This window comes from Thermus albus, assembly GCF_022760855.1.
Taxonomy (GTDB): Bacteria; Deinococcota; Deinococci; order Deinococcales; family Thermaceae; genus Thermus; species Thermus albus.
In genome coordinates this window covers 109,091-221,387 of record NZ_JAKTNR010000002.1, presented here as the reverse complement: position 1 = coordinate 221,387, position 112,297 = coordinate 109,091, and the positions used below count along the sequence as shown (strand labels likewise).

Sequence of the window (112,297 nt, the reverse complement as noted above, 5' to 3'; positions counted from 1 at the left end):
GAGAACCTCCCTAACCCTCTCCATGCTCCACCAGCCTTTCCACCCGCACCCGTTCTATGCGGCGCTGGTCGGCGCTTTCCACCACAAAGCGGAACCCCTGCCACTCTACGCTCTCCCCCACGCTGGGGATGCGGCCAAACTGCTCGTAGAGGAAGCCGGAAAGGGTGTCGTACTCCCCTTCGGGAAGCTCCACCCCCAGGGCCTCGGAAACCTCGTCCACGGGGGTTTGGGCCTGGATGGAAAGGGAGCCGTCGGGAAGGCGGCGGATGGCCGCATCCTCCGGCTCGTCGGTTTCGTCGTAGATCTCCCCCACGATCTCCTCCATCACGTCCTCCATGGTGACCAGGCCTGCCGTACCCCCGAACTCGTCCACCACGATGGCCATGTGCACCTTGCGCCGGCGAAGCTCCCGGAGAAGCGTCCAGGCATCCATGTTCTCGGGAACGAAATAGGGAGGGTGGGCAATGGAGGCCACGGTACGCCCCCTAAGGTCCTCCTCGCAGTAGTAGTCCAGGAGGTCCTTGGCGTAGGCCACGCCCACGATGTGGTCCACGCTTTCCTTATAGACGGGGACCCGGCTGTAGCGGTGCTCACGGAAGAGGTGGAGGAACTCCTCCAGGTTGGCCTCGGCCTCGATGGCCACCATCTCCACCCGGGGGGTCATGATCTCCCGCACCGGGGTTTCCTCCAGCTCCAGGATGGAGTGGATCATCTCCTCCTCCTGGGCCTCAATGGTTCCCGATTCCTCCGCCCCGGCCAGGATGAGCTTAAGCTCGTGCTCGGAAACCAAAGGCGTATCCCGGGGCTCGAGGCCCAACACCCTGAGGACAAGACCCGAAACCAGGCTGAAGAACCGGCCCACCGGGTAGAGGAGGATGGAGAAAAGGTAGATGGGCCAGGCGGCCACCCGGGCCAAGGGAACGGCATGGTGGACGGCGATGGACTTGGGGGTGATCTCCCCAAAGAACAGGATGAGGAAGGTCATGGCCCCGGTGGCCACCCCCACCCCCAGGGAACCGAAGGCCTGGGTGGCCAGGTCCGTCACCAAGGCGGTGGCGGCGATGTTCACCAGGTTGTTGCCCACCAAAATGGTGGTGAGGAAACGGGTGATGTCCTGGGAAAGGAGCCGGAAGGGCCCCCCTTGGGTTTCCGCAAGCTCCCTTACCTTCCAGGGGTAAAGGGTGGTGAGAGCCGTTTCGCTGGCGGAGAAGAAGGCGGAAAGGGCCAGGAGAAGGACCAAAAGAAAAAGGTCCCCAGGGCTTGGGGTTTGGGACTGGGCCAGGGCTACGCTACCGAAGGGCAGGAAGAAGAGCCACCGACTGGGAGGTCTGTCCATATCACCTTCCGCCATTGTACACCATGGGAAAGTGTGGGGCAGGCCTAGGTTTTTATTGATTTCCGTGTATAGTTGAAAGGTATGAATGGTCCTCCTGCCCCCCTGGTGGAAGAGCTTTCCCGGCTGGGCTACACCTTGATGCGCCTTCTCCTTGCCCGCGCCAAGGAAACCTTCACCCAAGAAGGCCTCTCCCTCCTCCAGGCGGAGGTGCTCCGCCTGGTTAAGGAAGGGATCCAGCTTCCCTCCCGTTTGGCGGAGCACCTCGAGGTCCTTCCCTCCCAGGTCTCCCACCTCCTGGCCTCCATGGAAGAAGCCGGCCTCCTCAGGCGCCAGCCCGACCCCGAGGACCGCCGTAGGGTGCTTCTGCGCCTCACCCCCAAGGGGGAGGCGGTGCAAAAGCGCCTGCAAGAGGCCTGGCTAAGGGCCTATGGCCAGCACCTGGCCCGCCTTTCCCCGGAGGAACTGAACCTCTTCCGCAACCTGCTGCGCAAACTCACGGAGGTGGAAGGTGCCTAGGCTCCTGAGCCTATTCCTCCTCTTCCTTCCCGCCTTAGCCCAAGGCGCCCTAGCCCCCTTGCGAAACCACCCCCTAGCCCTCCAGGCCCAGGCGCTTCTGGACGCTGCCGCCAAGGGCTTGGAGGCCCAATCCTACCCCCTGGCCCTGAACCTCCAGGGGAACTACGCCCGGCTGGGCTACGAGTGCACCCCTTCCTCCCTGTGCTCAAGCCTGCCCGGCACCGCCGGGAGCCTCACCCTGGCCCTGGTCCTCACCCCCTTCCCCTATGGCGACACCCAAGACGCCCAAAAGCGGGCTAGGATCGCCTACCGGCGGGCGGAGCTCGCTTACCGCAAGGCCCTCACCGCCCTTCAGGCCCAGGCGGTGGCCGCATACGGTCGTTACCAGCTGGCCCTCTTGGGGGAAAAACTGGCGCAAAAAGGGTGGGAGCTGGCCCAGGCGGCCCTCGAGGCGGCCAGGAAGCGCCAGGCCAACCCCAAGGAACTCCGGGAGGCGGAACTGGCCCTGAAGGAAGCAGAAAACCGTCTCCTGGAAGCCCAAAGGAGCGTGGAGCTGGCCAGAAAAGGGGCAGAGGGCCTGGTGGACCTCACCAAGCCCCTCCCCGAGATCCCCCCACCTCAGGGCACCACCCCCCTGGTCCTGGAAGAAGCCCGCCTGAGCCTCGAGGAGGCCAGGATCGCCTACTCCGCCTCCTTTCGCGCCCTCTTCCCCGAGGTCAAGGCCAGCTACCTCCTCTACCCAAGTGGAAACGACACCCTGACCCTAAGCCTTTCCAGCCGGACCCTGCAACCCACCCTGGCCTACACCCGGCAGGACCCGGGGCAACGACCCACCAGCCTGCCCGGCGGCAGCTACCGCATCGCCGAGGAGCTTCGGCTTTCCCTTTCCCTAACCCTCACCCCTGGCCTTTTCGCGGCCCTCGAGGCGGCCGAGGCCCAGGTGCGGGGAGCAGAGGAAGCCCTGAAAGGGGCCGAGATGCAGGCCCGGCTCCAGGGGGAAACCCTGGAGAACTCCCTTAAGGCCACGAGGATGGCCCTGGAACTGGCCCGCCTCCGCCACGGTGCCCAGGAAAGGGCCTTGGCGGAAACGAAAAGGCGCCTGGAGCTGGGCCTGGAAAGTCCCCTAGCCCTGCTGCAGGCGGAGCTTTCCCTTCTGCAAGCGGAACTGGCCCTGGCCCAGGCGGAAAGCGATCTGCGAAGCAAGTGGATGGAGCTTTACCAGTTTTACGGCGAACTCCTACCGGAGGTAACCCCATGAAAAAAAGTGCCCTAGCCCTCCTTTTTCTCCTGGCCCCTAGCCTAGCCCAACCCCTCCCCGAGGCCCTGAAGAAGGCCCCGGAGGTGGCGGCGGTGGTCACAGCCCGGCTGGAATCCGCAACCCGGCAGAAAGACCTGGAGCGCACCCTCCAGGACCCCTTGCGCACCGCCCTGGCCGAGCTGCAAGCACGCCAGGCCAGGGATTTGGCCGAGGCCCGGCTCAAACGAGCCCTGGCCCAGGCGGAAAGCGAGATCGTTTCCGCCTATACCCAGGCCTTTGAGGCCCTCCTGCAGGTGGGCTTGGCGGAAAAGGCGGTGGAGGTGGCCGAGCTGGGGCTTAAGGCCACGGAGATCCGCCTCAAAGGGGGTGGCGCCACCAGCCTGGACCTCCTGGAGGCGCAAAACCGCCTCCTGGAAGCCAGGAAGAACCTGGAGCTGGCCCAAAGGGGGCGGGATAGCGCCTTGGCCGCCCTGGCCAACCTGGTGGGGGAATGGAAACCCCAAAGCGTGGGCGAACTACCTTCCCTTCCAGGAAAGGAGGTGGTGGAGGCCCTTTTGCAGGAACACGTGGACCTACTCCAGCTAAGCCAGTCCTTGGGGCTTTTGCGCTTCCAAAGGGGGCTCATGGACGAAAGCTTCGTGGCCAGGAGGGAAATAGAGGCCCTCGAGGACCAGATCCGAACCCTGGAAACCAACCTGGCCAACCTGGAACGCACCCTCAGACTGGGCCTGGAGGCCAGGTACCGCCAGCTCTCCCCCCTCCTGCAGGGGGTAAAGGCGGCGGAGGAGGCTTACCGGGCAGCCCAGGAGCGCTACCGAGCCGAGGAAAAGCGTTTCCAGGCTGGGCTCACCAGCCGGCTTGGCCTGTTGCAGCAGGAGCTTTCCCTAAGGCAAGCCCAACTGTCCTGGGAACAGGCCAAGCACGCCTACCTCAAGGCCTATTACGGCCTTCTTGCCAGCCGTTAAGGAGGATGGAATGCCCAAAGCCCATATCTTCCCCCTTGCCCTAGGCCTCACCCTCTTCCTCCTGGGCGCCTGCGCCCCCAAGAGGGAGGCCCCTTCCCAGGCCCCAGGGAAACCCCAGGCCCTGGAGGTTCGCACGGTCCCCGCCCAAAGGGGCCTTCTGGAGCGGGAGGTCCGGGCCTCCGCCACCTTGCAGGCGGAAAAGGATAGCCTGGTGGCGGCAGGCGCCTCGGGGAGGGTCCTAAGAACCCTTCCCCCCGGCACCCGGGTACAGGCGGGGGAGGGGGTGGTCTTTTTGGACCCCGCCCCCTTCCAGGAGACCCTGGAGGCCGCAAGGCTGAACCTAAAGCAAGCCGAGGCCAACCTGGAGCGCGGCCGAAACCAGCTTTCGGGGAACCAGGCCGCCCTCAAGGCCCAGCTCCAGGCGGCGGAGGCCCAGCTCCAGGCGGCCAAAAGGCGCTATGAGGAGGGCCAGACCCTGCTTTCGGTGGGGGCCTTGGCCCCCTTGGACCTCAAGGTCCTCGAGGCCCAGTACCGCCAGGCGGAAAGCGCCTACCAAAACGCCAAGGAGGCCCTTTCCCGCCTGGAGCGGGCCGAGGACATCCGGCTTCTGGAGCTCCAGGTGGAGGCCGCCAGGCTTCAGGTGCGCCAGGCGGAAAGGAATCTGAGGGAAAGCGTGGTCCGGGCTCCCTTCGCCGGGGAAGTGGTGGAGGTCATGGTTAAGGAGGGGGAGTTCGTGGGAGCGGGAAGCCGGGCCTTCCGCCTGGCCACCACGGAGCGCCTCCTGGCCAAGCTGTACCTTCCCCCAGACCAGGCCGCTTCCCTTACGCCCGAAACCCCTTTCCTCCTTAGGCAAAATGGCCGGGAGGTGGCGGCCCGCCTCTTGCGCAAAACCGATCTGCCGGGCCAGACCCGGCTGGTGGAGGTGGTCCTGAAGCCGGAGGGCACGCTTCTCCCAGGCCCCGCCGAGGTGCGCTACCGCCTAAGGCTGGCCGAGGGCATCCTCCTTCCCTTAGCCAGCATCCAGATCCGGAATGGGGAGGCCCGGGTCTTTGTGGTCAAGGAGGGCAAGGCCCAAAGCCTTCCCGTGCGCCTCTTGGCCCAGGAGGCCGGCCAGGCGGCGGTGGCGGGCGTGGAACCCAATAGCCTGGTGATCCATCCTGTCCCCGAAGGCCTTAAGGACAACGACCCCGTGGAGGTGGTCCGGTGAGGGAAAACCCCCTGGTGGCCTTTTTCGTGGAGCGCTTCGTCTTCGCCACCGCCATCTTCGTGGGCTTGGTGCTGGTGGGCTTAATCCTGGGGCTTGGGCTCGGGGTGGAACTCCTTCCCCGTTTCAGCGTGCCGGTGGTGGCGGTTTCCACGGGCTACCCAGGGGCTGGCCCCGAGGAGGTGGCGGAGCAGGTATCCAAGCCCCTGGAGGACGCCCTTTCCACCCTAAGCGGGGTGGACACCATCGGCAGTAGCTCCACGGAAGGCTTCAGCCTGGTCTTCGTGCAGTTCCAGCAGGGGGTGGATGTGGACAAGGTGGCGGTGGAGGTGAGCCAGAAGGTGGCCGCCGCCCGGGCCCAGCTTCCCAAGGACGCCTCGCCCCCCGTGGTGCAGAAGTTTGACCCCTCGGCAAGCCCTATCCTCTACGTCGCCCTCGAGGCTCCCGGGGAAGAGCTTTCCCAGGTGCTCCGCTACGCGGAGCGCACCCTAAAGCCCAGGCTCCAGCTGGTCCCGGGGGTGGCGGACATCCGCCTCACCGGGGCGCCCAGGCGGGCCATCCGGGTCTACCTGGATCCCGACCGCCTGCAGGCCCTGGGCGTGGCCCCTGGCCAGGTGGTGCAGGCCCTTTCCACGTCCGCCTTGAACCTACCCGTGGGAAGCCTCACGGAAGGGGAAAAGCGCCTGGTCTACACCCTGCGCAACACCCCGGCCACCGCCGAGGAGGTGGCCGCCATCCTTGTGGATCCCTCCCGTGGCCTACGGGTGGGGGATGTGGCTCGGGTGGAGGAAAGGGCGGAGGAGGCCAGCACCCTGAACCGGGTAAACGGCCGCCCCGCCGTGCTCCTGGCGGTGGTCAAAACCCCGGACTCCAACGCCGTGGCCGTGGCCGATGGGGTCAAGAAGGCCCTAGGGGAGGTCCAGCTTCCCAGGGGCTACCAGACGGAAATCGCCCTGGACAGCACCCGCTTTATCCGGGCCGCGGTTTTGGACACGGTACGGGAGGCCTTCTTGGCGGCCGTGGCGGTTTCCGTGGTGGTCCTGGTCTTCCTGGGCAAGCTGAACTCGGTGTTTTCCGTGATCCTGGCCATCCCCATCACCCTTTCCGGGGCCATACTCCTTTTTGGCCTTCTGGGCTTCACCTACAACCTCATCAGCCTCCTGGCCCTTACCGTGGCGGTGGGCATCGTGGTGGACGACTCCATCGTGGTGGCGGAGAACATTGACCGCTACCGCCGCCTGGGCTATAGCCCCAAGGAAGCGGTGCTAAAGGGGGCCAGCGAGGTTTCCGTGGCCGTGGCCGCCGCCACCTTGAGCCTCCTGGCCGTCTTCCTGCCCATCAGCTTCCTCCCCGGCATCATCGGCCAGATCTTCCAGCAGTTCGGCCTGGGCATGGCCGCCGCCATCGCCGTGAGCTGGCTGGAAGCCCTCCTCTTCCTCACCGTGCGCCTGGCCTACTTTCCCGACCCAGAACCCCCAAGCCCCCAAGAAGCCCTTTCGGCGCTGCGCCTACTGCCCCTGGACCTGCGCTGGGCCTACCGCCGGGGCTTTAGGACGCCCTGGGGCCTAGCCTTGGGCCTTGGCCTGGCCCTTTTCCTGTACCGCTTGGGGCCCCTCTTCCTCTTTCTCCTTCCCCTCTACCCTACCTTTCTGGGCCTACTCCGCTACCTGGGCCGCTTCCTTTGGGACCTGGCAGGAGCCCTCACCCACCTCCTCCACGGCAGCGCCGAAGGCGGTATGCGCCGCCTCACCGAGGCCTACGCCCGAAGCCTGGGCCTAGTCCTAAGGCGGCCTGGGGGGGTCTTGGTCCTGGCCGCCTTGGCCTTCCTCTCCATCCTGCCCATTCTGCCCCGGATCCCCTTCAACTTCACCCCCCGCTCCGACACCGGGGTCCTCACCGCCACCCTGCTCCTGCCCAAGGACACTCCTCTGGCGGTATCCGACCAGGCGGCCAGGGCCCTCGAGGCCTACTTCCTCTCCCACCCCGCGGTGAAGCGGGTGGTCACCACCGTGGGGGCCAGCGCCACCGGGGGGGCCCAGGTGGGGGATCCCAGCCGGGTCCAGCTCCAGATCGTCCTCAAGCCCAAAGGGGAGAGGCCGGACATCTTCACCCTCACCGAGGCCTTCAACCGGGAGGGGAAGGCCCTTCTGAAGGACTTTCCCGGGGCCGACCTCCGGGTCCTGGCCCAAACCGGCCCCGAGGCTGGGGATGCGGACCTGCAGTTCTTCGTGACCAGCCCTGACCGGGCCCTCCTGGAAAAGCGGGTGATGGAGATCACCGAGGCGATTGCCGAGAAACCCTATGTGCTCAACGTGAAGAACACCCTCGAGGCCACCCAGCGGGAACGGGTCTTCCTCCCGGACCCCTCCCGCCTTTCCGGCACCGGCCTCACCCCTTTGGACGTGGCCCAGACCCTACGCCTTTACCTCTCGGGCTCCCAGGCGGCCACCGCCAGGAGGAGCGGCGAGGAGCTGGCCGTCGTGGTCCAAGCCGATCCCCTGCGCCTGGGCCGGGAAACCGATCTCCTTTCCCTTCCCATCTATGCCCCGGCCCTGGGAAGCTTGCTGCCCTTAGGGAGCCTAGGACGGCTTGAGGAGCGGCCGGGACCCACCTTGATCTCGAGGCGCAACCAGGCCTACGCCGCGGGCATCAACATCAACCTGAAGCCCGATGCCCCGGGTAGCTTCCAAATCCAACGGGAGCTGGAGGCCGAGCTCAAGGAGAAGGGGCTTCTGGGCGATGGGGTGGAACTCCTGGCCACGGGGCTGGGGAGCTTCACCGGGGAACTGGCCCGCCTGGCCCCCCTGGCCTTCGCCCTGGCCCTGGTCCTCAACTACCTGGTCATCGCCAGCCAGTTCAACGCTTGGCGCTACCCCCTTTACCTCCTTCTCCCCGTACCCTTGGCCTTGGTGGGCGCCTTTTGGCTCACCTACCTTCTGGGCACGGGCCTGGACGTGATCAGCGTCCTGGGGGTGGTGATGCTGATCGGCCTGGTGACCAAAAACGCCATTTTGCTTCTGGACTTCGCCGTGCGGCGCATGCGGGAAAAACCCCTAAAGGAAGCCCTGGTGGAGGCGGCCCGGCTCCGCCTTAGGCCCATCCTCATGACCAGCCTAACCGTGCTTATCATTAGCCTGCCTTTGCTTCTAGGCACCGGGGAAGGAGCGGAGTACCGTAGACCCTTGGGGGTGATCATCCTGGGAGGGCTCCTCTCCTCCACCCTCCTCACCCTCTTCGTGGTGCCCGCGGCTTTCTACGCCTTTGAGCGCCGAACCAAGGAGGAACCGGTCCTGCGGTAACCATGGTTGCTAGAAAGATCCTGGTCCTAATCGGCCTGGGGGCCTTGGTCCTGGCCTTGGCCGTGGTGGGGGTGGCCTACTACTTCCTTAGGCCTTTGAAGGCCGAGCCCCTGGCCCAGGTGGCCCTCCAAGGGGGAGGCCTCGAGGTGCAGGAGGCCCCGTATGGCCTTGCCCTCATTCCCAAGACCCCCAAGGCCCTCCTGGCCTTCTACCCCGGGGCCCGGGTGGAACCCTTGGCCTACGCCCCGGTCCTGGCCCCCGTGGCCCAGGCGGGGTACCTGGTGGTCCTCCTAAAAGTGCCCTCCGGCATCGCCCTCTTGGGCAAGGAAAGGGCCTTGGAGGCCCACAGGGGCCATCCCAATCTTCCCCTGGTGGTAGGGGGGCATAGCCTAGGGGGCGTGGCCGCCGCCGAGCTGGCTGCCCGGGAAAAGCTTCCCCTTATCCTCTTCGCCAGCTACCCCGAGGAGGACCTCAGCCGGGAAACCCTCCCCACCCTGGCCCTCTACGGCACCGAGGATGGCCTTCTGCCCCTCGAGGAAGCCCGACAAAAGGCCCGGCGCTTACCCAGGAATGCCCGGGTGGTTTTCATAGCAGGCCTGAACCATGCGGGCTTCGGGGCCTATGGCCCCCAGAAGGGGGACCGGCCCGCGGGAAGGCCCCGGGAGGCCCTTTGGCAGGAGATTGCGGAAGAGGTGCTTCTTTTCCTGGAAGGCTTGGACCTTACCGCACCACCCCCACCCCAGACACTCCATCCGGGAAGTGATATAGTGGGGAAAGCCGGGGCGGGCGCCCCCCCTCGGAGCACTTCCCCCTAAAACCCACCCCTAGCCCAGCCCTGCCCACATCAGGGTGGCCCTGCCGTCTAGGGAAAGGGGGGAAGGGAAAGGAGCACGCATGAAGGATAGCCTGCAAACGCTTAAGAGCCTTCACACCCCAAGCGGCACCTACGGGTACTTCGACCTTACGGAACTGGAGAGGAAGGGCCTTGCCGAGGTAAGCTGGCTCCCCTTCTCCATCCGCATCATGCTGGAAAGCCTCCTCAGAAACGAGGACGGCTACCAAGTGACCCGCGAGGACATAGAGGCCCTGGCCCGTTGGGCCCCGGAGCCAGGGGAGATCAACGTACCCTTAAAGCTGGCCCGGGTCATCCTGCAGGACTTCACCGGGGTGCCGGCGGTGGTGGACCTGGCCGCCATGCGGGACGCGGTGGCCGAGCGGGGCGGGGACCCCAGGCGCATCAACCCCGTGGTCCCCGCGGACTTGGTCATTGACCACTCGGTGCAGGTGGACGCCTTCGGCACCACCTACGCCTTCTTTTACAACGTGGAAAAGGAGTACGAGAGGAACCGGGAGCGCTACCTCCTCCTCAAGTGGGCCCAAGGGGCCCTGGAAAACTTCCGGGTGGTGCCCCCCGGCACCGGCATCGTTCACCAGGTGAACCTGGAGTACCTGGCCAAGGTGGTGATGACCCAGGAGGTGGAGGGCCTTACCCTGGCCTTCCCCGATAGCCTGGTGGGCACCGACAGCCACACCACCATGGTGAACGGCCTGGGTGTTTTGGGCTGGGGCGTGGGGGGCATAGAGGCCGAGGCGGTGATGCTGGGGCAGCCCTACTACATGCTGGCCCCCAAGGTGGTGGGTTTCAAGCTCTATGGGGAGCTTCCCGAAGGGGCCACGGCCACGGACCTGGTCCTCACCATCACCGAGATCCTGCGCAAACACGGGGTGGTGGGCAAGTTCGTGGAGTTCTTTGGCCCCGGGGTGGCCAAGCTCTCCCTGGCGGACCGGGCCACCATCGCCAACATGGCCCCCGAGTACGGGGCCACCATGGGCTTCTTCCCCGTGGACGAGGAGACCCTGAACTACCTGAGGCTCACGGGCCGCCCCCAGGCGCTCATCGCCCTGGTGGAGGCCTACACCAAGGCGGTGGGCCTTTTCCGCACCCCCGAGGCTGAGGAAAAGGTACGCTACTCGGAAACCCTGGAGCTGGACCTCTCCACGGTGGAGCCCTCCCTGGCCGGCCCCAAGAGGCCCCAGGACCGGGTGGCCCTTAGGGAGGTGAAGGGAAGCTTCCTCGCCCACCTCACCAAGCCGGTGAAGGAACGGGGGTTTGGTCTTGGGCCGGACCAGCTTGACCAGAAGGTCCTGGTCAAGCGGCACCACGAGGAGTTTGAGCTCGCCCACGGCTCGGTGGTCATCGCCGCCATCACCAGCTGCACCAACACCTCCAACCCCACGGTGATGCTGGGAGCCGGACTTTTGGCCAAGAAAGCGGTGGAGGCGGGGCTGGACACCAAGCCCTGGGTGAAAAGCTCCCTGGCCCCGGGTTCCAAGGTGGTGACGGACTACCTGGAGGCCAGCGGGCTTTTGCCCTTCCTCGAGGCCCTGCGCTTCCACGTGGTGGGTTACGGGTGCACCACCTGCATCGGCAACTCCGGTCCCCTGCCCGAGGACATCGCCAAGGCGGTGGAGGAGGGGAACCTGGTGGTGGCCGCGGTGCTCTCCGGGAACCGCAACTTTGAGGGGCGCATCAACCCCCACGTGAAGGCCAACTACCTGGCAAGCCCCATGTTGGTGGTGGCCTACGCCCTGGCGGGCCGCATGGACATGGACTTCACCACGGAGCCCCTGGGCTACGACCCCAACGGCAAGCCCGTCTACCTCAAGGACATCTGGCCCTCCATGGAGGAGATCCGCCAGGCCATGGCCAAGACCCTGGACCCCGAGCTCTTCAAGAAGGAGTACGCCAAGGTCTTTGAGGGGGACGAGCGCTGGCAGGCTCTACCTGCCCCCACCGGGGAACGCTTTGCCTGGGACCCCGGGAGCACCTACATCCAAAATCCCCCCTTCTTCCAGAACCTGGGCCAGCACCAGGTGGGGGATATCCGGGGGGCCAGGGTGCTCCTGGTCCTGGGGGATTCCGTGACCACGGACCACATCTCCCCCGCCGGGGCCATCCCTGTGAAGAGCCCCGCGGGCCAGTACCTGATCTCCAAGGGGGTCAAGCCGGAGGACTTCAACTCCTACGGCTCCCGGCGCGGCAACCACGAGGTGATGATGCGGGGCACCTTCGCCAACATCCGCATCAAGAACCTAATGCTGGACGGCATAGAAGGGGGCTACGCCAAGAAGCTTCCCGAGGGCGATGTTGATTTTGTGTACAACGTGGCCCTGCGCTACCAAGAGGAGGGCACACCCCTTCTGGTGATCGCCGGGAAGGAGTACGGCACGGGCAGTAGCCGCGACTGGGCCGCCAAGGGCACCTTCCTCCTGGGCATCAAGGCGGTGCTGGCGGAAAGCTTTGAGAGGATCCACCGCTCCAACCTGGTGGGGATGGGGGTGTTGCCCCTGGAGTTCTTGGCCGAGGAGAACCGGGAAACCCTGGGCCTCACGGGCTACGAGGTCTACGACATCCTGGGGCTTGAGGACCTCACCCCCCGCAAGAAGGTGGAGGTGGTAGCCAGAAGGGAGGATGGCAGCGAAGTCCGCTTCCAAGCCATTGCCCGCCTGGACACCCCGGTGGAGGTGGACTACTACAAGAATGGCGGCATCCTGCAGACCGTGCTTTTGGAAATGCTAAAGGAGACCCAAGCCCGCTAGACCCAAAGGCCAGGCCCCAGGGACTTAACCCCTGGGGCCTTCCCATGCCGCCTCACCTGGCTTGCCTGAGGACGGGGACCCCGAGCGCCCGGGAAACGGTAGGGCAAGGCGCGTGGGAACCTAAAGGCCCGCGCCGATCTCCAGATGGGGATTCGGGCGGCCCCCCTCCTCTTCCGCCTCCCGGGCCTCAATCTTGCCCTTGATGCGCTTCAGGCGGAAGGTATCCTCCCTTTCCCGTTGCTCCAGAACCTGCTGGATGAAGCGAATCTGGCCCCGGATTCCGGGAATCACCACCTGCTCCAGGGCGTTCACCCGGCGGGTGGTCTTCTTGATCTCCTCCCCGATCTTTTTGAGGCGGGTTTCCGTGTTGGCCACCTGGAACAGGGCCTCGGCGTAACGGCGGAAGGCCCGGGCGGCCTCCAGGGTGTAGGCGGGGGTGCCCACCGGGGAAAGAAGAGCCCCATCGGAAAAGGTGACCCTAAGCCTGGGCACCTTGCTCCCCCAGACGTTTTCCACCTCCGCCTCCACCTTTTCCAAGGGACGCACCCCCAGGGCCGCCGCGGCCACCGCCTCCGGCCCGTCAAAGGCCTGGGCCAGGAGCAAAGCCCCGTAAGCTTCCTGGGCCGCCTGGTTCAGGGCCTTGCGGGCCTCGAGGGCCGCCCGCACCAGGCCGAAGAACTCCGCCACCAGGGCATCCCGCTTCTTTTTGAGGAGGTCCACCCCCTTCTGCGCCAGGCGCATCTGGCCGCGCCGCTGCAGAAGGTTCATGCGGGTGGGGCTGACCTGGCTCATAGGACCTCCTTAGTCCAGGGCCTGGGGAGCGCCCCAGATCTCCTCCAGCTTCTGCCCGTAGTACTTGCCGATGTGGTCGCGGGAAATCCGCTTGAGTTCCCCTTGGGGCAGCATGGAAAGCAGGGCCCAAGCGATCTGCAAGCTCTCCTCAATGGAGCGGTTCTGCTGCCCCTGGTTGATGAAGTGCTTCTCAAAGGCATCGGCGAACTGCAGGTAGCGCCGGTCGTTCTCCGTGAGGGCATCCTCGCCGATGATGGCCACCAGCTTGCGGATGTCCACCCCGTTGGCGTAGGCGGAGTAAAGCTGGTCGGAAACCTGCTTGTGGTCCTCCCGGGTCTTGCCCTTGCCCACGCCGTTGTTCATGAGCCGGGAAAGGGAGGGCAGGGGGTCGATGGGGGGATAAACGCCCTTACGGTGCAGCTCCCGGGAAAGCTGGATCTGCCCCTCGGTGATGTAGCCCGTGAGGTCGGGGATGGGGTGGGTACGATCGTCGTCGGGCATGGAGAGGATGGGGATCTGGGTGACGGACCCCTTCTTCCCCACCACCACCCCGGCCCGCTCGTAGATGGTGGCCAGGTCGGTGTACATGTAGCCGGGGTAGCCCCGCCGCCCTGGGATCTCCTCGCGGCTGGCCCCAATCTCCCGCAAGGCCTCGCAGTAGTTGGTCATGTCCGTGAGGATGACCAGCACGTGGTAGTCGTGCTCAAAGGCCAGGTACTCGGCCACGGTGAGGGCCATACGGGGGGTGAGGATGCGCTCAATGGTGGGGTCGTCCGCCTTGTTGAGGAAGAGGACGGAGCGGCTTAAGGCCCCGGTGCGCTCAAACTCCTGGATGAAGTAGGAAAGCTCCCGCTGGGTGATGCCCATGGCGGCGAAGACCACGGCGAAGGGCTCCTCCTTGGCCTCCTCCCCCGAGAGGTCGGGGCGCACCGTGGCCTGGCGGGCAATCTGGGCGGCGATCTCGTTGGCGGGAAGGCCCGAGCCCGAGAAGATGGGAAGCTTTTGCCCCCGCACCAGGGTGTTCATCACATCAATGGTGGAGATACCCGTCTGGATGAACTCCTCGGGCTTCCTGCGGGCCACGGGGTTCAGGGGCAGGCCCACGATGGGCAGCCGCTTTTCCGGGGTAATGGGGGGAAGGCCGTCAATGGGCTTGCCAATCCCGTTGAAGCGCCGGCCCAGCATCTCCTTGGAAACCCCAAGCCGGGCCACGTCCTCCACCAGGCTCACGCTGGTGGTGGCCAGGTCCAGACCCGTGGTCTCCTCAAACACCTGGATGACCGCGTACTCCTCGGAAACCTCGATCACCTGACCGCCGCGCACCCGGCCCGTGCCGTCCTTGATGTCCACGATGGCGCCATAGGCCAGGTCCTTGGCGTTTTCCACGAAGAGGAGCGGCCCCGAGATATAGGTGATGCCCGTGTATTCCTTCTTAAGAAGATCCATCCATCCCTCCTCTAGGCCAGGGCCTTGAAGGCCCCCTCGATCTCCTTCATGGTCTCCTCAAAGTAACGGGGGAAGTCCTCCTCGCTTTGGTAGCGGGCCCGACCGATGCGCTCAATGACGGGAAGCCCCAGGATCTCGTCAATGCTCACCCCCCGCCGGATGGCCGCCTCCGCCTCCTTATAGAGGCTGAGGATCATCTTCATGATGCCGTAGGCCTTGGGCATGGAGCAGTAGGCGTCGATCTCGTGGAAGGCGTTTTGCTGCAGGAAGTCCTCGCGGATGATCCGCCCCACCTCAATGACCAGGCGCTCGGCATCCTGGAGGGCATCGGGACCCACCAGCTGCACGATCTCCTGCAGGCCGGCCTCCCGCTGGAGAAGCTCGGAGATGGCGTCGCGAAGCTCGGGGTAGTCGGGGGCCACGTTCTCGCGGTACCAGGGGTCCAGGGCCGGGGTGAAAAGGGAGTAGGAACCATTCCAGTTAATCGCTGGGAAGTGACGCCGGAAGGCTAAGGAGGCATCCAGCCGCCAGAAGGCCCCCACGATGCGCAGGGTGGACTGGGTCACGGGCTCGGACATGTCGCCGCCCGGTGGGGAAACCGCCCCCACGATGGTGATGGCCCCCTCCTCCCCCCCCAGGGTGATCACCTTACCGGAGCGCTCGTAGAAGGCGGCCAGGCGGGCGGCCAGGTAAGGGGGGTAACCCTCTTCCGCGGGCATCTCCTCCAGGCGGCTGGAGATCTCCCGCAAGGCCTCGGCCCAGCGGCTGGTGGAGTCGGCCATGAGGGCCACGGCGAACCCCTGATCGCGGAAGTACTCGGCGATGGTCACCCCCACGTAGATGCTGGCCTCACGGGCGGCCACGGGCATGTTGGAGGTGTTGGCGATGAGCACCGTGCGGTGCATGAGGGGCCCACCCGTCTTGGGGTCGGTGAGCTCGGGGAACTCCACCAGGACGTCGGTCATCTCGTTGCCCCGCTCCCCGCAGCCCACGTAGACCACCACGTCCGCGTTGGACCACTTGGCCAGGGCCTGCTGGGTCACGGTCTTACCGCTGCCAAAGGGTCCGGGGATGGCCGCCGTGCCCCCCATGGCCACGGGGAAGAGCACGTCCAGGATGCGCATCCCCGTGAGGAAGGGGGTGTTGGGGTCCAGCTTGCGCTGCACGGGGCGGGCCCGGCGCACGGGCCAGGTGTGGTAGAGCTTGAGCTGGGTGCCATCCTCCAGGACCACCACCGGCTCCTCCACCGTGTACTCCCCGGCGGGCTTCACCTCCTTCACCCGGCCTTTCACGTCCGGGGGCACCAGGATCTTGTGGGTGAAGTTGAACTCCGGCACCGTGCCCAGGACCATCCCCCCCCTGACCTCATCCCCGGGCTTGACCCTGGGGGTCCAGGCCCACTTCTTCTCCCGGTCCAAGGGGTGGACCACCACCCCCCGGGTGATGTAGATCCCGGTTCTCTCCTGGATGCGCTCCAGGGGACGCTGGATGCCGTCGTAGATCCCGTTCAGCATCCCTGGGCCCAGCTCCACCGCCAAGGGCAGGCCCGTGGACACCACGGGCTCCCCCACCTTGAGGCCCGAGGTGTCCTCATAGACCTGGACGAAGGCGGTGTCCCCGTCCAGGCGGATGATCTCCCCCACCAGGCCCTCGTGGCCCACCTTGCAAATGTCGTACATGCGGGCCCCGGTCATGCCCTTGGCAATCACCGCCGGGCCCGCAATCTTCTGGATCACGCCCTGGATCATCTTCCCTCCATTCTACAGCTTGATGTCAAAGCCTATGGTCCTTCGCACCAACTCCCGCATGTACCCCTCCACATCGGGGTTTTGGAAGGCGTCCCTCAAGCCCGCAAAGGGAAGGAGCACGGGGAGGTCCTTGCCCCGCATGAGCCTCTCCACTGCCTTTTCCGGCTCGGGAAGAAGCCCGCTGTCCACGGCCACCAGGGCATACCCCCCAGCCTGCACCAGGGACTCCAGCCTGGCCTTGGCCTCCTCGGGGGAGGCGGCCGCATGGGCCTCGAGGCCCGCCAGGCGGAAGCCCTGGGCCGATTCGGGATCGGCGATCACCGCCACCTTCATTCGCAGACCACCTCCTCCTCCACCTGAGCCCGGGGAAGCCCGAAGTAGGCCCGCCGAGCCAGCAGCCTAAGCCGCATGGCCTCCCACTCCCTTTCCCTCACGTAGGCCAGGACCAGGCCCACCCCTAGGGGATCCGAAGCCCCCTTCCTGGCCTCCTTAAGGAGGACGCACCTTAGCCGCCTTTCCAGCTCCTTTAGGTCCCGCACGCCGGACAAAGGAGCAAAGGGCGTGCCCGCCAGCTCGTCCAAGACGGCGTAATCCCCCTCCAGGAGCCGGGCGAAGCGCACCCGGTCCACGAAGCGCCCACCCCGGATAAAGACGCTTTCCACCGGCACGTCCTGCCCCTGGAGCTTAAAGGCAGTGCGCAGGTTCTCGGCGTCCACCTCGAAGGCCAGGTGGTCCCGCAAGGCCGGCTCCTCCAGGGCCTTGGAGGCCTTGGCCACATCCTCAAAGAAGCGCTTGGCCAAAAGGGCCTCCACCCGGGAAAGGTCCTGGGTTTCCCGCAAAACCGCCCTCAAGGCCCGGGCCAAGGGATGGCCTGGTACCGACAAAACCTGGGCCATCCCGGCGGCATCCTGGGCCTCGTAAGCCTGCCGCCAAAGGGTTTCCTTGAGGGTGCCGGGCAAGAGGGCTATCTCCTCAAAGGGCTTGCCCGTAGCCTTGGCCCGGAGGAGGGCCTGCAGGTTGGTAAGGTCATTCCTTAGGAGGAGAAGCCGGACCGCCTCCCGGGCCTCCCCCGTGACCAAGCCCGCCAGATCCCCCACCAACCGGGCCTGGGTAAGGGCTACCGCCCGGTCCACATCCGGGAGGCCCTGGCCAGCCAGGTCCTGACCGTAGACGCTCTCGGAAAGAAGGCGCAGGAAATCCGGGTAGGAAAGGTCCAGGGCCTCCTGGAAAAAGCTCTCCTTGAGAAGGGTACTCCTCCTGGCCCGCACCCGGGCGTTTAGGTAGCCGAAGTCGTCCGCCATGTTCTAGCCCCACACCACCTGGGCCACCTTGGAGGAAAGGGCATCCCAGGCCCGTTCCAAACGGCTTAGCAGAGCGTTTTCCACCTGGGTCCTGCCCCCCTTGCCGACGGCCCTTACCCCAAGGCGCAAGGCGGGATCCTCCCGGAGTTCCAGGCCCCGCTCCCGCGCCAGACCCTCGAGGTGGGGAAGGTTTTCGGGATGGGAAGCCAAGGCCTCGGGCTCGCCCAAGGCCGCAAGGGCCTCCTCCGCCAGCTTCCGCAAAACCCCTGGCCAATCGGGGCTACCCGGTAGGGCCATAAGGGCCTCCTGCACCTTTTCCCTCACCCGGGCCAGTACCTCCCCCTTGGCCTCGGTACGGGCTGTGGCCAGGAGGAGCTCCCCGGCGCTTTCGGCCCGGCGAAGGGCGGCTTGCAGGCTGGCCTCGAGGGCCCGCTTCTTGGCGGAAAGCAAGCCTTCGGCCTTGGCCCTGGCCTCGGCGACCTGGCTCTCCGCCTTGGCCTTGGCCTCCGCAAGCACGGCCTGGATCTCCGCCTCCACCTCCTGGCTCAAAATGGCTTCCAGTTTGGACATCTGCCCTCCTTGGAAAAAAGGCCCCACCCCACAAGGGGCAGGGCCCCAAAACCCCTTACAGCTTGCCGTTAAGGATAAAGGCGATGAGAAGGCCGAAGATCACCAAGGTTTCCGGCAAGAGGAGGAAGATCAGGGCGGTACCGAAGTTGCTCCGGTCCTCGGCGATGGCCCCCACGCCCGCGGCACCGATGCGGGCCTGGGCCACGCCGGTGCCCAAAGCCGCCAAGCCCACCGCCAGGCCCATGCCCACGGCGATAAGGCCTCGGTCCAAACCGCCGGAAGCCGCCGCCTCCTCCGCCGCCAAAGCCAAAGCGCCGAAAACCGCTACCAGAACCGTAACCAGAAGCTTCTTCATCTCTTTCCCTCCCTAAAGCGTCTCGCGGACGCTCTTGAACGGCCGGTAAGGCCTGCCGTTCTCCTCATAGAAACCGAACTTGGTGAAGAACTCCACCCAGATAAGACGGATGGGCTGGAGCATGTGGCCTAAGGTGGTGAGAAGAAGGATAAGAAGGTGCAACACCGCCGCCACCAGGATCCCCAAAAGCACCCCCAGAAGCCCAATCCGCTCCGCCAGGGCGAAGCCCACATCCGTAAGAAGGCCCGCCAGAATACCCCCGGCAGCCCCCACCGCATAGATACGGATGTGGGAGAGGATGTGCCCGGCCTGGGTGAAGATCTCCGGGATCATAAGCCAGATGCGGCTCATGAGAACGGAAAGCAAGAAGACGCCAAAGCCCAGGTACATGAGGCCGGAAAGCCACCCGGCCTTAAGGTTACCCAGGTATCCCGCCGCCAAGGCCAGGATGCCCAAAAGCCCCCCCAGGTACCCCACACCCTCCCAGAAATGGCTCATGTGGCGGTGCTTGAGGCCCAGGTAAGCCCGTAGAGCCAGGCCCCAGAGGACCATGACCACCCCGAAAGCCACGGAAAGCAGGATGAGGAGGTTGGCGGTCTTGGCGGTGTCCATGCGGGGGATGAGGATGGGGATGAGGCCAGGATGCTCGGGGGTACCAAACACCCCCAGGTGCTCCAAAAAGGTGCCGAAGAACTCCCCGTAGATGAAGCCCCAAACCACGGTCCAGAACACCATCCAGTTCAGGATGTAGACCAGCTTACCGATAACCGCAGGTTTGAGCTTGAGGGCAAAAAGGTCTATCACCAAAGGCTCGTTCCGCTTCACGAACCCGGAAAGCCAGCGCCCGAGGAGCAGGAAAAGAAGGGCATACCCTATGTCCCCCACGATCATGCCAAACCAGAAGGGGAAGAAGATGGGCACCACCGGGGTAGGGTCCAAGGAGCCGTACTTAGGGGTGTTGAGGAAGCTCACCAAAAGCTCAAAGGGCTTGACCCAAGAGGGGTTGTCCAGGGCCACGGGTACCCTATCGGCCTCGTGGTGCTCGTCCACCGGCTCAAAGGCGTAGATCACCTGGTCCTTGTGCCGGGCCAAGGCCTCCTCCACCCGCCCCTTCGCCTTCACCGGCACATAGCCCAAAAGGGCAAACCCAAACCGGCCGGAGGCTAGCTCCTCTAAGGCTTTCAACCGAGCCGCCTCGTCCTTGGCCCGCGTCCAGAGGCTTTGCAGGGTGGAAGTCGCCTCCTGGGCCAGCTTGTAAAGGGCCTGCCGCACCTCGGAAAGCTCCTTGGGGGCCGCCTCGGCCCGCTCCTTCAACCGGCGGGTGGCCTCGCCTAGGGAAAGGTTGCCGTAAGCACCAGGGAGGCGCAACTCCGCCACCCCAGCCCGGGAAAGGGCCGCCTTGGCCGCCTCGAGGTCCTTCCGGTGCACCAACAAAAGCCCAGCCACCCCTTTGGAATAGGGCTCGCTGGCCAGGATAAACTGGTCCTCCAGGGCCTTCTTCAGGGCTTCTTCCACCAGGGGAAGCTCCTTCTCCGTAACCAAAAAGGGCACCACCCGGAAGAAGGGGCTTCGGTCCAAGCCCTGGGCCATGGCGGCCAGCTTCTCCAAGGGCTCCAGGTAGGCCTGGGCCAGGGAAAGCTCCTCTTCCAGCTCCTGCCTCTGCCGGGCCAGGCCCTCGGCATGGGCCTGAATGGGAGCCAGGGCCTTTTCGGCCGCCTCCAGGCCATCGGGGAATGGCCTAGAGGCCTCCACTTCCCGGCCCAGAAGGGCCAGGGTGTGCTCGGCCCCCGCCGCCACCCCTTCCCAGCGCCTCAGCTCCTCCCGCTCCTCCGGGGAAAGTTTGTACTCCCCAAGCTCCTCCACCCGAAGGGGTTCCAGGTGGACCACCCCCGCCTGCTGCAGGCTTTGGAGAAGCTCCTGGGCCTTGGCCTTGGGACCGGCCAGGACCAGCTTCTCCATGGGGGCGATCACGGCAAGACCTCCTTCAGGACCAGGGCCACAGCCTCCTCCAACCGGCCCCCTGCCTTTTCCTTGACCGCCTTGGCCTCAGCCTCCGCCTGGGCCCGGTAGCGGGCCAGAATGGCCTCGGTTTCCTTGGCCTCCCGTTCCCGGTATTCGGCCTCCAGGGCTTTGGCCTCGGCCTCCGCCTTCTGCAAAAGGGCCCTGGCCTCCGCCTCAGCCTGCTGCACCAGGGCCTCAGCCTCCTTCTTCGCAGCCTCTAGGCGGGCCAGTAGCTCCCTTTCCTTTTCCGCCAGGCTCTTGATAAGTCCCAGGCCTCCCATCGCCCCTCCCTTCGTGAAAAGATGCGCAAACTGCGCCTGCCGGGTATGATACCGGCCTTTGGGGCCTACGTCAACCAACCCCGCTTAAGTATACTTAAGCGGTGCGGATTCTCGTCAACGAAAGGGGGGCCCAGCGCCTTCTCGCCCGGCACCTCTGGGTGTTTCGCCGCGACGTCCTCTCAGGACCTGCCGAACCCGGGCTCTACCCCGTCTACTGGGGCAAGCGCTTCCTGGCCCTAGCCCTTTTCAACCCGCAAAGCGACCTAAGCGTCCGGGCCTTCCGCTTTCGCCCCGCCCAGGATCCGGCGGAGGCGCTTCTTTTGAACCTGCAAAAGGCTTTCGCCCGGCGCCTTCCGGCCTTGGAAGGGGAGCCCGAGGGAGGCTTCCGCCTGGTCCACGCAGAAGGGGACTTCCTGCCGGGTTTGGTGGTGGACTATTACGCGGGCCACATGGTCCTCCAGGCTACGGCCCATGCCTGGGAACCCCTCCTGCCCCGGGTGGCCGAGGCCCTTAAGCCCCTAGGCAAAAGCCTTTTGGCCAAAAACGATGCCAAGGCCCGGGAGCTGGAGGGCCTACCCCTCTACGTGCGGCCCCTTTTTGGCCAGGTGCCTCCGGCAGCTACGGTGAAGGAAGGCCAGATCCGCTACCGGGTGGACCTCACCGGGGGCCAGAAGACGGGCGCCTACCTGGACCAACGGGACAACCGGATTCTAATGGAAAGGTTCCGTGGAGAAAGGGCCTTGGACGTGTTCAGCTATGCGGGAAGCTTTGGCCTGCACCTGGCCCTGGGCTTCCAAGAGGTGATCAGCGTGGACAGTTCCCGCGAGGCCCTAAGGCAAGCGGAGGAGAACGCCAGGCTGAATGGGCTCTCCCTCAAGACCGTGGAGGCCAACGCCTTTGACTACCTGAGGGCTTTGGAAAAGGCGGGGGAACGGTTTGACCTGGTCGTGCTGGACCCACCCGCCTTCGCCAAGGGGAAAAAGGATCTGGAAAGGGCCTACCGGGCTTACAAGGAGGTGAACCTCCGGGCCATCAAGCTCCTTGGGGAAGGGGGCCTCCTGGCCACCAGCAGCTGCAGCCACCACCTCACCGAGCCCCTCTTCTACCAAATGCTCACCGAGGCGGCCCAGGACGCCCACCGCAGCCTAAGGGTCGTGGAGAAACGCGGGCAGGGGTGGGACCATCCCATCCTCCTCAACCATCCCGAAACCCACTACCTGAAGTTCGCCCTCCTAGAAGTTCTTTGATCCGGGCCGCCAGGCCCTCAGGATCGGGCACGGGAAGGGATAGCCCCTCCCCTTCCTCCAGGCGGAGGACCAGGGCCCGCCTTCCCCGGGCGAGGGGCCCCGCTGGCCAGTAGGCCACCCCCACCTCCCGCACCTCCCTCCAGGGAATCCGGCGCCCAAGCCCCAAGGGGGGATGGAGGCTAAGGTGGTCGGGAAAAAGCCGTAACCGCCAACCCTGCCTAAGCCGCCACCAAGGGTAAAGGAGAACCCAGGCCATCCAGGAAACCTCCCCCAGGGTAAAACCCAGCGCCATAACCCCCACCCCCGCCCAGAAGACCCAGGGGGAGAGGCCAGCAAAGCCCACCTCGAGGAGCATCCCCATCCATTATCCCCCAAGGCCACCCCGGGATAGACTAAAAGGGTGGAGAAGGACCTGTGGGAAGCCCTGGGCCAGCACCTGGTCTGGCGCATCGGCCGGGCGGAGGAAGAGGAGGTCCTGGTGGTGCGGGTGGGCCTAGCCTCGGCCACGCCCCGCTTCCGGGAACTACCAAGGCTTTTGAACATCCCCGACACCGAGATGGCCCGCCTGGCTAAGGAAGGCCGGGTGCGGGTGGAGTGGGTGGAAGGATGAAGGCCAGGCTCCGGTTTGCCCTTAACGGCCACCTTCCCGAGGGCCTGCCCCTGGAGCTCCGCCTTGAAGGGGAGGAGCTACGGGGGGTCTTGCGGCAGGAAAACCCCGTTTTGGGGGAGGTGGTCCTGCCCTTCGCCTCGAGGCTCGAGGGGGAGTACCTAAAGGCCCTCCCCCTCCCTCCGCCCTCCCTGAGGATCGAGGGGCGGATGCGCGCCCAGGGGTCCGCGGTGGAGCTGGAGCTTGAGCTGGAACTTATCCTACCTGAGGGCCAAAGCTGGGGCGAACGGGCGTTTGCCAGGATCCTGGAACTCCTCTTCTTTAAAGGCCTGGAACGCTCTCTTCCCCAGGCGGCCCTTTCTCCGGTATAGTGCCCTATAAAGGAGGTGCCTATGCTGGAGATCCGGTATCTGGGCCACTCGGCGGTGTGGCTTTCCGACGGCAAGACCAAGGTGGTCATCGATCCCTTCCTCACCGGGAACCCCCTGGCCCCGGTGGGGGTGGGGGAGGTCCAGGCGGACCTGATCCTGGTCACCCACGCCCACGGGGACCATTTTGGCGACGCCGTGGCCCTCTCCAAGAAAGGGGGTACGGTGGTTTCCACCTTTGAGATCGCCACCTACGCGGAGAAACACGGGGCCAAGAGCCTGCCCATGAACATCGGGGGCACCTACCGTTTCCCCGGAGGGTGGCTGAAATGGTTCCCCGCCTGGCACTCCAGCAGCTTCCCCGACGGCACCTACGGGGGGATGCCCATGGGGGTGGTGGTGGAGCTTGGGGGCAAGCGCATCTACCACGCCGGGGACACGGCCCTCTTCTCCGACATGCGCCTCATCGGGGAGCTGGGCCTGGACCTGGCCTTTTTGCCCATCGGGGATCACTTCACCATGGGGCCGGAAGACGCCCTGAAGGCCCTGGAGCTTCTCAAACCCAAGCGGGTGGTGCCCATCCACTACAACACCTTCCCCCCCATCAAACAGGACGGGGAGGCCTTTACGGCCCGGGCTAAGGAGAAGGGCGTGGAAGGCCACGCCTTGAAGCCGGGAGGGGTGTTGGTCCTTGACTAGCCTGAAGCGCAAGGATTTCCGCCTAAGGATGCTTTTAGGCCTGGGCCAGACCGCCCAGGTCTACCTGGCGGAGGCTCCCGACGGGCAGAAGGTGGCCCTGAAGCTTCCCCGCAAGGAAGTGCGCCAGGACCCCAAGCTGGCGGAACGCTTCGCCCGGGAGGTTTCCCTTAGCCTCTCCCTGAAGCACCCCCACCTGGTCCAGGGACTTTACGGGGTGCCCTTCGGCGAGGAGGCCTTTTTGGCCCTGGAGTACCTGGGGAAGGGGACCCTCGAGGACCTCCTCCTGCAGCAGCCCCTTCCCCGGGAAGAGGCCACCAAGGCCCTCCTCCAGGTGGGGGAGGCCCTTCTCTTCCTGCACCAAAAGGGCCTGATCCACCAGGATGTGAAGCCCTCCAACGTGTTCCTGGGCCACGGGGTGTACAAGCTTGGGGACCTGGGCACCGTCCGCCCTTTGGAGGAGGCCAGCGCGGAGTATGCGGGAAGCCCCCACTACCTGGCCCCCGAGCTTTTCCTGGGGGCCAAGCCCAGCCCCAAGAGCGACGCCTACAGCTTCGGGATCATGGCCTATGAACTCCTCACAGGAAGGCGCCCCTTCCGGGGAGAAACCTTGGAGGATCTGCGCAACGCCCATCTCCTCCTTCCCCCTCCCCCCACCTCCCTGCCCCCGAGGCTGGATAGGGCCCTAAGGCGGCTTCTGGCCAAAAAGCCCGAGGAGCGGCTGGACCTTAAGGACTTCTTGGAAGTGCTGAAAAACCCCCAAAGCCCCAAAACCGAGGCGCCTCGAGCCAAGCGCAAGGGGCCCCTCTTCTGGAGGAAATAGGATGGAACCCGTCTGGCACCCCAAGCCGGAAGAAGCCCAGGCCACCTGGCTATTCCGCTTCATGGAGGCCCTGGGCTTCCAAGACTACGAGGCCTTTTACCGCTACAGCGTGGAGGAGCCCGAGGACTTTTACGGGCAGTTCTTCACCCACCTGGGCATACCCTGGCGCCACCCCTACCAACGGGTGATCGCGGGCGGCTTCCCCCTCCCCCGCTTCTTCCCGGGGGGGCGGCTCAACCTGGTGGAGGCCGCCCTCCGCCACGAGCCCACCGCCTTAGCCCTCATCCACGAGACCGAGGAGGGCGGGGTGCGCACCCTCACCTATGGGGAGCTTTTGCAGGAGGTGGAAAGGGTGGCGGCAGGGCTTAGGGCCCTGGGCGTGGAGCGGGGCGACCGGGTGGGCCTTTGGTTCCCCATGGGCCTCGAGGCGGCCATCCTCCTTCTGGCCACCAGCTGGATCGGGGCCATCGCCATCCCCATCTTCTCCGGATACGCCGCCGAGGCGGCGGCGGTGCGGCTTAAAGACGCCAAGGCCAAGCTCCTTGCGGTGCAGGACGGCTTCTTTAGGCGGGGGAAAAGGGTGGAGCTCCTTTACGAGGCCCGTAAAGCCCAAGCCCTGGCGGAGACGGAAACCCTACTGGTGGTGCGCAGGCTGGGCCTCCCCTTGCAAACCAAAGAGGTGGACTACGAAACCCTTGGGGGCGAGGCCTTTCCCCCGGAGGAGATGGAGAGCATGGACCCCTTCATGCTCATCTACACCTCGGGCACCACCGGCCGCCCCAAGGGCACCGTGCACTACCATGCGGGCTTTCCCCTCAAGGCGGCTTTGGACCTGGCCCTTCTCTTTGACCTTAGGGAGGGGGACCGGCTTTTCTGGTTCACCGACCTGGGCTGGATGATGGGCCCCTGGGCCATCCTGGGGGGGCTCATCCTGGGGGCCACGGTCTTCCTCTACGACGGAGCCCCGGACTACCCGGGGCCGGAAAGGCTATGGCGGATGGTGGAGGCCCACCGCCTCACCCACCTGGGCCTCTCCCCCACCCTGGTGCGGGCCCTGATTCCCTTAGGGGAGGAACCCATAAGGGCCCATGACCTCTCCTCCTTGCGGGTCCTAGGCTCCACGGGGGAACCCTGGAACTTGGAGCCCTACCTTTGGTTCTTCCGCGTGGTGGGGGAGGAAAAGCGGCCCATCGTGAACTACTCGGGGGGAACCGAGGTTTCCGGGGGCATCCTGGGGAACGTTCTCCTTAAGCCCATCAAGCCCATGGGCTTTAACACCCCGGTGCCGGGGATGGCCGCAGCGGTGCTGGACGAGGAAGGAAAGCCCGCCGTGGGCAAGGTGGGGGAACTGGCCGTGCTCAAGCCCTGGCCCGGCATGACCAAGGGCTTTTGGCAGGACGAGGCCCGCTATTTGGACACCTACTTCGCCCGCTTCCCCGGGGTCTGGGTCCACGGGGACCTGGCCCTTCAGGACGAGGAAGGCCACTTCTTCATCCTGGGCCGGAGCGACGACACCCTAAAGGTGGCGGGCAAAAGGGTGGGGCCAGCCGAGGTGGAAACCGCCGCCATCGCCCACCCCGCCCTTAGGGAATGCGCCGCCATTGGCGTACCCCATCCGGTGAAGGGAGAAGCCATCGTCCTTTTTGGCGTGTTGAAGCCGGGTTATACCCCCACCCCTGAGCTCGCCCAGGCGGTAGCCGACCGGGTGGCGGAGTCCTTAGGTAAACCCTTAAAGCCGGAAAGGGTTCTTTTCGTCCCCGACCTCCCCAAGACCCGCAACGCCAAGGTGATGCGCCGGGTGGTGCGGGCCGTCTACCTGGGCCAGGACCCCGGGGACCTTTCCGCCCTGGAAAACCCCGAGGCGGTGGAGGCCATCCGTCAGGCGGCCCAAGGAGGCTAGGGGGTGCGCCTCATAAGCCTTCTCCTAGCCCTGGGCCTGGCTTGGGCCTCCCCCCTCGAGGAGGCCCGTACCCTTTACCGCAAGGGGGAGATGGCCGGGGTGCTGGCCCGGCTGGATCCCCTCTTAAAGGGCTATGACCCCCCGGAGGAAGCCCTTCTCCTTGCCGGGTTTGCCCAGTACCGGATGGGAAAGCTGGAGGAAGCCCTTTTCACCTTCAGCCGTCTGGTGGGCACCCTAAAGGGCGGCGGCGAGGCCCTATACGGCTTCGGCCTGGTCCTCCGGGCCTTAGGGGACCCGGAAGGGGCACGAAGCGCCCTGGACTGGGCCCTGCGGCAGGGCTACCGGGAGGCGGAAGGCATCCTGAATAGCCTTCCCCCACCCCCTGCCCCAACCCCCAAGGCCCGCAAGGCCCCACCCCCTTTCCGGGCAGAAAAGGGGCGGTTCTGGGTTGGGGATACCCCCTTCCAGGTACAGGGGGTGAACCTGGGGGTGGCCCTACCCGGCCGCTTTCCCGCGGAGTTTCCGGAGGAGGAAGCCCTATACCGGGCCTGGCTGGAGCTTCTCTCCGCCATGGGGGCCAACGCCGTGCGCACCTATACCCTGCTTCCCCCCGCCTTCTACCGGGCCCTCTACCACCATAACCGCCTCCATAGGGACCGCCCCCTCTACCTCTTCCAGGGGGTGTGGACCGAGCTCCCTGAGGAAGAAGGATATGGGGACTGGGAAGGCCCTTTCCTGGAGAAGTTCCTTTTGGAAGGGCGGGAGGTTCTGGATGCCCTCCACGGGAACCTCAACCGCCCACCCCGCCCAGGCCACGCCCACGGGGAGTACACCGCCGACGTCTCCCCCTGGGTGCTGGGGCTCCTGGCGGGGCGGGAGTTTGAGCCCTACTCCGTGGAGGCCTACCACGGACGCCATCCCGGGCGCACGTACCGGGGAAGGTTCCTGGAGGCCGCCGCAAACGCCAGCCCCTTCGAGGCCTACTTGGCCGAGGTGCTGGACCGCCTGGCCACCTACGAGTGGGAGGCTTACGGCACCCTCAGGCCTTTGGGCTTCGTCAACTGGCCCACCCTGGACCCCCTGCGCTGGGAAAGCGAGGCCAGCCACCAGGAGGAATACGCCATCCGGCGCGCCCGTGGCGAGAAGGTGGAGCCTCCCAAACCGGGCTTCCTCCATGAGGAGGATACCGTCACCCTGGACCCCGCCCACCTGAAGCCCGCCCCCGGTAGCCCCGTCACCCTTTTTGCCGCCTACCACGTCTACCCCTACTACCCTGATTTCCTGGTCAACGAACGGGACCTGGCCCCGGGCCGCTACCGCCACTACCTGGCCCGCCTGAAAGCCCACCATGGGGGAATGCCCCTCCTCATCGCCGAGTTTGGCCTGCCCACCAGCCGGGGCATCGCCCACTTCCACCCTGAGGGCCTCCATCACGGAGGGTTCTCCGAACCGGAACAGGGGGAAAAGGTGCTGGCCCTGTGGCAAGACATCGCCTCCTTGGACCTGGCTGGAGGCCTGGTCTTTGCCCTCATGGATGAGTGGTTCAAGAAAAACTGGCTTTTCGCCCCCTTTGAATGGCCTGTGGACCGCGACCCTCTTTGGCACAATGTCCTGGACCCGGAAGAAAACTACGGCCTCCTGGCGGCCACCGCCAAAGGGGCTTTTCGGCTTGATGGCAGGCCTGATGAATGGGAAAACGTGCCCTTTCTTTTGCGGGAAGAGGGGCGATTCCTAAAGGCCCATGCCGATCCCGAGTACCTTTGGCTCCTCTACCGGGGGCCTTGGCCCCTGAGGCTTCATCTGGATACCGTACCCGGCGGGGTCCCGGTGGCAGAGGGGTTCGGGGCGGAGTTTTACCTGGAGGTGGAAGCGCAAGGGGGACGGCTATGGCTGGAGAAGGGCTACTACCCCTTCCAGGAGTTGGACTACGGCCTACCGAAAACGGAGTTCCTCCACTTCCTTGGACCCACGAAGCCCGGGGAAGGGCCTTTTGTGCCCTTTATCCTCGAGCCCAACCGCCGCCGCACCGGCCGGGACGGCACCGACTACCCTCGTATCCTTTACGAGCTGGGAAACCTGAAGCCCGGCCAAGACCCGGAAGGGGCCCGGGACCCCACCGCGGACTACGCCCTAGGGGAAGGAGGCCTTTTGGAAATCCGCATCCCCTGGGGCCTGCTCCTCATTGCCGACCCCAGCAGGCGCCTGGCCTGGTACGCCCCCGAACCCATCCCCATAGAGGGCCTCCGCCTCTTCCTTCCCGGGGCCCCACCCCTCACCTTCACATGGCCCACCTGGGAAGAGCCCGCCTTCTCCCTACGGCTTAAACCCCTCTATTTCCGCCTGAGGGAGGCTTGGCGAGGAGTTCCCTGAGGGGAAGGCGTAAGGCCCAAGCCGCCAAGAGAAAGGACCCAAGGCCTAGCCCTCCCCCCAAAAGGAGGGGGAGGAGGGCTTCCCCAGCCCTTTCCACCGGATTTATCCGGGTTAGTACCCACCCGGGCAAGGCCGCCACGAGCCCTGCAAAAAGGGCCTTGAGGAGAAAAGGGGGCAGGGATGGAAACCCCACCCCTTCCCGTTCCAAAAGGCGGAGGTAGAGGAAAAGCCCTAGGTACCCCGCCAGGGCCGTGGCCAGGTTAAGGGCGAAGAGGCCCGCATCCTTAAGGAGCCAGTACCCCAAGGTATTGGCCAGAAAAACAAGGGCGCTGGCGGAAACCGCTTCCCTTATCCGCCCCAGGGCGTAAAGCCCCCTAAGGAGCAGGGTATTCACCCCCCAGGGCAGCACGGCAAACCCCAAGGCGGTGAGGACCAAGGCGCTGTAGGTCCGGTTCTCCGGGGTAAGGGGACCAAAAAGGCCAAAGAGAAGGACCACCACGAAGGAAGCCTGGCCGCTAAGAAGCCCTCCCAGTAGGGACAAAAGCAGGGTAAGCCTCCTTAAGGGACCTAGGAGGAAGCGGGCCAGGGCCTCCCCCTTTAGGGCGCTCATCCGGGGAAAGAGGGCGATGGCCGGCGAGGTGGCGAAAAGCCCCAGCACCATCTGGAAGACCACCTCGGCGTTGTAAAACCCGGTGACCGCCGCCGGGGGATAGCGGGTGAGGATATGGGTCAGGACCAGGTTTAAAAACTGCCTGAGGGAGGTGGTGAAGGCAAAGGGACCCATGCGCATGAGGGCCGGAACAAAGGCCTGGTGCCAGCGCCACTCCAGGGCGTAGCCCCTCAGAAAGGGGACCTGCACCAGGGCTTGGACCAGGCCTCCCAGGGCCACGGAGAGGCCCAAAAAGGTAGGGTCCCCCGGAAAAAGGGCCATGAGGCCGATGGCCACCAGGTTGAAGGCCACGGGGCCCAAGGCATAGGGCAGAAAGCGCTCCTCCGCCTGGAGGAGGGCAGAAAACAAAGCGGCCATGGAGATCCCCAGGAGGAAGGGCAGAAGGAGCCGGGTGAGGTAAACCACCTGCTCCAAGCCCTCCCCTTCCCTGAGGTGGCTTTCCCCGGCCACCAGGAGGTCCACCAAAAAGGGGGCCAGGAGGTAGCCTAGACCTAGGACCAGGAGATTAACCCCCAGAAGAAAGGCCCCGAAACGGCGAGCAAAGGCCTTTGCCTCCTCCGGGGGAAGGCCCTTAAGGAGGGGGATGAGGGCGTTTTGCACCGCCCCCTCGGCCAAAAGCTCCCGAAGGAGGTTGGGCACCCGGTAGGCCACGTTGAAGGCGTCCTTCAAAACATCGGGATACAGGGCGTTGAAGACCGCCTGCCTAAGAAGGCCCAGGACCCTCGAGGCCAGGGTACCCCCCATGACCAGGAGGACCTTACGCAGCATTGCCCTCCAAAACCTCCTGGAAAATATCTAGGAAGTTCGCCTGGTTGACCACCGTAAGCCCGTGGAGGGCGGAAAGCTCCTTGGCCCGGGCCTTATCCATACCCAAGAGCACCAGGAAGCTCTCCTTGGCCGAAAGCCCCAGGACCTTTTTCAGGCCCCCATACTTGGCGATATGGGCTTGGAAGTCCCCGGTCTTGGCCTCAAACCAGTACACCCGCTCCCCCACCCTTACCAACACGTCCAGCTCCATGGCATCCCCATTGGGGAGGACCACCTGGTAGCCCATGGCCACCTCATGGGGAAGGTTTTTGGAGCGCAGAAACTTGCGCAGTTTTTCCGCCACATACCGTTCCAACCAGCCCCCGGTGAGAAAGTTTTGCACCCAGCCCTCCGTGCTGGCCTTGGCCCGGATGCGGCGATCCTCGCTTTTGTAGTGGTAGGAGGTGAGAAGGGCGTACTGCTTGAGCATGGTGCAGAACTGGGTGGAGTTGGCGATCTCCTCCTGGGAAGCCTCGGAAAGGGAAAGCTCAAACTGGCGCTTGGTGGAAAGGCTCTGTTTTAGGCGCTCATACAGCTTATCCAAACTGGCGTACCGGTCCCCCAAGAAAAGGGCCAGGCGGGTCAGGACCTTCTCCTTCTCCTCGTCCTCCTGGGGTTTTTTCACCACCTGGATGCCCAGGCCCTTAAGCCAATCCTCCAAGGAAGCTTTGGCCGGGGCTGGCCTTGCGGGCTCCTTGGCCTTTTGCACCTCCGCCATGCGCCCCGAAGCCCTTCCCCCAGCGTCTGCCGCCTGAGAACCCTCCTGCAAAAGGCGCCACATCTCCCCGGCCAAAGAGAAGAAGCGGGCCCGCAGAGGGTCCTCCCCCTCGAGGCCCGGGGGAGTAATACCGGCCCGCAAGGCATCCAAAAGCCAAGCCTCCAAGGCTTCCTGAAGCCCCTTGCGGGCCGCTTCCAGATGCTCCGCCTCCACCTTTAGCCCAAGCTCGGGCAACTCCGCCACAAACCTTCCTGGGCCCACGAGATCATAGCGGGCCTGGGCCATGGTCTTTTCCAAGTAGCGGGTGAGAACGCCCACGGGCCTTAGCATAGCAAGGGAAAAACACAAACCCCAGGAAGTCCTGGGGCCTTTGGTGCCGGGGACGGGACTCGAACCCGTACGGGGGTAACCCCCCAGCGGATTTTAAGTCCGCAGCGTCTACCGTTCCGCCACCCCGGCGGGCGCTTTCCATCCTACAAAAAGGGCGCCTCCTCGCCAAGGCGCAAGGTGAGATCCGCCCCCAAGACGGCCTCCCCCGAGATGCGGTAAGGGACCCCCAGCGCCTCCCCTAGGCTCCTGGCCAAGACCCCAGGGCCGTTTTCCAGCACCTCGGTGCGCCCGGGTTTCAGGTCCACAGGGTGCAGGATGACCCGAAGGCCCAGGGCATGGAGCCTTTCCCTCACCTTTTCCGCCAAGGCCTCCTGGCCTGGGCCGTAGACCAGAGCCACCCGCTTCCCCGCCAACTCCGGCACAGCCGCCTTCCCGTCCCCAAAGAAATAGGTGGCTAGAAGCTCCTCCAAGGCTCGGCGGTCCACCGCCCAGCCCCCCCCGCCAAAGCTTCCGGGAAGAAGCAGGCTCACCAGTTCAGGCCCCTTCAGGGCGAACCCCAAGATGGCCCCCCTTTCCTCACGGGTGAGGTCGGTTTGGAAGTAAGGCTCCACCGCCGCCACCGCCCTGGGCAGGCGAAGAAGGCCGGAAGGGGATAGCGCCTGTTCCTTAAGAGCGTGAAAAAAGGCCTGCTGACGCTGGATGCGGCCGATATCCCCCAAGGCGTCCTTCCGGAAGCGGAGGTAGCCTTCCGCCTTCTCCCCGTTCAGCACCTGGCAGCCGGGTTCCAGGTTGATATCCAGCCCGGCGGCGGTATCCCGGTAGCGCATGGGCTTTTCCACGCACACCCTAACCCCCCCTAGGGCATCCACCCCCCGGCGCAAGGCCTCTGTGCTCACCACCACATACCGGTCCGGTCGCACCCCGGTGATGCGGGCCACCGCCTCTTTCATGAGATCCGGCCCTCCCAAAGGGCTTGCCGCATTCACCTTGCGCCAACCGTAGCCGGGGAGGTTCACCCAGACATCCCGGGGTATGGAAAGGACCACCACCCGGTGGGCCGCAGGGTCTAAGCGCACCAAGAGGATGGTGTCCGCCAGGCCCCGGAAGCGCTCGGGAGCCCGTTTGTGGTAACCCACATACTCTGGGCTAGACCCATAGACCAGCACCGTCAAGGGGGCCTTAAGCCCCTCCGGGGCCGGAAGGGCCCCCTGCCGCAGCAAAGGGCCCAAAAGGGGATAGGCCCAAAGGCCTAGCCCCACCAGAAGGAGGGCAAGAAAGGGGAGGAAAAACCGCCGCACAAAAGCCCAGTCTACGCCTTAGGAGGTGAGGCGGATTAGGGGAAGCAGTAGGTGGTGTCCGTCATCACCCGGTCGGCGCGGACAAGGCCGAAGCCATACTCGTCGTCCCGGCCAGGGATGCCGAGGTCCTCCGCGGTGCCCGTTAGACACTGGTAGACCTGATTCGGGGTAGGCCAGTTCTTCCGCTCGCTGGCGTACTTGCTCATGTAAAGGGCCACTACCCCCGCCACCACGGGGCTGGCAAAGGAGGTGCCATCACCCGAAGCATAACCCCCGCTTTCGTCAGCAACGAGCACGCCCACCCCTGGGGCCATCAGGTCTAGCTCCGGGCCATACGTGGAAAAACTAGCTCGGTTTTTGGTGGAGTCCACCGCTCCTACGGCGATGACCGTAGGTAAGTTCCCCGGGAAAAGCACCCCATAGCCCCCATCGTTCCCCGAAGCCGCCACCACCACAGCCCCGCTAGCTCGCGCTTGAAAGATTGCGTTTTCTAAGGTTGGGTCATCAACGCCCCTGGCACCCAAGGACAGATTGATCACCTTGGCCCCCAACGTCTTGGCCAGGTCTACCCCTTTCGCAATGTCTGCCGTGGAGGTAGTCTCCGCCCCATCTTTGAATACTTTTATGGGGACCAGATACCTGCCCCACGTAACCCCAGCCATGCCTTTGCCATTATTGGTATCCGCACCTAATACGCTGGCTACCTTGAGGCCATGCCCATGAACCCCCTGCCCATCCGAAGTTCGGTCCGTGGGGTCTGGGTCATCATCGGCTACGTCTAGCTTTACCCCTTGGGGAAGGTAAAGGCTCGCCTGTACATCTCCATGGGAAAGAATGCCTGTGTCCAAGACCGCAATCAGGGGTGGGCAACCTCGGCCCGTGCTCTGGTCCCAGGCCGCCTCGAGGTGTACCAAACCGTCCAAGTAGGCTTTTTGATAAACCACATACAAAGGATCGTTAGGCGCCCGCAAGGCACGATAGACAAAGTTAGGTTGCACATACTGCGCTCCAGCCCGAAGAAGCGCCTGAGCCCGGGCCTTTTCCTGACCAGGAGGCACCTTCACCCGGATAAGGCCCCAGGGTAAAGCCTCTTGAAAATCCGCACCCTTAGCCTTTAAGGTCTGGAGGCTAAGCCCTGGCTTTGGTAGCACCAATAGTTCACCGGGCACGTACTCTCCAGCAAACTGGCCCAAACCCTGAAGCCGTAAAGGCTCATCTCCTTGAACCTGCAAGGTTCCCACGGGGCATTCCGCGGGATTTACGGGGGGCGGCGGTACCGTTTGGGGACAGGCGGTGAGGAGGATGGTCGTGGCGCTGAGAAGTGCGAGAAATAAAGCCCGCTTCATGCTCCCTACTTTACCTGGATAGGGCCAGGCCTTTCTTAATCTTCGCCTAAGGTTTCCGCCACCTTCTGGGCCAGCTTTTCCAAGAAGCCGAAGAACAGGGGTCCATAGTGGGCCAGCTCGTCCCCGTCCGTGGCCACCACGGGAAGGTGCCACCCTCTTTCCTCCATCAAGGCCCGGGCCTTATCCAAAGGATTCCTACCCCAGGGCTTGGGTTCGTAGACGAAAAGGTCGGGCCCGCGGCGCCTGACCTCTTCCAGGTCAGGGGGAAAGTACGCCTGGGGCACGTCCAGGAAGATGGGCTTAAGCCCCAGGTGCAAAAGGGCCTGGGCGATATAGCTCCCCCGGCCCACGGTGATGGGCCCGCCCAGGTCCATTTCAAAGTAAACCTTGAGGTCAAACCGCCCCTTAAGGCGGCCATACCGCTCGGAAAGCCCGTGGGCCAGTTCCGTGGCCCGCTCCTCCAGGTCCAAAAGGTGGCCCAAGGTGGAGAGGTTTTCCAGGATGCCGTAGGGGCTTAAGGGCAAGGGCAGGGCGTAGACGGGAAACCCCTCCTCCTTTAGCCTGAAGGCCTGCTCCCGCTGCACCCCGGTGGAAAGAAGCACCAGGTCGGGCTTTAGGCTACGAAGAAGCTCGGTGCGGGTTTTGGTGTAGGAGGCCAAGACCGGCAGGGAAAGCACCTCCGCCGGGCGGTGGCAGAAGGCGCTTCGCCCCACAAGCCGCTCCCCTACGCCCAGGACAAAGAGGGCATCAGTTACGTTGGGGGCTAGGCTTACGATCCGCTCCGGGCGTTCAGGAAGCTCCAATGGGCCCAAAAGCTCGTGGAAAAGCTTCATTTTCTCAAGTCCAGGGAACGGGCATGGGCCTCCAAGCCCTCGGCCCGGGCCAAAAGGGCCCCCTTGGCGGATAGCTCCTTCACCGCTCCCTCAGAAAGGCCCATCACCGGGATCACCTTGAGGAAGTCCCGCACCGCCAAGCCCCCTTGGAAGCGGGCGGTGCCCGAGGTGGGCATCACGTGGCTGGGCCCGGCGATGTAATCCCCCAAGGCCTCGGGGCTTCCCTCCCCCAGGAAGACACCCCCGGCATTCTGTACCCGCCCCAGCCAGGGAAGGGGGTCCGCCAGGGCCAGGCAGAGGTGCTCGGGAGCGTAGAGGTTGGCTAGGGCAAAGGCCTCCTCGAGGTCCTGGGTAAGCACCAACCCCCCCCGCTCCAGGGCCCTTTTGGCGATCTCCGCCCGAGGGAGGTCCTGAACCTGCCGGAAAAGCTCCGCCTCCACCCTTTCCAAAAGGGCCCGGTCCGGGGAGAGAAGCCAAGGTTCGGAGTCGGGACCGTGCTCCGCCTGGGCCAGGAGATCCGCGGCAAGCACCTTGGGCGAGGCGGAACCATCGGCCACGATGAGGGTTTCCGTGGGACCTGCCAGGCCATCTATCCCCACGGTGCCATAGACCTGCCGCTTGGCCGCCACCACGTAGGCGTTTCCCGGGCCCACGATCTTGTCCACCCGGGGCACCCGTTCCGTCCCGTAAGCCAAGGCGGCGATGGCCTGGGCCCCGCCCATGGCGAAAAGCCGGTCGGCCCCCGCCACCCAGGCCGCGGCCAGCACACCGGGGTGAACCCTAGGGGGACTGGCCACAATGACCTCCTCCACCCCGGCCACCTTGGCCGGCACCACGCTCATGAGCAGGCTGGAGAGGAGGGGAGCGCTTCCCCCGGGCACATACACCCCCACCCGGGCCAGGGGCCGGACCAGCTGGCCCAGAACCCCACTGCCATCGGCCTTCAAAAAGCCACCTTTGGCCTCCTCCCGGTAGAAGGCCTCTATCCGCTCCTTGGCGGTTTCCAAGGCATCCCGAAGCTCCTCGTCCAGGTCCTCATAGGCCTGGCGCCAGGCCTTTTTGGGGATCTCCTCCACCGGATGGCCATCCAGATCCAGGCTGAAGCGGTCCAGGGCAGCATCCCCCTCCTCCCGCACCGCCTGGAGGATGCCCCGCACGATCTCCTCCACCGTGGGGTCAAAGGAGAGGCCCCGGCGGGCAAAGCGCTCCTTAACCTCCTCCGCGCGGTAGATCATGCTTCCACTATACCCAGCGCCGGCGCCTTTTGGGCTCCTCTACCCCTTGCAAGACTGCCTCAAACACGTGGTCCCCCACCTGCTGGGCAATCCTTACGGGTAGCCCTTCCTCCAGCTGGACCAGGGTAAGCCCGGGCCGCAGACGGTAGTGCTGGCGAGGACGCCCCCCCACCTCGAGGTCCGAAAGCCTTTCCACATATACCCTCCCCCCGGGCATGGGAAACCGCGCCACGTCCCCGGGCTCTAGGGCCAAACCGGGCAGGGCCAGGAGGAGGGAAAGGGGGTCATGGTAGGGGGCCACAAAGGGGAAGGCCAGGCTCTCCTTGCCCTGGCTGACCAACACCACCCCTTCCTCCTCCAACCTCTCCACGGTGAAGACCCGGCTCTCCCGTCCTTCCACCCGCTCGGCAAAGTACTGGGAAAAGCCTTCCGCATCCGTTTCCGTTTGCCAGCGCTGGCGGGTCTTGGGCAAGGGCAGGTTCACCTCGGCGGTGAGGGTGGCCTTCACGCCCGCTTCCAGAGGGCGAATCTCCAGCCTGCCCTCCCCCGCCTCCTCCCCGGCGAAGAAGTACCGGTACACGTAGATGGCGGGGCGCTCGGTCATGGCCTTAGCGTACCTTGATGACCAGGGGTGGCCCCGGCACCTCCAAAAGGTAGTCCACGGGGTCGCGGCCCGCCACCCGGATGCGCAACCGGTACACGCCCTTTTGGTCAAACTCCGCCCGTCCCGGGGCGGTGAGGAGGAGCTGGCCGGGAGCCATCCGGGAACCCTCGGGCACCTCGAGGAGGAACACCTCCGCCCGCTCCGTGGGCGGATCGGTGCGGAACTCCATCACGTAACCCTGGGGGGAAGGGGAGGAGGACCGGAGGAGGGAAACCGCCAAACCCAGGAGAAAAAGCCCCCCCAGGAGCCCGAGGAGAAAGAGGCGCCTCCTGGGTTTTGGGGGCTCCACCACGGGGAAAGGAGGTTCCTCGGGCTCCTCTATGCGGATGACCCGGGGGCGGCTTGGGGTCTTGTCCTCAGGAAGCAAAGCCTCCGAGGCCTTAGGGGTAGCCTCCATGTCGTCCGTCCCGGGAACGGGATCCACGCTCAGCAGCTTCCGCCCGGAAGAAGGAGGCCTGATGGGTTCCTCGAGGGGGCGGGCGTCCTGCGCCGTGTCCCCCTGCCCTGGGCTACCCGGAACCTGGGGCGAGGCCTCAGAAAAAAGGACCTCCAGAGGCTCCTTCCCGGCCTCTATCCCCTCCAAAAGCTCCTTAAGGCCAAACTCGGGGTAGCGCTCCCCAGCCAGGGCCCGGGCCAGGGCCACCAGGGCCTTTTCCGGCTCTCCGGAAAGCTCCTTCAGCCCCACCCCAGCCAGCCACACCCGCTTGCCCTTCACCAGGCAGAGTTCCGGGATGGGCGCATGGGACACCCCCTGGGCTTTTAAGGCCACCAAGATCCGGGCCATCCCCCTCAGCCACTGCTCCAGCCGCTCCAGGTCCGCCACCCCCTGGTACTGGCTCAAGGGCACCGCCCCGATGGGCCACTCCAGTACCCAGGCCTCCGGGGTCTCTTCCAAAAGGGGAAGCACCCCCTCCGCCGTTACCGGTACCCCTTGGGCACCCTTTAGCACCATCACCGGCATCCCGGTGCGGGTGTCCTGACCCTCAAAGGCAATGGTGGAAGCGATACGGGCAAGAATGCGCCGCAACCAATAGTTACCCAAAACCTCCATCCCCACAAGTATAGCCACCTTAACCTGCACCCGGCCCTGAACCAAACCGCCCCACCCCAGGGGGCACCCGGACCCCAGGGCCAATGAAGGCCAGCTGGCCCTACGCAAAGTCTTGCCCTTGATGAACCCACCCCTCTTCCAGCTATATAATCTCCCAAAGGTAGGGCCCTTAGGCCGGAAAGGAGCGGGGATGGAGTTCAAGATCACGCTGACCACGGAGGAGATCGTTCGGGGCTTGAAGCATTACCGCCGCATCGCCAAACAGGACGTTCTCCGGGCGCCGGAGACGCCGAACCCGGAGGTCTTCCGCCGCCATGCGGAGGCCCGGCGCGAGGTCTACGCCAAGCTGGCCGAGGTGGCGGAGGCCGAGGGGCCGGAGGCCGTGGTGCAGTACGCCCTGGAGCTCTACAAGTCCCTGCCCTTCGTCACCGGCACCCCGGAGGACCAGCACCCGGAGATCAAGGGCCAGGAGAACGCCCTGGAGAACTTCTTCCTCATGATCGGCCTGGATCCCAAAACCCGACGGGAAGCCCGCAAGGCCCGGAAACCCCTGCAATGAACCTGGAGCTTCTTCAGGCCCAGGCCAAGGCCTGCACCGCCTGCCGCTTGGCGGAAGGCCGCACCCAGGTGGTCTTCGGGGAGGGAAACCCCGACGCCCAGCTCATGATCGTGGGGGAAGGCCCCGGGGAAGAAGAAGACAAGCAGGGCCGCCCCTTCGTGGGGAAGGCGGGGCAGCTTCTCAACCGGATCCTCGAGGCCGCAGGGATCCCCCGGGAAACGGTCTACATCACCAACATCGTGAAGTGCCGCCCCCCGGGTAACCGCACCCCCCTGCCCGACGAGGCCAAGGTCTGCACCGACAAGTGGCTCCTGAAGCAGATTGAGCTCATCGCCCCCCAGATCATCGTCCCCTTGGGGGCCGTGGCGGCGGAGTTTTTCCTGGGGGAGAAGGTCTCCATCACCAAGGTGCGGGGGCAGTGGTTTAGCTGGCACGGCATCCGGGTCTTCCCCATGTTCCACCCCGCCTACCTCCTCCGCAACCCCAGCCGGGCCCCGGGAAGCCCCAAGCACCTCACCTGGCTGGACATCCAGGAGGTGAAGCGGGCTTTGGACGCCCTGCCCCCCAAGGAGCGCCGACAGGTGAAGGCGGTGAGCCAAGAACCCCTCTTTTAGGCCCGGCTCCAAGGGGTGTAGAGGACGGGCAAGGGGCTTACGAAAGGCTCCGCGTAGTCCACGCCCAGGTAGTTGCCGAAGTAGCGGCGCATGGCCTTCCGGGCCTCCACCCCCTTAGGGCCCACGGTTTCGCTCGCCGCCTCCCCGGAAAACTGGCTCCTGTAGGCCAGCACCGCCTGCTCCCACTGGTCTATGAAGGCGGATATCTTCACCAGGAAGCTGGGGGCGAAGGGATGGTTCCCCGGGTAGAAGAAAAGCCGTTCCACCCGGTGGGGCTCGCCTTCTACCGGGGCCTTCCCCAAGCCCGCCAGGTGCACCGCCGCCACCGCCAAGCGGCTTGCCGCCGTGTGGTCGGGGTGGCGGTCGGCCTCGAGGGGGGCGAACACAATGCGGGGCCTAAGCCGCCTCAGGGCCTCGGCCAGCTTAAGGCGCTGCTCGGGTACGTCCAGAAGCCCCCCGTCGGGCAACCCCAGGTTGCCCCTAAAGTCCAAGCCCAGGATGCGGCTGGCCTCATCCACCTCTTTCGCCCTTTCCTCCGGGGTGCCTTTGGAGCCCATCTCCCCGCGGGTGAGGTCCAGAATCCCGGTGCTCAGACCCTCCGCCTTGGCCCGGGCCAGGGTGCCGCCACACCCCAGCTCCCCATCGTCGGGATGAGGAGCCAGGACCAGAAGGTCAAGCACGGCCTCCCTCCTTCTCCCCAAGGCGCCTTTCCGTACCCGCCTGCAGGCGCTTTAGATTCTCCCGGTGGGTCCAGAAGATGAGAAGGGCCATGAGGGCCACGGTGGCCACCTCCCAAAAGGGGCGGGCCAAGGCCAGGGCCAGGACCGTGGCCGCCACCCCCCCGGTCATGCTCCCCGCCGACACGTAACGGGTAAGGAGCATCACCGTGATCCCTATGGGAAACGTCCAAAATGCCAAGACAGGGTCCAGAAAGAGCAGGGTGCCAAAGCTGGTGGCCACCCCCTTCCCTCCCTTAAACCCCAGGAAGAGGGAGTAGTTGTGGCCCAACACCGCCGCCAAGGCCACCCCGCCCAAAAGCGGGCCCTCTATTCCCACCGCCCGGGCGATGAGCACGGCAAGCCCCCCCTTGAAGACGTCAAAAAGGGCCACCACCAAGGCCGGCCCCGGTCCCAAAACCCTAAGGACATTGGTGGCCCCTATGTTCCTCGAGCCCACCTTGCGGATATCCACCCGGTAGGTGCGGGCCACCAAAACCCCTGCCGGGATGGACCCAAAGAGATAGGCCAGCAAAAGGACCAAAAGCCCCGACACCATAGGGAAGATTCTAACTGCTAGCCGAGGTGTAGCTCCTTAAGGCCACACGAAAGAAAGCCCGGGACAAGAGGAACAAAAAGGAGGCCAGACCCCAGGCCCAGAGGGAAACCGCCCCCCGCCCCAAGGCCACCTCCGCCGGCACGGTGGTGAGGAAGGCCACCGGCACCACGAAGGTAAAAAAGACCCGGTATAAAGCCGGGTAGGCCCCCACGGGGAAACGTCCCGCCTCCAGAAGCCCCCGCAAAACCTCGGTGACGTTGTAGATCTTCACGAACCAGATGCTGGTGGTGGCCAGCAAGAACCACAGGCTATAGAGCATCACGGCCCCCAGAAACCAGTACCCGGCGAAGGCCAGGTAGCCCAAGCCCCCTAGCCCCAGGCGCACCCCCGCATATACAAGAAGGCCCATCCCCAGGAGGAAATCCCCCAAGCCCCAAGGGGAAAACACCCGAAAGGAAAGCCAAAACTGGGGGTCCAGGGGCTTTAAGAGCACGAAGTCCAAGGTGCCTTGTTGCACGTGTTCCACGATCTTGTTGAGGTTGGGGGCCAAGAGGGTGCTCCCCAGGCCCTGAAGGAGGGTAAAGGCCGCCAAGACCAAAAGGGCCTCCTCCCAGGACCAGCCCCCGGGCCGGTACCCCCCTTGGTAGAGGAGAAAGAGACCGAAAAGGGCCCCAAGAAGGGTGAGGGCTGAGGAAAGGAGGCCCAGGAGGAAGTTCAGGCGGTACTCCATCTCCGCCGCCAGGCTCAGGCGCAGGAAGAGGAGGAAAACCCTCAGGTAACGCACTTCCCCATTACACCACGGGTAGACTTAAGGGGTGTCAAGGACGCCTGTGGTTCTGGCCCAGGACCTCACCAAGTACTACCGGGTGGCCCTGAAGGAGGAAAGCCTCCTGGCCACCTTCCGCCACTTCCTTTTCCGCCAGTACCGCACGGTGCAGGCGGTGGAAGGGGTGAGCTTCCGCATAGACCGAGGGGAGGTGGTGGGCTTCCTGGGGCCCAATGGCGCCGGCAAGACCACCACCTTGAAGATGCTCACCGGCCTCATCCACCCCACCCGGGGCCAGGCCGTGGTGGCGGGGCACGTACCCTGGCGGCGGGAAAAGGCCTTCCTGAAGAAGATCACCTTGGTGATGGGCAACAAGCAACAGCTCATCTGGGACCTCCCCGCCTTGGACACCTTCCGCCTCAACGCCGCCATCTACGAGATCCCCGAGGAGGAGTTCAAAAAAAGGGTCCAGGAGCTTTCCGAGATGCTTTCCCTCACCGAAAAGCTACACCAGCCGGTGCGCAAGCTCTCCTTAGGGGAAAGGATGAAGGCCGAGCTCCTGGCGGCCCTTCTCCACCGCCCGGAGGTCCTCTTCCTGGACGAGCCCACCTTGGGCCTGGACGTAAACGCCCAGGTGGCGGTGCGGGAGTTCATCCGGGAGTACAACCGGCGCTACGGGGCCACGGTCCTCCTCACCAGCCACTACATGGCGGATATCGCCGCTTTGGCGGAAAGGGTCTTGGTGATCCATCAAGGAAAGCTCCTCTACGATGGCGCCTTGGAAGGGCTCTTGGAGCGCTTTGCCCCCTACCGGGAGGTGGGGCTCGTCCTGGCCCAGCCCCTGCCCAAGGAGGCCCTCCTTCCCTTCGGGGAGGTGAGGGTCCTCGAGGGCCTAAAAGCCCGCCTTTTAGTTCCCCGGGAACGGCTCACGGAAAGGGTGGCGGAGATCCTCAAAAGGCTTCCCGTGGAGGACCTGGAGGTGCGGGAGCCCCCGCTGGAGGAGGTCATCGCCCGGGTTTTCCAAAGCCCGGCCCTGGCGGGGGAGGCATGAAGAAAGCCAAGACCCTCCTTGCCGTCTACCTGGCCTACATGCTGGAGTACCGGGCCGAGCTTTTCCTCTGGGCCTTGGCGGGGGCCTTGCCCTTAATCCTCCTTGGGGTCTGGACGGAGGCGGCCAAGGGTGGGGATTTCCCCCTAAGCCCCGGGGAGTTTGCCCGGTACTTCCTCATGGTCTTCCTGGTGCGCCAGGCCACGGTGGTCTGGGTGGTGTGGGAGTTTGAGCGGGATGTGGTGGAGGGCCGGCTTTCCTTCCGGCTCCTAAGGCCCCTGGACCCCTTTTTTGAGCACCTGGCGGCCCACGTGGCCGAGCGCCTGGCCCGGCTTCCCTTCGTGGTCCTCCTCACCCTCCTCTTCTTCTACATCTTCCCCGAGGCCCGCTTTCTGCCGGAGGCGGGCCCCTTTCTCTTAGGCCTCCTCTTCACCCTCCTGGCCTTTTTGCTCCGCTACCTGATGCAGTACACCACCGCCATGCTCACCTTCTTCACCGAGCGGGCGGTTTCCGTGGAGGAGGTCTTCTTCCTCCTCTACCTCTTCCTTTCCGGGACCATCGCCCCCCTCGAGGTCTTCCCCGAACCCCTAAGGACCCTGGCCCTCCTCACCCCTTTCCCCTACCTGGTCTACCTGCCCGCAGCCCTTCTGGCCGGGCAGGAGGTGGACCTCTTCCCGGGGGTCTGGGTCATGCTCTTCTGGGGTGGAGCCCTCCTTCTCCTTTGGCGGCTCCTTTGGCGGCTCGGGCTTAGGCACTACTCGGGCCAAGGGGCATAATGGAGGCATGGCCACCCGCTACCGCTTCCGCGTGGAGGAGTTTGAGCGGGCCTTCCGGGACGTGCCCCGGGTGGAGCTCCTTAGGGGAGAAGTGTACCAGATGAGCCCTATTGGACCTAAGCATTTCCTTGCGGTGATGCGCCTGGATCACAGCCTGAAGGAGGCCCTCCAAGGCAAGGCCTTGGTGGCAGTCCAGTCACCCCTACACCTTTCCCAAGACTCCGAACCCGAACCCGACCTTATGGTGCTCCAACCTCCCTGGGAACGCTACAAGGGTAGGCTCCCCGAACCCCACGATGTCCTCCTCTTGATAGAGGTAGCAGACACCTCCTTGGAGTTTGACCGGGAGGTGAAGCTTCCCCTTTACGCCGAGGCCGGGATCCCCGAGGTCTGGCTGGTGAACCTCAAGGAGGACCTCCTGGAGGTTTACCGGGAACCCAAGGAGGGGCGCTACCGCTTGATCCGCCTTCTCTCCCCTTCCGAGGCCGTAAGCCCCTTGGCCTTCCCCGAGATTAGCCTGCCTTGGGCGCCGTCTCCTTGAGGCTCGGGTAAAGGAGGGCGTAGGCGTAGCCATCGGTGAGGGCCTTTAGGGAGGCCTCGAGGATGTTCTCGCTGGCTCCCACGGTGCCGAAGCGCTCCTCCCCCCGCTTCATCTCCACCATCACCCGCACCCCGGAGTTGGTGCCCGACTCCTGGCCGGCGAGGATGCGCACCTTGTAGTCGGTGAGCTCCACATCGGCAAGCTCCGGGTAAAACTGGAGCACGGCCTTGCGGAAGGCCCTATCCAGGGCGGAAACCGGCCCCGAGGGGCTTTCCGCGGCGGTGTGCTGGAGGCTTTCCCCCACCCTCACCCGCACCGTGGCCTCGGCCCAAGCGGTGTCCAGGCCGCTTCCATGAACGAATACGGAAAACCCCTCCACGCTGAAGGGCAGGCTCCCGCCCTTCAGGCGGTGGGCCAGGAGGTAAAAGCTGGCCTCCGCCCCCTCAAAGGCATAGCCCTCGTACTCCAGGGCCTTGACCTCGTCCAGTAGGCGCTTGGCCTCCTCCTTGGAAAGGTCCACCCCCAGCTCCTGGAGCTTGACCAGGAGGTTGGACCGGCCCGAGACGTCAGAAACCAAGAACCGGCGGCTATTCCCCACCCACTCGGGAGGGATGTGCTCGTAGGTGCGGGGATTTTTCAAGACCGCGGAGACATGGACCCCCGCCTTGTGGGCGAAGGCGGACTCCCCCACGTAGGGGGCGCGGCGGTTGGGGGACTGGTTGGCCCTCTCGTCCACGAAGTGGGAGAGTTCCTTAAGCCCCTTCAGCCTTTCCGGAGGAATGGCGGGAACGCCGTACTTGAAGACCAGGGTGGGGAGGAAGCTGGTCAGGTTCAGGTTGCCGCACCGCTCCCCATACCCGTTGATGGTGCCCTGGGCGTGGGTGGCCCCGGCCCGCACCGCCGCCAGAGCGTTGGCCACCGCCAGCTCGGCGTCGTTGTGGGGATGGATGCCGATCCTCAGGCCAGGAAAGCGCTCCACCACCACCTTGGTAATGGCGTAGACCTCCTCCGGCAAGGTCCCCCCGTTGGTGTCGCAAAGGACCAGGGTGTCCGCACCCCCTTGGGCCGCGGCCTCCAGGGTGGCCAGGGCATAACCCGGGTCCTCCTTGTACCCGTCAAAGAAGTGCTCGGCGTCGTAGACCACGCGCCTTCCCCGCCGGGCCAAGTAGGCCACGGTGTCCTGGATCATGCGCAGGTTCTCCTCGAGGGTGGTCTCCAAGGCCTCCAAAACGTGCAGGGTCCAGCTCTTGCCAAAGAGGACCACCACCGGGGTCTCCGCCTGCAAAAGGGCCAGGACCGAAGGGTCCTCCTCCGGCAAAAGCCCCTTGCGCCTCGTGGCCCCAAAGGCCGCAAGCCTCGTCTCCCCCAGGTCCACTCCCTTCATGCGGGTAAAGAACTCCGCGTCCTTGGGGTTGGACCCGGGCCACCCCCCCTCGATCAGGTGCACCCCGAAGGCGGAAAGGCGCTTGGCGATGGCCACCTTGTCGTCCACGGAAAGGCTGATGCCCTCCCCTTGCGTTCCATCCCGTAGGGTGGTGTCTAGGATCTCCACCATCTCCTCACCCCTGGAAGCCCCCCTTGGCCAAGCCCGGCAAGGGTGGCCCTACACACCCCGCTGGACCTCCTCAATGGAGGGCGGGTGCCGGGTGGCCCGGCCGCTGGCCAGCTTGCCGGCGGCATCCAGAAAGGCCAAGGCGCTGGCCTCAATGATGTCCGGGGATACCCCCACCCCCACTGCCTGAAGCTCCCCCAGGCGAAGCCTTACCGTCACCTGGCCCAGGGCCTCGGTGGAGCCGGTGATGGCCTCCACCCGGTAAAGCTCCAGCTCGGGCCTAAGGCCGATGGCCTCCTGGATGGCCTTGTACACGGCATCCACCGGCCCATCCCCGGTCTGGGTGGCCAGGCGTTCGCCATCCGGGGTCTTCACCCTCACCGTGGCCGTGGGCAGGAGGCCGGAGCCGGAGAAGAACTGCACGTGTTCCAGGGTGAAGAAGTGGGAGGCCGGCTCCCGCTCGCTTTCCACCAGGGCCTGAAGCTCCTCGGCCGACAAGGGCCCCTTCTTCTCGGCGATCTCCTTGAAGCGGGAGAAGAGCACCCGGAGCTGGTCCTCGGGGAGGTCCTTGTAGCCCAGGTCCTCGAGGGCCTTCTTGAAGGCCGCCCGGCCCGAGTGCTTGCCCAGCACGATTACCGCCGGGCGCCTGCCGATGAGCTCCGCGTCCATGATCTCGTAGGTGGAGCGGTGCTTCAACACCCCATCCTGGTGGATCCCCGACTCGTGGGCGAAGGCGTTGTCCCCCACGATGGCCTTGTTGGGGGGCACGGGCATGCCGGTGTACCGTTCCACCAGCCGGGAAACCCGGTAGATCTCCCGGGTGTTGATCTGGGTCTTGGCCTTGTACCAGTCCCGACGCACATAGAGGGCCATGACCACCTCCTCCAAGGCGGTGTTGCCCGCCCGCTCCCCAATGCCGTTGATGGTGCACTCCACCTGGCCCGCCCCGTTCTCTATGCCCGCCAGGGCGTTGGCGGTGGCCAGGCCCAGGTCGTCGTGGGTGTGGGTGGAGATGATCACCTCCCGGCCCCGCACCACCTCGTCCCGGATGCGGCGGATCAGGGCCCCGTACTCATTGGGTGTACCGTAGCCGGTGGTGTCGGGAATGTTGATGGTGGTGGCCCCAGCCTCAATGGCCACCTCGTAGAGGCGCTTCACGAACTCCCACTCCGCCCGCATCACGTCTTGGGCGGAAAACTCCACGTCGTCCACGTACCTTCTGGCATAGCGGACCATCTGGTCCGCCATCTCCAGGACCTCCTCCTCGGTTTTCTTCAGCATGTACTGGAGATGGACCTTGGAGGCCGAGGTGAAGACGTGGATGCGGGGCTTTTCCGCCTTCTCCAAGGCCTTGGCCGCCTGGTCAATGTCCAGGGTGTGGGTGCGGGCCAAGGCGGCGATGATGGGCCCCTTGACCTCGGCGGCGATCCGGCTTACCGCCTCCAACTCCAAAGGCCCGGATACGGGGAAGCCCGCCTCAATGATGTCCACGTTGAGCCGGGCCAAGGCGTGGGCGATCTCCAGCTTCTGGTCCAGGGAAAGGGCTACCCCTGGGCTCTGCTCCCCATCCCTCAGCGTGGTGTCAAAGATCCGGATGTGCCGTTCCATCTTCTCCCCCCCAAAAACGCACCAGGCCCCCCAGGTGGGGGGCCTTTGGAACCCACCTAGCCTACCTCTTCCAATACCCTTGCCCGCAGGAAGGGCATCATGGCCCGAAGCCTTGCCCCCACCTCCTCAATGGGGTGCTCCTTCCAGCGCTTGCGGTTGGCCTCCAGGACCGGCTGGCCCACCTGGTTCTCCAGCATCCACTCCCGGGCAAACTCCCCGGCCTGGATCTGGCGGAGGATCTCCCGCATGCGCCTTTTGGTCTCCTCCACCGGCACCGCCACCTCCCCCCGGGTGTAGTCCCCGTATTCGGCGGTGTTGGAGATGGAGTAGCGCATGCCGGCAAAACCCGCCTCGTAGATGAGGTCCACGATGAGCTTCACCTCGTGCACGGTCTCAAAGTAGGCCATCTCCGGCGGATACCCGGCCTCCACCAGGGTTTCAAACCCCGCCTGGATCAGCCGGGTAAGCCCCCCGCAGAGCACCGCCTGCTCCCCAAAGAGGTCGGTTTCCGTTTCGTCCTTGAAGGTGGTGGGGATGACCCCGGCCCGGGCCGACCCGATGGCCTTGGCGTAGGCCAAGGCCGTGGGAAAAGCGGAGCCCGAGGCGTCCTGGTGCACGGCCACCAGGGCTGGCACCCCGCTTCCCTTGGTGTACTCGCTCCGCACCAGGTGGCCGGGACCCTTGGGGGCCACCATCCAGACGTCCAGGTCCCGCCTGGGCTTGATCTGGCCGAAGTGGATGTTGAAGCCGTGGGCGAAGGCCAGGCTGGCCCCCTCCTTCAGGTGGGGCTCAACCTCTTCCCGGTAGACCCGGCCCTGGGTCTCGTCGGGAAGCAGGACCATGACGATGTCCGCCTCCTTTACCGCCTCGGCCACAGGGAGGACCCTAAGCCCCATGGCCTCCGCCTTGGCGGCGCTACGGGAGCCGGGCCTAAGCCCCACCCGCACGTCCACCCCCGAGTCCTTGAGGTTCAGGGCGTGGGCGTGCCCCTGGGAGCCGAAGCCCAGTACCGCCACCTTCTTGCCTTGGATGAAGCCTAGGTCCGCATCGTGTTCGTAGTAGATCTTCATACCGCCTCCCGCTTTTCCCTGACCTTAAGGGTGCGCTCCCCTCGGCTCATGGCCACCGCCCCGGTGCGCATGACCTCGAGGATCCCATAAGGCCTAAGGGCCTCAAGGAAAGAGTCTATCTTCTTGGAGTCCCCGGTGAGCTCCAGGATCAGGCTCTTCTGGGCCACGTCCACCACCCGGGCTCGGAAGGCCTCCTGGATGTCCTTCACCGCCAATCGCTCCTCCACCCCCGCCACGTGCACCTTGACCAAGGCCAGCTCCCGCTCCACGTGGGGCTCGGAGTGGTCGGTAACCTTCAGCACCTCAATCAGTCGGTTAAGTTGCTTTTCCACCTGCTCCAGGGTGTGATCGTCCCCCGAGACCACCAGGCTGATGCGGGAAAGGCCCGGCACATGGGTGGTGCCCACCGCCAGGCTCTCCAGGTTGAAGCCCCGCCGGGCGAAAAGCCCCGTGATGCGGTTCAACACCCGGGGGTGGTCCTGCACCAAGACCGAGATCACGTGCCTCACGCCTCCACCTCCTCCCGCTCCTCCGGGTGCTCGAGGATCATGTCCTCCGCCGCCCCGCCCGCGGGAATCATGGGGAAGACCCCCTCCTCGTGGTAGACCTTAAACTCCGCCACCACGGGGCCATCCGCGGAAAGGACCGCCTCCACCCCCTTCATGAGGTCCTCCTTGCGCTCCACCCTCACCCCCTTGATGCCGTAGGCCTCCGCCAGGCGGGCGAAGTCGGGGTTGGAGTCCGCCAGGTACACCTCCGAGTAGCGCTTGGCGTGGAAAAGATCCTGCCACTGCCGCACCATGCCCAGGTAGCCGTTATTGAGGATCACCACCTTCACGTCCAGACCGTACTTCACCACCGTGGCCAGCTCCTGCAGGGTCATCTGGAAGGAACCGTCCCCGTCAAAGTCAATGACCAGCTCCTCGGGACGGGCCACCTTGGCCCCGATGGCAAAGGGCAAACCCACGCCCATGGTGCCCAGGCCCCCGCTGGTGATGAAGCTTCTGGGCCGGGTAACCGGGAAGTACTGGGCGGCGAACATCTGGTGCTGCCCCACCCCCGTGGTCACAATGGCGTGCCCGCCCGTGGCCTCGGCAAAGGCCCGGATCACCTCCGGAGCCTGCAGGTGGGGCCTGGGCTTCCAGCGCAAAGGGTAACGGGTGCGCCAATCCTCCAGCTCCCGCCACCAGGAGGCCAGCCTCAAGGGCTTGGCCCCTTTCAGCATCTCCCGAAGGACCAGGCGGGCATCCCCCACGATGGGCACGTGGGTGCGCACCAGCTTGCCGATCTCCGCGGGGTCAATGTCCACGTGGATGACGGTGTGGGCGTGGGGGGCGAAGCGGGAAACCTTCCCCGTGACCCGGTCGTCAAAGCGCAGGCCGATGGCCAGGATGAGGTCGGCGTGGTGGATGGCCCGGTTGGCGGCCACGGTGCCGTGCATCCCGGGCATGCCCAGCCAAAGGGGGTGATGGCCAGGGAAGGCCCCCAGGCCCATGAGGGTGGTGATCACCGGGATTCCCGTTTTCTCCGCAAAGGCCAGAAGCTCCCCGTGGGCGTGCTGGGCACCGCCCCCCACCATGAGGATGGGCTTCTCCGCCTTCTCCAGGGCCTCCAAGGCCCGCTCTATTTGCTTGGGGTGGCCCTTGGTGGTGGGCTTGTAGCCGGGAAGGTCCAGTTCCACCTCAAAGGTGCCGGTGAACTCCGAAAGCTGCACGTCCTTGGGCAGGTCAATGAGCACCGGCCCTGGCCTCCCCGTGGAGGCGATGTGGAAGGCTTCCCGCACCACCCGGGGAATATCGTTTACATCCTGCACCAGGTAGTTGTGCTTGGTGATGGGCATGGTAACCCCGGTGACGTCCGCCTCCTGGAAGGCATCGCTGCCGATCAGGGCCCGGGGCACGTTCCCGGTGATGGCCACCACCGGGGTGGAGTCCATATAGGCATCCGCCAGACCCGTGACCAGGTTCAAGGCCCCGGGGCCGCTGGTGGTCATCACCACCCCCACCCGGCCCGAAGCCCGGGCATAGGCGGTGGCGGCATGCACACCCCCCTGCTCGTGCCGCACCAGGATGTGACGGATGGGACTGTCATAGAGGGCATCGTAGACCGGCATGATGGCCCCGCCTGGGTGGCCGAAGATGACCTCCACCCCTTCCCGCTCCAGCGCCTTTAAAAGTGCCTCCGATCCCTTCATCTCCCCCTCCTAAACCAAAACCCCCCGGTTCTCCGGGGGGTTTTGGATGCGCCCTAAACCGCTACACCCTACCCCCCACCGGTCCTACGATTAGGACTAGGCCTAGGGATAGGGCGAGGCCGAAGCGCATCTTGTGGCCCATGCTAGCCTAGCTCCCCCAGGATGTCAAGGGTCCTTTTCGCAAGAGGAACCTGGCTCAAGCAGGCGAAGGGCCACGGGGATGGCCTCAGACACCGCCTCGAGGCAGGTGCGGATGGCCTTGGGGCTGCCCGGTAGGCTCACGATCAGGGCCTCCCCCCGCACCCCGGCCACCTGGCGGGAGAGGATGGCCAAGGGCGTCTCCCGTAAGGAGGCCAAGCGCATGGCCTCGCCGAAGCCGGGGAGGGGCTTCTCCAAAAGGGGCAAGAGGGCCTCCGGGGTCACATCCCGGGGAGCAGGACCGGTGCCCCCCGTGGTGAGCACCAGCCGGCACCCCATGCCTAAAAGCTCCAGCACCGCTTCCCGTATGGCCTCCACCTCGTCGGGCACCAGCCGGGGCACCACCTCCGCCTCCGGCCAGCGCTCCCGGACAAAGGCCGCCACCGCCGGGCCGGAGCGGTCCTCGTAAACCCCCTGGCTTGCCCGGTCGGAAACCGTAAGCACCCCTACCCGCACCCTCATGCCCCTAGCTTAAGCCCCTGGGATGGGGACCAGCCGGCCCCTCTTCCCCTGAAGGTCCGGTGGGGGTTGGGAACGCACCCCACCCCCTCTACCGCCTCTTTCGCCACCAGGGCGGAGGTGGGGTCTTCTCGCCTCCCTCTCCCCTGCTCCCCAAGGCCAGGCTCCCCTTACAAGCCCAGAAGTGGCCCACCTAGCCCTGCCCCCTTGACCCCTCCCCTAGGCGGCCTGCCATGGCCAAAAGGGCCACCTCCGCGTGCCTGCGGCCATTTTCAATGAAGACCGAGCGGGTATCGGGGCCAAAGGCCGCAGAACCGATGGCGAAAAGCCCCTTACGGGAGGTTTCCCACTCCGGTGAGAGCCAGGGCTTCTCCCCTTGGTAGCGCACCCCCGCTTCCCGCAAAAGCCGGTCCTCCGCCCGGTAGCCGATCTGGACCAGAACGAAGTCCGCTTCCAAAAACCCCTCCCCTTGGGGCCCTTCCAGATGGAGGCCCTCCGGGGTGATGGCCTTGACCCGGGTTTCCATCACCGCCCTTATGCTTCCCTCCTTCACCCGGTTCTCAAAATCGGGGAGGAGCCAATACTTCACGCTGGGGCGCACCCACTTCCCCCGGTGCACCAAGGCCACCTCCGCCCCACCCCGAAAGAGGTCCAGGGCGGCCTCCACCGCGGAGTTGCTTCCCCCCACCACCGCCACCCGCCGCCGGAAAAAGGGCGCCGCCTCCTCGTAGCGGTGGAGGACGTGGGGCAGGTCCTCCCCCGGCACCCCCAGGCGGTTGGGGTTGCCGAAGTACCCCGTGGCCACCACCACATAGCGGCTTTGCAAAACCCTCTCCCTCAGCCGGTCCCGGGCCCGGACGCGGAAGGCCCCCTCCTCCCCCTCAATGGCCGTAACCTCGGTGTAGGTGAGAACGTTCAGCCCTTCCCTTTCCGCCACCTTCTGGTAGTAGAGGAGGGCCTCGAGGCGGGTAGGCTTGGGCCCTTGGGAGACCAGGGGGTGGCCGCCGATCTCAATGTTCCTGGCCTCGGAAAAGAAAACCATCTGCCGGGGAAAGCGGTAGATGGTCTCGGCCACGGTCCCCCTCTCCAGGACCAGGTGGGATAGACCCAGGCGCTTGGCCATGAGGGCCGCCGCCAAGCCCACCGGACCGGCACCCACGATGAGCACATCCACCATGCCCCCTAGTCTACGCCGCCATGTAAACTCCTTCCCATGGACTGGCTCACCAACCCTGAGGTCTGGGTAGCCCTGGTGACCCTTACGGTGTTGGAGGTGGTCCTGGGCATAGACAACGTGATCTTCATCAGCATCCTGGCCTCCAAACTGCCCAAAGAACAGCAGGACCGGGCCCGGGTCATGGGCCTTTCCCTGGCCGCCCTTACCCGCATCCTGTTCCTCCTTTCCATCGCCTGGATCATGGCCTTAAAAAAGCCCCTCTTCGCCCTCCTGGGCCACGAGGTCACGGGCAAGGACCTGGTCCTGATAGCGGGAGGGCTCTTCCTCATCTACAAAGCCGTGAAGGAGATCCACGAAAAGCTCGAGGGCGAGCCCGGCCAGGCCATAAAAAGGGTGGCCCCCTCCTTCGCCTCCGTCATTGGCCAAGTGCTCCTCTTGGACATCGTCTTTTCCATAGATTCCGTCATCACCGCCGTGGGCCTCACCCGCTTCGTGCCGGTGATGGTGGCCGCCATCCTGCTCTCCGTGGCCATCATGCTCCTGGCTTCCAAGGGCATCTACGCTTTCGTCAACCGGCACCCCACGGTGAAGATGCTGGCCCTTTCCTTTCTCCTCCTGGTGGGCTTCACCCTGGTGGCCGAGGGCACGGGGGTGCACATCCCCAAGGGCTACGTCTACTTCGCCATGGGCTTCGCCGTGCTGGTGGAGTGGCTGAACCTCCGGGCCGGGCTCCGGGGCCAACCCGTTAGGCTACGCCAGCCCTATGAAGAGGAATAGAATCGGGCTGGAGGTGGCGTATGGAATACCGGCTTGAGCAGGACACCATGGGCGAGGTAAGGGTGCCGGCGGACCGTTACTGGGGGGCGCAAACCCAACGTTCACTGGAGCACTTCCGTATAGGAGCCTGGCGCTTCCCCATGCCCCTGGAGGTCATCCGCGCTTACGGAATGCTGAAAAAGGCGGCGGCCAGAGCCAACCTGGAGCTGGGAGAGCTCCCCGAGGAAATCGCAAAGGCCATCATCCAGGCGGCGGAAGAGGTCATCGCCGGAAAGCTGGACGACCACTTTCCCTTGGTGGTCTTCCAAACGGGTAGCGGCACCCAGACCAACATGAACGTGAACGAGGTCATCGCCAACCGGGCCTCGGAGCTTCTGGGGAAGCCCCTGGGTTCCAAGTACGTGCACCCCAACGACCACGTGAACCGGGGCCAAAGCAGCAACGACACCTTCCCCACCGCCATGTACGTGGCCACGGCCCTAGCCCTCCACCAGAGGCTGTACCCGGCGGCGGAGGCCCTGGTCCAGACCTTTGCGGAGAAGGCCCGGGCCTTTGACGGAATCGTGAAGATAGGGCGCACCCACCTCATGGATGCCGTCCCCATCACCCTAGGGCAGGAGGTGGGGAGCTGGGCCGCCCAGCTCAGGAACACCCTGGCCATGGTGAAGGAAGCGGAAAAAGGCCTCTACAACCTGGCCATCGGGGGCACGGCGGTGGGCACGGGTCTAAACGCCCATCCCCAGTTTGGGGAACGGGTGGCCCAGTACCTGGCCGAGGAAACCGGGCTTCCCTTTAGGGTGGCGGAAAACCGCTTCAGCGCCCTGGCCGCCCACGACGAACTGGTGCAGGTGATGGGGTCCTTACGCACCCTGGCCGGGGCCCTGATGAAAATCGGCAACGATATCCGCTGGCTGGCCTCGGGGCCTTACGGGGGCATCGGGGAGATCTTCATACCCGCCAACGAGCCCGGCTCCTCCATCATGCCCGGCAAGGTGAACCCCACCCAGGTGGAGGCCCTCACCATGGTGGTGGTGCGGGTCTTTGGCAACGACCACGCCGTGGCCTTCGCTGGGAGCCAGGGCAACTTCCAGCTCAACGTCTACAAACCGGTGATGGTGGACGCCACCATCGAGTCCATCAAGCTCCTGGCGGACGCCATGGAGTCCTTCAACGAGCACCTGGCCACGGGCATAGAACCCAACCTGGAAAGGATTGAGGAGCACCTGCAGAAAAACCCCATGCTGGCCACCGCCTTGAACAAGGCCATCGGTTACGACAAGGCGGCGGAGATCGTGAAGAAGGCCATCAAGGAGAAGAAGACCCTCAAGCAGGCGGCTTTGGAGCTGGGCTACCTCACGGAGGAGGAGTTTGACCGCATCGTGGTGCCCCTAAGGCTGGCCAAGCCCCACGAGGAGTAGCAATGTGAGAAAGCCCACCCCCCGAAAGGGGGCGGGCCTTTTATAGTGAAGCGGGAGGTGCTGTATGCCGTATCCGTTCAAACTGCCGGAACTGGGTTACCCCTACGAGGCCCTCGAGCCCCACATCGACGCCAAGACCATGGAGATCCACCACCAGAAGCACCATGGGGCCTATGTCAACAACCTCAACGCCGCCTTGGAAAAATACCCCTACCTGCAGGGGGTTGAAGTGGAGGTGCTCCTCCGCCACCTGGCGGCCCTGCCCGCAGACATCCAGACCGCGGTGCGCAACAACGGGGGCGGGCACCTGAACCATAGCCTCTTCTGGGAGCTCCTCACCCCCGGGGGGGCCACGGAACCCGTAGGGGAGCTTAAGAAGGCCATTGAGGAGCAGTTTGGCGGTTTCGCCGCCCTAAAGGAGAAGCTCACCCAGGCGGCCATGGCCCGCTTCGGCTCCGGCTGGGCCTGGCTGGTAAAGGACCCCTTTGGGAAACTCCACGTGCTTTCCACCCCCAACCAGGACAACCCCGTGATGGAGGGCTTCACCCCCATCGTGGGCATTGACGTGTGGGAGCACGCCTACTACCTCAAGTACCAAAACCGCCGGGCCGACTACCTCCAGGCCATCTGGAACGTGCTGAACTGGGACAAGGCGGAGGCCTTCTTCCAGAAGGGCTAAACCCACCTCCATGCCCCCCACCCCGGCGGCCGGGGTGGGGGGTTACCCTGGGGGCCTAGGCCGAAACGTTCCCCCAAGCAGGGCGGCCAGGGTCCGCTCCAGGGCCTTCAGGGCCAGGGGGATCCTCCATGCCCCCTTGCCCCGCACCCCTGCGGGGTTGGAGATGGCCCGCATTTCCACTCCCGGGATGCCCAAGGCCAGGCAGACCCGGGCAAAGGCGGCTCCCTCCATGCTTTCCACCTGGGCTCCCCAACGCGCGGCAAGGGCCTCCGCCTCCACCAGGCTTTCGGAAACCCGGTCCTGGGTGAGGCCCACCACCACCTCCAGGCCCAGGGCCCGGGCCAGGCCCTCCGTAAGCCCTTTATCCAGGGGGAAACGGTTGTAGTAGGCCTCCTCCCCCACCTCCAGGGCGGGAAAACCCATGGGTTCTAAGCCCTCCCGGGTGCCCAGGTCCGCCTCCACCTCCTCCCCCACCAGGACCAGATCCCCAGGGAGAAGCCCCGAGCCCGGATAGGCCCCCGCGATGCCAAAGAGCAGGGCCTTCCCCACGGGGTTACGGCTGGCCCAGGAGGCCAGGGTCAGGGCGGTGTTCACCTTGCCGATGCCGGTTTCCAGGTGGACAAACCCTTCCCCTTTTAGCCCCCTTCTTCCCAAAAAGGTGAAGGGCTCTCCCCGAAGAAAGGAGGCCTCGAGGGCCGTGGGGGAAAGGAGAAGCCACATCACTCCACCACCTTGAACCCCAAGGCCTCCGCCCGCTCCACGAAGAACTGGATGTTCTCCGCCTTCACCTCTCCCCCGAGGCTTTTCCGGTCAAAGGCCTCCTCCGCCGCCAGGATCATGGTCTCCGCTAAGCAGGCGGGCACCTGGTCGGGGGCGCCGAAGTGGAGGTCCAAGGTGGCCCGGGCCCGCCCAGGAAGCCGCACCACCCCCCCAGGGATGACCCTTACCCCTGGCACCCCCCTCACCGAGGGGTGCACATCGGGGGGCACTCCCTCGTCGTAGATCCAGGCCCCCGGCTTCACGTGCTCAGGGTAGATGACGGGGTTGGGGTCGCTGGTGGCGGTGAAGACCAGGTCCGCTTCCCTAATGGCCGCCACGTCGGTGGTCACCTCCATCTCGGGGGCCTGCCCTTTGCGCTCCAGGTTCTTGCGCAGGCTCTCCGCCGCCTTCTCTAGCCTTTCCCTATCCCTGCCCACCAGGATGATCCGCCCCACCAGGGGAGCGATCTGCCGGGCGATGCCGAAGGCCACCACCCCGTTGGCCCCCACCACCGCCGCCGTGGCCTTTTTAAGGTCCTTCCCGCTTTGGGCAAAGTGGGCCAGGATATTGGGGATGGCGGCCTTCACGGTGCCGGCGGTGTAGGCCCCGCCGTTGGTCACCTCTATGTCCGGGACCGCCTCTTGCACCTCCCTCCCCTTATCCCCCACCACGCTCCAGAAGGCCCCCAGGCCCACCACCGTGGCCCCAAGCTCCTTGGCCAACCGGGCCCCTTGGATGGCCCGCCAGAGGGCCAGTTCCGGCTTGGCCTTGATCTGGTGGGGCAAAAGGGGTGCGGAAATGAGGTGGCAAAGGACCTCCCGGCCATCCGCCGTCCTGACTCCCCGGACCTCCCCCACCTTCATGGGGCGGAAAAACTCCGCGATGCGCTCTATCCAGGCCTGCTTCAAAAGCCCCAGGCGCACCAAGGGCCGGGCCCAGCGGAAACGGGGGCTTTGCCAAAAGTCCTCCACCGTGAGGGGGTGGATGAGGAAGGCGCAGACCACCTGCCTTTCCGAAGGCAAGGGCAAGGGGCTTCCCAGCCTGGGCTCGGTTCCCTCCAGGATACGGCCCAGGTTCTCCTTGTAGCGCCAAAGGGCAAGGAGGAAAAGGAGGCCGGAAAGAGCCTTAGCCCAAGGGCCAAATCCCGCCCAAAAGGCCACCCCCAAAAGCCCCAGGGGAATCCCCAAGGCCCCCAAGGAGGCGTAGCCCGTGAGGGCGTAGAGGGTTAGCCCCAAGGCTAAGGGCACCAGGCCCCAGGCGGGCTCCAGGGGAAGCCCCGCCAAGACCCCAAGGAGCACCCCCGCCCCCTTGGCCCGAAGGGGCCAGGGGTCGCGGAAGAAAAGGGGGTAAAGGTGGCCTAGGTAGACGGCAAGCCCTAGGGTTAGAAGGCCCTCGAGGCCAAGCCCCAAGGCCCTCCCGAAGGCCAGGGGCAGGTAGCCCTTGGCAAAGTCCAGAAGGAAGGTCCAAAGGACGAAGCCCAGCCCAAGCCGCCTCACGGCGGTTTCCAGCCCCAGGGTGTAGGGGCTTGCCGTGCGCAGGTCCACCCCCCGCCGCCGGGCCAGCCAGTGGCCTAGGGGCATAGCGCCCACCGCATAGGCCAGGGGCACGAGAAGGAGCATCATCGCAGGTAGTTTAGCCCGGCCACGGCCCCACCGGTGAGGAGAAGCACGATGACCCCTGCCGCCACCACCCCCAAGGAGATGGCCAGAAGGGCGTAGCGCCGCTTAAGGCCCAAGACCACCGCCAGCACGGCCCCGCTCCAGGCCCCGGTTCCCGGAAGGGGCACGGCCACAAAGAGGAAAAGGCCCAAGGCCCCCAGGCGTTGCACCTGTTCCTCCCCCTTAAGGCGCACCCGCCTTTCCAAGGCCTCCCAGGCCCGGGCCAAAAGGGGCAGGCGGGTTAAGATCCCCACCGCCCAGGGCAGGAGGAGAAGGGCCACCGGGGCCACCAGAAGGTTGCCCAAAAGGGCGAGGAGGAAGGCCTCGCTAGGGGAAAGGCCCAAGGCCACGCCCAGGGGAATGGCTCCCCTCAGTTCCACCACCGGCAGGGCGGCCACCAACACCACGTACAGCTCAGGGGGCATGGCACCAAGAGGGAAACCCACCTCCCCTCTTCCCAAGACGGGGTACCAGGAGGTGGGCCACGGTCAAAGGGCCTTAACCCCGCGCAGCCTTGGCCTTCTCCACCAGCTGGGCGAAGGCCTGGGGCTCCCGCACCGCCAAATCCGCCAGGGACTTGCGGTCCAGCTCCACCCCCGCCTTCTTCAGGCCGTGGATAAAGCTGGAGTAGTTCAGGCCATGCTGGCGACAGGCGGCGTTGATGCGCACGATCCAAAGCTTGCGGAAGTCCCGCTTCTTGCGCTTGCGGTGGGCGTAGGCGTAGTTGCCTGCGGCGAAGAGGGTTTCCCGGGCCTTGCGGACGCTCTTGGAGCGCAGGCCCCAGTAGCCCTTGGCCAGCTTCAGAATCTTCTTGTGCTTCCTGCGGCGGACAACACCGGTTTTAGCGCGCGGCATCCTCTACCTCCTACTCGTAGGGCAACAGGAGCTTGATCCGCTCCGCCTCAGCCTGGGCCAAAGCAAACTTCCGCCCCTTTTGGCGAATGGCCTTGCCCGACTTGTGCCAGTTGAGGTGCCGCTTGCCCGTCTTCATGGCCACCACCTTGCCCGAAGCGGTCACCTTTACCCGCTTCTTGGCGCCCTTGTGGGTCTTCATCTTCGGCATGCTTTCCTCCCCTTTGGGAAGCGCCCCGGACCGGGGACTTTCAGGCTCCCCAAAGCCCTCACACTATACCAGAGGCGGGTGAAAAGGTCCAGACAGGAGGCCGCTTTAGGCGGAGACCTTGGCTGGGGCCAGGAGCATGTTCATGTCCCGGCCTAAGAGCTCGGGCTTCATCTCCACCACCGCCAGGCCCTTTAGGTCCTCGGCCACCCGTTCCAGAAGCCTTTCGCCCAGTTCGGGATGGCTCATCTCCCGCCCCCGGAACATGATGGTAACCTTGACCTTGTGGCCTTCGGCCAGGAAACGCTTGATATGGTTCAGCTTGGTCTGATAATCGTGGTCGTCAATCTTGACCCGGAACTTGATGGACTTGACCTCGGTGCGCTTGGCCTTTTTCCGGGCCTCCTTCTCCGCCACCTGCTGCTCGTAGCGCCACTTGGAGTAGTCCATGATGCGGGCCACAGGGGGATCCGCGGTGGGACCCACCAAAACCAGGTCCAGGTCCTGCTCCTGGGCCAGGCGCAAGGCCTCCCGGGTGTCCATGATGCCCAACTGTTGCCCATCGGCCCCAATGACCCTAAGCTGCCGGGCGCGGATGCGTTCGTTAACCAGATACTCCTTTATCTACACCACCTCCTAGCCCGCGAGGCCTTTCCTTCAGCTTGCGGGCTAAGGGGAGTGTAGCAGGAAAACCACCGCCACTACAATGGGGGCATGGTCCAGGTGGAGCGAGGCCCCATCTTTCAGGTGTTTCTGAACGACCCCGAGCGCCGAAACCCCCTGTCCCCAGGCATGGTGGAAGGCCTTCTTTCGGCCCTCCAGGAGGCGGAACAAGACCCCGAGGCCCGGGTGGTGGTCCTTTCGGGGCGGGGCAAGGCCTTTAGCGCGGGGGCGGACCTGGCCTTTTTGGAGAAGGTCACGGAGCTTGGCGCCGAGGAAAACTACCGCCATTCCCTTTCCCTCATGCACCTCTTCCACCGGCTTTACACCTTCCCCAAGCCCACGGTGGCGGCGGTGAACGGGCCCGCGGTGGCGGGTGGGGCCGGGTTGGCCACCGCCTGCGACCTTTTGGTCATGGACCAGGAGGCCAGGCTGGGCTACACCGAGGTAAAGATCGGCTTCGTGGCCGCCTTGGTCTCGGTGATCCTGGTGCGGGCCGTGGGGGAGAAGGTGGCCAAAGACCTCCTCCTCACGGGCCGGCTTTTGGGGGCTGAGGAGGCCAAGGCCCTGGGCCTGGTGAATCGCATCGCCCCGCCCGGAAAGGCCCTGGAGGAGGCCCTGGCTCTAGCCCAGGAGCTCAGCAACAATGCCCCCACCTCCTTGCGCCTCACCAAGGAGCTTCTCCTGGCCTTGCCGGGAATGGGCCTCGAGGACGGCTTCCGCTTGGCCGCCTTAGCCAACGCCTGGATCCGGGAAACCGGGGACCTGAAGGAGGGCATCCGCGCCTTCTTTGAGAAGCGGCCTCCGAGATTTTGACGAAACAAAACACCGTTCCCAGCGCCCCTTCTGCAAACCTCTCGCCAAGGCTTCGGCAGCAGCTAGACCCATTTCCCAGAGCGCAGGCCAGCTTATAATGGGCTAAAATGGAGGAAACTACCCTTCTCAAGCGAATCACCGTGGATCCCCAAATCAACCACGGCAAGCCCACCATACGAGGACTCCGTTATCCTGTACACGTGATCCTAGAGCTTTTGGCGAGCGGCATGACCCCGCAGGAAATCCTGGCCGACTTCCCCGACCTGGAACCTGAGGACATCCAGGCCTGCCTTCTCTTCGCCGCTAGGCTAAGCCATCTGGGAACGGTGCTCCGGGTAGCATGATCCGCTTTCTGGTGGATGCCCACCTACCCTTTCGCCTGGTACGCCGTTTGCGGGAACAAGGCTACGATGCCCTTCACACTAGCGAGCTCCCAAGGGGAAATGCCACTCCAGACCACGAGATAAACGCCTTGTCCCTACAAGAGGAAAGGGTAGTGGTGACCAAGGATAGCGACTTTACACAGTCTCTGGTGCTACAAGGCGCACCTTACAAACTTCTTTTGATCTCAACCGGCAACATTTCCAACCAAGCCTTGGAAGAACTTTTCATGGTACACCTAGAGACCTTATGCCAGCTCCTGGAGAACCACCGCTTTGTGGTACTGGGAAAGCAAGAAGTGGTAGCTAAGCCCTTGCCAGATCCAAACCAAGGACAATCGCACCCTTGAAGCCCAACTCCGCAGAAGCACCCATAGCGGAGGGAGCAATCCTACTAGCCGATGAAGGAGGGCATCCGCGCCTTCTTTGAGAAGCGGCCTCCCCGGTTCTGAGGCCGCCCCACCCTGGCTTGGGACCCCGGAAAAGTTAAGGTTTGGCCTGCCCGGCAAAGGGCTATACTCCCCTTATGGGCCTCGTTCCCCCCTCTTTTATCACGGAGATCGTGGAGAAGGACCTGCGGGAAGGGAGGTACGAGAAGCTGGTTACCCGCTTTCCCCCAGAACCCAACGGCTACCTCCACATCGGGCACGCCCGGAGCATCCTCTTGAACTTCGGCTTGGCCCAGGACTATGGCGGCGAGTGCAACCTGCGCTACGACGACACCAACCCGGAGACGGAAAAGGAGGAGTACGCCCGGGCCATTGAGGAGGATGTGCGCTGGCTGGGCTTTACCCCGGACAGGGTCCTCTACGCCTCCGATTACTTTGAGACCATGTACCAATGCGCCTTGGTCCTCATCCAGGAGGGCAAGGCCTATGTGGACGACCTCCCAGAAGAGGAGATGGCGGAGCTTAGGGCCCAAGGCAAGCCCAGCCCCTACCGGGAGCGCAGCGTGGAGGAGAACCTGGATCTTTTCCAAAGGATGCGCCAAGGCGAGTTCCCCACGGGAAGCCGGGTGCTAAGGGCCAAGATTGAACCCGCCCATCCCAACTTCAAGCTCCGGGACCCCGTGCTTTACCGCATCGTCCACGCCCCCCACTACCACACAGGGAACCGCTGGGTCATCTACCCCATGTACGACTATGCCCATCCCCTCGAGGACTTCATAGAGGGCGTAAGCCACTCCCTTTGCACCCTGGAGTTTGAAAGCAACCGGGCCGTCTACGACTGGGTGATTGAAAACCTGAAGGGGAAATGCGGCCTGCCCCTCTCCCCCAGGCCCTACCAGTACGAGTTCGCCCGCCTGGACCTCAGCCACACCGTGCTCTCCAAGCGCAAGCTCATCAGGCTGGTGGAAGGGGGCTACGTGCGGGGCTGGGACGACCCCCGGCTTCCCACCCTCAGGGCCCTGAGGCGAAGGGGGGTGCGCCCCGAGGCCATAAGGGAGTTCGTGCGGCGCACGGGGATATCCCGCAATGAGGCCCGCATTGAGATGGCGCTTTTTGAGGAGGTGGTGCGGGATGACCTAAACCCCATCGCCCCCCGGGTCTTAGGGGTACTGGAACCCCTAAAGGTGGTCCTCACCAACTACCAGGGGGAGGAGTGGATAGAAGCCCCTTACTGGCCCCGGGACATCGGCAAGGAGGGGGAAAGGCCCCTTCCCTTCTCCCAGGAACTCTATATAGAACGGTCCGATTTCAGCCTAAACCCCCCCAAGGGTTGGAAGCGCTTTGCCCCCGGCCAGCGGGTGCGCCTAAGGCACGCCTATGTGCTCGAGCTGGAGGACGTGGTGGAGGAGGGGGGTGAGATCCGGCTCCTCAAGGCCCGCATCGTCCCCGGCACCCTGGGGGCCAACCCCGAAGACGGCATCAAGCCCAAGGGGGTCATCCACTGGGTTTCCGCCCGGCACGCCCTACCCGTGGAGTACCGGCTCTACAACCGCCTTTTCCTCACCGAGGACCCCGAGGAGGGAGGCGACTTCCTCAAGAACCTGAACCCCAGGGCCCTGGAGGTCAAGGAGGGCTTCATTGAGCCCAGCGTGGCCCAGGACCCCCCCGAAACCCGCTACCAGCTGGAACGGCTGGGCTACTTCTGGCAAGACCCCGTGGACTCGAGGCCCGGCAAGTTGGTGATGAACCGCATCGTACCCCTAAAGGAGGGCTACCGGCCCTCTTAGGGCCAGCATGGCCGGAGGGGCATCAAAGCCCCAGGCTCACCCCTAAGGCGGCCCCTACCCCAAAGGCCTGGTCAGGGGCCAAGAACAAGGTGGGGTGCACCTCCACATACACCCCAACGAGGGGCAAGGGCAGGTTGAGCCAGGTGCCCAAAACCCCCCTCAAGCCCCCCTGGCCCCGGGCCTCCTGGGGCAGGGCCAGGGTGGGACCCGTGCCGTAAAACCCCCCTAAGCCCAGGTAGAGGTCGGTGAGGGGCACCTTCAGGAGAAGGTCCACCCCGCCCCCAAGGGCCTCGAGGCCCACCCCTCCGTACACCCTCCCGTCCAGGAGAAGGGGCACCAGGGGGAAACGCAAACCCCCCTGCACCCCAAAGGGGCTACCCACGCTCACCTCGGCCCGCTGGGCCAAGCCCAAGGCCAAAAGCACCACCAGAAAGGCCAGAATCCTAGGCATGCTTCACCTCCTCCCAAAGGGCTTCCAGCCGGGCCATCCGGGCCTGGTGCACCCCGGGTTCGTAGTCCACCAGTACCCCCTCCACCCCAAGCATGGCTAAGGCGCGCAGGAAGGCCTCCTTCAGGGCCCGGCTGGCCAAGGGAGCCACCCGCATCCCCAGCTGGGGGTGGCGGTCCAGGAAGGACTGGGCCAGGGCCTCGGAAGTCCAGATGCCGGAAAGCCGCTTTCCCAAAGCCTCCAGCACCAGGTGCTCCCCCGGTTCCCCTTCCAGGATGTACCAGGTGCCGGATAGCTCCATCCAAGGAGGCATAATACCCCTCGTGAGGCTGGACCGCTACCTGGTGGAACGGGGCCTGGCGGAAACCCGGGAAAAGGCCCAAAGGCTCATCCGCTCCGGCCAGGTGCGGGTGGAAGGGGTGGTGGTAACCAAACCCGCCCACCAGGTGGCAGAAGAAGCCCAGGTGGAGGTCCTTGCCCCCGAGCGGTACGTGGGCCGGGGCGCCTACAAGCTCCTTGGAGCCCTGGAGGCCTTCCCCATAGAGGTGAGGGACCAGGTGGCCGCCGACATCGGGGCCAGCACCGGGGGGTTTACCCAGGTCCTCCTGGAAAGAGGAGCCCGGCGGGTCTATGCGGTGGACGTGGGCAAGGGCCAGCTGCACCCCCGCCTCAGGGAAGACCCCAGGGTGGTGGGCCTCGAGGAGCAGGACGCCCGCACCCTAACCCTGCCGGAGCCCGTGGACCTGGTGGTCATGGACGTCTCCTTCATCTCCTCCACCCTCCTCCTCCCCAAGGTGGCGGAGATCCTCAAGCCCGGGGGCCAGGCCCTCATCCTGGTCAAGCCCCAGTTTGAGCTGGGGCCTGGGGTGCACAAGGGGGTGGTGCGGGAGGAGGGCTTGCGGCAAAGGGCCTTGGCCCGGGTGCGGGAAAGGGCCCTGGAGCTGGGCTTCTCCGTCTTGGGGGAAACGGAAAGCCCCTTGCCGGGTAAGGAGGGCAATCGGGAGTTTTGGCTTTGGCTTATAATGCACCCAGAAACGGACGGGGTTGAAAGCCCGGATGGAGGAGAGCATGGACATCCGAACCCTTGAGGAATGGCTTTGGGATGCCGCTTGTGCCATCCGCGGCCCCGTGGATGCCCCCAAGTTTAAGGACTATATTTTGCCCCTCATCTTCCTTAAGCGCCTTTCCGATGTGTTCCAGGAAGAGGTGGAACACCTGGCGCGGGAGTTCGGCAGTACGGAAACAGCCCTTCAGTTGCTGGAACAGGAGCGCCAGCGCGGCCAAGTGAAGCTGGTGCGCTTTTTCATCCCGGAAAACGCCCGTTGGGAGGCCATCCGCCGGCAGACCACGGGGCTCGGCCAGTACCTGACGGATGCCGTGCGGGCGGTGGCCCGCGAAAACGAGCGCTTGGCTGGCGTGTTTGACATGGTGGACTTCAACGCCACCGCCGCCGGCCAGCGCATCATCTCCGACGAGCACTTGGCAACCCTCATTGAGGTCCTCTCCCGCCATCGGCTAGGGCTAAGCGACGTGGAGCCGGATATCCTGGGCCGGGCCTACGAGTACTTGCTGCGGAAGTTTGCAGAAGGGCAAGGGCAGTCGGCGGGGGAGTTTTACACCCCCCGGGAAGTGGGCATCTTAATGGCGCGCCTACTGGAGCCGGAGCCCGGCATGACGGTATACGACCCCGCCTGCGGTTCGGGAGGTTTGCTCATCAAGTGCCATCTAAGGCTATTGGAACGGTTTGGACATCGGGAAAGCGGGCACCTGCGCCTGCCCAACGAGGTCCGGCCCCTGCGCCTTTTTGGCCAGGAGATCAACCCCACCACCTATGCCATGGCCCGCATGAACGCGGTCATCCACGACCTCGAGGCCGACATTCGCCTGGGAGACACCATGCGGGAGCCCGCCTTCCGCGATACCGCCGGGCGCCTCCAGACCTTTGACCTGGTGACCGCCAATCCCATGTGGAACCAAACCTTCCCCCAGGACATATACGAGAACGATCCCTACGAGCGTTTTCCCTTCGGCACGCCGCCCTCTTCCAGCGCCGACTGGGGCTGGCTGCAGCACATGCTGGCCTCCTTGAAGGACGAGGGCCGTATGGCGGTGGTGCTGGATACCGGGGCGGTATCCCGGGGCTCGGGCAACCAGGGGTCTAACCGGGAGCGGGACATCCGCAAAGCGTTTGTGGAGAAGGACCTCATTGAAGCCGTGATTCTGCTGCCGGAAAACCTTTTCTACAACACCACCGCCCCCGGTGTCATCCTGGTTATCAACCGCAGGAAACGCCATCCGGAGCAAATCATCCTCATCAACGCCAGCAAACTTTTTGCCAAAGGACGGCCCAAGAACTACCTAACCGACGAGCACATCCAAACCATCGCCCAGCTTTACCACGAATGGCGCGCGGAAGAGGGGCTTTCGGCCATCATCACCAAAGAAGAGGCCGCACGTAACGACTACAACCTAAGCCCCAGCCGCTATGTGGCCGCCAACGACAAGGAGGAGGTGCTGCCCCTGGAGGAGGCCATGGTGCGCCTTCGGGAAGCGGAGGAAAGCCGGGCCGAGGCCGAGAGAAACCTAGCCGCCGTTTTGCGGCTCCTGGGGCTGAAATAGGGGGTTTTAGTACGCTTTGGGATAGAGCCATGCCCATACCCGACTATCAGACCTTGATGAAGCCCATCCTCGAGGCCCTAGCGGACGGCAACCCGCACCCAAGGGGCCAACTGGTTGACCAGCTGGCGCGCCGGTTCCAGCTAACCGCCGAGGAAGAGGCCCTTTTGACTCCTAGCGGGAAAAGCCCCCTTTTTTTCACCCGGATAAGTTGGGCAGTGGCCTATCTGAAAAAGGCCGGACTCATCGCCACGCCGCGAAGAGGCTTTTACCAGATTACCAAAAGGGGTAAGGAGGTTTTAGGACAAGACCCCGAACCCCTTGACAAAAACTTTCTCATGCGCTTTGAGGAGTTCCGGACATTCATAGAGCAGAGCCGGGCGGGCAGCGCGTCCGCAATGCCAGAAGGGGAAACCCCAACCGCAAGCCCCACTCCCACCGAGACCCTGGAGCGGGCCTACCAAGAGCTTCGCGCAGCCGTGATATCGGAACTCATGGAGAGAATCCGGGAGATTCCCCCCGTAGCCTTTGAGCGTTTGGTGGTAGATGTCTTGGTGAAGGTGGGCTACGGAGGAATGAACGAGGATGCGGGAGTGGTGGTAGGTGGCCCCGGGGACGAAGGGATTGATGGGGTCATTCGGCTTGACCCCCTGGGCTTGGAACACATCTATCTTCAGGTCAAAAAGTGGGACCAGGCGGTGGGCAGGCCAGAGGTGCAAAAGTTCGTGGGGGCATTGCAGGGCAAACGGGCCCGCAAGGGTATTTTCGTCACCTCGTCCGAGTTTACCAAGGAGGCACGGGAATACGTGGCCCACTTGGACGTTCGGGTTGTCCTTATTGACGGGAAAAAGCTTGCGGAACTCATGTTTGACTATGGAATAGGGGTGGCCGTGGTGTCTCAGTACCAGGTCAAGCGGATTGATAGCGACTATTTTGATGAACTTATGGGGCAACTATGACCGTGACCGTGGAGACCAACCAGCTTCCCGAGGGTTACCACATGACCGAACTCGGCCCCCTACCGGAGGAGTGGCGGGTGGTGAGGTTGGGGGAGGTGATGAGACAGAGAAAAGCATTTATCACCATAGATGATAACACTCTGTATATGCGACCCACAGTTAAGCTTCGGGGGCAAGGCGTCGTATTACGTGATATAATTGCTGGTGCAAAATTAAAAATCAAAAGGCAACAGGTTTGTTATTCTGGTGACTTTGTAGTTGCTGAAATCGACGCTAAACTTGGTGGTTTTGGAATAGTTCCGCCTGATCTGAGTGGTGCAATTGTAAGTAGCCACTATTTTGTCTTTGAACTTCACAAAAACCTCCTAGAACCTTCCTTTGTAGAATTCTTAGTAAAAACACCCATCCTCCTACGGCAAGTAGAACCTCGTGGTTCAACCAACTATGCTTCTATCCGTCCAAAGCAAGTAAGTTCCTACCTCATCCCCCTCCCCCCCCTCCCCGAGCAGCGGGCAATTGCGCGGGTGCTGCGGACGGTGCAGGAAGCAAAACAGGCCAGCTATCGGGTCATTGCTGCCCTGCGCGAGCTGAAAAAGAGCCTGATGCGCCACCTTTTCACCTACGGACCCGTGCCCCTGAACCAAGCCGACCAGGTGGCGTTGAAGGATACCGAGATCGACCCTATCCCAGAGCATTGGCGGGTGGTGCAGTTGGGGGAAGTGGCTGAGATGAAGCAAGGAAAGGTCTTACCCACTAAGAGAATGACATCCGCCGGTTATCCTGTTTTTGGGGCGAACGGTCAGATAGGGTGGTTCTCCGAGTATACACATGAGCAGAGTGAGGTACTTGTAACATGTCGCGGAGCGACCTGTGGAACGGTTAATGTGAGCCCACCCAAGGCGTTCATCACAAACAATGCGATGGTTGTTAGGCCGAAGAAAGAAGAAATCCTCGGGAAAGATTTCTTATCTTTTGTCCTACGTCGCGCTGACCCCAAAAAGGCTGTCACTGGTACGGGTCAACCGCAGATTACGAAAGCCACGCTTTCAGCCTGCTTAATCCCGATCCCTCCCCTCCCCGAGCAGCAGGAAATCGCCCGCATCCTGCAAGCGGTGGACCAGCGCATCCAGGCCGAAGAAGCCTATGCCCGTGCCCTGGGGGACCTCTTCCGAACCCTGTTGCACCAGTTAATGAGCGGTGAAAAGCGGCTTCCAAAAAGCTTCATTGCCCAGTTCGCCGAGTCTCCCAGCCACCCGCCGGAAAACCCCGGGCCCAACCCCCAAGGAGGTGCACATTGAGCCTTTCCTCCGAGTGGCGCACCGTCCAAAACCCCCTCATCCGCTACGCCAAAGAGGCGGGTTGGGAATACCTGGAACCCCAAGAGGCCCTGCGCCTGCGTGGCAGCAAAGAAAGGCCCTTCCTGAAGCCCGTTTTGGTGCAGCAGCTTCAACGCCTCAACCCCGGGGCCGTCACCAGCGCCGCAAAAGCCGAGGAGGTGGTTCGCCGCCTCCTGGCGATTCGCACGGGCATTGAAGGGAACCTCGAGGCGTGGGAATACCTCAAGGGGTTGAAGACCATCTTCGTGGAAGCTGAGCGCAGGGAACGCAACCTGCGCCTGGTCAACCTCGAGAGCGTGGAAGAAAACCGCTTCCACGTCACCGAGGAATTCACCTTCCAAAGCGGCGCAGACCATATCCGCGCCGACGTGGTCTTTTTGATTAACGGAATCCCGGTGATCGTCATAGAAACCAAGAGTGCCACCCGCTTAGAGGGCATCGCCGAGGCCTTTGACCAAATCCGCCGCTACCATAACGAGGGGCCAGAACTGATGACCCAAGCGCAAATCTTCGTCCTCATCAACCTGGCCCGGTTCTTTTACGGGGCCACCTGGTCCCTTTCCCGAAAGAGCCTCCTCAACTGGAAGGAGGAAAGCGCTGGGGATTTTGAAACCTTGGTCAAGTCCTTTATCGCTCCCCGCCGCGTTCTGCGCGTTCTCAGCGACTACATCCTCTTCTCCCGTAAGGATGGCGAACTCAGCAAAGTCATCCTGCGCCCTCACCAGATGCGGGCGGTGGAGCGGGTTTTAGGGCGGGCCAAAGACGCGGTAACGGCGCCCCGTGCTGGGCCCCGCCGAGGCCTCGTCTGGCACACCCAAGGCTCGGGCAAAACCTACACCATGCTGACCATCGCCCGCCTCCTCATCCAAGACCCACGCTTTCAAAACCCCACCGTGCTGCTCATCGTGGACCGCAACGAACTGGAACAGCAGCTTTTCCAAAACCTCGAGGCCATCGGGTTTGGACGCGTCCACCGGGCAGAGTCCAAGCGCGACCTGCAAAGGCTTCTACGGGAAGACACCCGCGGGCTTATCGTCTCCATGATTCACAAGTTTGACGATATGCCCGCCAACCTGTGCACCCGGCGCAACGTCTTCGTGTTGGTGGACGAGGCCCACCGCTCCACCGGGGGCGATTTGGGCAACTACCTGATGGGCGCACTGCCTAACGCCACCTTCATCGGTTTCACCGGCACCCCCATTGACCGCACCGCTCACGGCAAGGGCACCTTCAAAATCTTCGGCGCCGAGGACCCCCAGGGCTACCTGGACAAGTACTCCATCCGGGAATCCATAGAGGACGGCACCACCGTTCCGCTCCACTACCAACTGGCCCCAAACCACCTCCTCGCGGATCGGGAGGCCATGGAAAAGGAATTTTGGGCGGTTGCCGAGCTGGAAGGAGTGGCCGAGGTGGAGGAAATCAACCGCGTTTTGGACCGCGCCGTCACCCTAACCAACATGCTGAAAAACCGCGACCGGGTGGATAAAATCGCCCGCTTCGTGGCCGAACATTTCCAGGCATACGTCAAGCCCATGGGCTACAAGGCCTTTCTCGTGGCCGCGGACCGGGAGGCATGCGCCTTTTACAAAGAAGCCCTGGACCGTTACCTCGAGCCCGAGCAGAGCGCCGTGGTCATCAGCGCCGCGCACAACGACCCGCCCCATCTCAAGCGCTATCACCTGAGCGAAGAGGAAGAAACCCGATTGCGCAAGGCTTTTCGTAAGCCGGGGGAAAATCCGCAAATCTTCATCGTCACCGAGAAACTCCTCACCGGCTACGATGCTCCCATCCTGTATTGCATGTACCTGGACAAACCCATGCGCGACCACGTGCTGCTGCAGGCCATCGCCCGCGTCAACCGCCCCTACGAAAGCGAGGAGGGCCAGCGCAAGCGTGCGGGCCTAATCGTGGACTTTGTGGGGGTGTTCAACAACCTGGAGCGGGCACTGGCGTTTGATTCCCAAGACATAAGCGGCGTGGTGGAAGGCATTGAGGTGCTCCAGGAGCGCTTTAGGGAACGCATGGCCCAGGCCCAGGCGGAATACATCGCCCCCTTAAAGGCCTCGAGGGCCCAGGGCGATAAGCTAGCGGAAGCGATTTTGCTGCGCTTCCGCGACAAGGAGCAGCGTGAAGCCTTCTATCGCCACTTCCGGGAACTGGAAGAAATCTATGAAATCCTCTCGCCGGACCCCTTTTTGCGCCCTTACCTCGAGGATTACCAGCGCCTGGTGGAAATGTACCGCTTGCTGCGCAGCGCCTACGAACCCCATGTGTCAGTGGACAAATCCTTCCTCCGCAAGACCGCAGAGATCGTGCAAAAGCATAGCCATACGGAGGTCATCCACAAGCCCACATCCACGTACGTGTTGGGACCCCAGGCCCTCCTTGCCCTATTGGGCCGGGAACAACCCCCCACGGTCAAGGTGTTCAACCTGCTAAAAGAGCTGCATCGCCTGGTGGAGGAAGAAGGGCGTGCAGCGCCCTACCTCCTCTCCATTGGAGAGCGCGCCGAGGCCATCCGCCGCCGCTTTGAGGAACAACAGATTGATTCGGAACAAGCGGTGCGGGAGCTGGATGAGCTGGTGCGCCAACTGGCTGAGGCCCAAACCGAACGCCAGTCTAGCCCCCTCTCGCAGCAGGCCTTTGCCGTGGAATGGTGGCTGCGCACCCACCAGGTGGACCCTGAAAAGGCCTCTCAGGTGGCGCAGGTGATGGAAGCCGCCTTCAACTCCCTTCCCCACTGGATGGACAGCCAAGAGCAAGAGCGCGAACTAAGGAAGGACCTCTACAAGGCCCTTATGGAAATCGGCGTCGCTGAGGTAGTGGCCTGGGCCAACGCCATTTTGAACCTGCTTCGGAGGGCCGCCCAATGAGAAGGACCACCCCCCCCGATTGGCAACCCTTGGAGCAAGCCGTGCCCCTGGACCTCTTCCGCGCGGAGGTGGAAGCTTGGGCCAAGCGCCTAGGGGTAACTCCGCGGGAGATTCACATCCGCCCCATGAAGCGCAAATGGGCAAGCTGCTCCTCCCGCGGGCGGCTCACCTTTTCCACCGATTTGCTACACCAGCCCGCGGCGTTTCGCCGGGAGGTCATCGTGCACGAGCTGCTGCACCTAAAGATTCCCAACCATGGCCGGCTTTTCAAGGCCCTGCTCAAGGCCTACCTGGCCCAGGGCCACCCGGGGCAAACCCCCTAGCCCTAAGCGCCTAAAGGGCCCTTAAGCCACTCCTCCGCGATCTGCACCGCGTTCAAGGCCGCCCCCTTCAGGAGCTGGTCCCCCACCACGAAGAAGTCCAGGCCGTGGTCAAAGGCCAGGCTTTTGCGGATCCGCCCCACCTCCACGTTCCACTTGCCGCTGGCGGTGAGGGGCATGGGGTAGCGCTTGGAAAGGGGCTCGTCCACCACCTCCACCCCCGGGGCCTGGGCCAGGACCTCCCGGGCGGCCTCCGGGGAGACGGGCCCTGCAAACTCCACGCTCACCGCCTCGGCATGGGCCCTTAGGGTGGGCACCCGCACCGCGGTGGCACCGATCCTCAAGGAGTCATCCCCGAAGATCTTGTGGGTTTCCCAGACCACCTTCATCTCCTCCCGGGAGTAGCCGTTTTCCTGGAAAGCGTCTATGTGGGGGATGACGTTGAAGGGCAAGGGGTGGGCGAAGACCTCGGCCACCGGGGCTTCCCCGTGCAGGTAGCGGTGGGTTTCCCTTAATAGCTCCTCCATCCCCTTGGCCCCGGCCCCGCTGGCCGCCTGGTAGGTGGCCACCACCACCCGCTTGGCCCTGAAGGCCCGGTGCAAGGGCCAAAGGGCCATGGCCAGGATGGCGGTGGTGCAGTTGGGGTTGGCGATGATGCCCTGGTGCTGGAAAATCTTTTCCCGGTTCACCTCCGGCACCACCAGGGGCACCTGGGGCTCGTAGCGCCAGGCGCTGGAGTTGTCTATCACCAGGGCACCCCCCTGGGCCCAGATGGGAGCCAGGGCCTTGGAGAGGGAACCTCCCGCGCTGGCCAAGACCAGGTCCACGGGCAAGGGCCCCTCGGGAAGGGGCTCCACCGGAAGCTCCTCCCCCCTGAAGGCCAGGGTCTTGCCCGCGGAGCGGGGGGAGGCATAGAGGCGAAGCTCCCTCAAGGGAAAGTTTCGGGCCTCGAGGACCTTCAGGATCTCCTGCCCCACGGCCCCCGTGGCCCCCACCACGGCCACCCTCATCTCCGGTCCTCCTTAACCCTCATGGCTTTCCCGTTATCCATACCCTACCCCCTTAGGGAAACACCTTGGCCCCAAGCCAGGCCTCCCAGCAGGACCCCCTCCCCCGGGCCCCAAAGGGCCCGGGCCTGCCTTGTGAGGATCCGCCAAGGCCACCATGTACCCCCAGGATAGCCCAAGACCCCATCCCTGCCGCCCCACCCGCCTACCACCTCAGCTTCTCCCGCAAAAACCCCTCCAGCTCGTCCACGTGAAGCCTTATTTGCTCCATGGTGTCCCGGTCCCGCACCGTGACCGTGTCCTTGAGCCTGGTGGTCCCGTCCTTGCTCTGGCCGATGGTGTCGTAGTCCACGGTGATGGCAAAGGGGGTGCCCACCTCGTCGTGGCGGCGGTAGGCCTTGCCGATGTTGCCGGTGTCCTCATAGAGGATGCGCCCAAGCCCCAAGGCCTGCAGGCGGGCCTTCAGGGCCTTGGCGTAGCCCGTGATCTCGGGCCGGTTCTTGGCCAGGGGGATGACCGCCGCCTTGATGGGAGCCAGCTGGGGCTTAAGTTTCAGCACGATGCGCTCTTCCCCACCGGGAAGCTCCTCCCGGGTGAAGGCCTCCGCCAAGAGGGCCAAAACCCCCCGGTCCACCCCGGCGGAGGGTTCTATCACATAGGGGACGAACCATTTCCCGGTATCGGGGTCCCGGTAGGCCAGGCGGGCGGTGGAGTGTTCGTTTTTCAGCACCCGGGCGGTGATGGAAAGCTCCTCCTGCTCCCGGGTATGGCTTCCCAGGTCAAAGTCCGTGCGGTTGGCGATGCCCTCCAGCTCCTCGAGGCCATGGGGGAAGCGGTAGAGGATGTCCACCGTGGCCTTGGCGTAGTGGGCCAGCTCCTCGGGGGGCTGCTCGTAGGGCACCAGGTTCTCCCGGCTTAGGCCCATCTCCTGCCACCACCTGAGCCGTTCCTCCACCCAGTAGCGGTGCCAGTACTCGTCCTCCCCCGGGCGGACGAAGTACTCTATTTCCATCTGCTCAAACTCCCGCACCCGGAAGATGAAGTTCCTGGGGGTGATCTCGTTGCGGAAGGCCTTGCCGATCTGGGCGATGCCGAAGGGCAGCTTGCGGCTGGTGCTGTCCAGGACGTTTTTGAAGTTGATGAAAATGCCCTGGGCCGTCTCCGGGCGCAGGTAGGCCAAGGAGGCCTCGTCCTCCACCGGGCCCACGTAGGTCTTGAACATCATGTTGAAGTAACGGGGTGGGGTCCAGTCCCCAGGCTCCGAGGTGGCGGGGTCCAGGACCTGGGCCGCGGTCATGGCCCCCCCGGCCCGCTCGGGGGCTTGCATCATGGCCTGGACCAGGGCGTGGAGGTTACCCTCCTCCACCTCCATGGCCCGGTATAGCCTCCTCAGCACCTCCTCGGGCTGGTCCTTGAGAAGGTGGTCCAGGCGGTAGCGCTTCTTGCTGATGCGGTTGTCCACCATGGGATCGGCGAAGGTGGCCTCGTGCCCCGAGTAGTAAAGCACCAGGCGGTGGGTGAGGATGCTGGCGTCCAGGCCCTCCATGTCGTCCCGCTCGTAGACATTCCTGCGCCACCAGGCCTGCTTTAGGTTGTTCTTGAGCTCCACTCCCAAAGGGCCGTAGTCGTAGGTGCCCTGGAGGCCCCCGTAGATCTCCGAGCCTTGGAAGATAAACCCACGCCGCTTACAAAGCGCCACCAGTTCGTCAAGGCTTGTTGCCGGCATCGTTCCTCCCAAAGGGGGGCCAAGCCCCCGGTTACAGGGCATATTACCGGAAGGGGGTGCTAGGGCACCACCGGGGCCCATGGTGAGCCTGGGCGCAAACCCCTGCCCACGCCCGGCTTACGCTAGAATAGGTGACGAGGGGAGCATGAACAGGTACGACGATCGCGCCAGGCTGGTTTTCCACTACGCAAGGGAGGAGGGGAGCCGCTTAGGCCACTCCATGATCGGCCCAGAGCACCTCCTCCTGGGCCTGATGCGCGAGGGGGGTACGGCGGCCCGCATCCTCCAGGAGTACGGGGCGAGCCTCGAGGCCATGCGCCGCATGGTGGAGGAGCTGGTGGGCCGGGGTGAGGGGAGCCGCACCGGGGAACCCCCTGCCATTACGCCCAGGGCCAGGCGGGTCATGGAGCTGGCCAGCGCCGAGGCCCGCAACATGGGAGCCTCCGTGATCGGCACCGAGCACATCCTCCTGGGCATCATCCGCGAGGGCGACGGGATCGCCTACCGCATCCTCTCCCACTTCGCCAAGGACGTGGACGCCATCCGCTGGCGCATCCTCTCCATGGCGGAGGGCCGGGAGCGGGAGAAACCGGTGAACACCCCCTTTCTGGACGAGTACGGCCGCGACCTCACCAAGGAGGCCCGGGAGGGCAAGCTGGACCCCGTCATCGGCCGGCAGGAGGAGATCAACCGGGTGATCCAGATCCTGGCCCGGCGCACCAAGAATAACCCCGTCCTCATAGGGGACCCGGGGGTGGGCAAGACGGCCATCGTGGAGGGGCTGGCCCAGGCCATCGTGGAGGGCCGGGTGCCCCCCATCCTCAAAGGAGCCCGGGTGGTGGCCCTGGACCTGGCGGGGGTGGTGGCGGGCACCAAGTACCGGGGGGAGTTTGAGGAGCGCCTCCGCCAGATCATAGAGGAGCTCAAAAACGCCAAGGTCATCGCCTTCATAGACGAGCTCCACACCCTGATCGGGGCCGGGGGAGCCGAGGGCACCCTGGATGCCGCCAACATCCTGAAGCCCGCCTTGGCCCGCGGCGAGATCCAGGTGATCGGGGCCACCACCACCGGGGAGTACCACCGCTACATAGAGAAGGACGCCGCCTTAGAAAGGCGCTTCCAGCCGGTGATCGTCCTGGAACCCTCCCCGGAGGAAACCCTGGAGATCCTCAAGGGCCTCCGTCCCCGGTACGAGGCCCACCACGGGGTCATCATCCCCGATGAGGTCCTGGAGCTTTCCGTAAAGATCGGCATCCGCTCCCTTCCCGGGCGCAACTTCCCCGATAAGGCCATTGACCTGATTGACGAGGCGGCAAGCCGGGTGCGGCTCAACGCCTCCTTGGGCCTGCCCGTGGCCGAGGAGGAGGACGGCACCCCCATGGTGACCCGGGAGGACATCGAGGCGGTGGTGGACTCCTGGGGCGGGATCTACGTGGACGACAAGGACGACGAGAAGCTCATGCACCTGGAGGAGGAGCTCAGGAAGCGGGTGGTGGGCCAGGAGGAGGCCATCCGCGCCCTGGCCAGCGCCCTGAGGAGGGCCCGGGTGGGCCTGGGCGGCCGCACCCGGGTGGCCGCCAGCTTCCTCTTTGTAGGGCAAAGCGGCGTGGGCAAGACCCAGCTGGCCAAGGCCCTGGCCGAGGTGCTCTTCGGCTCGGAGCGGGCCCTCATCCGCTTCGACATGTCCGAGTTCCAGGAGCCCCACTCCATCTCTAAGCTCATTGGAGCTCCTCCTGGCTATGTGGGCTATGAGCAGGGAGGCCGGCTCACGGAGGCCGTGCGCCGCCAACCCTTCAGCGTGGTGCTCCTGGACGAGATTGAAAAGGCCCACCCCGACGTCTACAACACCTTCCTCCAAGTGCTGGACGAAGGCCGCCTCACCGACGGCATGGGACGCACCGTGGACTTCCGCCGGGTGATCCTCATCATGACCTCCAACACCGGCTACAACGTGGGCCCGGCCATCGGCTTCACCAGCAAGGAGGTGGACACCGAGTCCCCCCTCAAGGCCCTCTTCACCCCCGAGTTCCTGGACCGGCTGGACGAGGTGATCCGCTTCCGGCCCCTCACCGAGGAGGAGCTGGTGCAGGTGGCCCGGATGATGCTGGAGGAGATCCAAAAAGAGCTCCAGTCCCGGGACATCGCCGTGCGCTTCGCCCCCGAGGTGGCCCGCTTCGTGGTGGAACAGGCCCCCAAGACGGGAAGCGCCCGGGCCATCCGGGGCGTCATCCGGGAGCGCATTGAGGACCCGCTCTCCCTGGCCCTCTTGAAAAAGCCCACGGGCCATCTCTACGTGAATGTGGAGGACGGCCACCTAGCCTTCCACGAGGTGGAGGGCGAGGAGCTTTTGGTCTAGATGCCCCCCGGAACCCTTAGGCCCAGCCTCCTCCTTACGAGGGGGCGGCTTTTTCTTGGGCTCCTCGAGGCCTAAACCCATGGCCAAGACCTCCTACACCTGCGTGGAATGCGGTTACCGTACCCCAAAGCCCTTGGGGCGGTGCCCGGCCTGCGGTTCCTGGGAAAGCTTCCGCGAAGTAACCGCCTCCCCTTCCCCAAAAGGCCAGCGGGCCGAACCGGCAACCCCCAGCCCGGTGGCCCTTTCCCAGGTGGACGAGGCCCAGGAAAGCCGCTTTTCCTCAGGGCTTGCCGAGGTGGACCGGGTCCTGGGGGGAGGGTTCGTGCCGGGGGAGGTGGTCCTCCTGGGGGGCGAACCGGGGGTGGGCAAGAGCACCCTCCTCCTGGAACTGGCCAAGCGCCTGGAGAAGCGGGTGTACTACCTGGCGGGGGAGGAATCCCCGGCCCAGATCAAGCTGAGGGCCAGAAGGCTGGGGGTAAAGGAGCTGCTCCTCCTCAAGGAAACCCGCCTGGAGCCCCTGGTAACCCTTTTGGAGAGGGAGCCGCCCGAGGTGCTCCTTGTGGATTCCATCCAGACCATTGAGGCCGGGGGAAGTCCGGGTAGCCTGGTGGCGGTGCGGGAGGCCACCCACGCCTTCGTGCGCCTGGCCAAGGAGGAAGGCATCACCACCGTTTTGGTGGGCCACGTGACCAAGGAGGGGGTGGTGGCGGGGCCCAAGAGCATGGAGCATGCGGTGGACGCCACCCTTTACCTGGAAACCGCTGGGGTTTACCGGGTCCTAAGGAGCGCCAAGAACCGTTTTGGTCCGGTGGGGGAACTGGGAGTTTTCCGCATGGAGGAGGAGGGCCTTAAGGAGGTGCCCAACCCCTCCGAGGCCTTCCTGTGGGAAAGGCCCTTGGGGGTTCCGGGAAGCGCCGTGGCCCTGGCCCTGGCCGGGGAAAGGGCCTTGGCCCTCGAGGTCCAGGCCCTGGCCGCCAAAACCCCTTTCCCCGCCCCCAGGCGGGTGGTCCAGGGGTTGGACCCCAGGCGGGTGGACATGGTGCTGGCAGTTCTGGAAAGGCGGCTTGGCCTGCCCCTTGGGGCCCTGGACGTCTACGTGAACCTGGCGGGCGGGCTTAAGGTGCAGGACCCGGGCCTGGACCTGGCCGTGGCCCTGGCGGTGTATTCTGCGGTGGTGGGCAAGGCCCTGCCCCCGGACCTGGCGGTGGTGGGGGAGGTGGGCCTTCTGGGCGAGGTGCGGAGCGTGATGGGACTGGAACGGCGGCTTAGGGAAGGGGAACGGGCGGGGTTTCCCCGCATCCTGCACCCGGGCAACACCAAGGCCCTCAAGGAAGCGGTGGAGCGGTATTTGGGATGAGTTTCCCTCTTCTTTTTTACCTGTTCTTCGCCCTTTTGGGCTACCAGCTGGCGGTGGGCCTGGAGAACCTGGGGCTTCTTCCCCGGTCGGCGGGCCTGCTTTCCCTGAACCGCCTTTACCTCACTCTAGCGGGCTTCCTCACCGGGGTTCTTTTGGCACCCCGCCTCGAGGCCCTCCTGCAAAAACGCCTGCAACGGTTGCGGGAGCTTTCCCCGGAGGTGCCCGTGGCCCTGACCCTAGGGGCCACCCTGGGCCTCCTCCTCACCGTCTTGCTCACCACCTTGCTTTCGCAAATCCCCGGGTTTTCCCCCTACCATAGCCTCTTCTTAGCCCTTTTCCTGGTGGGGCTTTTCGCCTACCTGGCCCTGGGGTACAAGGAGTACCTGCGCCTTCCCAAACCGCCTTCCCGCCCCCAAGGGGGCAAGGTGCTGGACACCAGCGTCCTGGTGGACGGAAGGGTGGCGGAGGTGGCGGCCACGGGGTTCCTGGAAGGCCCCCTCTATGTGCCCCACTTTGTGCTGAAGGAACTCCAGCACTTCGCCGATAGCCCCGACCCCCTCAAGCGGGCCAAGGGGAGGCGGGGTCTGGAAACCCTGGAAAGGCTGAAAGAGCTGGTATCCCTGGAGGTGCTGGAAGAGGCCTCCAAAGGGGAAAGCGTGGACGAAAAGCTCCTCTTCCTGGCCCGGGACCTAAAAGCCGCCCTGGTCAGCAACGACCTGGCCCTCCTGCAGATGGCCAGGATCTACGGGGTCAAGGCCCTTTCCGTCCAGGCCCTGGCCCAGGCCCTCCGCCCCCAGCTCAAGGTGGGGGATACCCTGAGGCTCCTCATCCTCAAGGAGGGCAAGGAGCCCCACCAGGGGGTGGGCTACCTGGAGGATGGCTCCATGGTGGTGGTGGACGGGGGGATCCGGTACCGGGGCCAGGAGGTGGAGGTGGTCATCACCCAGGCCATCCAGACCCAGGTGGGCCGCCTCTTCTTCGCCCAGCCCGCCGCCGAAGCCCAGGGCTAATAGGGATTGGGCCTAGGCCTTATAATGCCTCACGGCCTTAGCCGGCCAAGGAGGTGGAGCTTGAACCTGCACGAGTATCAAGCCAAGGAGATCCTGGCCCGCTACGGGGTACCGGTGCCGCCCGGCAAGGTGGCCTACACCCCAGAGGAGGCGAAGCGCATCGCCGAGGAGCTGGGCAAGCGGGTGGTCATCAAGGCCCAGGTGCATGTGGGCGGGAGAGGCAAGGCCGGGGGCGTGAAGCTGGCCGACACCCCCCAGGAGGCCTACGAGAGGGCCCAGGCCATCCTGGGGATGAACATCAAGGGCCTCACGGTGAAGAAGGTCCTGGTGGCCGAGGCGGTGGACATCGCCAAGGAGTACTACGCCGGGCTTATCCTGGACCGTTCCCAAAAGCGGGTGGTTCTCATGCTCTCCAAGGAAGGGGGTGTGGACATCGAGGAGGTGGCGGCGGAACGCCCCGAGGCCATCCACAAGTTCTGGATTGACCCCCATAAGGGCTTCCGGGCCTTTGAGGCCCGGGAGATGGTGAAGCGGGCGGGCCTCGAGGGCCACCTCAACAAGCTGGCCCAGGTCCTGGTGGCCCTATGGCGGGCCTACGAGGGGGTGGATGCCTCCATCGCCGAGATCAACCCCCTGGTGGTCACCACCGAGGGCCAGGTGGTGGCCGCCGATGCCAAGATCGTCCTGGACGACAACGCCCTCTTCCGGCACCCGGATCTAGCCGAGCTAAGGGAGATTGAGGCCGAGCACCCCCTGGAGGTGGAGGCCAGCAACTACGGCTTCGCCTACGTAAAGCTGCAAGGGAATATCGGCGTCATCGGGAACGGGGCCGGGCTTGTCATGTACACCCTGGACCTGGTGAACCGGGTGGGGGGCAGGCCCGCCAACTTCCTGGACATCGGGGGCGGGGCCAAGGCGGAGGTGGTCTATAACGCCCTCAAGGTGGTCCTCAAGGACCCCGATGTCAAAGGGGTGTTCATCAACATCTTCGGCGGCATCACCCGGGCGGATGAGGTGGCCAAGGGCGTGATCCGGGCCCTGGAGGAGGGGCTTCTTTCCAAGCCCGTGGTCATGCGGGTGGCGGGCACCGCGGAGGAGGAGGCCAAGAGGCTTTTGGAAGGCAGGCCCATCTACATGTACCCCACGTCCATGGAGGCGGCCAAGGCCATCGTGGCCATGGTGGGAGGTGCGGCGTGATCCTTATCAATCGCGAAACCCGTGTCCTGGTCCAGGGCATCACCGGCCGGGAGGGGCTGTTTCACACCCAGCAGATGTTGGACTACGGCACCCGGATAGTGGCCGGGGTCACCCCAGGGAAAGGGGGAACCGAGGTCCTAGGCCTTCCCGTCTACGACACGGTCAAAGAGGCCGTGGCCCAGCACCCTATTGACGCCTCCATCATCTTCGTGCCTGCCCCGGCTGCGGCGGATGCGGCCCTCGAGGCGGCCCACGCGGGCATCCCCCTCATCGTCCTCATCACCGAGGGCATCCCCACCCTGGACATGGTGAAGGCGGTGGCGGAGATCAAGGCCCTGGGTAGCCGCCTCATCGGGGGGAACTGCCCGGGCCTCATCAGCGCCGAGGAGAGCAAGATCGGCATCATGCCGGGCCACGTGTTCAAGCGGGGAAAGGTGGGGCTTATAAGCCGCTCGGGCACCCTCACCTACGAGGCGGCAGCCGCCCTCTCCCAAGCGGGCTTGGGCACCACCACCACCGTGGGCATTGGGGGCGACCCGGTGATCGGCACCACCTTCAAGGACCTCCTCCCCCTCTTCAACGAGGACCCCGAGACGGAGGCCGTGGTCCTCATTGGGGAGATCGGGGGGTCCGACGAGGAGGAGGCCGCGGCCTGGATCAAGGAGAACATGAAAAAACCCGTGGTGGGCTTCATCGGGGGCCGCAGCGCTCCTAAGGGCAAGCGTATGGGCCACGCCGGGGCCATCATCATGGGGAATGTGGGCACCCCGGAATCCAAGCTGCAGGCCTTCGCCGAAGCGGGGATCCCCGTGGCGGACACCATTGACGAGATCGTGGAGCTGGTGAAAAAGGCCTTGGGCTAAAGGCCTTGGGCCGTCCCCCACCCTGGCCAAGCCAGGGTGGGCCGCTTTTACACCCTATCCGTGGCCTTAGCCATCCAAAGAAGCCGCTCCCCGTGCTCCGGCCTCAGCTCCCCCGGGCGAAGCCGCCAGGCCCAGTTGCCGGAGGGCCTTCCAGGGTAGTTCATGCGGGCCTCGCTTCCCAAGGCCAGTACATCCTGGACCGGGTAGATGGCCAGCTTGGCCACCGACTTCATCCCCAGGTGCATGAGGGCCCAAGGCACCTCCTCTTCCCTTTGGAAACCGATACCCCATTCCCCCAGGTAGCGTTCCAGGAAAGCCCTTTCGTGGGGGGTAGCCGTGCGGTACCAGCCCAAGGTGGTGTCGTTGTCGTGGGTACCGGTGTAGACCACCACCCGACCGTGAGGGGGGTAGTTGTGGGGAAGGAAGGGGTTCTCCATTCCCCCGTCAAAGGCGAACTGCAAGACCTTCATCCCAGGCAGGCCAAACCGCTCCCTTAAGGCCACCACCTCTGGGGTGATGACCCCCAGGTCCTCCGCCAGGATGGGCACCTGGCCGAAAGTCTCCTGGATCTTCAGGAAGAGTTTTTCCCCCGGGGCCTTAACCCAGCGCCCTTCCACCGCGGTGGGACACGAGGCAGGGATCTCCCAGTAGGCCTCAAAGCCCCGGAAGTGGTCAATGCGCACCAGATGGAATAGTTCCAGGGCCTTTCCCAGGCGCTCCACCCAGAAGGAAAACCCTTCCCTTTCCAGCACCTCCCAGCGGTATAGGGGATTGCCCCAGCGCTGGCCCGTTTCCGAAAAGTAATCCGGGGGCACCCCGGCCACCACCGTGGGCCTTCCCTCCTCATCCAGATGGAACCACTCGGGATGGGCCCAGACCTCCGCGGAGTCCTCGGCCACGAAGATGGGCATGTCCCCGATGAGGGCTAGGCCCAAGGCCTCCGCTTCCTCCCTTAGGGCGTGCCACTGGCGGGAAAAGAGCCACTGGGTCCAGGCGTGAAAGGACACCTCCTCGGAAAGCTTGGCCTCCGCCTCCTTAAGGGCTCTTTCCTCCCGCAAGCGTAGGGGAAGGGGCCAGCGGTTCCAGGGAAGCCCCCCATGGGCCTCCTTAAGGGCCATGAAGAGGGCATAGTCCCGAAGCCAAAAGGCCTCCCTTTCCCAAAACTCCTGGAAAGCCTCCCGTTCCCCTTGGGGAGCCCGCTCCTGAAAACCCTGGAAGGCCGCCCGGAGCACCGGCCACTTCCAGGCGTAAAGCCCGCCGTAGTCCACCCGGCCTTGGGGGAGGCCGGGGTCTTTGAGAGCCACGTACCCCGATTCCGCCAAGGGGCGGAGGTCAATGAGGTAGGGATTCCCGGCAAAGGCGCTGAAGGCCTGGTAGGGGGAGTCCCCGTAGCCCGTGGGGCCCAGGGGCAAGACCTGCCAGTACCGTCCCCCAAATGCCTTCAGAAAGCGGAGGAAAGCCTGGGCCTCCTCCCCCAGGACCCCGATGCCATAGGGTCCAGGCAGGCTGGTGGGGTGCAAAAGCAAGCCATAGGCACGCGGAAGCTCCATGGGCCCAGTTTATTCCCCCTGTGGAAGGATTTCCAACGGGTACCCCACCCCCTTACCGTAACCCACCCGTATACGGGCAAGGGTTTCCCCTAAAAGCGCCTTAACCCCCTGGGCTAAGGACCCTTACTTAACCCACCTTGTTCCCCTTCTCGTCGTAGGTGTAAAACCCCCGCCCCGTCTTACGGCCCAAAAGCCCCGCCTGCACCATACGGCGAAGGAGGGGAGAAGGCCGGTACTTATCGTCGCCAAAGCCCCGGTGGAGCACCTCCATGATGGCCAAGCAGGTATCCAGGCCGATGAGGTCGGCCAGCTCCAGAGGCCCCATGGGGTGGTTCATCCCCAGGCGCATGACCCCGTCTATGGCCTCCTTGCTGGCCACCCCTTCCCTCAGGGCCTCGATGGCCTCGTTGATCATGGGCATGAGGAGGCGGTTGGAGACGAAACCGGGGTAGTCTTGGACCTCGAGGGGGGTCTTCCCCATCCTTTTGGCCACCGCCATCACCACATCCCGCGTTTCCTCCGCGGTAAGCTCCCCCCGGATCACCTCCACCAACTGCATGAGGGGCACGGGGTTGAAGAAGTGCATGCCAATAAAGCGCTCGGGCCTTCCCGAGTAGCGGGCTAGGGCGGTGATGGGGATGGAGGAGGTGTTGCTGGCCAGAATGGCCTCGGGCTTCACCAGGCTTCCCAGGCGCTCAAAGAGGCGGCGCTTTTCCCCTTCGTCCTCCACGATGGCCTCCACCACCAGGTCGGCCTCCGCCAAGTCCCCCAGGACCACGGTGGTGCGGATCCGCCCCAAGGTGGCCTCCAGGTCCTGGGGAGCGATCCGCCCCTTCTCCAGAAACTTGCTTAGGGACCGCTGGATGGCCTTCAGGCCCCTTTCCAGGAAGCCTTCCGCCACGTCCACCAGCACCACCTCAAACCCCGCCTGGGCCGCCACCTGGGCGATGCCGCTGCCCATCTGTCCTGCGCCCACCACGCCAATCCGCTTTACCTCCATACCGGCACCTCTCGGGCTATTTTACGCCCCTGAGGTTCACCAAAAGGACGCCCACCAGAGCCAAGGCCCCGCCCAGGAGGGAAAGGGGGGAAGGGATCTCACCCAGCCACCCATAGGCGATCAGGATGGCCAGGACCGGCGACAGGTAAAGAAAACTGGAAAGGCGGGAGGCCGGGGTGCGGGAAAGGGCATAGGTCCAGGTGAGGTAGGCCAGGGCCCCGGGGAACACGCCCAGGTACAGGGCGCTGTAAAGGGCCGGGCGGGGCGCCCGGAGAAGGGCCTCCCCCAGGCCAGGCAGAAAGACGAGAAGGGGAAGCGTGCCCAAAACCATGGTGTAAACCGTCATCTCCCGGCTACCGTAACGGGCAAAAAGGGGCTTTTGCCAAACGAAGTACAAGGAGGTGGAAAGGGCGGAAAGCAGGATCAAGAAAGCCCCCGGGCTCAAGGACACCCCGCCTCCCTCCCCGAAGGCGATCAACAAGGAGCCCAGAAAGGCCAGGGCAAACCCCAGCACCCCTACGGGCCTAAGCCGCTCCCCCAGGAAGAAGAAGGAGAGGAGTGCGGTAAACACCGGCCCGGTAGCGATGAGCAGGCTCGCGGCCCCTGCGCTCACCGTGAGCTCCCCGTAGGCCAAGGCGGTGTGGTAAACGGTGATGCCCAAAAACCCCAGGAGAAAAAGGCGGGGAAGGTCCTCCTTCCTGGGTGGGCGAAGACCGTGAAGGCGGGCGTAAAGGAGAAGCAGGGCGCTGGCCACCAGAAAACGCAGGAGGACCAGGTGCCCAGGGCTTAGGCCCTGGAGCCCCGCCCGGATGCCGGCAAAGGCGCTGGCCCAGAAGAGGATGGTGAGGAGGGCCGCCCCTAGGGCCTTAGGCTCCATGGGGTAACACCAGGTAGTAGAGGCCCCTTGGCAAAAGGCCCCTCTCCAGAAGGGCGTTTACCTCCTTAGCCCCCACCTGGAGCACCCTTTCCTTCACCTGGGCCAGGGAGATGTACCGGCCCGTGTACAGGTACTCCATCCCCAGGTGGAAAAGCCTCCCCATAGGGGTTTCCCCGGCGAAGACCAGGCCTGTGGCCAAGGGGGTTTTGGCCTTTTCCACCTCCTCCTCCCCCACGCCCTCGAGGGTGATCCGGTCAAGCTCCTCCTTAAGGACAGCCAACACCGCTTCCTTGTTTGCCGGGTCCGCCTGGACGTAGGCGTGGAAGAAACCGGCCCTATCCGCCTCCTCGTGGCCAAAGGAGGCCGCCTCGGCGAGGCCCGTATCCACCAGGGCGAAGTGGAGCCGCCCCGAGCCCTCCTCACCCAGGAGGTGGGCCAGCACCTGGGCGGCAAAACGCTCCTCCTCCTGGTAGCCAACCCCGGGGAAAAGGCCCACCAGATAGAGGGCCCGGGCCTTCTCGTAGGGGTGCTCCTCTACCCCCTGGGCAGGGCTTAAGGGTGGGTAGGTCCTTCCCGCCTCCCCTAGAGGCCAATCCTCCGTGAGCCGTTCCGCCTCGGCCACCAGGGCCGCAAAATCCACCCTCCCCGTGGCAGCCAGCACCATGTTCCCCGGCAGGTAACGCCTCCCGTGGTAGGCGGCCATGGCCTCCCGCGTGAGAGCGGTGATGCTCTCCACCGTGCCCAGGACGCTATTCCCCAGAGGGTGTCCCTGGAAGAAGCGGGCCCGGGCCCAATCGTAGGCCATGAAGCCCGGGCGGTCCTGGTAGCGGGCGATCTCCTCCAGGATGACCTTTTTTTCGGTCTCAAAGTCCTCCGGGCGCAAGGCAGGGCGCATGAGCCGGGAGAAAAGCCCCAGCAGGGGGAAGGCGAACTCCGGCAAAACCGCCCCGTAGTAGACTGTGGCCTCCTCGGAGGTGAAGGCGTTGTACTGGGCTCCCAGGCGGTCAAAGGCCAGGTTCACCTCCCAGGCGCTCATCCCTTCCGGCCCCTTGAAGACCATATGCTCCAGGAAATGGCTCACCCCGCTCTCCTCGAGGGCCTCGTCCCGGGCCCCCGTCCGGACAAAGTAGCCCAAGGCCACGCTCCGCGCCTCCGGAAGCACCTCAGCAATGACCCTCAGGCCATTTTTCAGTTCAGCCTCACGAAACATCGTCCACCTCGCCCAAAAGCCCCACCCAGGGGTTGCGGTAGGGGTGTTCCCGCAAGAAGGCGTTCACCGCCGGAAGGCCCGTACGTTCTATGGCCTCCTCGATCTCGGAAAGGGGCCGGACCCGCCCCAGCATGAAGAGGTCCCGCACCATGGAGGCGGCCCGGCTTCGGATGGACTCATCCGCCATCACCAAGGCGGTCTTGAGCCCCACCTTGGCCCGGGAAACCTCCTCCTCCGTGACCCCTTCCGCCAGGCGCTCCACCTCCGAAAGCATGACCTCCAACGTCTCCCTGGCCCTTTCCTTGGTGGTGCCCCCATAGGCCATGAGGAGGCCCTGGCCCTTGACCCCGGCGGGGAAGGCGCTCACCGCATAGACCAGGCCCCTTTTCTCCCGCACCTCGGTGAAAAGGCGGCTGCTCATGCCCCCCGAGAGCACCTCCAGGGCCAGCCGGGCCGCGTAAAACCGGGGGTCCTCCGGGCCCACATCCGGGTAGGCCAGGCCGATCTGCACCTGGGCCGTGGGGCGCTTGAGGAGGAAGCGCTGGGGCTGGGAAAGAAAGGGCTCGGGGTAAAAAGCCTCCTCCCCCTCCCAGGCCAAAAGGGGTTCCAGGGCCTTCAGAAGCCTTTCCCAGGAAACCCCTCCCGCCACCGCCAAGATGGCCCCTTTCGGGGTGTAGCGCCTAGCAAAGTCCTCCCGCACCGCCTGGGGTGTGGCCCTCTTCAGGCTCTCCTCCTCCCCCAAGGGATCCCTTCCATGGGGGGAGAGGAAGACCCTTTTTCGGAGCTCGGAGAAGAGCTTCCGGGCCGGCTGGTCCTCCTGGGAAAGAAGGGCCTGCAGGGCCACGCTTCTCACCGCCTCAAAGCCCTCCTCAGGAAGCCGGGGCCTAAGGAGGAGAAGGGCATAGAGGCGCAGGACCTCTTCCAGGACCTCCGGTAAAAAGGCCGCGGAAAACAGGGTGTACTCTAACCCGGCCCCGCTTTGCCTTCTTACCCCCAGGGCGTCCAGGGCCTGGGCCAGCCCCCAAGCGTCCAGCTCCCCAGCCCCCTTCCAAAGCCAGCCCTCCAGAAGGGTGCTGGCACCCAGAAGCCCCTCGGGCTCGTTCACCGCCCCGGCAGGCACCAGAAGCCCGAAGGCCACCCCGGGGTAGTCCCGCTCCTCCAGGGCCAAAAGAAGCCCATTCGGCAGTCGCTCCACGCGGCTCACAGGCCTAAGGGTATCATGGAGAACGTGAGGGAAGGGGAACTTCGCCAAAGGCTCCTCAGGCCCCTCCTAAGGGAGCTAAAGGACGGGGCCCGGGACCAGGTGGTGGTGGGGGGCCTGGAAACCCTCATCCAGAACCTGGCCAAGCCCTTTCCCCACCTGCAAAGGCTTTTCCTGGGGTACGGTGCGAAAAGCCCGGAGGAGCGCAAGGCGGTCCTGGAGGAGGCCATCCGCTTCCTGGAGAATGGCCAAGAACCGCTGGCCGCAAGCAGGGGGGAACCTTCCGCCCGGCCCCAGCCCCCCCGCCTCACCCTCCAGGACCCCGCCCACCTCCTGGCCCCGCCCCAAAGCCGCAAGAAGCTCACCGAGCTTTCCCTCCACACGGTGCGGGACGTCCTCCAGTACTACCCACGCCGCTACGAGGACCGGCGGGCCCTTCCCGGGGTGCGCTTCCTGGAGGACGGCCAGAAGGCCACCCTCGCCGTGAGGGTCCTGGCCAAGGAGCTGGTGAAAACCCCCAAGAAGGGGATGCAGCTGGTGCAGGTGCGGGCCCAGGATGCTTGGGGCTTTCGCCTCACCCTGGTCTGGTTCAACCAAACCTGGGTTCTCTCCCAGATCCAGGAGGGGGAAACCCTGATCGTCACGGGCCGGGTGCAGCGGCGCAACGGGGTGCAGCTTTACGTGGAGCACTTTGAGAACGAGGGCACCGAGTCCCTCTCCACGGGGAGGATCGTGCCCATCTACCCCGCCAAGGAGGGGATCGGGCAGGCTTTCCTGCGCCGCACCGTCCACCGGGCCCTGGAAATGGCCCTCCCCCTCCCCGACCCCCTGGAAGCCTACCGGGAGGAGCACCGTCTTTTCCCGTACGCCGAGGCCCTTCGCCAGATCCACTTCCCCGAGGATGAGGAGGCCTTGAAAAAGGCCCTCCTTCGCCTCAAGTTTGACGAGTACCTCCTCTTGGAGCTCAAGGCCCTTCTGGACGCCGGGGGCCTGGTCCTAGGCCGGAGCTTCCGGGTGGAGGAGGCCTGGACGGAAACCTTCAAGAAAGGCCTGCCCTTTTCCCTCACCCGGGCCCAGGAGCGGGTCATGGGGGAGATCGCCCAGGACATGCAAAGCCCCCGGCAGATGGCCCGCCTCCTCCAGGGGGATGTGGGCTCAGGAAAGACGGTGGTGGCGGCCTATGCCCTCTTTCTGGCGGCCATGAACGGGGCCCAAGGAGCCCTCATGGCCCCCACGGAGATCCTGGCCAAGCAGCACTACGGGAACCTGACCCAGTACCTTTTCCCCCTGGGGGTGCGGGTGGAGCTCCTTTTGGGGTCCATGACCCCCAAGGAGAAGGAAGGGGCCGTCCAGAGGCTTCTTTCCGGGGAAGCCCAGGTGGCGGTGGGCACCCACGCCCTCATCCAGGAGGGGGTGGGGTTTAAGGACCTGGGGCTTGCGGTGGTGGACGAGGAACACCGCTTTGGCGTCTTGCAGCGGCGGGCCCTCCTCAAGATGGCCCGGGTTCCTCCCGATGTCCTGGTGATGTCCGCCACCCCCATCCCCCGTTCCCTGGCCCTAACCCTCTATGGGGACCTCGAGGTCAGCCTCCTGGACGAGATGCCCCCCGGGCGAAAGCCCGTGAGGACCAAGGTCCTCCCCCACCGGCTGCGCCTGCAGGCCTACGCCTTCGCCCGGGAGGAGGTGAGGAAGGGGCACCAGGTCTTCGTGGTGGCCCCGGCCATTGAGGAGTCGGAAGAACTGGACCTGAAGGCGGCCACCGCCCTCTACCAGGAGCTGAAAGGCCTTCTCCCTGGGGTGCGCATGGCCCTCCTTCACGGAAAGATGCCCGCCCGGGAAAAGGATAGCGTCATGGAGGCCTTCCGCCAGGGCGCCTTTGACCTTTTGGTATCCACCACCGTGGTGGAGGTGGGGGTAGACATCCCCAAGGCGAGCCTCATCATCGTGGAAAACGCCGAGCGCTTCGGCCTGGCCCAGCTCCACCAGCTGAGGGGCCGGGTGGGGCGAGGGGGGCTGGAAGGCTACGCCATCCTGATCGCAGGGGAAGCCAGCCAGAAAACCCTCAGGCGCCTAAAGGTCCTCGAGGAGTCCAATGACGGCTTCTACATCGCGGAGATGGACCTGAAACTGAGGGGCCCCGGGGAGCTCAGGGGCACCCGGCAGTCGGGGTACCCGGAGCTGAAGCTGGGGGACCTGGCCGAGGACACGGAGGTTATTGAAAAGGCCCGGGCCCTGGCCAAGCGCATCCTGGAAATGGACCCCGACCTCTCCTGGCCCCAGCACCAGACCCTTAAGGAGGAGCTCCGGGCCCAAGCAGAGCGCATGGGCTTCCGGGAGGTCATCTAGGCAAATGGGGATGAAGACCCTTCCCCATCCCCACATTCCCGTTTTCGCCTCGGAGGGCGGCACCCTGAGGGCTAAAAGCCTCAGGGACTACCTGCTGGAACTTCGGGAGGTCTACCTGAGCTATGCCCCAGTGCCTCCGGTAACCCTCTATGTCCTTTCCGAGCGGGATTGGCGGAGCCATCTCCCCTATCCTTATGGCCTTCCCTTCCAGCGGGCGGAAGGGGGAAGGCTCTTCCTCTACGCCCCCCTCACCTATCCCGAGCGGCTTCTTCACCGTTTCCGCGAGGTTCTTCTCCCCCTGGGACCACCCCCCATGGAAATCCCCGCCTTTTTGGACCTCAACCTGGGGCACGAGTACGCCCATGCCCTCCAGGTGGCCTGGCGGTTGCGCACGGGAGCCCGCTGGCTGGATGAGTTCCTCGCCAACTACCTCTTTCTCCTAGGCCTAAAGCGCGCTCGGCCGGACCTCCTCCAAGGACTCCTGGAGATGTGCCTTTACCTAAGCGACTTAGAGCCAGAAAAGCGAAGCCTTTCCACGTATGAGAGGAGGCGGGGAGACCTAAAAAGCGCCCTATGGTTCCAGGCCCAGTTCACCCTCAAGGCCCAGGAGCTTCTGGAAACGAAGGGGGACAGCCTGTTAAAGGCCTGCCTGGAGGCCGCCCCCCTGGACCGGAAAAAGGGGCATGGGCTCCTTTTGGCGCTTGACCCAGAGCTCAAGGCCTGGTTCGCCGCCTTCGGCCTTAAGGGCGCACCCTAGGAGCCCCCTTACCCTCCGCCAAGGCCCTGAGCCAATCCAGGAAGGAAACCTCCCCCACCTTCAAGGTGTACAGCTCGGGCCTCGGCAGGATGCAGTGCTGGCTCCCCGGGGCTAAAAAGAAGGTGTAGTTTTCCGCCTGGGCCGGGGCCAGGATGGCCTTCATGGCCCCTTCGGCCCACTCCCGGGCCGTGGCCTCGGAAGGGCTCCTCTCCCCTTTCATGAGGCCATAGAAGAAGATCTGGGTCCCGTCCAAAAGGGTGGTGTACTGGGCGATGCGGGCCTTGGGGAAGGCCTTCGCCAGGGCCAGGTAGATCTCCGCCACCTCCGGGTTCTGGGAAAGGCCAGAAAGCTCGGGCAGGCGCGGGTTCCAGACGCTAAAGCCCGGGAAGCCCGGGGTGCGCACCCCTACCCCAGCATCCCCGCAGACCGCCACCTGGGCGTTTTTGTAGGTGGAAAGCACCTTGTCCGCAAAGAAGACTGCCCCATAGGCCCCAGCGGAGCAACCGGTCACGAAGACCCTTTCCGGGTCCGTGTGGTTGCGGAACACGTACTCCAAGGCCGCCAAGGCGTTCCTGGCCCCCTGGTGGTGCACCCTAAAGCCCCCGTAGTCCACCGTAGCCCGGCCCACATGGAGATCCCCGGTGCAGTAGGGCACAAAGACGTGGGTCCAACCATAGAAGGGGTTGGCCACGCTGATGCGGTTATATATACCTTGGGCCAAAAGAAGCTCCTGAATATCCACCCGCTTGCGGTAGGTCTGGCTTTGGGGGCTGCAGGTGGCGGCGTCCCAGCAGGCCCCGCCTCCCTGGAAATCAATGACCACCTTTTTGGGGTCCCCCGGGCTCACGTAAAACCGATAGGGGGACCCATCGGAGCAGACCCCTCCCGGCACCTCCACCGCCTTCCAGAGGGCCTCGAGGCCCTGGGCCAAGGCCAAACCCAACAGCAAAAGCAGGGCTAGCAAACGCCGCATTCTGCACCTCCACCAGGAGCCTACCCAAACCCTTAGACCAAGTCAAGAAAAGAAGCCCCCCTAAGGGGGGCCTCCTTCCCTCTTTTGGCCTTAGAAGACCGCCTTGCGCAGGATGTCCGTCACGGAAACGATGCCGATCACCTCCCCCTGGATGACCGGTGCCCGGCGGATCCCGGTGTTGGCAAAAAGCCGGGCCACGTACTCCACGCCCAGGTCAGGGTTTACGGTGATCACCGGCTTGGTCATGATCTCGTGCACCTGCACCGTGCTGGGGTCCTTGCCGTAGGCGATGACCTTGTAGACAATGTCGGTCTCGGTGATGATGCCGTAGGCGTCCTCCTCGTTGCGCCGGTCCACGATGAGGGCCCTAAGGCCCGTCTCCTTCATGAGGTTGATGGCCTCCTTCACCGTGGCCGAACCCTGGATCTTCACCACCTCGGTGGACATGATGTCCTTGGCCTTTTTCATGGCGCACCTCCATGCCCGGCGGGAAGGGAGCAAAGGGGGTTTGCGGGCCTTTTCCACCCTATCCCCCTAGGTATCTTGTGGGGTAGAGACAAAAGACCCTTTCCGCTTATTTACCCCATCCCGTCCCTAAACCAAGCCCGGCCCTAGGCCCACTCCACCCGGCTCCCCGAAGGGTGTTTGCGCACCCGAAGCCTTGCCGGAAGCCTCTCCGCCAAGGCCTCCACATGGGTCACGATCCCCACCAGCCGCCCCCGGGTGGGGAGGCCTTCCAACACCCCCGCCACCACCTCCAAGGTCTCGGGGTCCACGGTGCCGAAGCCCTCGTCCAAAAAGAGGGCCCCAAGCCGCCCCCGGGAAAGCTCCTCGGAAAGGGCCAGGGCCAAGGAGAGGCTAGCCAGGAAGCTTTCCCCTCCGGAAAGGGTCTTCACCGGACGCACCGCCTCCGTCCAGAGGTCCAGGACCTGGTACTCGTCCTCCTTGGAGCGGAGGCGGTAGCGGCCCGCGGAAAGGGTGGCCATGAGCTCATCCGCCCGCTCCACCAGGCTCCTCTGCCTGAGGCCCAGGAGGTAGGCGGGGAAGTTGTTCTGCTGCAGGTCAAAGGCCAGCTTTTCCCATAGGTCCACCTCCCGCACCACCTCCGCCAGACGGGCCTCAAGCGCCTGGCGGTGCTTGAGCTTTTCCTCCATGGCCTCTAGCCGCTCTTCCAAAACGGCCTTTTTCCCCATCTTGCCCTGGAGGTCCTCCTGCACCTGGGAAAGCCGCGCCTCCACCTCCCGCAGCCGGGCCTCCACCTCCTCCACGGAAGGGAGGGGACCGGGAAAACGGGCCCTGACCTCCTTTTCCACCTCCACCAGGAGGGCCTCCACCTGGGAAAGCTCCTCCCGGTGGACCCGGACCCTCTTCGCCAAGGCCTCCCGCTCCTCAGGGGAGAGGTAGAGGGCCTTGGCCTCCTCCTCGGGCATCAGGCCTAAGACCCGGCTCTTGGCCTCCTCCAGGGCCTTTTCCTGCTCCTTCTCTTGGGCCGAAAGCCCCGCCAGGGTCCGGGAAACCTCCTCCAGGGCCTGGGCCAGTTGGCGGTCCAGCCCTTCCTTTTTTTCCAGCTCCTCCAGCCTTCGGGAAAGCTGCCCGATGTGCTCCCCCACCGGCCTCCCCCCCGTCTTTTCCCAAAGCAGGCGGTAAAGCCCAGCCCCCAAGGCCTCCTTCTCCCACCGCAAGGAGGCCAAGGCTTCCCGGACCCTTTCCCAGGCCGCTTCTTGTTTGCCGAGATCCGTTAGGGCCCCTACCTCCCCCTCCAGGCCGGAAAGCTCCCGGCGCCCATGCTCCAACTCCTGGGACAGCCGCTTCAACTCCTCCTCGAGGGCCCGGGCCTCCCCCTGTTTTTCCCTATACCGTTCCCTAAGCTCCTGAAGCCTCGCTTGCGCCCCCTGAAGCTCCTCCTCCAGGGCCTTGGGATCGCCGGGGCGGGGTGGAACCCCCAGGGCCTTTAGGGCCTCCCGCTTGGCCCTCTCCTCCTCCGCCAGGGCCCCAAGCCGGGTCAGGACCTCCCGCAAGGCCTTCTCCCCCTCCTCCCGCCTCTTCCTGAGGCCGGAGGCCCCGAGCCCCTCCGGCACCGGGGGCAGGGCGCGGACCACGCCGCCGCACAGGGGGCAGGGCTCCCCCGGGCGCAGAAGATCGCGGTAGGCAAGAAGCCCAAGCCGCTTCTCCTCCTGGGTCAGGTGGGCGAGCTCCGCCTCCAGGCGCTTTTTTTCCTCCTCCAAAAGCCTCCTTCGCCTCCCGATCTCCTCCAGCTCCAGCCCAAGCCGGTGGGCCTCGGCCCCCTTCCGGGCCTCCTCCAGGGCCTCCGCCTGGGCCCGGGCCTGCCCCCCCTCCGCCACCAGGCGCTCCAGGGCCTCCTTAAGTTGCCTTAAGGCCTCCTCCTTTTCCTTAAGCCGCCTTTGCCCCTCCACCAGGCGGGCCAGCCCCCGCTCCCTCTCCGCCAAAAGGGCCTCCTCCCGAAGCAGGGACTCCAAGGCCTCCACATAGGCCTCGGGGGAAAGCCCCACCCTGGGGGCGGGGTGCTCCTTCACCCCCACCCGGCGCCAAAGGGCCTCGAGGGCCTCAAGCCCTTTGGCCTCCAAAAGGGCCTCCCGTGCCTCCCTTAGGGTTTCCGGGTCAAAGGCCAGGGCCTGGCGGTCCCTTGCCAGCTCCTCAAGCCGGGCCCGCACCCTTTGGAGTTCCATCTGGGTGGCCGCCAAGGCCTCCTCCTTCCGCCTGAGGTCTTGCCAAAGGGGCAAGGCCTTTTCCGCCTCCTCCGCCTTCTTAAGCCTTTCCTCCACCTCCGCCATGCGGGGGGCCTCCGCCTTAAGGCGGTTTAAGCGGCCTTCCAACTCCCTTAGGCGCTTAAGAAGGGACTCTAGGTCCCTCCCCTCGGCAAGCCCTTTTTCCAGCTGCTTCTTCTCCTGAAAAAGGCGGGCAATCTCCTGGGATAGATCGGCCAGCCCCTTCTCCAGCTCCTCCTTGGCCTCGAGGCTCGCCTCACGAAGCCCCAAAAGCTCCCCCTCCAGCCGGCCCTTCTCCTCCAAGAGGGCCGCCTTGCGGGAGGCCGCCTTTTCCCGGGCCCTATCCAGCCGGGAAAGCTCAAAGAGGTCCAGGAGGATCCTCCGCCTTTCCTTGGCCTCCCCCTTAAGGAAACGGTCAAACTCCCCCTGGGGAAGGAGAAGGGCCCGGGTGAAGGCCTCGTAGGTGAGGCCCAAAAGTTCCTCCAAGGTCCGGTTCAGGGCCTCCAGGGTCTCCAGGGGGAGAAGCTTCTCCCCGGCGGGCTCCACCTGGAACAGCCGGCCCTCGCTCCTCCTTCCCCGGACCCGTTCCACCCTATAGACCCTTCCCCCCACCTGGAAGGTGAGGCGCACCCGGGCCTCGCTGGCGGCAGGGTGGACCAGGCTTCCCACGTTCCGCCCCACCCGGGGCACGAGGCCATAAAGGGCGAAGGCGATGGCGTCTAGAAGGGTGCTCTTCCCGCTTCCCGTGGGCCCGGTGATGGCGAAAAGCTCCACGTCGGAGAAGTCCACCCCCTGCCGCTCCCGATAGGGGCCAAACCCCTCAAGCTCCAGGCGCAAGGGCCTCAAGCTCCACCTCCTTAAGCACCTGGCCAAACCGCTCCAAAAGCGCCTCCTCCTGGCGCCCCCGCTCCCTCAGATAGCGTTCGTAGGCCTCCACCAAGCCCAGTTCCGGAGCCGAGCCCATCTCTCCATCCTCCAGCCCTCCCAGGGTCTCCACCGCCAGGAGATGGGGAAGCCCCTGGAAGAGCCTCTCCTTCACCGCTGGGGAAAGCCGGCCCTCCACCACCAGCCTGAGGTAGCCGGGAAATCGCTCCAGCTCGGGAAGCCTGCCGTCCAGCTCCTCGGGCTTCAGGCGGAAGGTTCTAAGGGGCTTACCCCACCGCTCCCGTAGGGGATAGGCCTGGACCGGTCCCCGTTCGGGCACCTCCACCAGCAAGGCCCCCCGCTCCGCCTCCTCCCCCTCCCCGAAGTCCAGCTGAATGAGGCTTCCCGAATACCAAGCCACCGGGGCCTCGGAAACCTGCTGCTGGCGGTGGATGTGGCCCAGAGCCACGTAGCGGGCCCCCAGGGGCAGGGCGGAAGGGGGCACGGCGTAGCTACCCGTGAGGTGGAAGGCGAACTCCCCTCCCCCCGGCCGCACCCCCTCCAGGGCAAAATGCCCCAGCATCAAGGGGCTTCTCAAGTTGTCCAGAATGCGGCGCATGGCCTCGGCGTAGGTGCGGTGGCGCTCCTCGGCCTCTTGCAGGACCTTTTTCACCAGGATGCGCTCGGAAACAAAGGGAAGGAGGGCCGCCTCGAGGTCCCCCACCCGGACCACACCCCCTTCCTCCCGGAAAAGGGGCTTCCCCCTCACCTCCGCCCCCGCCAGGGCCAAGAGGGGGGAGAGGGCCTCGAGGCGCTCCTTGGGGTCATGGTTGCCGGCGATGACCAAGGCGGGAACCCCAAGCTCCCTAAGGCGCAGGAAAAATTCCACCGCCATGGCCTCGGCCTCGGCGGATACCTGAGGGCGGTCAAAGAGGTCCCCCGAGATCACCACCAGGTCCACCCCTTCCTTGGCCACCACCTCCAAAAGGGCCTTCAGGGCCTCCCCGATCTCCGGGGTTCGGTCCACGCCCTTTAATACCTTGCCCAGGTGCCAGTCCGCGGTATGGAGGAGCCGCACGCATTCCATACTACCCCTGCCCAAGGCTCAGTGGGGGTAGCCGTGGGCCTCCGGCGGTCCCCCTTTCCCCCCCTGGAAGGCCCAGGCGGCCACCAAGGTGGTGAGGGGTACCGCCAGAAGAAGCCCCAAGGAACCCAGCACCATGGAGACCATCTCGGCGGCAAAGGGCTCGGTATTGAGGAGGAAGCGCAAGGGGGTGGGGTCCTTGGTGAGGAGGAGGAAAAGGGGTAAGGAGCCTGCGGCGTAGGCCAAGACCAGGGTGTTCACCAGGCTACCCATGTGGTCGTAGCCCACCTCCATGCCCCTCCGGTAAAGCTCCCCAAGGCCAAAGCGGGGGTTGGCGTGGGCCAAGGCCTGGACCACCGCCGCCTGGGTCACGGTCACGTCGGTCAAGGCCCCCAAGGCCCCCACCACCACCCCCGCCAAGAAGAGGGAGACCAGGTCCACCCCACCCCATTGCCTCAGGAGGAGGGCCTCCTCCGAGGCCAGGCCCGTGAACCTCAGGACCCGGGTGAAGAAGAGGGCCAAGAGGAGGACCAAGGCCACCGAGGCCAGGGTGCCCAAAAGGGCGGCGGTGGTCTTGCGGTTTACCCCGTGGACCAGGTACACGGTGAGAAGAAGTACCCCCAGGCTTCCCAAAAAGGCGTAAAGAAGCGGGTTCCCCCCAGCCGCCACCCTGGGAACCACAAAGTAGACCACCACCAAAAGGCTCAAAAAGGTGCCCACAAGCCCCCTAACCCCCTTGCCCCGGCCCAAGAGGGCCGCCAGGAAGGCGAACAGGCCCAAAAGACCAAGAAGCCAGGGGATGCGGTCGGGCTCGGTCACATAGGTCCTGCCCCCCTCCTGGTAGAGGACCACCCGCTGGCCCACGCGGTACTGGCCGCCATCCACGGGGAGGAGGGCCGGAAGCCTCCTGCCCCCCACCTCCACCAGAGCCACGCCCCCTTGGGGCTCGAGGGCCACCAGGCGACCCACCAGGTACCTCCCTTCGCCCTGGGCCAAGGCGGGAAGGAGGAGCAAACATAGGAGAACCCCCAAGCGCATGCCGCCACTTTACCCTGGAAGGATGAAAACTTTTTCTCAGATTGCTATTCTGGGATCATGGAGCGCTCCACCCGGCAGCGGCGGGCCATCCGGGAAACCTTTTTAGAGGCAGGCCGGCCCCTCTCCCCCCAAGAGGTCCTGGAGCTGGCCAAGAGGAAGGTCCCCTCCTTGGGCCTGGCCACCGTGTACCGCACCCTAAAGGGCTTGGTGGAGGAGGGCTTCCTAATCCCCGTGGTCCTTCCCGGCGAACCCCCCCGGTACGAACCCGCAGGCCGGGAACACCATCACCACTTCCTTTGCCGCCTCTGCGGGAAGGTGTACGAGCTTTTGGGCTGTGACCTAGCCCTGGAAGGCCACCTGCCTCCGGGCTTTTTAGCCGAAGGCCACGAGGTCACGGTCTACGGCCGCTGCCCAGAGTGCACCTAGTCCCAGGCGGGGTAGGCTTCCTTGGGCCTAGTCCAGCGCACCTCCTCCAAGGCCCCGTCAAAGCGCAGGATGGCGGCGATCCGGGCCCGGGAGTAGACCCGGTAGGGTTCCTTGGGGATGAAGGCGGTCACGATGTCCACGTGCCGGGGCGTGGCGTACTCCAGCACCACATGCAGGGGAAGCCTCAGGCGCGGGGGAAAGACCATGTAGCCCAAGACCAGCATCCTCTGGTCCTCGGGGTAGATGGCCAACTCCCGGCCCCATTCCAAGGCCCTGAGCACATCCAGCTCGGTGAAGCCCTCCTGTAGCATGTGCTTGGCCACGTGGGGCCCAAGGCGGTAGCGGCCTTCCCGGAGGTGGGGCAGAAGGTCTTCCAGGCGGCGGATCTTTCTCACGGAAACCCACCCCCTCTACCCTCCTAGTCTAGGAGCCCCGGGGAACGAGAGTGTGGCCTTAGCGGTAAGGGCCCAGGGCCCCGGGGTCCCGCACCGCCAGGAAGGCCCCGTAGACCTGGCTCGCCCCCGCCCGCAAAAGGGCCTCCTTGGCCCTAAGGAAGGTGGCCCCGCTGGTTAAGACGTCGTCCAGCAAAAGCCAGTTTCCCTTCACGGAAAGAGACGGGGCGAAGAGGTCCTGGGGCAAGCGCCCTCGAGCCCGGCCCCGGGTGGGCTGGCTTGGGGTGTAACGGGTGCGCCTCAGAACCCTCCGGTACGGCACGCCAAGCCGCCTGGCCACCTCCCGGGCCACCAGTTCCGGAGGGTTATACCCCCTCAGGAGGAGACGGGGGAAGAGGGTGGGCACTGCCGTGATCCCCTCCAGCTCCCAACCCTGGGCCCGGATCCCCTCCGCCAGGGGCTTTGCCAGAAGGGTAGCCAGGGCGAACCGCCTCCGGTACTTCAAGGCCCGTACCACCCCTCCCATACGGCTATAGAGGCCTAGGTAGACCACGCCTGGCCCAGCGAAAGCCCGTAGGCCCTGGCGGCAACGTTGACAAAGGAGAGGCGCATCCAACCTGCCCCCGCATCCCGGGCAGGTGTGCCCCAAAAGGGCCTCAAGCCAACCCCAAGGCACGGCGCAAGGCCTCGTCAAAGGGAGGGTAGAGCACGCCCTTTTCCGTGACGATCCCCGTGAGGTAGCGGTGGGGCGTGAGGTCAAAGGCCGGGTGGTAGGCGGGGAAACCCTCGGGGGCAAGGCGCACGCCCTTTAGCTCCAGGAGCTCCTGGGCCGGGCGCTCCTCAATGGGGATGCCCTCCCCGGTTTCCAGGCTGGGGTCCACGGAAGAGAGGGGCAAAGCGGCGTAGAAGGGAATCCCGTGGTGGTGGGCCAGGACCGCCAGGGCGTAGGTGCCGATCTTGTTGGCGAAGTCCCCATTCAAGGCCATGCGGTCCACCCCCACCATGACCGCATCCACCCGGCCCCTTGCCATGAGGAAGCCCGCCATGTTGTCCGCAATCAGGGTGGCCGGCACCCGAGCCTTTTGCAGCTCATAGGCGGTGAGCCTAGCCCCTTGCAGGTAGGGCCGGGTCTCGTCTACCCAGACGTGGGACACCCGCCCTTGGCGAAAGGCCTCCACGATGGCCCCCAGGGCGGTGCCGTACCCCCCGGTGGCCAGGGGGCCGGTGTTGCAGTGGGTGAGGACCTGGCCCCGCAAAACCCTGGCCCCATGCTGGCTGATGGCCCTTTCCGTCTCCGCCACCTCGTGCCAGATGGCCTGGGCTTCCTTCAGGCTTCCCTTCAGGTCGCCCCAATGAGGGCGCATGCGGTCCAGGGCGTGGAAGAGGTTCACCGCCGTGGGCCGGCTCTGCCGCAAAAGCCGGTCCGCCTCCTCCAGGTCCTCGCCCCTTAGGTGGGCCAGCACCATGCCAAAGCCAGCGGCCACCCCGATGGCCGGAGCCCCCCGCACCACCATGGCCCGTATGGCCTGGGCCATCTCCTTGGCGGTGCGCACGGGAACCCAGACCTCCTCGAGGGGAAGCCTCCTCTGGTCCAGAAGCCAGAAGACCCCTTCCTTTTCGTCAAAGCGAAAGGGCAAGATCCTTTCCACCCTTAAAGCCTAACGCAACCTCAGCACCCTGTCGTCCTTGGGGCGCACCTGGCCCCGCCCGTCGCGGTTGGAGGTGGTCACGTAAAGGGCGCCGTCCGGACCCGCCTGCACCTCCCTAAGCCTGCCGTAACCGGAAAGGACCGTTTCCACCCCGGCCACCCGCCAGCTCCCCTTCATCCCCTCTAAGGCCAGGCGCACCAGGGCCTGTCCCCTAAGCCCCGCCACATACAGACTCCCCCTCCAGAAGGCCAGGTTCCCGGGGGGAAAGCCCTCGGGCCAGAGGTAAAGGGGGTTGCGGTAACGGGGGTCGTTCCCCTGGCCCACCACCCGGGGCCAACCGTAATTCCCCCCGGCCACGATGAGGTTCACCTCATCGTGGCCAAAGCCTTGCTCCCCACTGGGCCCATGCTCGCTGGCAAAAAGCTCCCCCGTAAGGGGGTGCCAGGCCAGGCCCTGGGGATTGCGGTGGCCGTAGCTGTAGACTTCGGGCCGGGCTCCCTGCCGGTTCCAAAAGGGATTCCCCGGTGCGGGCCTGCCCTCTGGGGTAATCCTCAGGATCTTGCCCCCCAAGGAGGAAAGGTCCTGGGCCAGCTCCCGCTCGTAGACCTCCCCCGTGGTCACGTAAAGCATGCCATCGGGGCCGAAGGCTATCCGCCCTCCCGAGTGCAAGCCGTGGGAGCGGGCGGGAATGCCGTCCAGGACCACCCTTTCCAGCACCCCCTTTTCCCCTTGGTGCCTTAGCCGCACCACCTGGTTCCTGAGGCCCCCTTCCTCCACCGTGCGGTAGGCGTAGAGATAGGGCTCCTGGGGAAAGCGGGGATGAAGGGCTAGGCCCAAAAGCCCCGACTCCCCCCGGTGGTAGACGGGAAGCTCCGCATAAAGCCTAGCCCTTCCCTCCCGCACCCATTGGATCCGCCCGGGGCGTTCAGAGACCAGGAAGCTACCGTCCGGCAAAAAGGCCAAAGCCCAGGGCACCTCCAGGCCCCCCACCACCTCCTCCACCCTAAACCCTTGGGCCCGCACCAGGGAAAGCCCGAAAAGCCCCAGGAGAACCCTCCTACGAGAAACCATACCCCACCCCCTTTCCCACCAGGCTAATACCTCTCGGGACCTCTTTCCGGGGCCCCCACCCTGGCGCAAGCAGGGTGGTATAAAACAGGCGGGCCCTGAAAGGCCACCCTTCACGCCCTGGGGTCCAGGATGACCTTGACCGCCTGCCCCTGGGAAAGAAGGGCGAAGGCCTCCTGGTACCGGCTTAAGGGCAGGCGATGGGTGATGAGGGGGGTCAGGTCCACCCGGCCCGAATAGACCAAGGCGGTGCCCTGCATCCAGGTCTGCCATAGCCTCCTTCCGGCAATCCCGTAGGCGGTGATCCCCCGCATGACCAGCTCCCCCGCCAGGTCAAAGCGGATGGGATCGGAGGGGATCCCCAGGATCCTGGCCTCCCCCCCGGGGATCAGGGCCCTTAGCCCCTGGTGGATGGCGGTTTCGTTTCCGGAAAACTCCAAAAGCACCTCCACCCCGCTTCCCGTCACCTCCCGCACCACGGAAAGCAAATCCTCCTCCAAGGGATTGACGAGCCGGTCGGCATAAGGCCTGGCAAAGGAGAGGCGGTAGGGATTGGGGTCCGAGACCAGGATGGGCCCGGCTCCGCTGGCCCGGGCCACCATGGCCGCCATGAGACCGATGGGCCCCGCCCCGGTGATGAGGACGCTTTTGCCGGACACCCCGCTTCCCGCATACACCGTGTGCACGGCATTCCCAAAGGGCTCCAGAATGGCCCCCACCTCAAAGGGTAAGTCCTTGGGGTTGACCCAGGCGTTTTCCGCCGGCACCACCACGTACTCGGCGAAGCCCCCGTCCCGGTCCACCCCCAGGATCTCAGTGTTCAAGCAGACGTGGTAGTTGCCGGTGCGGCAGGCGGGGCAGGCATGGCAGACGATATGGCTTTCCAGGCTCACGTGGTCCCCCACCTGGGGCCTCTTAACCCCAGGGCCTGTGGCCACCACCACCCCGCTGAACTCGTGGCCGGTGATAAGGGGGGGCTTAATCCGCCCCCTGGCCCAATGGTCCCACCGCCAGATGTGGAGGTCGGTGCCGCAGATGCTGGCGGCCTCCACCCGCACCAGGATCTCCCCCGGTCCCGGTTCGGGCAGGGGGCGTTCCACCAGGGTTAGGCCCTCTTCGGGGGCCAGCTTGGCTAGAGCGCGCATACCGGGGCCATGCTACCACCGGTAAAGGGCCCCCACGCTGAAACGGGTGGCGTCGGCGGCCTCGAGGCTAAAGGTCAACCCCAGGGTGGGGGTCAGGTCGTACCCCAGGGCAAAGGTGAAGCGGGAAAGCCTGCCATCCCCGGGCAGGAAGGTGGAGGCCAAGGAGAAGGTCAGCCCATCCCACCGGTACTGGGCGCTTAGGGTCTGCTCTCCCCTTAGGTCCACCTCGTAGCCCAAGAAGAGCTCCGGGCTCAGGTACTTACCCACGGAAAATCGCACATCCCCTAGATCCCCGCCCTGCAGGATGGGCACCTGCAGCTGGAAACGGTCCAATCCCAGAGCCTTGGTGAGCTCCCGTTCCAGCTGCCCCAGGACCAGGTTCTCCAAGGCGGCCCCCAGGGCCGCCTGGGGCAGGGTTTCCGCCAGGCGGTTCACATCGGGGGTGCCCAGGGTGAGAAGGGCGTAGATCTCCGGCTCGCTGAGGGGGGGGTCGGAGGTGAAGCGGGGCTCGAGGCGCACCTTTACCCGGCCGTTTTCCCGCAGGAACTCCCCGCTGGCCATTAGCACCACCTTGTAGCCCCGGGTCTCCGCCAGGGCCTTCAGCCCAAACTCGGGCAGGAGGCCCCGATCCGGCCGGAAACGCAAGACGCTTTCCCCAGGATCCAGGGTAAACAAGGAGTCCCATAGCCTAAAGCTTCCCCAAAGGCTTCGCACCTCCCCCGCCAAGAAGGGGTCCCCGTAGCTACCGCCCAAGAAGACCTCCCCCTTGAGCTCCCCTTGGGCCAGGCTTTCCTGCACCAGGATGCCCCGTTCTGCATAAACCCGCACCCCATCAAACACCAAGGGCACAGGTGTGGGCTTCCCCGTGGGGGCCTGCAAGGCCACCCCCTCGCGGGAAAGCTGCCGGGTCTGGGCCTCCGGCAGGGCCAGGCGGGCCCTTAGGACCTCAGCGTTTCCCGTGAGGTGGTAGGTGCCCTTTTCCTCGTAGAGGAAGAAGCCCTTCACGTCCAAAAGCCCTTCCTGGAGGTAGTACTGCGGGTAGTAAAGGGGAAGCCGGCCATAACCGGCCAGGCGCAAGGGGAAAAGGGTCCCCTGGGCCTGGGCCTCCCCCAGCTGGATCTCCACCCCGTAACCGGGGTAGCGGAAGGCCACCTCCGCCGGGGTTTCCTCCTTAAGCCCTGGGAGGGAAACCGTGCCCTTGGCGCTCACGCGGAAGTCCTCCAAGCGCCCCTCGAGGCCCAGCCTGGCCCTTCCCGGGAAGGGGGCGGAAAGGGTAAGCTCCCCTTCCGCTTTGGCCCCGCCGTTTAGGGAAAGAAGCCCTTGGGGCAAGTACCCGGCCACCGGCCCTAACCGGAAACGGAAATCCCTGAACTCCGCCTGGAAGCCATCCCCCCTGAGGCGAAGCAGCAGGCTCCCCGAGCCCTCAGGCCGGTAGGGTTTCAGGGCCGGGACCACCTGGAGCACGGGGGTGAAGACCGTGTCCCTAAGGCTCAGATAAAGGTCGCTTCCCTCCTTACCCCAGTACCCCCCACCCTCCCAGCTTCCCCGGCCCGAAAGGCTAAGCCGGTCCACATGGACCCGCCCGCCCTCCAACCGCAGGACCGCCTGGCCCCTAAGCTCATCCCCCGCCCCCACAAAGCGCAAGGCCTCCCCCACCAAGACCCCCTCGCCCTTTAGGGGATCCGAGAGGGGAAGGCGCAGGCGCACCGCTCCCGTCCAGTAGGCCTCCCCCTCCAAGGGGCCCGCCACCGCCATGAGGAGGAGGTGGAGGGGGAAACCCCTAGGGGAAGCGGTAAGGTCCAGCCGCTCCCCCTTGAGGTCCACCCGGAAGGCGCTTTCCCCAAGCCGTCCCTCCCCCCTGACCCCTCCCCGCGCCAGGAGGCCCAGGAAGCGAAGGGGCAGGCGGGTGCCGGACACCCCTGCCTCCCCTTCCAACTGGGCCTGGGCTTCCAGGCCTTTTATGGCCAGATTTCCAGAAACCCAGCCTTTCAAGTAGGGGGCATAACGGCCGGCAAAGTCTTCCAGATTGGCCCGCTCCAGGTGCACCTCCCCAGCCAGGGGAAAGAGCGTGCCCTTGGCGGTGATGCGGCCCACCCCTCCCTCCAACACCCCTTCCACCCTGTACCCCTCGCCAAAGACCCGGCCCCGGAAGCGGCTTTCCAGGGGGGGAAGGGGAAGGTCTACCCGAAGCTCCCCCGCCGCGGGGTAGGAAAGGGCACCAGCAAGGTAGGGGCCCTGGGCCTCGAGGCGGGCCTGGAGAAGCTTCCCCGAAAGTCTGAGGACCTGCTCCCCCGCCCGGTAGGTAAGCCGGTAGGCTCCGGAAAGGTCCACCTCTCCCTCCAGGCTCCCTGCCCCCGCCACCCACCAGGGGAAGGCGGGATGCTCCCCCATAAGCCGCACCCGCTCCCCCTCCCCCTCCAGGCGCAAGGGGAAGCCGTAAGGGCGCAAGGCCAAGGACCCCTCCACCCTCCCTCCGGCGTAGCGCAAGGCCCCTTCCCCTTCTGGGCTGGCAAGCAGCAGGGAAAGCTCCTTTAGGTCCAGGCTTCCCTCCAAGGGCAGGTCCAAGCCGGGTACCCGGTACCCCACCTTTAGGCCCTCCCCCTCCCCCCGCACGGCCAGTCCCCCGGGAAGAAGGCCCTGAAAAACCCTTCCCTCCCCTTCCGCCCGGCGGGAGGCCAGGTCCAGGCGGATACCCCCCACCTCCAATAGCGGCCAGGCCAGGCGCACCCTTTCCCCTAAGACCTCCCCTTGGGCCTCGGGAAGGCCCTTCCCGGATAGCTCCAGGCTTCCCTCCTTAAAGGCCAGCCTCCCCCGCCAGGCCTCCTTCCAGGCCACCTCCCCCTCCAGGTCTCCGGAAAAGGCCAAGGAAAGCCCCTTCACCCCATAGCGCCCCTGCACCTCGGTCCTGCGGCCAAGGGCCGCCAGGTCCAGGCGCAAACCCACCTCCGCCCAAGGGCCTTCCACCCTTCCGGACAAGGCCAAGGGACCGTAAGCGAACCCCTGGAACACCAAGGCCAGACCCTCTGGACCCAGTTGTCCAAAGACCCCCTGCCCCTCCACCCCCACCTGGAACCCGGGAAGGCCCAAAAGGGCAAGCTCCACCTCCCCGTAACGGTACCGGCCCCTAAGCCATTCCCCGGGATAGACCCCTTGGGCCCAGAGCTCGCCAAGCCCCTTGGGCAAGGCTCCGGCATAGCGGTAGGCCAGGTGGAAAGGGGAAAGGTCCAGGCGCCCCTCCAGGGGAAGCCCCTCCCCCAAAAGGTCGAGGCCCAGCCCTCGCCCTCGGGCCAAGAGATCCCCGTAAGGGGTAGAAAGCCTACCCTCCCCAGAAAGCGCCCCCAGGTAGCCCTCCTTCGCCCGGTAAACGTAGCTGCCGGAAAAGGCATACTCCCCGTAGGCCAACCCTCCCCGGACCTCCCCCTCCAAGCCCGGACACCTTCCCAATGGCAGGGGCAAGCAGAAGCCCCCCTTAAGGTCTCCCCGCCAGGCCCCTTCCCCTTGAAGGGCGAAAATGCCTTGGCCCAGGTCCACGCTCCCCGCTAGGCTCCCCCCGGGCAAGGGGTAGCGGAGGGTCAAAAGGCCAGAAAGCCCTTTCCGGTAACGGGCCTCCCCGGAAAACCTCGGGCCTTGGAAAACCCCCACCACCTCGCCATCCCGGTACCCGACCCCCACCCTTTCCCCCAGCACCTCCCCGGAAAGCTCCGCCCGGAAGGGCCACAGCCAGGCCCTACCGGAAAGCACCCCCTCCGCGCGTTCCAAGCTCACCCGGAGGGCCTCCTGCCATGGCCCATCCCCCTGGACCTTCAAACGCACCGGCAGGCCAAAGGGGGTAAGGTCCTTATCCAGCATTAGGCTGAGGCGTCCTTCCTTTAGGCTTAGGTGGTAACCCTCCCCTTCGCCCGCCAAAAAGAGGTCCTCCACCCGCAAAGGCCCGCCCCGGTAATCGTAGGTGAAGCGCAAGGGCAGAACCTCCCCTTCCCCAAACAGCCCCCCCTGGCCCTCTAGGGAAAGCCTCGGCAACCTCCCCTGGAAAACGCCTTTGACCTCTAGATCGGCTCCAGAACTCGCCTGCGACCCCGCCAATCCCAGGCGGTACCGGGCCCTTCCTGAAAGGAAAAGGCCCTCCAGGGTGGCCTCCGCCCTTACCTCTCCTGGAAGGTCTTTCCCCAAAAGCTCCAGGCGCAAAGGCCCCTCCCCCTTCCCCCTTAGGGCCAAGCCCCGCCCCTCCGCCCAAACCTCCCCCAAGTACCCCTCAGGACCCCAGGTGAGGTCCGCCCGCAAGGCCATTCCCTGGACCTCCCCTTGCCCCTTCGCCCAAAGCCGCCAGGCCCCGTCATAGCTAAGCCGGAGGGCCAAGGGAGCCTGCCAGCTGGCCTCCAACCTGGCTCCTTCCCCCCGAAGGTGGACCGGCCCCTCCTGCTCCAGGTACCGTAGGCTACGGAACCCTCCTTCCCCGGCGTAGCGGGTACCCTCCCAAGTTAGGGCCACCTCCCCTTCCCCGTAGGAGGAGGCGTGGCGCAAGGTGCCCTGGCCCTTGAGGGCCAAGAGGTTTACCAGGCCCAAAAGCTCCGTCCTTCCCAGCTCTTCCTGCTGGTAACGGGCCTCCAGGACCAGATCCTCCAAGGGCCCTTTGAGGCCAAGCTCCAGGTGGCCATAGCGGAAGTCTCCCTCCGCCTCCCCCTTAAGCCCAGGCCCCAGGCGGAGCCACCCTTCCCCCAAAATCTCCCCAAGGCCCCAAAGCCGTGCCTCCCGGGGATTCCAAGCCAGGCCCACATGGCGCTCGGTCAGGAAAAGGCGAAGCACCCCTTCCCGGTAGGCCACCGCCAAGGGTTCCGTCCCATACCGCACCTGGGCCCAGGCCTCCCCCACTCCCTTCAGGGAAAGCCGTCCCTGGGCCATGCCCTTAAGGGGAAGGCCAAGAACCTCCGCCACGGGGGCCACCTCCTCCAAGGAAAACCCCACCTCCTCCCCCCTAAGCTCCGCCCTTCCGCCCTCCCAACGCAGTTCTAGGAAGGGGTTTTCCGCAAAACTCCCCTGGAAGGCAAAGGGTAGGCCGGCCCAGCGCCCCTCCCCTTCCCCCTCCAGCCGGAGTCCCTCCCCCTGGAAGCTCCCTTCCAGCCTACCTTCCCTACCCCAGGCGCTGAAGGGTAGGGCAAAGCCCCCCCTATAGGCCAGCCCCTCCCCTTCCAGGAAGAGGGGACCTTGTACCTGGTAGCGCCATCTCCCCTCCTCAGTCCAAACCCGGCCCTTCAGGGGCAAGGACCCCAGGTACGGGAGGTGGGCCTCACCAGAAAAGCCCAGGCTCAGGGCCTGCCAGGGCCCGCCTCCTTCCCCCGCCAGGCGGACCCCCACGCCCTCCTCCCCGTAGGCCCCCTCCACCTTCAGGAAAAGCCCTTCCGGGGAGATCCTGGCCTCGCCCCAAACAAAAGGCCCCCGAAACCTCACCCTAGCCCTAAGAGGCTCCTCCCCCGTGAGGAGCGCCTCTCCGTAGGGGCTTTCCAGCTGCAGCCTTCCCCCTCGAGTCCCCCAGGTACCGGTAACCCTTGCGGGAAGCCCCCAAGGGGAAAGGTCAAACCCTTCCGCCTGCAGCAAGAGGCTCAGCCCCTTCTCATACCCCCCTAGGATGCGAAGGCCGGGGGCTTGGCCCAAAAAGCGCAAGCCTGCCCCCTGCCCCACCAAGCTTAAGGTCAAAGTGGGTTTCCCCAAGCGGGCCTGGGCCCGGTAGGAAAGCCTTAGGAGATCGGCACTCCCTGCAACCTCCACCTTCCCCAGGTGAGGGACCTCCCCCTGCCCCCTTACCCGCAGGTCCCGCCAGGCCCCCAGGGCCTCCAGGCGGCCGTAGGGAAGGGAAAGGGCAAGACGGCCTCCCTCCAGGGTGCCCACCGCCTGGAACCCTCCTGAAAGGCCCCGGTAACTCCAGGGGAGGTCCAGATGAAAGGGGAACCTTTCGGCGAAGTCCAGCCGCCCCACGCCCTCCACCTCCAGCCCCCTTCGGTCCAGGTGGAAGGGCAAGGGGGGCACCTCGAGGCCCTCCGGCCAGGGAGGGAGAAGCCGGCCCGCAATCCGTAGCTCCGGGTAGACCTCCCCTTCCCCTTGGGCGTACCCCTTCATCTCCGCCAAAACCAGCCTCCCGCCCTTCCCCTGGAGAACTCCCGCCACCCAGGGGGTTTCCACCCGGGCCTGGCCCCGGAAACCCCCGTCCCAGGCCAGGTCCGCCCAGAGGGTTAAGGGTCCAAGCTCCGCCCTTCCCTTCAGGCTTACTCCCCTGCGGTAGCGCAGGAAAAGGTCCTGGGCCCTTAGGACCAGGCCGGGCTCGGGGTCGTAGGCCCCGGCGAAGGGAAGCTCCCCCAAGGGGGTCCTGACCCTCCCCTGGACCTCCGCCCCCAGGCGCCGCAAACTTCCTTCCGCCTCCAGGTAGCGGCCCCTTAGGCTAAGCTTTCCCGAAAGCCCCCCTTCCCGGTACAGGGCGTGGCCGGAAAGCCGGAACTCCTCCAAGGCCCGGATGGGTAACCCCCGGAGGCTAAGGGCTAAGGCCCCACCCCGGTACACCCCTTCCCCATAGGGGGTCTGGAAGCGGTAGGCCCCTGCCTCCTGCCACACCTCCAGGGGAAAGGCGGTGTAAGGGGAGTTATAGCGCAAGCTGGCCCTAAGCCTCCCCCCAAGAAGCCTTCCTTTCCCCTCGAGGCCCCCCACCGTCAAGGGCGTGGGGGCCAGGTGGAGGGCAAGATCGCTCCAGGTGCCAAAGAGGGTCACTGGCCCAAGCCGCCCCGATACCCGATCCCCCTCCCCCCGTACCTCCCCCGACAGGTCCAGGGCCTGGAAGAGGGCCAGGGTTACCCCGGGGCTTCGCACCTCAGCCTGCCACTGGATTCCCTGGCTCCGGAAGGCCACCTGGGCCAAGCCTTCCAAGGGCTTAGGCCAGGCCACCTGGCCCTGGGCCTCGGTGCGGTTCCCCCAGCCCCTCAGGGAAAGCCGGCTTCCAAGGGAGTCCTCGAGGCTCGCCCCATACTCCCCCCCCACCAGGCCCAAGGCCAGGCGGTAGGTGCGGTCAAAAAGCTTTCCCTCGGCCTCCGCCTGCAAGCGGAAAACCCGGTCAAAGGAAAGGGTCCCCCGGTGGCGGAAGGGCTCCCCTAAAAGCCGCCCCTCCCCCATAAAACGCCCCTGGACCCGGATCTGGTCCCAGCCTTCCCCTTCCAGCCAAAGGGTTCCATCCCCCTCCACCGGCAAGGAGAGGCGGTAGTGCCGGGCCAGGGCGGGAAGGGTAGGCCGCCCCTCGAGGGAGAAGCGGTAGCGCTCCCCCTTAAGGTCCACCTCCGCCCGGGCGGAAAGGGGGCCTTCTAGACCCATTCCCCTTAGCTCCGCCTCCACCCGGTCCTCCCTTAGGCGGATGGGCCCCGCCACCTGGGTGAGGGTGAAGCCCACAAGCTCCACCACCCCCCCTTCCACCTGGCCTTCCCCCTCCACCCCCGAAGGCAGGAGGCGGAAAACCCCAGAAACCCGCCCCCCCTTAAGCCCCTCATAGAAGAAGGAAAGCCCCCGCACCTCGCCCCTATAGCCAACCTCCCAGGCGGAAAGGTCCGGGGCTAAGGCCTTGGCCTCCCCTTGGAAGCTTCCTCCCGGAAGCCGGGCCAGGAAGGCATAGGGGTTTTCCCCGCTCAGGGTAAGGCGCAAGGGGGGTAGGAAAAGCCTCTTCCCCTTGGGAAGCTCCACCTGGACCTCCTCCAGCCGGAGCTGCCGAAAGATGGTCCTAATGGCAGGGGGCGGCCCCGGCTTCTCGGGAAACAGGGCCTCCCAGGTGGGCGTTATCCTCGCCCTCCTTATGGCCAAGGAGAGGGGAAGCTCCTTGCGCAAGAGGCCCAGGAGGTCATAGCCCAGGCGCACCTCCTCCGCCTCCAGGGCTACCCCCTCCCCTTGGAGCCGGACCCCCTTCAGGCGCAGCCCCAGAAGGAGATGCCCCCCCACCTCCCGCACCTCCCCCCTAAAGCCCGCCAAGGCCATACCCCGCTCCACCGCCATCCGGAGCAGGGGGGGCCAGGCCAGGAGGAGGCCAAGGGCCAGCAAAACCCCTAAGAGGAGGAGAAGCCCCCACCGCATCCCCCTTAGCATAGAGAAGGGAGATGAAAACCTCGTGGCAACCCCTTAAACCACCCCAATACGGTTCGCCAAGGTGGGGGACCCGGGGGCATCCCCTCCTTAGGCCACGCTCTCCGGCACCCACGGAGCGCCCTCTAGTGGGGGGCCACCCCCTGGCCCCGGCCAGGCCTTCCTCCCCATCCGGGTGCGCGGACGGGATCCGGCGGGTAAACCTTGGGGGATAATGGACGCATGCCGCGTCTGGTAGCCTTGGTGAAGGGCAGGGTACAGGGGGTGGGGTACCGGGCCTTCGCCCAGAAGAAGGCCTTGGAGCTGGGCCTTTCCGGTTACGCGGAAAACCTCCCCGACGGCCGGGTGGAGGTGGTGGCGGAAGGCCCTAAGGAGGACCTCCTCGCCTTCCTCCACCACCTGAAGCAAGGCCCCCGCTTGGCTCGGGTGGAGGAGGTGGAGGTAGGGTGGGCCGAGGAAACCGGCCTTAAGGGCTTTTACGTGTACTGAGGGGCCTGGGCCCAGGCCTGGGGCCGCACGCCCACCTTCAGAAGGCCCTCGGCCAGGGCCTCTTTCAGCTGCAAAAGCCCCGTGCCCTTCAGGGCGGAAACGGGAATCCCGCCCAGCCTTTCCCGCAAGTAGAAGAGGTCGTAGGGGGCTGCCCGGTCCGCCTTGGAGAGGGCCAAAACCCTAGGGGCCTCCACCCCGAGCTCCGCCAAGAGCTCCTCCACCACCCGGTACCGGGCCAAGGCCCCCTCCTCCGAGGCATCCAGGACATGGACCAGAAGGTCCGCTTCCCTTACCTCCTCGAGGGTGGCCCGGAAGGCGGTGAGGAGCTCCTTGGGCATCTGGCGGATGAAGCCCACGGTGTCGGTGAAGAGCACCTCCCCCACCCCCGGCAGGAAGCCCCTGCGGGTAAGGGGCCTAAGGGTGGCGAAGAGCTTGTCCTCCCCTGGCTCCCCGCCCCGGGCCAGGGCCTGGAGGAGGGTGGTCTTGCCGGCGTTGGTATAGCCCACCACGGCCACCAGGGGCACCCCCCGGCGCTTCCTTTGCCTCCTCGCCTCCTCCCGGCGCCGGGTGTACTCCTGGAGCTTGTGGCTCAGGTGGGTGATCCGCTCCTGGAGCCTCCTCCGGTCCACCTCCAGCTTGGTCTCCCCGGGGCCCCGGGTGCCGATCCCACCCCCTAAGCGGCTCAGCTCCTTGCCCTTCCCCACCAGGCGGGGGAGGAGGTACCTTAGCTGGGCCAGCTCCACCTGGGCCTTGGCCTCGGGGGTTTTGGCGTGCAGGGCAAAGATGTCCAGGATGAGCTGGGTACGGTCCAGGACCTTAAGCCCCGTGGCCTTCTCAATCTCACGGGCCTGGGCAGGGGTGAGCTCCAGGCCAAAGATGAGGGTGGAGGCGTTCTCGTGGTAAGCCAGGCTTTTTAGCTCCTCCAGCTTCCCTAGCCCCACCAAATACCGGGGGTCCAGGTGGGGACGGTAGACCAGCACCTTCTTCACCGGCACCCCCCCCGCGGTGCGGGTGAGCTCCGCCAGCTCGGAAAGGTAGGCCTCCGCCTCGGGGCCCTCCCCCCGGTCTATGCCCACCAGGATGGCCCGCTCCCCGCTTCCATCCTCCAGCTCCCGCACCCGGGCCTGGCGGGAAAGCTCCTCCTCCAGGGCCTCCACCTCCTTCAGATGGTCAAACTCCAGGTACTGGAAGTAGGGCCTGGGGGGCAGGATGCGCCAGTCCTCCTCCTGGGAGCGGGGCGGGGCCAGGAAGGCCAGGTGCAAGGTGGTGGGCCTGGCGTCTTCCACCTCCAGGGCCGCCAGGCTATCCAGCCGGTTTAGAAAGAGCACGGTAAGGTCCGGGCGGGAAAGCCCTCCCTTGGCCAGGTGGGTGTGGAGGAGGCGGAAGCCCGATAGCCGCCTCTCCCCCTTGGCCCCCTCGGGGATGGGCAGGTCCTTGGCATCCCCCACCCCCACCCGCACCACCCGGCCCTCCCGGTCCAAAAGAAGGCTGATGGGCCTCTTGATCTCCTGGGAAAGCCCAGCCAGGGCCTGGGCCAGCTCGGGGGTGAGGACCTTTTCCTTGGGTATCCGCCTGCGGTACAGGTTGGAAAGCCTCTTGAGCTCGCTCTTCTTGAGCCCTTCCGTCTTGCCGAAGATCTTCTCCAATGCACCTTCAGTATACCAAAGAGGAAAGGCCCCGTGTCCCCAAGGCCCAAAACCCGGTAGCCTGAGGGAGGTGCGTTGGGCCTTTCTTTTCCTCCTTGTCCTCGCCGCCTCCCTTCCGCCACCGCCGGGCCCTAGGGAAGGGGGTTACGACTGGATCGTGGTCCTGGGAGCCGCCCAGTATGGGGGGAGGCCTTCCCCCATCCTGGAAAGGCGCCTCGAGGCCGCCTTATCCCTATACCAAAAGGGCCTGGCCCCCAAGGTGGCGGTGGCGGGAGGCAAGGCCCCAGGGGACCGTTACAGCGAAGGAGAGGTGGGTTGCCGCTACCTGCGGGAGAGGGGCGTGCCAGCTGAGGCCCTGCTTTGCGAGGAAGAAAGCCAAAACACCTACGAGAACCTCCTTTTCCTCAAGCCCCACCTATCCGGACGCATCCTTGTGGTCACCGACGCCCCCCACCTGCCCCGGGCCCTCTTCCTGGTCCGGCTCCTGGGCCTGCGGGCGGAGGGCTACCCGGTTCCCGGGCAATACCCGCTATCCTACTGGCTGCGGGAAGCCCTCTTTCGCTTTTGGCTTTACCTGGGCCTAAGGCCCTTGCCCGGAGGACACGGCCTCAAGAGTCTTCCTCCAAGCGCTTTAGGGAGTCCAGGTACCCCTGCAAAAGGGCCCTGAACTGGGCCAGGAAGAGGGCCTTCTCCTGCTTGGCCCGCTCCGTCTCCGCCTTGAGGCGCTTAAGCTCCTCCGCCGCTTCCCTTAGCACCTGGTCCTTGGCCGCCAGGGCCTCCTTCCTGATGAGCTCCGCCTCCCGTTCCGCTTGGGCCTTGAGCTCGCGGGCGATGCGCTCCGCCGCCACCACCGCCCGCTTCAGCTCCCCTTCCGCCTCCTTCAAGCGGGCGTTTTCCTCTTCAAGGGCCCTTACCTGGTTTCTAAGGTCCTCGTTCTCCCGGACGAGGCCTTCCAGGACCTCGGCCACCTGGGCCAGGTAGGCCCTGACCGCCTCCTTCTGGTAGCCCCGAAGCCCGGTGGGGAACTCCTGGTAGCGAATGTCCAAGGGAGTTAGGTCCATGCGCCTTTTAGTCTACAAAAAGGGCCCGGCCCACCCTAACCAGGGTGGCCCCCTCCTCCACGGCGATGGGAAAGTCCTCGGACATGCCCATGGAGCGCTCGGGAAGGCCATAGCGGTCGGCGAGCTCCGAAAGCCGGCGGAAGATAGGGCGCACCACGGCCTCGGGGCCCATGGGGGGCACGGTCATGAGGCCCAAGACCGAAAGGTGCTCCATCTCCCGGATGCGGGCCAGAGCCTCGGGAAGCTCTTCCTCCAAAAACCCGTGCTTCTGGGGTTCCCGGCCCAGGTTCACCTCCACCAGGACCCTAAGCCTCATCCCCACCTTCTCCCCCACCCGCTCCAAGGCCTCCGCCAGGCGCAGGGAATCCAAGGAGTGGATGAGGGCAAACCGGGGGGCGAACCTGGCCTTGTTGCGCTGCAGGGGGCCTATGAGGTGCCACTCGGCTTCCACCAGGAGTTCCATCTTGCTAAGGGCCTCCTGGACCCGGCTTTCCCCCAAGGGAAAGGAGCCGTAGCGCAGGACCTTTTCCCTTATCTCCTCCGGGCTCCTCCCCTTGGTCACCGCCACCAGGCGCACCCCTTTGGGGTCCCGCCCCGCGCGGCGGCAGGCGGCCGCTATGCTTTCCAGCACCTGAGGAAGCCCCATGGCCTAAAGCTCGGCCAGAATGCCCCGCACAAAGCGGCGGAAGATGGGCCCGGTCCTGGCCGCCACCGCCAGGACCTCCTCCTCGCTGGCGTGGTGCTCCCTTTCCGGCACCGCCATGT

102 protein-coding genes and 1 tRNA gene (2 of these 103 cut by a window edge) are annotated in these 112,297 nt (G+C 65.1%); 42 read left to right on the top strand and 61 right to left on the bottom strand.

Translation table 11 applies throughout. The annotated features are described in order from the left end of the window. Positions 1–24, bottom strand: partial view of a cytidine deaminase gene (cdd, locus tag L0D18_RS03035; RefSeq protein ID WP_243027302.1) — the beginning only. Its footprint begins 345 nt before the window's first position; the window shows 24 of its 369 coding nt (coding positions 1–24); it begins with the start codon at positions 22–24; its stop codon lies beyond the left edge, outside the window. Beyond that, the gene (locus L0D18_RS03030; protein ID WP_243027301.1) at positions 11–1,336 is read right to left on the bottom strand and encodes a hemolysin family protein; all 1,326 of its coding nucleotides are present in this window, start codon (positions 1,334–1,336) and stop codon (positions 11–13) included. Before L0D18_RS03030 ends, cdd begins: the two co-directional genes overlap by 14 nt. Positions 1,337–1,417: 81 nt before the next feature. Between L0D18_RS03030 and L0D18_RS03025 the strand changes: the two genes are divergently transcribed. From L0D18_RS03025 to acnA, 7 genes are all read left to right on the top strand, one after another. Beyond that, positions 1,418–1,852: a MarR family winged helix-turn-helix transcriptional regulator gene (locus tag L0D18_RS03025; protein WP_243027299.1), complete on the top strand. Its 435-nt coding sequence runs from the start codon at positions 1,418–1,420 to the stop codon at positions 1,850–1,852. After that, complete coding sequence (locus L0D18_RS03020; RefSeq protein WP_243027298.1) at positions 1,845–3,110, top strand: TolC family protein; 1,266 nt, start codon at positions 1,845–1,847, stop codon at positions 3,108–3,110. The genes L0D18_RS03025 and L0D18_RS03020 overlap by 8 nt, the downstream gene beginning before the upstream one ends. Continuing rightward, the gene (locus L0D18_RS03015; RefSeq protein ID WP_243027295.1) at positions 3,107–4,075 is read left to right on the top strand and encodes a TolC family protein; all 969 of its coding nucleotides are present in this window, start codon (positions 3,107–3,109) and stop codon (positions 4,073–4,075) included. Before L0D18_RS03020 ends, L0D18_RS03015 begins: the two co-directional genes overlap by 4 nt. A 10-nt stretch (positions 4,076–4,085) precedes the next feature. Beyond that, the gene (locus L0D18_RS03010) at positions 4,086–5,282 is read left to right on the top strand and encodes an efflux RND transporter periplasmic adaptor subunit (protein ID WP_279232132.1); all 1,197 of its coding nucleotides are present in this window, start codon (positions 4,086–4,088) and stop codon (positions 5,280–5,282) included. Further along, complete coding sequence (locus tag L0D18_RS03005) at positions 5,279–8,578, top strand: efflux RND transporter permease subunit (protein WP_243027294.1); 3,300 nt, start codon at positions 5,279–5,281, stop codon at positions 8,576–8,578. The genes L0D18_RS03010 and L0D18_RS03005 overlap by 4 nt, the downstream gene beginning before the upstream one ends. Positions 8,579–8,580: 2 nt before the next feature. After that, complete coding sequence (locus tag L0D18_RS03000; protein WP_243027292.1) at positions 8,581–9,393, top strand: alpha/beta hydrolase; 813 nt, start codon at positions 8,581–8,583, stop codon at positions 9,391–9,393. A 79-nt stretch (positions 9,394–9,472) separates the two neighbouring features. Continuing rightward, positions 9,473–12,178 carry an aconitate hydratase AcnA gene (acnA, locus tag L0D18_RS02995; RefSeq protein ID WP_243027290.1) on the top strand — a complete coding sequence of 902 codons (2,706 nt, stop codon included), beginning with the start codon at positions 9,473–9,475 and terminating at the stop codon, positions 12,176–12,178. Between the two features lie 120 nt (positions 12,179–12,298). Here the strand turns inward: acnA and atpD are convergent, their stop codons facing one another. Genes atpD through L0D18_RS02950 form a run of 9 tightly spaced genes read right to left on the bottom strand, consistent with a single transcriptional unit; the run spans position 12,299 to position 20,672 of the window. Then, positions 12,299–12,970, bottom strand: a complete 672-nt coding sequence (atpD, locus tag L0D18_RS02990; protein WP_243027289.1) for a V-type ATP synthase subunit D — start codon at positions 12,968–12,970, stop codon at positions 12,299–12,301. Between the two features lie 9 nt (positions 12,971–12,979). After that, on the bottom strand, positions 12,980–14,416 hold the full coding sequence (locus L0D18_RS02985) for a V-type ATP synthase subunit B (protein ID WP_243027287.1): 1,437 nt from the start codon (positions 14,414–14,416) through the stop codon (positions 12,980–12,982). An 11-nt stretch (positions 14,417–14,427) separates the two neighbouring features. Next, the gene (locus L0D18_RS02980) at positions 14,428–16,164 is read right to left on the bottom strand and encodes a V-type ATP synthase subunit A (RefSeq protein ID WP_243027286.1); all 1,737 of its coding nucleotides are present in this window, start codon (positions 16,162–16,164) and stop codon (positions 14,428–14,430) included. Between the two features lie 12 nt (positions 16,165–16,176). After that, positions 16,177–16,491: a V-type ATP synthase subunit F gene (locus tag L0D18_RS02975; protein WP_243027431.1), complete on the bottom strand. Its 315-nt coding sequence runs from the start codon at positions 16,489–16,491 to the stop codon at positions 16,177–16,179. Between the two features lie 2 nt (positions 16,492–16,493). Further along, positions 16,494–17,465, bottom strand: a complete 972-nt coding sequence (locus L0D18_RS02970) for a V-type ATPase subunit (RefSeq protein ID WP_243027285.1) — start codon at positions 17,463–17,465, stop codon at positions 16,494–16,496. Between the two features lie 3 nt (positions 17,466–17,468). Next, on the bottom strand, positions 17,469–18,035 hold the full coding sequence (locus L0D18_RS02965; RefSeq protein WP_243027284.1) for a V-type ATP synthase subunit E: 567 nt from the start codon (positions 18,033–18,035) through the stop codon (positions 17,469–17,471). 55 nt (positions 18,036–18,090) lie between these two features. Then, the gene (locus L0D18_RS02960; protein WP_038056386.1) at positions 18,091–18,390 is read right to left on the bottom strand and encodes an ATP synthase subunit K; all 300 of its coding nucleotides are present in this window, start codon (positions 18,388–18,390) and stop codon (positions 18,091–18,093) included. Between the two features lie 12 nt (positions 18,391–18,402). Beyond that, complete coding sequence (locus L0D18_RS02955; protein WP_243027283.1) at positions 18,403–20,361, bottom strand: V-type ATP synthase subunit I; 1,959 nt, start codon at positions 20,359–20,361, stop codon at positions 18,403–18,405. After that, a complete protein-coding gene (locus L0D18_RS02950) occupies positions 20,358–20,672 on the bottom strand; it encodes a V-type ATPase subunit subunit G family protein (protein WP_243027282.1) in 315 nt (104 codons plus the stop codon). The genes L0D18_RS02955 and L0D18_RS02950 overlap by 4 nt, the downstream gene beginning before the upstream one ends. Positions 20,673–20,773: 101 nt before the next feature. Between L0D18_RS02950 and L0D18_RS02945 the strand changes: the two genes are divergently transcribed. Then, positions 20,774–21,919, top strand: a complete 1,146-nt coding sequence (locus tag L0D18_RS02945; protein WP_243027281.1) for a 23S rRNA (cytosine(1962)-C(5))-methyltransferase — start codon at positions 20,774–20,776, stop codon at positions 21,917–21,919. On the opposite strand, the gene L0D18_RS02940 is transcribed toward L0D18_RS02945, so the two are convergent. Then, entirely contained in the window at positions 21,867–22,280 is a 414-nt protein-coding gene (locus tag L0D18_RS02940) for a hypothetical protein (RefSeq protein ID WP_243027280.1), read from the bottom strand. The two genes, L0D18_RS02945 and L0D18_RS02940, sit on opposite strands and share 53 nt — an antisense overlap. Positions 22,281–22,319: 39 nt before the next feature. Here L0D18_RS02940 and L0D18_RS02935 point away from each other — a divergent pair, with 39 nt between their 5' ends. From L0D18_RS02935 to L0D18_RS02910, 6 genes are read left to right on the top strand one after another with little or no spacing between them, the layout of a single operon-like run. Continuing rightward, positions 22,320–22,529: a DUF3248 domain-containing protein gene (locus tag L0D18_RS02935; RefSeq protein WP_243027279.1), complete on the top strand. Its 210-nt coding sequence runs from the start codon at positions 22,320–22,322 to the stop codon at positions 22,527–22,529. Continuing rightward, a complete protein-coding gene (locus tag L0D18_RS02930; protein WP_243027278.1) occupies positions 22,526–22,897 on the top strand; it encodes a DUF3809 family protein in 372 nt (123 codons plus the stop codon). The genes L0D18_RS02935 and L0D18_RS02930 overlap by 4 nt, the downstream gene beginning before the upstream one ends. A 21-nt stretch (positions 22,898–22,918) precedes the next feature. Next, positions 22,919–23,593, top strand: coding sequence for a metal-dependent hydrolase (locus L0D18_RS02925; RefSeq protein WP_243027277.1), 675 nt, complete (start codon positions 22,919–22,921; stop codon positions 23,591–23,593). Beyond that, positions 23,586–24,413: a serine/threonine-protein kinase gene (locus tag L0D18_RS02920; RefSeq protein ID WP_243027276.1), complete on the top strand. Its 828-nt coding sequence runs from the start codon at positions 23,586–23,588 to the stop codon at positions 24,411–24,413. Before L0D18_RS02925 ends, L0D18_RS02920 begins: the two co-directional genes overlap by 8 nt. A 1-nt stretch (position 24,414) precedes the next feature. After that, entirely contained in the window at positions 24,415–26,313 is a 1,899-nt protein-coding gene (locus L0D18_RS02915; RefSeq protein WP_243027274.1) for an AMP-binding protein, read from the top strand. A 3-nt stretch (positions 26,314–26,316) separates the two neighbouring features. Continuing rightward, positions 26,317–28,683 (top strand): tetratricopeptide repeat protein, encoded by a 2,367-nt coding sequence (locus tag L0D18_RS02910; protein WP_243027272.1) that lies wholly within the window; start codon positions 26,317–26,319, stop codon positions 28,681–28,683. Here L0D18_RS02910 and murJ read toward each other — a convergent pair. The 9 genes from murJ to L0D18_RS02865 all read right to left on the bottom strand — a co-directional run bounded on the left by murJ (position 28,634) and on the right by L0D18_RS02865 (position 37,635). Further along, positions 28,634–30,121, bottom strand: a complete 1,488-nt coding sequence (gene murJ / locus L0D18_RS02905; protein WP_243027271.1) for a murein biosynthesis integral membrane protein MurJ — start codon at positions 30,119–30,121, stop codon at positions 28,634–28,636. The two genes, L0D18_RS02910 and murJ, sit on opposite strands and share 50 nt — an antisense overlap. Next, the gene (locus L0D18_RS02900; RefSeq protein ID WP_243027270.1) at positions 30,111–31,208 is read right to left on the bottom strand and encodes a PDDEXK family nuclease; all 1,098 of its coding nucleotides are present in this window, start codon (positions 31,206–31,208) and stop codon (positions 30,111–30,113) included. The genes murJ and L0D18_RS02900 overlap by 11 nt, the downstream gene beginning before the upstream one ends. Positions 31,209–31,249: 41 nt before the next feature. Next, a tRNA-Leu gene (locus L0D18_RS02895) sits at positions 31,250–31,337 on the bottom strand. A gap of 14 nt (positions 31,338–31,351) precedes the next feature. After that, a complete protein-coding gene (locus tag L0D18_RS02890; RefSeq protein WP_243027268.1) occupies positions 31,352–32,506 on the bottom strand; it encodes an LCP family protein in 1,155 nt (384 codons plus the stop codon). A gap of 35 nt (positions 32,507–32,541) precedes the next feature. Next, a complete protein-coding gene (locus L0D18_RS02885) occupies positions 32,542–33,852 on the bottom strand; it encodes a S8 family peptidase (RefSeq protein WP_243027267.1) in 1,311 nt (436 codons plus the stop codon). A gap of 35 nt (positions 33,853–33,887) precedes the next feature. Next, the gene (locus L0D18_RS02880; RefSeq protein WP_243027265.1) at positions 33,888–34,685 is read right to left on the bottom strand and encodes an ABC transporter substrate-binding protein; all 798 of its coding nucleotides are present in this window, start codon (positions 34,683–34,685) and stop codon (positions 33,888–33,890) included. Continuing rightward, entirely contained in the window at positions 34,682–35,920 is a 1,239-nt protein-coding gene (gene hisD / locus L0D18_RS02875) for a histidinol dehydrogenase (protein ID WP_243027263.1), read from the bottom strand. Before hisD ends, L0D18_RS02880 begins: the two co-directional genes overlap by 4 nt. 7 nt (positions 35,921–35,927) lie before the next feature. Then, positions 35,928–36,524, bottom strand: coding sequence for a hypothetical protein (locus L0D18_RS02870; protein WP_243027261.1), 597 nt, complete (start codon positions 36,522–36,524; stop codon positions 35,928–35,930). Positions 36,525–36,528: 4 nt separating this feature from the next. Next, positions 36,529–37,635 (bottom strand): hypothetical protein, encoded by a 1,107-nt coding sequence (locus tag L0D18_RS02865; RefSeq protein ID WP_243027260.1) that lies wholly within the window; start codon positions 37,633–37,635, stop codon positions 36,529–36,531. 190 nt (positions 37,636–37,825) lie between these two features. Between L0D18_RS02865 and L0D18_RS02860 the strand changes: the two genes are divergently transcribed. Together L0D18_RS02860 and L0D18_RS02855 are read left to right on the top strand one after the other, a co-directional pair. Beyond that, positions 37,826–38,194: a hypothetical protein gene (locus tag L0D18_RS02860; RefSeq protein WP_014515903.1), complete on the top strand. Its 369-nt coding sequence runs from the start codon at positions 37,826–37,828 to the stop codon at positions 38,192–38,194. Then, entirely contained in the window at positions 38,191–38,808 is a 618-nt protein-coding gene (locus tag L0D18_RS02855; protein ID WP_243027259.1) for a uracil-DNA glycosylase, read from the top strand. Before L0D18_RS02860 ends, L0D18_RS02855 begins: the two co-directional genes overlap by 4 nt. On the opposite strand, the gene bshB1 is transcribed toward L0D18_RS02855, so the two are convergent. From bshB1 to L0D18_RS02840, 3 genes are read right to left on the bottom strand one after another with little or no spacing between them, the layout of a single operon-like run. Beyond that, complete coding sequence (gene bshB1 / locus L0D18_RS02850; protein ID WP_243027258.1) at positions 38,805–39,488, bottom strand: bacillithiol biosynthesis deacetylase BshB1; 684 nt, start codon at positions 39,486–39,488, stop codon at positions 38,805–38,807. The two genes, L0D18_RS02855 and bshB1, sit on opposite strands and share 4 nt — an antisense overlap. Beyond that, entirely contained in the window at positions 39,481–40,083 is a 603-nt protein-coding gene (gene plsY / locus L0D18_RS02845; protein WP_243027257.1) for a glycerol-3-phosphate 1-O-acyltransferase PlsY, read from the bottom strand. Before plsY ends, bshB1 begins: the two co-directional genes overlap by 8 nt. A gap of 10 nt (positions 40,084–40,093) precedes the next feature. Next, positions 40,094–40,867: an ABC transporter permease gene (locus tag L0D18_RS02840; RefSeq protein WP_243027256.1), complete on the bottom strand. Its 774-nt coding sequence runs from the start codon at positions 40,865–40,867 to the stop codon at positions 40,094–40,096. Positions 40,868–40,898: 31 nt separating this feature from the next. Here L0D18_RS02840 and L0D18_RS02835 point away from each other — a divergent pair, with 31 nt between their 5' ends. From L0D18_RS02835 to L0D18_RS02825, 3 genes are read left to right on the top strand one after another with little or no spacing between them, the layout of a single operon-like run. Beyond that, complete coding sequence (locus L0D18_RS02835) at positions 40,899–41,900, top strand: ABC transporter ATP-binding protein (protein WP_243027255.1); 1,002 nt, start codon at positions 40,899–40,901, stop codon at positions 41,898–41,900. Then, positions 41,897–42,673, top strand: coding sequence for an ABC transporter permease (locus L0D18_RS02830; RefSeq protein ID WP_243027254.1), 777 nt, complete (start codon positions 41,897–41,899; stop codon positions 42,671–42,673). Before L0D18_RS02835 ends, L0D18_RS02830 begins: the two co-directional genes overlap by 4 nt. A 7-nt stretch (positions 42,674–42,680) precedes the next feature. Then, a complete protein-coding gene (locus L0D18_RS02825) occupies positions 42,681–43,214 on the top strand; it encodes a Uma2 family endonuclease (protein WP_243027253.1) in 534 nt (177 codons plus the stop codon). On the opposite strand, the gene cimA is transcribed toward L0D18_RS02825, so the two are convergent. The 7 genes from cimA to L0D18_RS02790 form a co-directional block, all read right to left on the bottom strand. Further along, on the bottom strand, positions 43,186–44,769 hold the full coding sequence (gene cimA, locus L0D18_RS02820; RefSeq protein ID WP_243027252.1) for a citramalate synthase: 1,584 nt from the start codon (positions 44,767–44,769) through the stop codon (positions 43,186–43,188). The genes L0D18_RS02825 and cimA overlap by 29 nt on opposite strands. 48 nt (positions 44,770–44,817) lie before the next feature. Next, the gene (locus L0D18_RS02815) at positions 44,818–46,374 is read right to left on the bottom strand and encodes a 2-isopropylmalate synthase (RefSeq protein WP_243027251.1); all 1,557 of its coding nucleotides are present in this window, start codon (positions 46,372–46,374) and stop codon (positions 44,818–44,820) included. A gap of 56 nt (positions 46,375–46,430) precedes the next feature. Continuing rightward, positions 46,431–47,444, bottom strand: a complete 1,014-nt coding sequence (gene ilvC, locus L0D18_RS02810; RefSeq protein WP_243027250.1) for a ketol-acid reductoisomerase — start codon at positions 47,442–47,444, stop codon at positions 46,431–46,433. Next, a complete protein-coding gene (ilvN, locus tag L0D18_RS02805; protein ID WP_114312588.1) occupies positions 47,441–47,953 on the bottom strand; it encodes an acetolactate synthase small subunit in 513 nt (170 codons plus the stop codon). Before ilvN ends, ilvC begins: the two co-directional genes overlap by 4 nt. Beyond that, a complete protein-coding gene (gene ilvB / locus L0D18_RS02800; RefSeq protein WP_243027249.1) occupies positions 47,950–49,638 on the bottom strand; it encodes a biosynthetic-type acetolactate synthase large subunit in 1,689 nt (562 codons plus the stop codon). Before ilvB ends, ilvN begins: the two co-directional genes overlap by 4 nt. Positions 49,639–49,803: 165 nt before the next feature. Continuing rightward, positions 49,804–50,298 (bottom strand): molybdopterin adenylyltransferase, encoded by a 495-nt coding sequence (gene mog, locus L0D18_RS02795; RefSeq protein ID WP_243027248.1) that lies wholly within the window; start codon positions 50,296–50,298, stop codon positions 49,804–49,806. Positions 50,299–50,488: 190 nt separating this feature from the next. Beyond that, positions 50,489–51,472, bottom strand: a complete 984-nt coding sequence (locus L0D18_RS02790; protein ID WP_243027247.1) for a YpdA family putative bacillithiol disulfide reductase — start codon at positions 51,470–51,472, stop codon at positions 50,489–50,491. 36 nt (positions 51,473–51,508) lie between these two features. Here L0D18_RS02790 and L0D18_RS02785 point away from each other — a divergent pair, with 36 nt between their 5' ends. The 3 genes from L0D18_RS02785 to L0D18_RS02775 all read left to right on the top strand — a co-directional run bounded on the left by L0D18_RS02785 (position 51,509) and on the right by L0D18_RS02775 (position 54,346). Then, a complete protein-coding gene (locus L0D18_RS02785) occupies positions 51,509–52,249 on the top strand; it encodes a TerC family protein (RefSeq protein WP_243027246.1) in 741 nt (246 codons plus the stop codon). A gap of 20 nt (positions 52,250–52,269) precedes the next feature. Further along, entirely contained in the window at positions 52,270–53,667 is a 1,398-nt protein-coding gene (gene fumC, locus L0D18_RS02780) for a class II fumarate hydratase (RefSeq protein WP_243027245.1), read from the top strand. Positions 53,668–53,731: 64 nt separating this feature from the next. Beyond that, positions 53,732–54,346 carry a superoxide dismutase gene (locus L0D18_RS02775; RefSeq protein WP_243027243.1) on the top strand — a complete coding sequence of 205 codons (615 nt, stop codon included), beginning with the start codon at positions 53,732–53,734 and terminating at the stop codon, positions 54,344–54,346. 42 nt (positions 54,347–54,388) lie between these two features. Here the strand turns inward: L0D18_RS02775 and mqnB are convergent, their stop codons facing one another. From mqnB to infC, 6 genes are all read right to left on the bottom strand, one after another. Further along, positions 54,389–55,066: a futalosine hydrolase gene (gene mqnB / locus L0D18_RS02770; protein WP_243027241.1), complete on the bottom strand. Its 678-nt coding sequence runs from the start codon at positions 55,064–55,066 to the stop codon at positions 54,389–54,391. Continuing rightward, positions 55,066–56,727 (bottom strand): glycerol-3-phosphate acyltransferase, encoded by a 1,662-nt coding sequence (locus tag L0D18_RS02765; RefSeq protein ID WP_243027240.1) that lies wholly within the window; start codon positions 56,725–56,727, stop codon positions 55,066–55,068. Before L0D18_RS02765 ends, mqnB begins: the two co-directional genes overlap by 1 nt. Beyond that, entirely contained in the window at positions 56,724–57,188 is a 465-nt protein-coding gene (locus tag L0D18_RS02760) for a COG2426 family protein (protein WP_243027238.1), read from the bottom strand. The genes L0D18_RS02765 and L0D18_RS02760 overlap by 4 nt, the downstream gene beginning before the upstream one ends. A gap of 73 nt (positions 57,189–57,261) precedes the next feature. Then, a complete protein-coding gene (gene rplT, locus L0D18_RS02755) occupies positions 57,262–57,618 on the bottom strand; it encodes a 50S ribosomal protein L20 (RefSeq protein ID WP_243027236.1) in 357 nt (118 codons plus the stop codon). Between the two features lie 10 nt (positions 57,619–57,628). Further along, entirely contained in the window at positions 57,629–57,826 is a 198-nt protein-coding gene (gene rpmI / locus L0D18_RS02750) for a 50S ribosomal protein L35 (protein ID WP_243027235.1), read from the bottom strand. Between the two features lie 105 nt (positions 57,827–57,931). Further along, positions 57,932–58,447, bottom strand: coding sequence for a translation initiation factor IF-3 (gene infC / locus L0D18_RS02745; protein ID WP_243027429.1), 516 nt, complete (start codon positions 58,445–58,447; stop codon positions 57,932–57,934). Positions 58,448–58,537: 90 nt separating this feature from the next. Between infC and L0D18_RS02740 the strand changes: the two genes are divergently transcribed. The 4 genes from L0D18_RS02740 to L0D18_RS02725 all read left to right on the top strand — a co-directional run bounded on the left by L0D18_RS02740 (position 58,538) and on the right by L0D18_RS02725 (position 61,855). Continuing rightward, positions 58,538–59,299, top strand: coding sequence for an enoyl-CoA hydratase/isomerase family protein (locus L0D18_RS02740; protein ID WP_243027234.1), 762 nt, complete (start codon positions 58,538–58,540; stop codon positions 59,297–59,299). Between the two features lie 107 nt (positions 59,300–59,406). After that, positions 59,407–59,643: a DUF433 domain-containing protein gene (locus L0D18_RS02735; RefSeq protein ID WP_243027232.1), complete on the top strand. Its 237-nt coding sequence runs from the start codon at positions 59,407–59,409 to the stop codon at positions 59,641–59,643. Beyond that, the gene (locus tag L0D18_RS02730; protein ID WP_243027230.1) at positions 59,640–60,029 is read left to right on the top strand and encodes a DUF5615 family PIN-like protein; all 390 of its coding nucleotides are present in this window, start codon (positions 59,640–59,642) and stop codon (positions 60,027–60,029) included. Before L0D18_RS02735 ends, L0D18_RS02730 begins: the two co-directional genes overlap by 4 nt. 176 nt (positions 60,030–60,205) lie before the next feature. Continuing rightward, the gene (locus L0D18_RS02725; protein WP_243027229.1) at positions 60,206–61,855 is read left to right on the top strand and encodes a glutamine--tRNA ligase/YqeY domain fusion protein; all 1,650 of its coding nucleotides are present in this window, start codon (positions 60,206–60,208) and stop codon (positions 61,853–61,855) included. A 22-nt stretch (positions 61,856–61,877) separates the two neighbouring features. Here the strand turns inward: L0D18_RS02725 and L0D18_RS02720 are convergent, their stop codons facing one another. After that, a complete protein-coding gene (locus L0D18_RS02720) occupies positions 61,878–62,306 on the bottom strand; it encodes a hypothetical protein (protein WP_243027228.1) in 429 nt (142 codons plus the stop codon). Continuing rightward, positions 62,299–62,616 carry a DUF3234 domain-containing protein gene (locus L0D18_RS02715; RefSeq protein ID WP_243027227.1) on the bottom strand — a complete coding sequence of 106 codons (318 nt, stop codon included), beginning with the start codon at positions 62,614–62,616 and terminating at the stop codon, positions 62,299–62,301. Before L0D18_RS02715 ends, L0D18_RS02720 begins: the two co-directional genes overlap by 8 nt. A gap of 10 nt (positions 62,617–62,626) precedes the next feature. On the opposite strand from L0D18_RS02715, the gene L0D18_RS02710 reads away from it, so the two are divergent. Genes L0D18_RS02710 through L0D18_RS02685 form a run of 6 tightly spaced genes read left to right on the top strand, consistent with a single transcriptional unit; the run spans position 62,627 to position 70,414 of the window. Next, positions 62,627–63,391 carry a TlyA family RNA methyltransferase gene (locus L0D18_RS02710; RefSeq protein WP_243027226.1) on the top strand — a complete coding sequence of 255 codons (765 nt, stop codon included), beginning with the start codon at positions 62,627–62,629 and terminating at the stop codon, positions 63,389–63,391. Continuing rightward, complete coding sequence (locus L0D18_RS02705; RefSeq protein ID WP_243027225.1) at positions 63,372–64,922, top strand: type I restriction-modification system subunit M; 1,551 nt, start codon at positions 63,372–63,374, stop codon at positions 64,920–64,922. Before L0D18_RS02710 ends, L0D18_RS02705 begins: the two co-directional genes overlap by 20 nt. 56 nt (positions 64,923–64,978) lie before the next feature. Further along, positions 64,979–65,878 (top strand): restriction endonuclease, encoded by a 900-nt coding sequence (locus tag L0D18_RS02700; RefSeq protein ID WP_243027224.1) that lies wholly within the window; start codon positions 64,979–64,981, stop codon positions 65,876–65,878. Continuing rightward, positions 65,875–67,176: a restriction endonuclease subunit S gene (locus L0D18_RS02695; protein ID WP_243027223.1), complete on the top strand. Its 1,302-nt coding sequence runs from the start codon at positions 65,875–65,877 to the stop codon at positions 67,174–67,176. The genes L0D18_RS02700 and L0D18_RS02695 overlap by 4 nt, the downstream gene beginning before the upstream one ends. Further along, entirely contained in the window at positions 67,173–70,091 is a 2,919-nt protein-coding gene (locus L0D18_RS02690) for a type I restriction endonuclease subunit R (RefSeq protein ID WP_243027222.1), read from the top strand. Before L0D18_RS02695 ends, L0D18_RS02690 begins: the two co-directional genes overlap by 4 nt. Next, positions 70,088–70,414: a M48 metallopeptidase family protein gene (locus L0D18_RS02685; RefSeq protein WP_243027221.1), complete on the top strand. Its 327-nt coding sequence runs from the start codon at positions 70,088–70,090 to the stop codon at positions 70,412–70,414. Before L0D18_RS02690 ends, L0D18_RS02685 begins: the two co-directional genes overlap by 4 nt. Positions 70,415–70,416: 2 nt before the next feature. Here L0D18_RS02685 and L0D18_RS02680 read toward each other — a convergent pair whose 3' ends face one another. Next, positions 70,417–71,421: an aspartate-semialdehyde dehydrogenase gene (locus L0D18_RS02680; RefSeq protein ID WP_243027218.1), complete on the bottom strand. Its 1,005-nt coding sequence runs from the start codon at positions 71,419–71,421 to the stop codon at positions 70,417–70,419. A 202-nt stretch (positions 71,422–71,623) separates the two neighbouring features. Further along, positions 71,624–73,144, bottom strand: a complete 1,521-nt coding sequence (locus L0D18_RS02675; protein WP_243027217.1) for a glycine--tRNA ligase — start codon at positions 73,142–73,144, stop codon at positions 71,624–71,626. A gap of 145 nt (positions 73,145–73,289) precedes the next feature. Here L0D18_RS02675 and L0D18_RS02670 point away from each other — a divergent pair, with 145 nt between their 5' ends. From L0D18_RS02670 to sucD, 5 genes are all read left to right on the top strand, one after another. Then, positions 73,290–75,500 carry an ATP-dependent Clp protease ATP-binding subunit gene (locus tag L0D18_RS02670; protein ID WP_243027216.1) on the top strand — a complete coding sequence of 737 codons (2,211 nt, stop codon included), beginning with the start codon at positions 73,290–73,292 and terminating at the stop codon, positions 75,498–75,500. Positions 75,501–75,579: 79 nt separating this feature from the next. Next, a complete protein-coding gene (radA, locus tag L0D18_RS02665; protein ID WP_243027214.1) occupies positions 75,580–76,857 on the top strand; it encodes a DNA repair protein RadA in 1,278 nt (425 codons plus the stop codon). After that, positions 76,854–77,867, top strand: a complete 1,014-nt coding sequence (locus L0D18_RS02660) for a PIN/TRAM domain-containing protein (RefSeq protein ID WP_243027212.1) — start codon at positions 76,854–76,856, stop codon at positions 77,865–77,867. Before radA ends, L0D18_RS02660 begins: the two co-directional genes overlap by 4 nt. Positions 77,868–77,927: 60 nt before the next feature. Further along, positions 77,928–79,064, top strand: a complete 1,137-nt coding sequence (gene sucC, locus L0D18_RS02655; protein WP_423247888.1) for an ADP-forming succinate--CoA ligase subunit beta — start codon at positions 77,928–77,930, stop codon at positions 79,062–79,064. After that, a complete protein-coding gene (gene sucD, locus L0D18_RS02650) occupies positions 79,061–79,927 on the top strand; it encodes a succinate--CoA ligase subunit alpha (protein WP_243027208.1) in 867 nt (288 codons plus the stop codon). The genes sucC and sucD overlap by 4 nt, the downstream gene beginning before the upstream one ends. A 47-nt stretch (positions 79,928–79,974) precedes the next feature. On the opposite strand, the gene malQ is transcribed toward sucD, so the two are convergent. The 5 genes from malQ to L0D18_RS02625 all read right to left on the bottom strand — a co-directional run bounded on the left by malQ (position 79,975) and on the right by L0D18_RS02625 (position 85,768). Beyond that, positions 79,975–81,477: a 4-alpha-glucanotransferase gene (gene malQ / locus L0D18_RS02645; protein WP_243027207.1), complete on the bottom strand. Its 1,503-nt coding sequence runs from the start codon at positions 81,475–81,477 to the stop codon at positions 79,975–79,977. A 127-nt stretch (positions 81,478–81,604) separates the two neighbouring features. Continuing rightward, on the bottom strand, positions 81,605–82,477 hold the full coding sequence (locus L0D18_RS02640; RefSeq protein WP_243027206.1) for a 3-hydroxybutyryl-CoA dehydrogenase: 873 nt from the start codon (positions 82,475–82,477) through the stop codon (positions 81,605–81,607). A gap of 16 nt (positions 82,478–82,493) precedes the next feature. After that, entirely contained in the window at positions 82,494–83,354 is an 861-nt protein-coding gene (locus tag L0D18_RS02635; protein WP_243027205.1) for a DMT family transporter, read from the bottom strand. Next, positions 83,344–84,564, bottom strand: a complete 1,221-nt coding sequence (locus tag L0D18_RS02630; protein WP_243027204.1) for a M16 family metallopeptidase — start codon at positions 84,562–84,564, stop codon at positions 83,344–83,346. The genes L0D18_RS02635 and L0D18_RS02630 overlap by 11 nt, the downstream gene beginning before the upstream one ends. Further along, positions 84,554–85,768, bottom strand: coding sequence for a M16 family metallopeptidase (locus L0D18_RS02625; RefSeq protein ID WP_243027203.1), 1,215 nt, complete (start codon positions 85,766–85,768; stop codon positions 84,554–84,556). The genes L0D18_RS02630 and L0D18_RS02625 overlap by 11 nt, the downstream gene beginning before the upstream one ends. 15 nt (positions 85,769–85,783) lie before the next feature. Between L0D18_RS02625 and recG the strand changes: the two genes are divergently transcribed. Both recG and L0D18_RS02615 read left to right on the top strand, forming a co-directional pair. Then, on the top strand, positions 85,784–88,111 hold the full coding sequence (gene recG, locus L0D18_RS02620; RefSeq protein ID WP_243027202.1) for an ATP-dependent DNA helicase RecG: 2,328 nt from the start codon (positions 85,784–85,786) through the stop codon (positions 88,109–88,111). 10 nt (positions 88,112–88,121) lie between these two features. Then, complete coding sequence (locus L0D18_RS02615) at positions 88,122–88,868, top strand: hypothetical protein (RefSeq protein WP_243027428.1); 747 nt, start codon at positions 88,122–88,124, stop codon at positions 88,866–88,868. Here L0D18_RS02615 and L0D18_RS02610 read toward each other — a convergent pair. The 5 genes from L0D18_RS02610 to L0D18_RS02590 all read right to left on the bottom strand — a co-directional run bounded on the left by L0D18_RS02610 (position 88,852) and on the right by L0D18_RS02590 (position 95,553). Beyond that, the gene (locus L0D18_RS02610; RefSeq protein ID WP_243027201.1) at positions 88,852–89,841 is read right to left on the bottom strand and encodes a pectinacetylesterase family protein; all 990 of its coding nucleotides are present in this window, start codon (positions 89,839–89,841) and stop codon (positions 88,852–88,854) included. The genes L0D18_RS02615 and L0D18_RS02610 overlap by 17 nt on opposite strands. A 90-nt stretch (positions 89,842–89,931) precedes the next feature. After that, positions 89,932–90,309, bottom strand: a complete 378-nt coding sequence (locus L0D18_RS02605) for a CBS domain-containing protein (protein ID WP_243027200.1) — start codon at positions 90,307–90,309, stop codon at positions 89,932–89,934. Between the two features lie 143 nt (positions 90,310–90,452). Further along, positions 90,453–93,413 carry an AAA family ATPase gene (locus L0D18_RS02600; RefSeq protein ID WP_243027199.1) on the bottom strand — a complete coding sequence of 987 codons (2,961 nt, stop codon included), beginning with the start codon at positions 93,411–93,413 and terminating at the stop codon, positions 90,453–90,455. After that, positions 93,388–94,518, bottom strand: coding sequence for a metallophosphoesterase family protein (locus tag L0D18_RS02595; protein ID WP_243027198.1), 1,131 nt, complete (start codon positions 94,516–94,518; stop codon positions 93,388–93,390). Before L0D18_RS02595 ends, L0D18_RS02600 begins: the two co-directional genes overlap by 26 nt. 18 nt (positions 94,519–94,536) lie before the next feature. Further along, complete coding sequence (locus tag L0D18_RS02590) at positions 94,537–95,553, bottom strand: YibE/F family protein (RefSeq protein ID WP_243027197.1); 1,017 nt, start codon at positions 95,551–95,553, stop codon at positions 94,537–94,539. 57 nt (positions 95,554–95,610) lie between these two features. Here L0D18_RS02590 and L0D18_RS02585 point away from each other — a divergent pair, with 57 nt between their 5' ends. Next, a complete protein-coding gene (locus L0D18_RS02585; RefSeq protein ID WP_243027196.1) occupies positions 95,611–95,979 on the top strand; it encodes a zinc uptake transcriptional regulator in 369 nt (122 codons plus the stop codon). Here the strand turns inward: L0D18_RS02585 and L0D18_RS02580 are convergent. The 6 genes from L0D18_RS02580 to L0D18_RS02555 form a co-directional block, all read right to left on the bottom strand. Continuing rightward, positions 95,976–96,374: a DUF4258 domain-containing protein gene (locus tag L0D18_RS02580; protein ID WP_243027195.1), complete on the bottom strand. Its 399-nt coding sequence runs from the start codon at positions 96,372–96,374 to the stop codon at positions 95,976–95,978. The genes L0D18_RS02585 and L0D18_RS02580 overlap by 4 nt on opposite strands. Positions 96,375–96,432: 58 nt before the next feature. Continuing rightward, the gene (locus tag L0D18_RS02575) at positions 96,433–97,047 is read right to left on the bottom strand and encodes a ComF family protein (protein ID WP_243027194.1); all 615 of its coding nucleotides are present in this window, start codon (positions 97,045–97,047) and stop codon (positions 96,433–96,435) included. Continuing rightward, positions 97,028–98,020 carry an S-methyl-5-thioribose-1-phosphate isomerase gene (gene mtnA, locus L0D18_RS02570; protein WP_243027193.1) on the bottom strand — a complete coding sequence of 331 codons (993 nt, stop codon included), beginning with the start codon at positions 98,018–98,020 and terminating at the stop codon, positions 97,028–97,030. Before mtnA ends, L0D18_RS02575 begins: the two co-directional genes overlap by 20 nt. 9 nt (positions 98,021–98,029) lie before the next feature. Then, positions 98,030–99,091, bottom strand: a complete 1,062-nt coding sequence (locus L0D18_RS02565; protein ID WP_243027192.1) for a PQQ-dependent sugar dehydrogenase — start codon at positions 99,089–99,091, stop codon at positions 98,030–98,032. Positions 99,092–99,201: 110 nt separating this feature from the next. Further along, positions 99,202–100,233: an L-threonine 3-dehydrogenase gene (gene tdh, locus L0D18_RS02560; protein WP_243027190.1), complete on the bottom strand. Its 1,032-nt coding sequence runs from the start codon at positions 100,231–100,233 to the stop codon at positions 99,202–99,204. 12 nt (positions 100,234–100,245) lie between these two features. Further along, entirely contained in the window at positions 100,246–108,327 is an 8,082-nt protein-coding gene (locus tag L0D18_RS02555) for a translocation/assembly module TamB domain-containing protein (protein WP_243027188.1), read from the bottom strand. Between the two features lie 231 nt (positions 108,328–108,558). Between L0D18_RS02555 and L0D18_RS02550 the strand changes: the two genes are divergently transcribed. Further along, entirely contained in the window at positions 108,559–108,825 is a 267-nt protein-coding gene (locus L0D18_RS02550) for an acylphosphatase (protein WP_114312626.1), read from the top strand. Here L0D18_RS02550 and hflX read toward each other — a convergent pair. Further along, positions 108,813–110,471, bottom strand: coding sequence for a GTPase HflX (gene hflX, locus L0D18_RS02545; RefSeq protein WP_243027187.1), 1,659 nt, complete (start codon positions 110,469–110,471; stop codon positions 108,813–108,815). The two genes, L0D18_RS02550 and hflX, sit on opposite strands and share 13 nt — an antisense overlap. Before the next feature lie 61 nt (positions 110,472–110,532). Here hflX and L0D18_RS02540 point away from each other — a divergent pair, with 61 nt between their 5' ends. After that, positions 110,533–111,138 (top strand): YdcF family protein, encoded by a 606-nt coding sequence (locus L0D18_RS02540; RefSeq protein WP_423247891.1) that lies wholly within the window; start codon positions 110,533–110,535, stop codon positions 111,136–111,138. Here L0D18_RS02540 and L0D18_RS02535 read toward each other — a convergent pair. The 3 genes in view from L0D18_RS02535 to L0D18_RS02525 are tightly spaced (at most 7 nt apart) and all read right to left on the bottom strand, a layout consistent with a single transcriptional unit that may run on beyond the window. Continuing rightward, complete coding sequence (locus tag L0D18_RS02535) at positions 111,080–111,532, bottom strand: DivIVA domain-containing protein (protein WP_243027186.1); 453 nt, start codon at positions 111,530–111,532, stop codon at positions 111,080–111,082. The two genes, L0D18_RS02540 and L0D18_RS02535, sit on opposite strands and share 59 nt — an antisense overlap. A 7-nt stretch (positions 111,533–111,539) precedes the next feature. Further along, entirely contained in the window at positions 111,540–112,178 is a 639-nt protein-coding gene (locus L0D18_RS02530; protein ID WP_243027184.1) for a YggS family pyridoxal phosphate-dependent enzyme, read from the bottom strand. A gap of 3 nt (positions 112,179–112,181) precedes the next feature. After that, positions 112,182–112,297, bottom strand: the 3' portion of a protein-coding gene (locus L0D18_RS02525; protein WP_243027183.1) for a purine-nucleoside phosphorylase. It continues 712 nt past the right edge of the window; 116 of the gene's 828 nt are visible here — the last part of the coding sequence; its start codon lies off the right edge, out of view; it ends in the stop codon at positions 112,182–112,184.

What these genes read in the sequence shown, in the direction of transcription:
- L0D18_RS02730 (WP_243027230.1), top strand. Translation starts at nt 59,640, where the DNA reads ATGATCCGCTTTCTGGTGGATGCCCACCTACCCTTTCGCCTGGTACGC.
- L0D18_RS02740 (WP_243027234.1), top strand. Translation starts at nt 58,538, where the DNA reads ATGGTCCAGGTGGAGCGAGGCCCCATCTTTCAGGTGTTTCTGAACGAC.
- L0D18_RS02960 (WP_038056386.1), bottom strand. Translation starts at nt 18,390, where the DNA reads ATGAAGAAGCTTCTGGTTACGGTTCTGGTAGCGGTTTTCGGCGCTTTG.
- radA (WP_243027214.1), top strand. Translation starts at nt 75,580, where the DNA reads ATGGCCAAGACCTCCTACACCTGCGTGGAATGCGGTTACCGTACCCCA.
- L0D18_RS03030 (WP_243027301.1), bottom strand. Translation starts at nt 1,336, where the DNA reads ATGGACAGACCTCCCAGTCGGTGGCTCTTCTTCCTGCCCTTCGGTAGC.
- L0D18_RS02555 (WP_243027188.1), bottom strand. Translation starts at nt 108,327, where the DNA reads ATGCGGTGGGGGCTTCTCCTCCTCTTAGGGGTTTTGCTGGCCCTTGGC.
- L0D18_RS02900 (WP_243027270.1), bottom strand. Translation starts at nt 31,208, where the DNA reads ATGCTAAGGCCCGTGGGCGTTCTCACCCGCTACTTGGAAAAGACCATG.
- L0D18_RS02915 (WP_243027274.1), top strand. Translation starts at nt 24,415, where the DNA reads ATGGAACCCGTCTGGCACCCCAAGCCGGAAGAAGCCCAGGCCACCTGG.
- L0D18_RS02860 (WP_014515903.1), top strand. Translation starts at nt 37,826, where the DNA reads ATGGAGTTCAAGATCACGCTGACCACGGAGGAGATCGTTCGGGGCTTG.
- L0D18_RS02550 (WP_114312626.1), top strand. Translation starts at nt 108,559, where the DNA reads ATGCCGCGTCTGGTAGCCTTGGTGAAGGGCAGGGTACAGGGGGTGGGG.
- L0D18_RS02630 (WP_243027204.1), bottom strand. Translation starts at nt 84,564, where the DNA reads ATGTTTCGTGAGGCTGAACTGAAAAATGGCCTGAGGGTCATTGCTGAG.
- L0D18_RS02725 (WP_243027229.1), top strand. Translation starts at nt 60,206, where the DNA reads ATGGGCCTCGTTCCCCCCTCTTTTATCACGGAGATCGTGGAGAAGGAC.
- rplT (WP_243027236.1), bottom strand. Translation starts at nt 57,618, where the DNA reads ATGCCGCGCGCTAAAACCGGTGTTGTCCGCCGCAGGAAGCACAAGAAG.
- L0D18_RS02610 (WP_243027201.1), bottom strand. Translation starts at nt 89,841, where the DNA reads ATGCGGCGTTTGCTAGCCCTGCTTTTGCTGTTGGGTTTGGCCTTGGCC.
- ilvB (WP_243027249.1), bottom strand. Translation starts at nt 49,638, where the DNA reads ATGAAGGGATCGGAGGCACTTTTAAAGGCGCTGGAGCGGGAAGGGGTG.
- L0D18_RS02885 (WP_243027267.1), bottom strand. Translation starts at nt 33,852, where the DNA reads ATGAAGCGGGCTTTATTTCTCGCACTTCTCAGCGCCACGACCATCCTC.
- L0D18_RS02595 (WP_243027198.1), bottom strand. Translation starts at nt 94,518, where the DNA reads ATGGAATGCGTGCGGCTCCTCCATACCGCGGACTGGCACCTGGGCAAG.
- ilvC (WP_243027250.1), bottom strand. Translation starts at nt 47,444, where the DNA reads ATGAAGATCTACTACGAACACGATGCGGACCTAGGCTTCATCCAAGGC.
- L0D18_RS02940 (WP_243027280.1), bottom strand. Translation starts at nt 22,280, where the DNA reads ATGGGGATGCTCCTCGAGGTGGGCTTTGCTGGCCTCTCCCCCTGGGTC.
- L0D18_RS02530 (WP_243027184.1), bottom strand. Translation starts at nt 112,178, where the DNA reads ATGGGGCTTCCTCAGGTGCTGGAAAGCATAGCGGCCGCCTGCCGCCGC.
- L0D18_RS02785 (WP_243027246.1), top strand. Translation starts at nt 51,509, where the DNA reads ATGGACTGGCTCACCAACCCTGAGGTCTGGGTAGCCCTGGTGACCCTT.
- L0D18_RS02715 (WP_243027227.1), bottom strand. Translation starts at nt 62,616, where the DNA reads ATGCCTCCTTGGATGGAGCTATCCGGCACCTGGTACATCCTGGAAGGG.
- L0D18_RS02605 (WP_243027200.1), bottom strand. Translation starts at nt 90,309, where the DNA reads ATGAAAAAGGCCAAGGACATCATGTCCACCGAGGTGGTGAAGATCCAG.
- L0D18_RS02635 (WP_243027205.1), bottom strand. Translation starts at nt 83,354, where the DNA reads ATGGAGCCTAAGGCCCTAGGGGCGGCCCTCCTCACCATCCTCTTCTGG.
- L0D18_RS02950 (WP_243027282.1), bottom strand. Translation starts at nt 20,672, where the DNA reads ATGGGAGGCCTGGGACTTATCAAGAGCCTGGCGGAAAAGGAAAGGGAG.
- acnA (WP_243027290.1), top strand. Translation starts at nt 9,473, where the DNA reads ATGAAGGATAGCCTGCAAACGCTTAAGAGCCTTCACACCCCAAGCGGC.
- hisD (WP_243027263.1), bottom strand. Translation starts at nt 35,920, where the DNA reads ATGATCTACCGCGCGGAGGAGGTTAAGGAGCGCTTTGCCCGCCGGGGC.
- L0D18_RS02870 (WP_243027261.1), bottom strand. Translation starts at nt 36,524, where the DNA reads ATGACCGAGCGCCCCGCCATCTACGTGTACCGGTACTTCTTCGCCGGG.
- L0D18_RS03025 (WP_243027299.1), top strand. Translation starts at nt 1,418, where the DNA reads ATGAATGGTCCTCCTGCCCCCCTGGTGGAAGAGCTTTCCCGGCTGGGC.
- L0D18_RS03015 (WP_243027295.1), top strand. Translation starts at nt 3,107, where the DNA reads ATGAAAAAAAGTGCCCTAGCCCTCCTTTTTCTCCTGGCCCCTAGCCTA.
- L0D18_RS03010 (WP_279232132.1), top strand. Translation starts at nt 4,086, where the DNA reads ATGCCCAAAGCCCATATCTTCCCCCTTGCCCTAGGCCTCACCCTCTTC.
- L0D18_RS02615 (WP_243027428.1), top strand. Translation starts at nt 88,122, where the DNA reads ATGAAGACCCTTCCCCATCCCCACATTCCCGTTTTCGCCTCGGAGGGC.
- L0D18_RS02695 (WP_243027223.1), top strand. Translation starts at nt 65,875, where the DNA reads ATGACCGTGACCGTGGAGACCAACCAGCTTCCCGAGGGTTACCACATG.
- L0D18_RS02585 (WP_243027196.1), top strand. Translation starts at nt 95,611, where the DNA reads ATGGAGCGCTCCACCCGGCAGCGGCGGGCCATCCGGGAAACCTTTTTA.
- L0D18_RS02640 (WP_243027206.1), bottom strand. Translation starts at nt 82,477, where the DNA reads ATGGAGGTAAAGCGGATTGGCGTGGTGGGCGCAGGACAGATGGGCAGC.
- L0D18_RS02880 (WP_243027265.1), bottom strand. Translation starts at nt 34,685, where the DNA reads ATGAAGCTTTTCCACGAGCTTTTGGGCCCATTGGAGCTTCCTGAACGC.
- L0D18_RS02965 (WP_243027284.1), bottom strand. Translation starts at nt 18,035, where the DNA reads ATGTCCAAACTGGAAGCCATTTTGAGCCAGGAGGTGGAGGCGGAGATC.
- L0D18_RS02720 (WP_243027228.1), bottom strand. Translation starts at nt 62,306, where the DNA reads ATGCCTAGGATTCTGGCCTTTCTGGTGGTGCTTTTGGCCTTGGGCTTG.
- plsY (WP_243027257.1), bottom strand. Translation starts at nt 40,083, where the DNA reads ATGGTGTCGGGGCTTTTGGTCCTTTTGCTGGCCTATCTCTTTGGGTCC.
- L0D18_RS02735 (WP_243027232.1), top strand. Translation starts at nt 59,407, where the DNA reads ATGGAGGAAACTACCCTTCTCAAGCGAATCACCGTGGATCCCCAAATC.
- malQ (WP_243027207.1), bottom strand. Translation starts at nt 81,477, where the DNA reads ATGGAGCTTCCGCGTGCCTATGGCTTGCTTTTGCACCCCACCAGCCTG.
- L0D18_RS02970 (WP_243027285.1), bottom strand. Translation starts at nt 17,465, where the DNA reads ATGGCGGACGACTTCGGCTACCTAAACGCCCGGGTGCGGGCCAGGAGG.
- L0D18_RS02590 (WP_243027197.1), bottom strand. Translation starts at nt 95,553, where the DNA reads ATGCGCTTGGGGGTTCTCCTATGTTTGCTCCTCCTTCCCGCCTTGGCC.
- L0D18_RS02685 (WP_243027221.1), top strand. Translation starts at nt 70,088, where the DNA reads ATGAGAAGGACCACCCCCCCCGATTGGCAACCCTTGGAGCAAGCCGTG.
- L0D18_RS02565 (WP_243027192.1), bottom strand. Translation starts at nt 99,091, where the DNA reads ATGGTTTCTCGTAGGAGGGTTCTCCTGGGGCTTTTCGGGCTTTCCCTG.
- L0D18_RS03000 (WP_243027292.1), top strand. Translation starts at nt 8,581, where the DNA reads ATGGTTGCTAGAAAGATCCTGGTCCTAATCGGCCTGGGGGCCTTGGTC.
- rpmI (WP_243027235.1), bottom strand. Translation starts at nt 57,826, where the DNA reads ATGCCGAAGATGAAGACCCACAAGGGCGCCAAGAAGCGGGTAAAGGTG.
- L0D18_RS02815 (WP_243027251.1), bottom strand. Translation starts at nt 46,374, where the DNA reads ATGGAACGGCACATCCGGATCTTTGACACCACGCTGAGGGATGGGGAG.
- L0D18_RS02535 (WP_243027186.1), bottom strand. Translation starts at nt 111,532, where the DNA reads ATGGACCTAACTCCCTTGGACATTCGCTACCAGGAGTTCCCCACCGGG.
- L0D18_RS02675 (WP_243027217.1), bottom strand. Translation starts at nt 73,144, where the DNA reads ATGCCGGCAACAAGCCTTGACGAACTGGTGGCGCTTTGTAAGCGGCGT.
- L0D18_RS02980 (WP_243027286.1), bottom strand. Translation starts at nt 16,164, where the DNA reads ATGATCCAGGGCGTGATCCAGAAGATTGCGGGCCCGGCGGTGATTGCC.
- L0D18_RS02705 (WP_243027225.1), top strand. Translation starts at nt 63,372, where the DNA reads ATGGACATCCGAACCCTTGAGGAATGGCTTTGGGATGCCGCTTGTGCC.
- recG (WP_243027202.1), top strand. Translation starts at nt 85,784, where the DNA reads ATGGAGAACGTGAGGGAAGGGGAACTTCGCCAAAGGCTCCTCAGGCCC.
- mog (WP_243027248.1), bottom strand. Translation starts at nt 50,298, where the DNA reads ATGAGGGTGCGGGTAGGGGTGCTTACGGTTTCCGACCGGGCAAGCCAG.
- L0D18_RS02985 (WP_243027287.1), bottom strand. Translation starts at nt 14,416, where the DNA reads ATGGATCTTCTTAAGAAGGAATACACGGGCATCACCTATATCTCGGGG.
- cimA (WP_243027252.1), bottom strand. Translation starts at nt 44,769, where the DNA reads ATGGTGGAGATCCTAGACACCACCCTACGGGATGGAACGCAAGGGGAG.
- mqnB (WP_243027241.1), bottom strand. Translation starts at nt 55,066, where the DNA reads ATGTGGCTTCTCCTTTCCCCCACGGCCCTCGAGGCCTCCTTTCTTCGG.
- L0D18_RS02930 (WP_243027278.1), top strand. Translation starts at nt 22,526, where the DNA reads ATGAAGGCCAGGCTCCGGTTTGCCCTTAACGGCCACCTTCCCGAGGGC.
- L0D18_RS02775 (WP_243027243.1), top strand. Translation starts at nt 53,732, where the DNA reads ATGCCGTATCCGTTCAAACTGCCGGAACTGGGTTACCCCTACGAGGCC.
- L0D18_RS02830 (WP_243027254.1), top strand. Translation starts at nt 41,897, where the DNA reads ATGAAGAAAGCCAAGACCCTCCTTGCCGTCTACCTGGCCTACATGCTG.
- L0D18_RS02760 (WP_243027238.1), bottom strand. Translation starts at nt 57,188, where the DNA reads ATGCCCCCTGAGCTGTACGTGGTGTTGGTGGCCGCCCTGCCGGTGGTG.
- L0D18_RS02765 (WP_243027240.1), bottom strand. Translation starts at nt 56,727, where the DNA reads ATGATGCTCCTTCTCGTGCCCCTGGCCTATGCGGTGGGCGCTATGCCC.
- L0D18_RS02660 (WP_243027212.1), top strand. Translation starts at nt 76,854, where the DNA reads ATGAGTTTCCCTCTTCTTTTTTACCTGTTCTTCGCCCTTTTGGGCTAC.
- tdh (WP_243027190.1), bottom strand. Translation starts at nt 100,233, where the DNA reads ATGCGCGCTCTAGCCAAGCTGGCCCCCGAAGAGGGCCTAACCCTGGTG.
- L0D18_RS02825 (WP_243027253.1), top strand. Translation starts at nt 42,681, where the DNA reads ATGGCCACCCGCTACCGCTTCCGCGTGGAGGAGTTTGAGCGGGCCTTC.
- atpD (WP_243027289.1), bottom strand. Translation starts at nt 12,970, where the DNA reads ATGAGCCAGGTCAGCCCCACCCGCATGAACCTTCTGCAGCGGCGCGGC.
- L0D18_RS02925 (WP_243027277.1), top strand. Translation starts at nt 22,919, where the DNA reads ATGCTGGAGATCCGGTATCTGGGCCACTCGGCGGTGTGGCTTTCCGAC.
- L0D18_RS02865 (WP_243027260.1), bottom strand. Translation starts at nt 37,635, where the DNA reads ATGGAGGTTTTGGGTAACTATTGGTTGCGGCGCATTCTTGCCCGTATC.
- L0D18_RS02855 (WP_243027259.1), top strand. Translation starts at nt 38,191, where the DNA reads ATGAACCTGGAGCTTCTTCAGGCCCAGGCCAAGGCCTGCACCGCCTGC.
- L0D18_RS02670 (WP_243027216.1), top strand. Translation starts at nt 73,290, where the DNA reads ATGAACAGGTACGACGATCGCGCCAGGCTGGTTTTCCACTACGCAAGG.
- L0D18_RS02700 (WP_243027224.1), top strand. Translation starts at nt 64,979, where the DNA reads ATGAAGCCCATCCTCGAGGCCCTAGCGGACGGCAACCCGCACCCAAGG.
- murJ (WP_243027271.1), bottom strand. Translation starts at nt 30,121, where the DNA reads ATGCTGCGTAAGGTCCTCCTGGTCATGGGGGGTACCCTGGCCTCGAGG.
- L0D18_RS02680 (WP_243027218.1), bottom strand. Translation starts at nt 71,421, where the DNA reads ATGAGGGTGGCCGTGGTGGGGGCCACGGGGGCCGTGGGGCAGGAGATC.
- L0D18_RS02790 (WP_243027247.1), bottom strand. Translation starts at nt 51,472, where the DNA reads ATGGTGGATGTGCTCATCGTGGGTGCCGGTCCGGTGGGCTTGGCGGCG.
- fumC (WP_243027245.1), top strand. Translation starts at nt 52,270, where the DNA reads ATGGAATACCGGCTTGAGCAGGACACCATGGGCGAGGTAAGGGTGCCG.